This is a genomic window from Roseovarius marisflavi, from assembly GCF_900142625.1.
Classification (GTDB): Bacteria; Pseudomonadota; Alphaproteobacteria; order Rhodobacterales; family Rhodobacteraceae; genus Roseovarius; species Roseovarius marisflavi.
Genome location: NZ_FRBN01000010.1, coordinates 1 through 113772, shown reverse-complemented (window position 1 = coordinate 113772; position 113772 = coordinate 1). Strand labels below are relative to the sequence as shown.

General features: G+C 60.6%; 107 protein-coding genes and 2 pseudogenes. 59 read left to right on the top strand and 50 right to left on the bottom strand.

Annotation, left to right across the window (positions count from 1 at the left end; all coding sequences use genetic code 11):
- Positions 1-190 precede the first annotated feature (190 nt).
- Positions 191-613 (bottom strand): nucleoside-diphosphate kinase, encoded by a 423-nt coding sequence (ndk, locus tag BUB78_RS10805; protein ID WP_073198027.1) that lies wholly within the window; start codon positions 611-613, stop codon positions 191-193.
- Between the two features lie 135 nt (positions 614-748).
- Here ndk and BUB78_RS10800 point away from each other — a divergent pair, with 135 nt between their 5' ends.
- Genes BUB78_RS10800 through BUB78_RS10790 form a run of 3 tightly spaced genes read left to right on the top strand, consistent with a single transcriptional unit; the run spans position 749 to position 3911 of the window.
- Positions 749-2605: an ABC-F family ATP-binding cassette domain-containing protein gene (locus BUB78_RS10800; RefSeq protein ID WP_073198061.1), complete on the top strand. Its 1857-nt coding sequence runs from the start codon at positions 749-751 to the stop codon at positions 2603-2605.
- Between the two features lie 51 nt (positions 2606-2656).
- Complete coding sequence (locus BUB78_RS10795; protein ID WP_073198025.1) at positions 2657-3283, top strand: MarC family protein; 627 nt, start codon at positions 2657-2659, stop codon at positions 3281-3283.
- A gap of 37 nt (positions 3284-3320) precedes the next feature.
- A complete protein-coding gene (locus BUB78_RS10790; RefSeq protein WP_073198060.1) occupies positions 3321-3911 on the top strand; it encodes a retropepsin-like aspartic protease family protein in 591 nt (196 codons plus the stop codon).
- Positions 3912-3935: 24 nt separating this feature from the next.
- Here the strand turns inward: BUB78_RS10790 and rsmA are convergent, their stop codons facing one another.
- Genes rsmA through BUB78_RS10760 form a run of 6 tightly spaced genes read right to left on the bottom strand, consistent with a single transcriptional unit; the run spans position 3936 to position 11397 of the window.
- A complete protein-coding gene (rsmA, locus tag BUB78_RS10785) occupies positions 3936-4790 on the bottom strand; it encodes a 16S rRNA (adenine(1518)-N(6)/adenine(1519)-N(6))-dimethyltransferase RsmA (RefSeq protein WP_073198022.1) in 855 nt (284 codons plus the stop codon).
- Positions 4787-5758, bottom strand: coding sequence for a 4-hydroxythreonine-4-phosphate dehydrogenase PdxA (gene pdxA, locus BUB78_RS10780; protein WP_073198020.1), 972 nt, complete (start codon positions 5756-5758; stop codon positions 4787-4789). The genes rsmA and pdxA overlap by 4 nt, the downstream gene beginning before the upstream one ends.
- On the bottom strand, positions 5755-6999 hold the full coding sequence (locus tag BUB78_RS10775; protein WP_073198018.1) for a peptidylprolyl isomerase: 1245 nt from the start codon (positions 6997-6999) through the stop codon (positions 5755-5757). The genes pdxA and BUB78_RS10775 overlap by 4 nt, the downstream gene beginning before the upstream one ends.
- Before the next feature lie 5 nt (positions 7000-7004).
- Positions 7005-9191 carry an LPS-assembly protein LptD gene (locus tag BUB78_RS10770; RefSeq protein ID WP_073198016.1) on the bottom strand — a complete coding sequence of 729 codons (2187 nt, stop codon included), beginning with the start codon at positions 9189-9191 and terminating at the stop codon, positions 7005-7007.
- The gene (lptG, locus tag BUB78_RS10765) at positions 9188-10279 is read right to left on the bottom strand and encodes an LPS export ABC transporter permease LptG (protein WP_073198014.1); all 1092 of its coding nucleotides are present in this window, start codon (positions 10277-10279) and stop codon (positions 9188-9190) included. The genes BUB78_RS10770 and lptG overlap by 4 nt, the downstream gene beginning before the upstream one ends.
- On the bottom strand, positions 10276-11397 hold the full coding sequence (locus tag BUB78_RS10760) for an LptF/LptG family permease (RefSeq protein ID WP_073198012.1): 1122 nt from the start codon (positions 11395-11397) through the stop codon (positions 10276-10278). The genes lptG and BUB78_RS10760 overlap by 4 nt, the downstream gene beginning before the upstream one ends.
- A 148-nt stretch (positions 11398-11545) precedes the next feature.
- Between BUB78_RS10760 and BUB78_RS10755 the strand changes: the two genes are divergently transcribed.
- Positions 11546-13018 carry a leucyl aminopeptidase gene (locus BUB78_RS10755; protein WP_073198010.1) on the top strand — a complete coding sequence of 491 codons (1473 nt, stop codon included), beginning with the start codon at positions 11546-11548 and terminating at the stop codon, positions 13016-13018.
- Positions 13018-13476, top strand: coding sequence for a DNA polymerase III subunit chi (locus tag BUB78_RS10750; protein ID WP_073198008.1), 459 nt, complete (start codon positions 13018-13020; stop codon positions 13474-13476). The genes BUB78_RS10755 and BUB78_RS10750 overlap by 1 nt, the downstream gene beginning before the upstream one ends.
- Before the next feature lie 62 nt (positions 13477-13538).
- Here BUB78_RS10750 and BUB78_RS10745 read toward each other — a convergent pair whose 3' ends face one another.
- Together BUB78_RS10745 and BUB78_RS10740 are read right to left on the bottom strand one after the other, a co-directional pair.
- On the bottom strand, positions 13539-13976 hold the full coding sequence (locus BUB78_RS10745; RefSeq protein ID WP_073198006.1) for a DsrE family protein: 438 nt from the start codon (positions 13974-13976) through the stop codon (positions 13539-13541).
- A 121-nt stretch (positions 13977-14097) separates the two neighbouring features.
- Positions 14098-15729 (bottom strand): acyl-CoA dehydrogenase family protein, encoded by a 1632-nt coding sequence (locus tag BUB78_RS10740; protein WP_073198004.1) that lies wholly within the window; start codon positions 15727-15729, stop codon positions 14098-14100.
- A gap of 128 nt (positions 15730-15857) precedes the next feature.
- Here BUB78_RS10740 and BUB78_RS10735 point away from each other — a divergent pair, with 128 nt between their 5' ends.
- The 6 genes from BUB78_RS10735 (at position 15858) to BUB78_RS10710 (ending at position 20981) form a co-directional block, all read left to right on the top strand.
- Positions 15858-16154, top strand: coding sequence for an FtsB family cell division protein (locus tag BUB78_RS10735; protein WP_073198001.1), 297 nt, complete (start codon positions 15858-15860; stop codon positions 16152-16154).
- A 131-nt stretch (positions 16155-16285) separates the two neighbouring features.
- Positions 16286-16861, top strand: a complete 576-nt coding sequence (locus BUB78_RS10730) for an HD domain-containing protein (RefSeq protein ID WP_084732832.1) — start codon at positions 16286-16288, stop codon at positions 16859-16861.
- A 127-nt stretch (positions 16862-16988) separates the two neighbouring features.
- The gene (gene pdhA / locus BUB78_RS10725) at positions 16989-17999 is read left to right on the top strand and encodes a pyruvate dehydrogenase (acetyl-transferring) E1 component subunit alpha (RefSeq protein WP_073197997.1); all 1011 of its coding nucleotides are present in this window, start codon (positions 16989-16991) and stop codon (positions 17997-17999) included.
- A 15-nt stretch (positions 18000-18014) separates the two neighbouring features.
- Entirely contained in the window at positions 18015-19385 is a 1371-nt protein-coding gene (locus tag BUB78_RS10720) for a pyruvate dehydrogenase complex E1 component subunit beta (RefSeq protein WP_073197994.1), read from the top strand.
- 10 nt (positions 19386-19395) lie between these two features.
- Positions 19396-19653 (top strand): hypothetical protein, encoded by a 258-nt coding sequence (locus tag BUB78_RS10715; protein WP_073197992.1) that lies wholly within the window; start codon positions 19396-19398, stop codon positions 19651-19653.
- Positions 19653-20981 carry a pyruvate dehydrogenase complex dihydrolipoamide acetyltransferase gene (locus BUB78_RS10710; protein WP_073197989.1) on the top strand — a complete coding sequence of 443 codons (1329 nt, stop codon included), beginning with the start codon at positions 19653-19655 and terminating at the stop codon, positions 20979-20981. Before BUB78_RS10715 ends, BUB78_RS10710 begins: the two co-directional genes overlap by 1 nt.
- 74 nt (positions 20982-21055) lie before the next feature.
- Here BUB78_RS10710 and cysE read toward each other — a convergent pair whose 3' ends face one another.
- Positions 21056-21883 carry a serine O-acetyltransferase gene (gene cysE, locus BUB78_RS10705; protein WP_073197987.1) on the bottom strand — a complete coding sequence of 276 codons (828 nt, stop codon included), beginning with the start codon at positions 21881-21883 and terminating at the stop codon, positions 21056-21058.
- 84 nt (positions 21884-21967) lie between these two features.
- Here cysE and BUB78_RS10700 point away from each other — a divergent pair, with 84 nt between their 5' ends.
- The gene (locus tag BUB78_RS10700; RefSeq protein ID WP_073197984.1) at positions 21968-22306 is read left to right on the top strand and encodes a TraR/DksA family transcriptional regulator; all 339 of its coding nucleotides are present in this window, start codon (positions 21968-21970) and stop codon (positions 22304-22306) included.
- Positions 22307-22455: 149 nt separating this feature from the next.
- Here BUB78_RS10700 and mltG read toward each other — a convergent pair whose 3' ends face one another.
- The 6 genes from mltG to fabD all read right to left on the bottom strand — a co-directional run bounded on the left by mltG (position 22456) and on the right by fabD (position 28409).
- Entirely contained in the window at positions 22456-23613 is a 1158-nt protein-coding gene (mltG, locus tag BUB78_RS10695) for an endolytic transglycosylase MltG (RefSeq protein ID WP_073197982.1), read from the bottom strand.
- The gene (gene fabF / locus BUB78_RS10690) at positions 23613-24872 is read right to left on the bottom strand and encodes a beta-ketoacyl-ACP synthase II (protein ID WP_073197980.1); all 1260 of its coding nucleotides are present in this window, start codon (positions 24870-24872) and stop codon (positions 23613-23615) included. Before fabF ends, mltG begins: the two co-directional genes overlap by 1 nt.
- A 137-nt stretch (positions 24873-25009) precedes the next feature.
- Positions 25010-25753 (bottom strand): 1-(5-phosphoribosyl)-5-[(5-phosphoribosylamino)methylideneamino] imidazole-4-carboxamide isomerase, encoded by a 744-nt coding sequence (locus BUB78_RS10685; protein WP_073197978.1) that lies wholly within the window; start codon positions 25751-25753, stop codon positions 25010-25012.
- Positions 25754-25952: 199 nt separating this feature from the next.
- Complete coding sequence (locus BUB78_RS10680; RefSeq protein WP_073197975.1) at positions 25953-26186, bottom strand: acyl carrier protein; 234 nt, start codon at positions 26184-26186, stop codon at positions 25953-25955.
- Positions 26187-26691: 505 nt separating this feature from the next.
- Positions 26692-27429 (bottom strand): 3-oxoacyl-[acyl-carrier-protein] reductase, encoded by a 738-nt coding sequence (fabG, locus tag BUB78_RS10675; protein WP_073197973.1) that lies wholly within the window; start codon positions 27427-27429, stop codon positions 26692-26694.
- A 32-nt stretch (positions 27430-27461) separates the two neighbouring features.
- Positions 27462-28409, bottom strand: coding sequence for an ACP S-malonyltransferase (fabD, locus tag BUB78_RS10670; protein ID WP_073197971.1), 948 nt, complete (start codon positions 28407-28409; stop codon positions 27462-27464).
- A gap of 163 nt (positions 28410-28572) precedes the next feature.
- On the opposite strand from fabD, the gene BUB78_RS10665 reads away from it, so the two are divergent.
- Entirely contained in the window at positions 28573-29787 is a 1215-nt protein-coding gene (locus BUB78_RS10665) for a cytochrome b/b6 domain-containing protein (RefSeq protein WP_073197968.1), read from the top strand.
- Positions 29788-29809: 22 nt separating this feature from the next.
- Here BUB78_RS10665 and BUB78_RS10660 read toward each other — a convergent pair whose 3' ends face one another.
- The 5 genes from BUB78_RS10660 to BUB78_RS10640 form a co-directional block, all read right to left on the bottom strand.
- Positions 29810-30007 carry a Trm112 family protein gene (locus BUB78_RS10660; RefSeq protein WP_073197966.1) on the bottom strand — a complete coding sequence of 66 codons (198 nt, stop codon included), beginning with the start codon at positions 30005-30007 and terminating at the stop codon, positions 29810-29812.
- Positions 30004-30651 carry an LON peptidase substrate-binding domain-containing protein gene (locus BUB78_RS10655; protein WP_073197964.1) on the bottom strand — a complete coding sequence of 216 codons (648 nt, stop codon included), beginning with the start codon at positions 30649-30651 and terminating at the stop codon, positions 30004-30006. Before BUB78_RS10655 ends, BUB78_RS10660 begins: the two co-directional genes overlap by 4 nt.
- 26 nt (positions 30652-30677) lie before the next feature.
- Positions 30678-31595: a thioredoxin gene (gene trxA / locus BUB78_RS10650; protein ID WP_073197962.1), complete on the bottom strand. Its 918-nt coding sequence runs from the start codon at positions 31593-31595 to the stop codon at positions 30678-30680.
- A gap of 52 nt (positions 31596-31647) precedes the next feature.
- Positions 31648-32436, bottom strand: a complete 789-nt coding sequence (locus tag BUB78_RS10645) for an exodeoxyribonuclease III (RefSeq protein ID WP_073197960.1) — start codon at positions 32434-32436, stop codon at positions 31648-31650.
- Positions 32437-32677: 241 nt separating this feature from the next.
- Positions 32678-33364, bottom strand: a complete 687-nt coding sequence (locus BUB78_RS10640) for a response regulator transcription factor (RefSeq protein WP_073198059.1) — start codon at positions 33362-33364, stop codon at positions 32678-32680.
- Positions 33365-33523: 159 nt separating this feature from the next.
- On the opposite strand from BUB78_RS10640, the gene ribA reads away from it, so the two are divergent.
- Positions 33524-34615 (top strand): GTP cyclohydrolase II, encoded by a 1092-nt coding sequence (gene ribA / locus BUB78_RS10635; protein WP_073197958.1) that lies wholly within the window; start codon positions 33524-33526, stop codon positions 34613-34615.
- 49 nt (positions 34616-34664) lie between these two features.
- Here the strand turns inward: ribA and BUB78_RS10630 are convergent, their stop codons facing one another.
- Both BUB78_RS10630 and BUB78_RS10625 read right to left on the bottom strand, forming a co-directional pair.
- Positions 34665-36044, bottom strand: coding sequence for an SLC5/6 family protein (locus tag BUB78_RS10630; protein ID WP_073197956.1), 1380 nt, complete (start codon positions 36042-36044; stop codon positions 34665-34667).
- A 150-nt stretch (positions 36045-36194) separates the two neighbouring features.
- The gene (locus BUB78_RS10625) at positions 36195-36974 is read right to left on the bottom strand and encodes an SDR family oxidoreductase (RefSeq protein ID WP_073197953.1); all 780 of its coding nucleotides are present in this window, start codon (positions 36972-36974) and stop codon (positions 36195-36197) included.
- Between the two features lie 220 nt (positions 36975-37194).
- Between BUB78_RS10625 and BUB78_RS10620 the strand changes: the two genes are divergently transcribed.
- Complete coding sequence (locus tag BUB78_RS10620) at positions 37195-38208, top strand: Hint domain-containing protein (RefSeq protein ID WP_073197951.1); 1014 nt, start codon at positions 37195-37197, stop codon at positions 38206-38208.
- Positions 38209-38318: 110 nt separating this feature from the next.
- Positions 38319-39926 carry a peptide chain release factor 3 gene (locus BUB78_RS10615; protein WP_073197949.1) on the top strand — a complete coding sequence of 536 codons (1608 nt, stop codon included), beginning with the start codon at positions 38319-38321 and terminating at the stop codon, positions 39924-39926.
- Positions 39927-40004: 78 nt separating this feature from the next.
- On the opposite strand, the gene BUB78_RS10610 is transcribed toward BUB78_RS10615, so the two are convergent.
- The 3 genes from BUB78_RS10610 to BUB78_RS10600 form a co-directional block, all read right to left on the bottom strand.
- Positions 40005-42362, bottom strand: coding sequence for a TRAP transporter large permease (locus tag BUB78_RS10610; RefSeq protein WP_073197947.1), 2358 nt, complete (start codon positions 42360-42362; stop codon positions 40005-40007).
- A gap of 14 nt (positions 42363-42376) precedes the next feature.
- Positions 42377-43267 carry a TRAP transporter small permease subunit gene (locus BUB78_RS10605; RefSeq protein WP_073197945.1) on the bottom strand — a complete coding sequence of 297 codons (891 nt, stop codon included), beginning with the start codon at positions 43265-43267 and terminating at the stop codon, positions 42377-42379.
- A gap of 110 nt (positions 43268-43377) precedes the next feature.
- Positions 43378-44463: a TRAP transporter substrate-binding protein gene (locus BUB78_RS10600; RefSeq protein ID WP_073197943.1), complete on the bottom strand. Its 1086-nt coding sequence runs from the start codon at positions 44461-44463 to the stop codon at positions 43378-43380.
- A gap of 245 nt (positions 44464-44708) precedes the next feature.
- On the opposite strand from BUB78_RS10600, the gene BUB78_RS10595 reads away from it, so the two are divergent.
- From BUB78_RS10595 to BUB78_RS10580, 4 genes and pseudogenes are all read left to right on the top strand, one after another.
- Positions 44709-45971, top strand: a complete 1263-nt coding sequence (locus tag BUB78_RS10595) for a SulP family inorganic anion transporter (RefSeq protein ID WP_073197940.1) — start codon at positions 44709-44711, stop codon at positions 45969-45971.
- 49 nt (positions 45972-46020) lie between these two features.
- Positions 46021-47478, top strand: a complete 1458-nt coding sequence (locus BUB78_RS10590; protein WP_073198058.1) for a cache domain-containing protein — start codon at positions 46021-46023, stop codon at positions 47476-47478.
- A complete protein-coding gene (locus BUB78_RS10585; RefSeq protein WP_073197938.1) occupies positions 47475-48122 on the top strand; it encodes a response regulator transcription factor in 648 nt (215 codons plus the stop codon). Before BUB78_RS10590 ends, BUB78_RS10585 begins: the two co-directional genes overlap by 4 nt.
- 223 nt (positions 48123-48345) lie before the next feature.
- A pseudogene (locus BUB78_RS10580) lies at positions 48346-49066 on the top strand (transposase); the annotation flags it as partial.
- A gap of 279 nt (positions 49067-49345) precedes the next feature.
- Here BUB78_RS10580 and BUB78_RS10575 read toward each other — a convergent pair.
- The gene (locus BUB78_RS10575; protein WP_073197936.1) at positions 49346-50230 is read right to left on the bottom strand and encodes an HAD-IIA family hydrolase; all 885 of its coding nucleotides are present in this window, start codon (positions 50228-50230) and stop codon (positions 49346-49348) included.
- A 237-nt stretch (positions 50231-50467) separates the two neighbouring features.
- Here BUB78_RS10575 and BUB78_RS10570 point away from each other — a divergent pair, with 237 nt between their 5' ends.
- The 6 genes from BUB78_RS10570 to BUB78_RS10545 are packed head-to-tail and all read left to right on the top strand — an operon-like array spanning position 50468 to position 56126.
- Positions 50468-51247: a DeoR/GlpR family DNA-binding transcription regulator gene (locus tag BUB78_RS10570; RefSeq protein ID WP_073198057.1), complete on the top strand. Its 780-nt coding sequence runs from the start codon at positions 50468-50470 to the stop codon at positions 51245-51247.
- Positions 51244-52263 (top strand): ABC transporter ATP-binding protein, encoded by a 1020-nt coding sequence (locus tag BUB78_RS10565; RefSeq protein WP_073197934.1) that lies wholly within the window; start codon positions 51244-51246, stop codon positions 52261-52263. The genes BUB78_RS10570 and BUB78_RS10565 overlap by 4 nt, the downstream gene beginning before the upstream one ends.
- 48 nt (positions 52264-52311) lie before the next feature.
- Positions 52312-53580, top strand: coding sequence for an ABC transporter substrate-binding protein (locus tag BUB78_RS10560; protein ID WP_073197932.1), 1269 nt, complete (start codon positions 52312-52314; stop codon positions 53578-53580).
- Positions 53581-53638: 58 nt separating this feature from the next.
- Positions 53639-54532, top strand: coding sequence for a carbohydrate ABC transporter permease (locus BUB78_RS10555; RefSeq protein WP_073197930.1), 894 nt, complete (start codon positions 53639-53641; stop codon positions 54530-54532).
- Complete coding sequence (locus tag BUB78_RS10550) at positions 54529-55338, top strand: carbohydrate ABC transporter permease (protein ID WP_073197928.1); 810 nt, start codon at positions 54529-54531, stop codon at positions 55336-55338. Before BUB78_RS10555 ends, BUB78_RS10550 begins: the two co-directional genes overlap by 4 nt.
- Positions 55335-56126, top strand: a complete 792-nt coding sequence (locus BUB78_RS10545; protein ID WP_073197926.1) for a phosphodiesterase — start codon at positions 55335-55337, stop codon at positions 56124-56126. Before BUB78_RS10550 ends, BUB78_RS10545 begins: the two co-directional genes overlap by 4 nt.
- A 383-nt stretch (positions 56127-56509) precedes the next feature.
- Here the strand turns inward: BUB78_RS10545 and BUB78_RS10540 are convergent.
- Positions 56510-56797 (bottom strand): annotated as a pseudogene (locus BUB78_RS10540) (helix-turn-helix domain-containing protein); the annotation flags it as partial.
- Here BUB78_RS10540 and BUB78_RS10535 point away from each other — a divergent pair.
- Complete coding sequence (locus tag BUB78_RS10535) at positions 56737-57492, top strand: Hint domain-containing protein (protein ID WP_084732829.1); 756 nt, start codon at positions 56737-56739, stop codon at positions 57490-57492. The pseudogene BUB78_RS10540 and the gene BUB78_RS10535 sit on opposite strands and share 61 nt — an antisense overlap.
- A gap of 293 nt (positions 57493-57785) precedes the next feature.
- On the opposite strand, the gene BUB78_RS10530 is transcribed toward BUB78_RS10535, so the two are convergent.
- Complete coding sequence (locus BUB78_RS10530) at positions 57786-58430, bottom strand: hypothetical protein (RefSeq protein ID WP_073197921.1); 645 nt, start codon at positions 58428-58430, stop codon at positions 57786-57788.
- A gap of 527 nt (positions 58431-58957) precedes the next feature.
- On the opposite strand from BUB78_RS10530, the gene BUB78_RS10520 reads away from it, so the two are divergent.
- The 4 genes from BUB78_RS10520 (at position 58958) to BUB78_RS10505 (ending at position 62902) form a co-directional block, all read left to right on the top strand.
- The gene (locus BUB78_RS10520) at positions 58958-60712 is read left to right on the top strand and encodes an acetolactate synthase 3 large subunit (protein WP_073197917.1); all 1755 of its coding nucleotides are present in this window, start codon (positions 58958-58960) and stop codon (positions 60710-60712) included.
- A gap of 81 nt (positions 60713-60793) precedes the next feature.
- Entirely contained in the window at positions 60794-61354 is a 561-nt protein-coding gene (gene ilvN, locus BUB78_RS10515; protein ID WP_073197915.1) for an acetolactate synthase small subunit, read from the top strand.
- Between the two features lie 181 nt (positions 61355-61535).
- A complete protein-coding gene (locus BUB78_RS10510; protein ID WP_073197912.1) occupies positions 61536-62693 on the top strand; it encodes an aromatic ring-hydroxylating oxygenase subunit alpha in 1158 nt (385 codons plus the stop codon).
- Complete coding sequence (locus BUB78_RS10505; RefSeq protein WP_073197909.1) at positions 62690-62902, top strand: hypothetical protein; 213 nt, start codon at positions 62690-62692, stop codon at positions 62900-62902. The genes BUB78_RS10510 and BUB78_RS10505 overlap by 4 nt, the downstream gene beginning before the upstream one ends.
- Before the next feature lie 60 nt (positions 62903-62962).
- Here the strand turns inward: BUB78_RS10505 and BUB78_RS10500 are convergent, their stop codons facing one another.
- From BUB78_RS10500 to BUB78_RS10485, 4 genes are all read right to left on the bottom strand, one after another.
- On the bottom strand, positions 62963-63775 hold the full coding sequence (locus tag BUB78_RS10500) for a DUF2189 domain-containing protein (protein ID WP_073197907.1): 813 nt from the start codon (positions 63773-63775) through the stop codon (positions 62963-62965).
- A 69-nt stretch (positions 63776-63844) separates the two neighbouring features.
- Positions 63845-65242, bottom strand: coding sequence for an amidase (locus BUB78_RS10495; protein ID WP_073197904.1), 1398 nt, complete (start codon positions 65240-65242; stop codon positions 63845-63847).
- Positions 65243-65371: 129 nt separating this feature from the next.
- On the bottom strand, positions 65372-68833 hold the full coding sequence (gene mfd / locus BUB78_RS10490) for a transcription-repair coupling factor (protein WP_073197902.1): 3462 nt from the start codon (positions 68831-68833) through the stop codon (positions 65372-65374).
- A 36-nt stretch (positions 68834-68869) separates the two neighbouring features.
- On the bottom strand, positions 68870-69397 hold the full coding sequence (locus tag BUB78_RS10485; protein ID WP_073197900.1) for a component of SufBCD complex: 528 nt from the start codon (positions 69395-69397) through the stop codon (positions 68870-68872).
- A gap of 121 nt (positions 69398-69518) precedes the next feature.
- On the opposite strand from BUB78_RS10485, the gene hemB reads away from it, so the two are divergent.
- On the top strand, positions 69519-70520 hold the full coding sequence (gene hemB / locus BUB78_RS10480; protein WP_073198056.1) for a porphobilinogen synthase: 1002 nt from the start codon (positions 69519-69521) through the stop codon (positions 70518-70520).
- 126 nt (positions 70521-70646) lie between these two features.
- Complete coding sequence (locus BUB78_RS10475) at positions 70647-71207, top strand: lipid-binding SYLF domain-containing protein (protein WP_073197898.1); 561 nt, start codon at positions 70647-70649, stop codon at positions 71205-71207.
- A 60-nt stretch (positions 71208-71267) separates the two neighbouring features.
- Here the strand turns inward: BUB78_RS10475 and BUB78_RS10470 are convergent, their stop codons facing one another.
- Positions 71268-71537 (bottom strand): usg protein, encoded by a 270-nt coding sequence (locus BUB78_RS10470; protein WP_073197896.1) that lies wholly within the window; start codon positions 71535-71537, stop codon positions 71268-71270.
- A gap of 190 nt (positions 71538-71727) precedes the next feature.
- On the opposite strand from BUB78_RS10470, the gene gyrA reads away from it, so the two are divergent.
- The 4 genes from gyrA to BUB78_RS10450 all read left to right on the top strand — a co-directional run bounded on the left by gyrA (position 71728) and on the right by BUB78_RS10450 (position 78038).
- Positions 71728-74508 carry a DNA gyrase subunit A gene (gene gyrA / locus BUB78_RS10465; protein WP_245813437.1) on the top strand — a complete coding sequence of 927 codons (2781 nt, stop codon included), beginning with the start codon at positions 71728-71730 and terminating at the stop codon, positions 74506-74508.
- Positions 74509-74663: 155 nt separating this feature from the next.
- Entirely contained in the window at positions 74664-75245 is a 582-nt protein-coding gene (locus BUB78_RS10460) for a hypothetical protein (RefSeq protein ID WP_073197891.1), read from the top strand.
- Positions 75246-75323: 78 nt separating this feature from the next.
- Positions 75324-75674 carry a DUF6614 family protein gene (locus tag BUB78_RS10455; protein WP_073197889.1) on the top strand — a complete coding sequence of 117 codons (351 nt, stop codon included), beginning with the start codon at positions 75324-75326 and terminating at the stop codon, positions 75672-75674.
- A gap of 636 nt (positions 75675-76310) precedes the next feature.
- Positions 76311-78038, top strand: a complete 1728-nt coding sequence (locus BUB78_RS10450; protein ID WP_342742317.1) for a polysaccharide biosynthesis protein — start codon at positions 76311-76313, stop codon at positions 78036-78038.
- Between the two features lie 7 nt (positions 78039-78045).
- On the opposite strand, the gene BUB78_RS10445 is transcribed toward BUB78_RS10450, so the two are convergent.
- The 6 genes from BUB78_RS10445 to prfA form a co-directional block, all read right to left on the bottom strand.
- Positions 78046-79515: a carboxypeptidase M32 gene (locus tag BUB78_RS10445; RefSeq protein ID WP_073197885.1), complete on the bottom strand. Its 1470-nt coding sequence runs from the start codon at positions 79513-79515 to the stop codon at positions 78046-78048.
- A gap of 1 nt (position 79516) precedes the next feature.
- Complete coding sequence (gene ctaA / locus BUB78_RS10440; protein WP_073197882.1) at positions 79517-80662, bottom strand: heme A synthase; 1146 nt, start codon at positions 80660-80662, stop codon at positions 79517-79519.
- A 61-nt stretch (positions 80663-80723) separates the two neighbouring features.
- A complete protein-coding gene (locus tag BUB78_RS10435; protein ID WP_073197880.1) occupies positions 80724-81470 on the bottom strand; it encodes an RNA methyltransferase in 747 nt (248 codons plus the stop codon).
- Positions 81471-81657: 187 nt separating this feature from the next.
- Positions 81658-82296, bottom strand: coding sequence for a DUF4167 domain-containing protein (locus BUB78_RS10430; RefSeq protein ID WP_073197878.1), 639 nt, complete (start codon positions 82294-82296; stop codon positions 81658-81660).
- Positions 82297-82524: 228 nt separating this feature from the next.
- Positions 82525-83385: a peptide chain release factor N(5)-glutamine methyltransferase gene (gene prmC, locus BUB78_RS10425; protein WP_073197876.1), complete on the bottom strand. Its 861-nt coding sequence runs from the start codon at positions 83383-83385 to the stop codon at positions 82525-82527.
- Complete coding sequence (gene prfA / locus BUB78_RS10420) at positions 83382-84431, bottom strand: peptide chain release factor 1 (protein WP_073197874.1); 1050 nt, start codon at positions 84429-84431, stop codon at positions 83382-83384. The genes prmC and prfA overlap by 4 nt, the downstream gene beginning before the upstream one ends.
- Positions 84432-84484: 53 nt before the next feature.
- Between prfA and BUB78_RS10415 the strand changes: the two genes are divergently transcribed.
- A complete protein-coding gene (locus BUB78_RS10415; RefSeq protein WP_425442172.1) occupies positions 84485-84781 on the top strand; it encodes a hypothetical protein in 297 nt (98 codons plus the stop codon).
- Here the strand turns inward: BUB78_RS10415 and BUB78_RS10410 are convergent.
- The 3 genes from BUB78_RS10410 to BUB78_RS10400 all read right to left on the bottom strand — a co-directional run bounded on the left by BUB78_RS10410 (position 84716) and on the right by BUB78_RS10400 (position 86128).
- A complete protein-coding gene (locus BUB78_RS10410) occupies positions 84716-85126 on the bottom strand; it encodes a DUF1499 domain-containing protein (RefSeq protein WP_073197872.1) in 411 nt (136 codons plus the stop codon). The genes BUB78_RS10415 and BUB78_RS10410 overlap by 66 nt on opposite strands.
- Positions 85127-85220: 94 nt before the next feature.
- Positions 85221-85616: a cell division protein ZapA gene (locus tag BUB78_RS10405; protein ID WP_073197870.1), complete on the bottom strand. Its 396-nt coding sequence runs from the start codon at positions 85614-85616 to the stop codon at positions 85221-85223.
- Entirely contained in the window at positions 85616-86128 is a 513-nt protein-coding gene (locus BUB78_RS10400; protein ID WP_073197868.1) for a hypothetical protein, read from the bottom strand. Before BUB78_RS10400 ends, BUB78_RS10405 begins: the two co-directional genes overlap by 1 nt.
- Before the next feature lie 233 nt (positions 86129-86361).
- Here BUB78_RS10400 and tkt point away from each other — a divergent pair, with 233 nt between their 5' ends.
- Positions 86362-88377, top strand: coding sequence for a transketolase (gene tkt / locus BUB78_RS10395; protein ID WP_073197866.1), 2016 nt, complete (start codon positions 86362-86364; stop codon positions 88375-88377).
- A gap of 126 nt (positions 88378-88503) precedes the next feature.
- On the opposite strand, the gene BUB78_RS10390 is transcribed toward tkt, so the two are convergent.
- From BUB78_RS10390 to BUB78_RS10380, 3 genes are all read right to left on the bottom strand, one after another.
- Positions 88504-89754, bottom strand: a complete 1251-nt coding sequence (locus BUB78_RS10390) for an Hsp70 family protein (RefSeq protein ID WP_073197863.1) — start codon at positions 89752-89754, stop codon at positions 88504-88506.
- A gap of 98 nt (positions 89755-89852) precedes the next feature.
- Positions 89853-90101: a hypothetical protein gene (locus BUB78_RS10385; RefSeq protein ID WP_073197860.1), complete on the bottom strand. Its 249-nt coding sequence runs from the start codon at positions 90099-90101 to the stop codon at positions 89853-89855.
- Positions 90098-91948, bottom strand: a complete 1851-nt coding sequence (locus BUB78_RS10380; protein WP_073198053.1) for a Na/Pi cotransporter family protein — start codon at positions 91946-91948, stop codon at positions 90098-90100. The genes BUB78_RS10385 and BUB78_RS10380 overlap by 4 nt, the downstream gene beginning before the upstream one ends.
- Before the next feature lie 276 nt (positions 91949-92224).
- Between BUB78_RS10380 and gap the strand changes: the two genes are divergently transcribed.
- The 5 genes from gap (at position 92225) to BUB78_RS20685 (ending at position 95053) form a co-directional block, all read left to right on the top strand.
- Positions 92225-93226 (top strand): type I glyceraldehyde-3-phosphate dehydrogenase, encoded by a 1002-nt coding sequence (gene gap, locus BUB78_RS10375; protein ID WP_073197858.1) that lies wholly within the window; start codon positions 92225-92227, stop codon positions 93224-93226.
- A 214-nt stretch (positions 93227-93440) separates the two neighbouring features.
- On the top strand, positions 93441-93701 hold the full coding sequence (locus BUB78_RS10370) for a PepSY domain-containing protein (RefSeq protein ID WP_084732828.1): 261 nt from the start codon (positions 93441-93443) through the stop codon (positions 93699-93701).
- A 73-nt stretch (positions 93702-93774) separates the two neighbouring features.
- Complete coding sequence (locus BUB78_RS10365) at positions 93775-94314, top strand: cytochrome b/b6 domain-containing protein (RefSeq protein ID WP_073197855.1); 540 nt, start codon at positions 93775-93777, stop codon at positions 94312-94314.
- Positions 94315-94322: 8 nt separating this feature from the next.
- On the top strand, positions 94323-94781 hold the full coding sequence (locus BUB78_RS10360; protein ID WP_245813436.1) for a helix-turn-helix transcriptional regulator: 459 nt from the start codon (positions 94323-94325) through the stop codon (positions 94779-94781).
- 128 nt (positions 94782-94909) lie between these two features.
- Positions 94910-95053 (top strand): hypothetical protein, encoded by a 144-nt coding sequence (locus tag BUB78_RS20685; RefSeq protein ID WP_170865051.1) that lies wholly within the window; start codon positions 94910-94912, stop codon positions 95051-95053.
- On the opposite strand, the gene coaD is transcribed toward BUB78_RS20685, so the two are convergent.
- From coaD to BUB78_RS10345, 3 genes are all read right to left on the bottom strand, one after another.
- Positions 95050-95541, bottom strand: coding sequence for a pantetheine-phosphate adenylyltransferase (coaD, locus tag BUB78_RS10355; RefSeq protein WP_073197854.1), 492 nt, complete (start codon positions 95539-95541; stop codon positions 95050-95052). The genes BUB78_RS20685 and coaD overlap by 4 nt on opposite strands.
- A 134-nt stretch (positions 95542-95675) precedes the next feature.
- Positions 95676-96110 (bottom strand): CBS domain-containing protein, encoded by a 435-nt coding sequence (locus tag BUB78_RS10350; RefSeq protein ID WP_073197852.1) that lies wholly within the window; start codon positions 96108-96110, stop codon positions 95676-95678.
- Between the two features lie 59 nt (positions 96111-96169).
- Positions 96170-97066, bottom strand: coding sequence for a LysR family transcriptional regulator (locus BUB78_RS10345; RefSeq protein WP_073197849.1), 897 nt, complete (start codon positions 97064-97066; stop codon positions 96170-96172).
- Positions 97067-97167: 101 nt separating this feature from the next.
- Here BUB78_RS10345 and BUB78_RS10340 point away from each other — a divergent pair, with 101 nt between their 5' ends.
- The 8 genes from BUB78_RS10340 (at position 97168) to cobT (ending at position 106870) form a co-directional block, all read left to right on the top strand.
- Entirely contained in the window at positions 97168-98667 is a 1500-nt protein-coding gene (locus BUB78_RS10340) for a CoA-acylating methylmalonate-semialdehyde dehydrogenase (protein ID WP_073197847.1), read from the top strand.
- 110 nt (positions 98668-98777) lie between these two features.
- Positions 98778-99911, top strand: coding sequence for a carboxylate-amine ligase (locus BUB78_RS10335; RefSeq protein WP_073197845.1), 1134 nt, complete (start codon positions 98778-98780; stop codon positions 99909-99911).
- 84 nt (positions 99912-99995) lie between these two features.
- Positions 99996-101138, top strand: a complete 1143-nt coding sequence (locus BUB78_RS10330) for an acyl-CoA dehydrogenase family protein (RefSeq protein ID WP_073197842.1) — start codon at positions 99996-99998, stop codon at positions 101136-101138.
- Between the two features lie 3 nt (positions 101139-101141).
- The gene (locus BUB78_RS10325) at positions 101142-102200 is read left to right on the top strand and encodes an enoyl-CoA hydratase/isomerase family protein (RefSeq protein WP_073197840.1); all 1059 of its coding nucleotides are present in this window, start codon (positions 101142-101144) and stop codon (positions 102198-102200) included.
- Complete coding sequence (gene mmsB, locus BUB78_RS10320; RefSeq protein WP_073197838.1) at positions 102197-103069, top strand: 3-hydroxyisobutyrate dehydrogenase; 873 nt, start codon at positions 102197-102199, stop codon at positions 103067-103069. The genes BUB78_RS10325 and mmsB overlap by 4 nt, the downstream gene beginning before the upstream one ends.
- Positions 103070-103208: 139 nt before the next feature.
- Positions 103209-104195 carry a cobaltochelatase subunit CobS gene (cobS, locus tag BUB78_RS10315; RefSeq protein ID WP_073197836.1) on the top strand — a complete coding sequence of 329 codons (987 nt, stop codon included), beginning with the start codon at positions 103209-103211 and terminating at the stop codon, positions 104193-104195.
- 99 nt (positions 104196-104294) lie between these two features.
- Positions 104295-104996, top strand: coding sequence for an aspartate/glutamate racemase family protein (locus BUB78_RS10310; protein WP_073197834.1), 702 nt, complete (start codon positions 104295-104297; stop codon positions 104994-104996).
- Complete coding sequence (cobT, locus tag BUB78_RS10305; RefSeq protein ID WP_073197832.1) at positions 104993-106870, top strand: cobaltochelatase subunit CobT; 1878 nt, start codon at positions 104993-104995, stop codon at positions 106868-106870. Before BUB78_RS10310 ends, cobT begins: the two co-directional genes overlap by 4 nt.
- Positions 106871-107086: 216 nt before the next feature.
- Here the strand turns inward: cobT and BUB78_RS10300 are convergent, their stop codons facing one another.
- Complete coding sequence (locus BUB78_RS10300) at positions 107087-107272, bottom strand: hypothetical protein (RefSeq protein ID WP_073197830.1); 186 nt, start codon at positions 107270-107272, stop codon at positions 107087-107089.
- 73 nt (positions 107273-107345) lie between these two features.
- Here BUB78_RS10300 and BUB78_RS10295 point away from each other — a divergent pair, with 73 nt between their 5' ends.
- From BUB78_RS10295 to BUB78_RS20900, 7 genes are all read left to right on the top strand, one after another.
- The gene (locus BUB78_RS10295) at positions 107346-107993 is read left to right on the top strand and encodes a PAS domain-containing protein (RefSeq protein WP_073197827.1); all 648 of its coding nucleotides are present in this window, start codon (positions 107346-107348) and stop codon (positions 107991-107993) included.
- A 152-nt stretch (positions 107994-108145) separates the two neighbouring features.
- Entirely contained in the window at positions 108146-109966 is a 1821-nt protein-coding gene (locus BUB78_RS10290) for an aminopeptidase P family protein (protein ID WP_073197825.1), read from the top strand.
- Positions 109967-110027: 61 nt separating this feature from the next.
- Entirely contained in the window at positions 110028-110369 is a 342-nt protein-coding gene (locus BUB78_RS10285; protein ID WP_073197823.1) for a DUF427 domain-containing protein, read from the top strand.
- Positions 110370-110637: 268 nt separating this feature from the next.
- On the top strand, positions 110638-111606 hold the full coding sequence (locus tag BUB78_RS21140; RefSeq protein WP_245813434.1) for a tyrosine-type recombinase/integrase: 969 nt from the start codon (positions 110638-110640) through the stop codon (positions 111604-111606).
- A 514-nt stretch (positions 111607-112120) separates the two neighbouring features.
- Positions 112121-112525, top strand: coding sequence for a hypothetical protein (locus BUB78_RS10275; protein ID WP_073197820.1), 405 nt, complete (start codon positions 112121-112123; stop codon positions 112523-112525).
- A gap of 514 nt (positions 112526-113039) precedes the next feature.
- Positions 113040-113318: a hypothetical protein gene (locus BUB78_RS20330; RefSeq protein WP_139279309.1), complete on the top strand. Its 279-nt coding sequence runs from the start codon at positions 113040-113042 to the stop codon at positions 113316-113318.
- Positions 113319-113336: 18 nt separating this feature from the next.
- Positions 113337-113570, top strand: coding sequence for a hypothetical protein (locus tag BUB78_RS20900; protein WP_220084000.1), 234 nt, complete (start codon positions 113337-113339; stop codon positions 113568-113570).
- The last annotated feature ends 202 nt before the right edge of the window (positions 113571-113772 follow it).

Here is a 113772-nt window from a genome sequence, read left to right as displayed (position 1 = left end):
CATGGCACAGGCAAAACCGCCCAAATCAGAGGCGAAACCCCAAGCAGAAAAACCCCGCGATCCGGAGTTGACGCATAAATATCCGAAACCGGTTTTTGACGATTTCGCCAGCATATGAGCAACGTTTAAAATGAAAAAACCGCACCCTATGAATAGGATGCGGTTTGAACTTAAAGTCTTGCGTCAGGTCTTAGCCGACCAGTTCGAGACCCGAGAAGAAATACGCGATCTCCTGAGCGGCGGTATCGGCGGCGTCAGAGCCGTGGACCGAGTTTTCGCCAACCGACTCGGCAAAATCGGCGCGTACGGTGCCGGGGGCCGCATCGGCGGGGTTTGTTGCGCCCATGACTTCGCGGTTTTTGGCGATTGCGCCTTCGCCTTCCAGAACCTGAACCACAACCGGGCCAGACGCCATGAAATCGCACAGTTCGCCATAGAACGGGCGCTCTTTGTGGACTTCGTAGAAAACACCGGCCTGTGCCGGGGTCAGCTGGATGCGCTTTTGTGCGATGATGCGCAGGCCTGCATCTTCGAACTTGGCATTGATCTTGCCGGTCAGGTTGCGTTTGGTTGCGTCGGGTTTGATGATGCTCAGCGTGCGTTCAACAGCCATTTCAGCCTCTTTTCAGTTAAAATCATCGATCAGGCCCCTTGCCCGACCGCTTTTGATCGCGGCCCCAATACCACCCGGACAGCCTCTTGAAAAGCCGCGATTGACGCGGGCGCGCGCATGCGGCATGCGGGGGCCATGTTGCGCATAAATGATATCTCCTATTCCGTCGCTGGCCGAACGCTGATTGATCACGCCTCGGTCACCATTCCTGATGGCCATAAGGTGGGCATTGTCGGCCGAAACGGCACCGGCAAGACCACCCTCTTCCGCCTGATCCGGGGCGAGCTTGCGCTTGAGGGCGGCGAGATCAGCCTGCCGTCGCGCGCCCGCATTGGCGGGGTCGCTCAGGAGGTGCCGGGAAACGAGGTCTCACTGATCGACACGGTTCTGGCGGCCGATACGGAACGTGCTGAATTGCTTGCAGAATCCGAGACCGCAACCGCCGCTGGCCGGATTTCGGACATTCAGACCCGGCTTGCCGATATTGACGCCTGGTCGGCCGAAGGGCGCGCCTCGAACATCCTCAAGGGGCTCGGATTTACCGATGCCGAGCAACGCATGCCCTGCTCTGCCTTTTCGGGCGGCTGGCGGATGCGGGTGGCGCTTGCCGGGGTGCTGTTTGCCCAGCCTGATCTGTTGCTGCTCGATGAGCCGACCAACTATCTTGACCTTGAGGGCGCGCTCTGGCTTGAAAGCTATCTGGCGCGTTATCCCCATACGGTGTTGATCGTAAGCCATGATCGCGAGCTTTTGAACCGCGCAGTTGGCTCAATCCTGCATCTCGAAGACAAAAAGCTGACGCTCTATCAGGGCGGTTACGAGACCTTTGCCGAGACCCGGTCGGCCCGTCTTGCGGCGGCCGAATCCGAGGCGCGCAAACAGGATGCCCGCCGCGCCCATCTGCAAAGCTTTGTCGATCGCTTTCGCGCCAAGGCCAGCAAGGCCGTGCAGGCGCAATCGCGCCTCAAGATGATTGCCAAGCTCAAGCCGATCACCACCCCGCAAGAGGCCGCGCTCAAGCGGTTCACCTTCCCCGAACCCGAGGAACTTTCGCCGCCCATTATCCGGGTTGAAAACGGCGTTGTCGGCTATGACGGCAAGCCGGTCCTGTCGCGCCTTGACTTGCGCATTGATCAGGATGACCGGATCGCCCTTCTGGGTCGCAACGGCGAAGGAAAATCCACTCTTTCCAAGCTCTTGTCAGACAGACTTCAACTGATGCAGGGGCGGATCACCAAGGCCTCGAAACTGCGCGTCGGCTTTTTCGCCCAACATCAGGTCGACGAGCTTCACATTGATGAAACCCCGATTGACCATATCCGCCGTCTGCGCCCGACCGAGACCCCGGCACGGCTGCGCGCGCGCCTTGGCGGGTTCGGCATTGGCGCCGAACAGGCCGAAACCCTTGTCGGGCGCCTCTCGGGCGGGCAAAAGGCGCGGCTGTCGCTGATGCTGGCAACGATTGATGCGCCGCATATGCTTATCCTCGACGAGCCGACCAACCACCTTGATATCGAATCCCGCGAAGCCCTCGTCGAGGCGCTGACCACCTATACCGGCGCGGTCATTCTGGTGAGCCACGACATGCACCTGCTGAGCCTCGTGGCGGACCGGCTCTGGCTTGTGAAAGACGGCAATGTCGCGCCTTACGAGGGCGATCTTGAAAGCTATCGCGCCATGCTCTTGAGCAGTGACAAGCCCGCCAAAGCCGCCAGGACGGCGGAATCTGCCAAGCCGGCCAAGGTGAAAAAGCCCTCGCGCGACGCCATTCTCGCGTTAAAGAAAGACGCGAAGAATTGCGAACAACGCATTGAAAAGCTTTCAGAAATGAAAACCCGCGTTGCCGCCAAGCTGGCCGATCCGACGATCTATGACGACATTCACGGCCTCAAGGAGTGGCAAAAGAAATTTGCCGAGATCGAACGGGCCCTGACCCTCGCCGAGACCCTCTGGATGGAAGCGTTGGAACGCCTTGAAACAGCCGAGAGTTAAGCCGACAAACCGCAGGGTGCGCCCCGCGTCAAATCACGTTAAGGTCGCCCGATGGATACCGCTTTTCTGATCACCGCCTTTGTCACGCTTTTCGTGATCATCGACCCGATTGGCATGACGCCGCTCTTCGTGGCGCTGACCCAAGGCATGAGCCCGCAAAAACGCCGCGCAATTGCGGTGCGGGCCTGTGTCACGTCGGCGCTGTTGCTGGTGATGTTTGCCGCCCTTGGCGAGGCCGTGCTTGGGTTTATCGGCATTTCCATGCCCGCCTTTCGGATCGCGGGCGGTATTCTGCTGTTTCTCACCGCGCTTGAAATGCTGTTTGAAAAACGCACCAAGCGGCGCGCGGATCAGGCCGAAGAGGCGGAAGAAGACGATAGCGACGACCCCTCGATCTTTCCCATCGCCATCCCGCTGATTGCCGGGCCCGGCTCGATCGCCACGGTGATTCTTCTGGCCGGGCAAAAACCGGGGTTCGAGGGGCTGGCATGGGTGATCGGGGTCATGCTCTCGGTGATCCTTCTGGTGTTTTTGATGTTCCTGATGTCCGGCATTTTGGAGCGCGCGCTTGGCCGGGTTGGCACGAATGTGGTGACCAGGCTTTTGGGGATGCTTCTGGCGGCGCTTGCGGTGCAATTCGTGCTGGATGGCTTGCGCGGCTTTGGACTGGCGGGTTGATCTTTCAAATCCGCGGGCCCCACCCTATATCAGCCTGATGGAAAACTTCGGTGACACCTTCGATTACGCACGGCTGACCTACCTCGTGATCCTCGCGGCGGCGGTGCTGTTCTGGTTCGTGGCCCAGAACCGCGCGTCGCTTGGCAAGCTGGTGCAGCAGGCGCTGATCTGGGGGCTGATTTTTCTCGGCGCGATTGCCGTTGTCGGGCTTTGGGATGACATCCGCCAGACGGTGCGCCCGATGCAGACCACCATCGAGGATGGCCGCATTGAACTGCCCCGCGCGCCTGACGGGCATTATTACCTGACCGCGGATATCAACGGCGAGCCGGTGCGCTTTGTGGTCGATACCGGTGCGTCGCAGGTGGTGCTAAGCCACGCCGACGCCGAAAAAGTCGGGATTGATACGAGCAAACTGGCCTATCTGGGGCGCGCCTATACCGCCAATGGCATGGTGCGCACCGCGCCGGTGCGCCTTGGCACGGTCGCGGTCGGTGGCGTGCGACACGAGGATGTGCGCGCCGTGGTCAACGAGGGCGATATGGATCAATCGCTTTTGGGGATGAGCTATCTCCAGCTCTACTCAAGCATCGAGATCACCGGCGGTACGCTGGTTCTGACGCGTTAGACTCTGTCGCATGTTCGAAACGCTCTAACCCGCCTCAGAGCCGCCGGGCATGTGCCGCGCAAGGGCGCAGAATTGTTCAAGACTGACGGTTTCGGCGCGGTCGGTGGGTTTGATCCCCGCCGCGATAAGGCGATCCTCAAGGTCGGGCGCACTGCCCTTGAGGGCGGCGCGCAGCATCTTGCGGCGTTGATTGAACGCGCGCGCCACGACCCATTCAAGGATCTTGGGATCGGCCGGAAAGCGCGGCTCTGGCAGGGCCTCGAAATGCACCACCGCGCTTGAGACTTTCGGCGGCGGGGTAAAGGCCTCGGGCGGCAGGCCAAGCACGATGCGCGGGCTCGCGCGCCATTGCGACAAAAGGGCAAGGCGGCCATAGGCCTTGCTGCCCGGCGTGGCGGTGATCCGCTCCGCCACCTCGCGCTGAAACATCAGGGTCAGGCTCTGCCAGAACGGCGGCCAGTCTTTCGGCGTCAGCCAGCGAATCAAAAGCTCTGTACCGACATTATAGGGCAGATTGGCCACCACCCGGATCGGCGGCGTCAGGTATTGCAGCGGGTCAAGATCGAGCGCGTCGGCATTGATCACCTGCAACCGCCCCGGCATCGCGTCGGATATTTCCTGCAAGGCGGGCATACAGCGCGCATCTTTTTCAATCGCCAGCACCCGGCGCGCGCCCTCCGCCAAAAGCCCTCGGGTCAGACCACCGGGGCCGGGGCCGATTTCAAGCACATCGCATTCGGTAAGGTCACCCGCCAGCCGCGCAATCCGCGCGGTCAGGTTGAGATCGAGGATAAAGTTCTGCCCCAGCGATTTGCGCGCTGCAAGGCCATGCGTGGCAATCACCTCTGACAGAGGCGGAAGGCTGTCAATCCTGCTCATCTGCGGCGCGCGGCCCCCATGCTATGGGCCATTTTAAGGGCCTCGATCAACGAGGTGGGGTTGGCGATCCCCTGCCCTGCGATATCAAGCGCGGTGCCATGATCGGGCGAAGTGCGCACGAACGGCAGGCCAAGCGTGACATTGACGCCGCGATCAAAATCCAGCGTCTTGATCGGGATCAGCGCCTGATCGTGATACATCGCAATCGCCGCGTCATAGCCCGCACGCGCGGCGGCGTGAAACATCGTATCCGCCGACATCGGCCCGCGCAGATCGAAGCCTTGGGCGCGCAGGCGCTCAAGCACCGGGGTGATCACCGTGATCTCTTCACGCCCCATCTTGCCGCCCTCGCCCGCATGCGGGTTGAGCCCGGCAATCGCCAGACGCGGGCGCGCGACGCCAAAGTCGCTGATAAGCGCGGCATGGGTGATGCGGATCGTCTCCTCTAACAGTGCAGGCGTCAGGGCGCCGGGCACTTCCGAGAGAGGGATATGAATGGTGGTCGGCACCACCCGGAGCACATCCGAGGCGAGCATCATCACGACCTTCGCGTCTCCCGCCAAAGCCGCGAGATATTCGGTATGGCCCGGATAGGCAAAGCCCGCCCCATCCTGAAGCGCCTGTTTGTGGATCGGCGCCGTGCAAAGCGCCAGCGCCTGCCCCGATTGCACCAGATGAACCCCGCGCGCGATCACCTCGATCACGCCCTTGGCGTGGGCCGGGTTGGGCGTGCCGGGGGTCAGGGCGCCGTCAAAGTGATGGCGCAGCACCGGAAGGCCCCTCTCCGCCACGGCGCAAGCCTCGGACGGATCGGAGATCTCGACGACCGGCATGCCTTGAGGCGGATGGCCAGGATCGCCAATCAGGAAGAACGGAAAATCCCCGCCAAGCAAACCCCAGGCCTTGGCCGCGATTTCGGGGCCGACACCTGCCGGCTCGCCACAGCTCAGGGCGACGGCAAGGCTCATTTTTCGCTGATCCGGGCCTCGGCGCGGAGCTGCTCCAGATAGCTGTTCGCGAAGGATTCAAGCCGACGGCTGCGGATGAAGTTGCTGAGGTCATCGACCGAGGGCTGTTCCCCGTCAAGTTTCGGCGAGCGCCCGCAGAGCATCAGGAACACCAGCGTCTGGCCATTGGCCCGCGTCAGATTGGTCGAGACTTCGCCGGGATCAAGCTGCGCCAGTTGCACGGCGATATCAGCGGGGATTTCATCGGGCGCGCGGCTGCCGCGTTCAAGAACCTCGGGCGGCTGGCCCTGGGCCACGCCGTAAAGATCGTCGCAGACATCAACTTCGGCGCGCACGCGGGCGGCCTGGGCCAGGGCCTGTTCGCTGCGCCCACCGGGAATGTAAAAGGCGGCGTATTCAATGGCCGAATACTCCGGCGTGGCGACAGATGTTTCCTCGATATCGCGCAGCAGGAACAGCGCGACCGCCCCCTCAATCGGCAAAGGATCAGACACATCACCGGGCGCAAGACCAAGGATCACCTGCCGAAGCCCCTGCGGCAGGGCGGAAAGCTCGACCCAGTCCATGCGCCCGCCGCGCCCGGCACTGGCAGAGGCAGAATGACGGCGCGCCTGAGCGGCAAAGGCCGCCTCGCCCTCCGACTGGGCGATGCTCCCGGCAAGCGCCTGCACGCTTTCGGCCTCTGCCGGGTTGGGCACCGGCAGGATGATCTCTGACAACAGCACCCGCACGCTCGACCCGCCAGTCAGCGCCAGCGTGGCGCGCTCGATGTCGTCTTCGCTCACCGACACGCGATTTGCAAATCGGGCGCGCGTCAATTCACGCCAGGTGACCCCGGCGCGCACAAAGGCCCGGAACGAGGATTCAGACACCCCGGCGCCTTCAAGCGCGCGGACAAATTGCTCAGCCTCCATATTGGCACGACTGGCGAACTCGGCCATGCCGCCATTGATCGTCTCATCATCAATAACCACGCCATTGGCGCGCGCCGCATCAAGCTTTATGCTTTCCTCAATCAGCTGCTCGCGCGCCAGTTTTGCCGGATCGCCCGGCGCCCGAAACAGTGTCATCATGCGGGCGCGCTGTTGCAGCTCATAGCGCGTGATCGCCTGATCGTTGACATGGATCATCGGCTCGAACAGGTTTTGCGCCTGTGCGGGCGCCATCCCAAGCCCCCCGGTCACAACAAGAAGAGCGGGTATGGCCAGGGCGGTGAGGGTTCGGCGGAATTTCGATATCATACTGCTTATTTCCTGCATTTCCGAGTAAAGCTTTTATCGCGCGTCGCGGCCGAAAAGCCCCGTAGCCCCACGGTAAAGCTGAAGTTGGTTTCGGGTTCAAGGATAGTCGATGAGGTAAAGCGGCGCGAGGCCGAAAGCGTCACATCCACGCATTCGTTGGAATAGGTCATGCCAACGCCGGCACGCACGCTGCGGTCAGCGGCCACGTCATAGCGCCAGTCGGCGCTGCCGGTCCAATGGCGGGCAAAGCGATAGCTGCCGTCAAAGGCCCATTCCGACACCGAGCCATTGCGGTTTTCATCCGGATCATTGGCCAGCCATGTGTAGGTGGCAGCGACCTTGGTCCTGTCGTTGCGCCAGCTTGCACGCGCCTCGGCCTTGGGGCTGTCAAAGAGGTTTTCAAGCAGGCTGCGTCCGGTCACCGTCAGCCCGTTGCGATTCTGAAACTGTGCCGCGACCAACACATCAGAGGTGCGGTCACGCAGGCCCGAGGACTTGGTAAAGGATGGCGTAATCCCATCTGCCTCAAATAACCGCTGGTCGCGCAGCACCTGCCCCAGGGCAAGCGACCCCTGCCAGCCGGTCGGGTCGATCCTGGTCCAGGTGGCGCCATAAGCCGCGCTATAGCCGCGCTCGCGCCGGTCAGGTGCTGTAAAGCGCGACACATTGAAAAGATTGCCCTCGTCGAATTCGACGGCGGTGCTTTCCTCCAGCGGAACATTGGGGTTTGAGCCCCCTGACCACGCCATCTGCACCACCGGTTCAACCACATGGGTGACACCGTGCCGGTTGGATTTTATCAGCGGCCAACGCAATTGCACCGCGCCCCTCGGGGTCAGCTCGGTCGCGTCCGACACGCTGGTCGTCCCTGCCTGAGCGATTTGAAAATGATCCACCACCACGCCGGTCTGGACCGATGCAAGCACGCCCGCAGGCAGAGTCCAGTTGCGTTGCCAATCCAGGGCCGAGGTCAGACGCGTTACGTCACGCCCATCGGAAAACCGGTCAAAATCGGGCCCGTCAGTGGTCAGATCGGACGAGCGATAAGAGCTTTGCGCCTCGGCCGAAAACCGCAGTTCCCCGCCCAGACGGCGCGGAAAGAAACGCCGCTCATAGTCGCCATTGCCGACAATTGACGGCAGGGTCGCGCGGGGTTCATTGACCCGCAGCGACTGAAAATGAGTGAACGCGCCGCGGATATATTCGTCGCGTCGTGCGCGCTCGATCGAGATCTCGCTCTCAAGCCGGTCCTTGTCGGAAAAATCGTGATCCAGAAGGAACGTGTCGTCGCTCACGACCTCAATCCCAAATCGCAGCACAAAATCGCGGTTCAGATCAAACCGGCCCCCCCCAAAAAGATAACCCCGGCTGGAGGGTGAATTGAAATCGTCATCCGCCACCGCGCCGTTGAACTCGATCGTGCCCCGCCGGAACGCCTGACGATAGCGCAGCTCAAGACGGCGCGACTTCGTCGACCAGAACGGAGCAAGCGTCAGATCGCGGTGATCGCCAAGCACGATAAAATAGGGCACCCTGACGCCGATGCCCAAAACCGAGGAATTTTCAACAGAGGGCGTCAGAAATCCCGTAGCGCGCTCGACCGTAGGGTCGGGCAAACGCAGGCGTGGCAGGTAGAACACCGGAACATCCAGCACCCGGAACTGGGCGTTGTGGAAATAAAGCTGGCGTTCATCGGCATCATGCACCACCCGCTCTGCGCGGATTTGCCAGAGCGGCGGGCGCCCGGTTTCGCAGACCCGGCAAGAGGTCACAGCAGCTTTGTAAAGCTGTGTCATACGGCCATCGACACGGCGCATTTCAGTCGCCGCCAGCTGTAGCTGATCCTCCATGACGATTCGCGCCCCGAACAAAAGACCGCTCTGCATGTCGCGGTCCAGCTCGGCACTATCGCCAAGAATGACCGTATTGCCCCCCTCGGTAAGGGTCAGTGGCCCGGTGATCAGCAATCGGTCGGACGCGCGGTCATAGATGATCTTGCGCGCCGTCAGGCGGCGGCCCTGATACAGCGCCTCGACATTGCCGGTTGCAATCAGTTGATCATCGGCCGTCACACGCACATCGTCCGCGACCAGAACGGCGGGCTGAGGCGCAGCCTCTTGCGCCGAAACCGCCGTCATGATCAGCGCCGCGATCAGAGCGACTGAGCTGAAAAGTCGAGCAAACAGGGTCATCCGTCCTCCAGATGCAACAAAATACCGATCGCCAGCAAAAGCGCGGCCACAGGCGGTGCCCAGGCCGCCAGAAGAATCGGGATCTGGCCGTTCTCACCAAGGATCAGGGCAAAATTGCGAACATAGTGCAGCCCAAAGCCCAAGAGTACCGCCGTCAACACCGACAGGCCGGTATTACGGCCACGCGCATGGCCCATTGTAAAGGCCGCAGAACTAAGCACCAGCGCCACAAGGAAGACCGGGCTGGCCAATTGGGTCTGAAACCAGATCGCATAGCGGCGCGCCGAAAATCCGGCCTGTTCAAGCTGGGTGATAAACCTGGGCAGGTCCCAGATCGGGATATAGATCGGTTTGCCAAAGCTGTCGACAATCCGGTCGCGGGTCAGCTCCGAGGGAATCGAAAGGCTGGCAAGCCGCTTCGCCGTGGCTTCGGAGTTGACGCCTTTCGAGAGGTCCCAGATTTTGACGTCGCTCAACTCCCACGCCCCGTCTCCGAGTCGTGCGGCCGCGGCACTTATGCGGCGCAGAGGCTGGCCACCGGGGGCGAAATCGACAAAATTCGGTTCAAAGAGAACAGCCAGATCAGAGCTGGCGCGGGCGGCAAAAATCACCGTCTGGCCGCCGTCTCCGCCCTGGCGCAGCCACAGTCCCTCACTGGCGATGGCCAATATAGCAGAGCCGCGCCCATCCAAGGTATTGACCAGATCGTGATAGCGCTTTGCAGTGGCCGCCACGATCGGATTGCCCATCGCCAGCCCGACAAGGCCGATGCCAAGCGCCACCACGGCCGGGGCCACCAGCCCGCGGATTGCCGAACGCCCCGAGGCCCGCAGCACCACCAACTCTGAACTGCGCGACAATCGCAGGAAAAGCGCCGCCGAGGCCAGGACCATCACCAGCGGCAAAATCTCGTAATTCGCTTCGGGCATCTTGAGCGCGACCACTCCAAGCACCCTGGCGAACGGCAGGTGCGGATAATCGTTCAGCTCATCCACCAGATCAATCAGCGCCAGCACGACGGCCAGCACGGCCGCCACCCCCAGAACGCTCCAGAAAAAGCGGCGCGCGAGATAGTAGTGCAGGATCATGCCGCCACCTCGGCACGCGCCCAGCGCGCGAAAAACCGCCAGAACAGGCCCGGTCGCGAGGCGACGAAGATCAGCAAAAGCGACGCCAAAGCGCCCAGAAGGGTCGGCATATAAAGGATCGGCCAGAGGGCACCATTGGCAAGAACCGGCCCCACGACCATGCCCTCGACAACCTTGACAAGCACCAACAGAGCAAAGGCCAGCAGGATCTGACGCCAAACGCCAAATCTGCTGTAGCCCCCGACAAGCAGCGCCGCAAAGCCCATCATTGCGCCAATCAGCCCAAGCAGCGCGCGGGTAAAACGGCCATGCACTTCGGACATGACGATGCCATAGGTGCTTTTTGTACGCTCCGCCACCGCATGCGGGTGCGTCAGCAACTCTGGCGTCATGATATAGGAAACCCGGTTAAGGTTGATCGCGGAACGACTTATCAACGCACTGACATCATAAGAGAAATCATCGAAATGCGTGGTGAACAGGCGATTGCCCGGCTGGCGCAGGATTTGCGCAAGCCCATCCACCATCACAAGCTTGATACCGCCGCTTTCCACCACAAGATAGGCATGGGCCGAGGTATAGGTGACCGGAGTTTCCGGGCTGCGGCGATCCGACAGGAACACATCCTTGAGTTCGCCCTGCGGCGTGACGTCGCGAACATAAAGCGTGACACCCGGCGCAGGGTGCAGAAACTCGCCCTCACTCAATAGTTTCGCGGAGATATTGCGCGATACCTCATGCTGGCGCAGGCGCAGTTGGGTCAGGCTTGTCGGAATAAGAAAATGCGACAGCAAGGACATCATCACCGTGATGATCAACCCGAATATGATCGCGGGGCGCAACAGGCGCAGCGGCGAATATCCCGTGGCCTGCACCACTGTAAGCTCGCTTTCGGTGCTCATGCGGTTGACCACATAGACCACCGCCGCAAAAGCCGCGATCGGCAAGACAACACCGATCACCCCCGGCAGTGTCAATGCCGTGAATTCCAGAAAGACCCAGGCAGACTGGCCATCCGCGATCAGCCGGTCAAACATCCGCACCGCCTTGTTGATCCAGACAATGGATACCAGGACAAGCGCAAAGAAACCGAACAAAACCATGAATTGCGACAGCATGTATCTGTCGAATCTGGTCAAATTACCCCCCACGTACAGCTGACTTGTCCGGCAACTTATCGGAATTGAGTCCGAGGGAAAACTGCTAACTGGTCATCGCGGCAAAGGCACGCTAGGTCTTGGGGAACCGACATAAAGGAGCCTGTTGATGACTACGCCCGTTTCCGTTGCCTTTGAAGAGACCGATCTTGATGCCATTGCCACGGCAGAGGGCCGCGTCGCGGTCTTTGTCACCCCCGATGGCAAGCTTGACCCCGCCGCGCGGCGCGTCAACCGGCTGACCAAAGGCGTGCTGGCGCGGATGGTCGAAAAAGGCGCTTTCGAGAAGAAAAAACCCGGCGATGTGATCAGCCTTGGCTGGCCTGCGGGGCTTGCGGCCGAGGCGCTTGACGTGGTCTGCCTGCCGCGCAACGCCAGCATCACCGAGACCCGCCGCGCCGGTGCGGCGCTTGGCCGGGCCAAGGGCGACAAGGCGGTTCTGGTGCTCGGCGGCTCGCTGCGCCGCCCTGGCGAGCTTGTGCTTGGACTGGTGCTTCGGGCCTATGAATTCGTCACCCACAAGACCGCCGAGGCCAAGCTGGCCGGCGGTGTCACGCTGATGGTGGGCAAACCCGACGAGGTCAAAGCGGAGGCGGCCACCGTTCAGGCCCTCGCCGAGGGCGTGTTCTTTACCCGAGATCTGGTGTCTGATCCGGCCAACCACCTGACCACCACCGAGTTTGCCAAGCGGATCGAGGCGCTCAAGGATCTGGGCCTCAAGATCAGCGTTCTGGACGAGGCCGAGATGGAAAAGCTGGGCATGGGCTCCCTGCTCTGCGTCGGCCACGGCAGTGCGACGCCGTCGAAAATTGCCGTGATGGAATGGCTGGGCGGACCCAAGGGCGAGGCGCCGCTGGCGCTTGTCGGCAAGGGCGTGGTGTTTGACACCGGCGGCATCAGCCTCAAGCCCGCCGCCGGCATGGAAGACATGACCATGGATATGGGCGGCGCCGCAGTGGTCGCGGGCACGATGCGCACGCTGGCCCTGCGCAAGGCGAAGGCCAATGTGGTCGGTCTTGTCGGCCTGGTGGAAAACATGCCCTCGGATCGCGCCACCCGCCCCGGCGATGTGGTGACCTCGATGAAGGGCGACACCATCGAAGTGATCAACACCGATGCCGAGGGGCGCCTGGTGCTGGCCGATGTGATCTGGTACGCGCAGGAACATTACAAACCGCGCGGCGTGATCGACCTTGCCACCCTGACCGGCGCGATCATCGTCGGGCTTGGCAATGAAAACGCCGGCGTGTTTTCCAACGATGACGATCTGTGCAAGGCCTTCCTCAAGGCGGCCGAGGCCGAGGGCGAAGGTGCCTGGCGGATGCCGATGGGGCAGGCCTATGACGACAAGCTCAAAAGTCAGATCGCCGATGTGAAGAACGTCGGCGGGCGCGAGGCCGGCTCGATCACGGCGGCGCAGTTCATCAAGCGCTTCGTCAAGGATGACATGCCGTGGATTCACCTCGATATCGCCGGGGTGGCCAGCGTGAAGGCCGAAACCGCCTATGCGCCCCGCGGCGCGACCGGCTGGGGCGTGATATCGCTCAACCGGATGATCGCGGACATGCTTGAGCAAGAGTGATGGGGGCGGCCTATTTCTATCACCTGACACGCACGCCGCTAGAGGTGACCTTGCCCATGCTTTTGGGCAAGGCACAGGGCGCGGGCTGGCGTGTCATGGTGCGCGGGCGCGACCGGGCACGGATGGAATGGCTTGACGAAAAGCTCTGGCTTGGGCCCGAGGACGGGTTTTTGCCGCACGGTCTTGAAGGGGCGGAGCATGAGGCAGATCAGCCGATCCTGCTTGGCACCGCGCCCGAGCGGCCCAATGGGGCGGTCTGCGTGATGAGCATTGACGGCGCCGAAGTGCCCCCCGAAGAGGTACAGGCGCTGGAGCGGGTCTGTATCCTTTTTGACGGCAATGACGACGCCGCGCTTAGCGTGGCGCGCGCCCAGTGGAAGGCGCTCACCGGCGCGGGCTGTTCGGCGCAATACTGGTCCGAAGGCTCGGGCCGCTGGGAGAAAAAGGCCGAGGCCTGAGCGCGCGCTCATCGGCCCTGACAGGCCGCCTCGCTCTCTCTGCCCCCAGCCTCTTTCTGGCGTTAAAAGGACATGATCCGCGTCTTGTCGGCCAGCAAACGCGCGGCCACCGCCGGCGGTTTGGCCGCGCTCACACCATCAAGCAAGGCTGATGCCTCAATCCCCTTGTTGGGCAAGTAAATTGCACAGACTTCGACCACGCCGCCCTTGGCCATGATGGTCTGCATCAGGCCCTGCGGGCTCATGCCCTTTGGTTTTTGCGGTGCGGTGGCGGCGGCAGGGGCCTCCTTGAGTGCCAGATCGCCCGCCGGGCCGCAAAGCAGCATATAGGCCTCGGCCCCCTGCTGCATCGACTGCATGGTCAGCACCATTCCCATCAACTGGGTCTGGGCGTCGGGGCTGGTGAGGATGGTCACCAGTTTGGGCGCCTCTTCGGCGACAGCGGGGCTTGTGGTCAGGGCGGCAAGGCCAAGCGTGGCGGCAGCAAGCGTTTTTCGCATCGGATATATCCTTTCGGGTGCAGGTAAAGATGAACCTTGAATGACGGTTTACCGCCCCACCCTAAGATACACGCCCGACGAAAGGCGTTGATCCAAATCAAACACATCTAATTTTGTGAATTTATCTTTCGCCATTGCCAAGACGCGCCAGAACCGCCGCGCAATCCAACCCGCCCATCGCCCCGGCCACGCGACCGCGCGCGCCCGACAGGCGCGCGGCGATATAGGCACCCGAGATCTCGTTGGGCGCGTTACGGATCAAAACCGAGGCAGTCAGCAGCGTCGCAAGGCTTTCGCAGTACCACCGCGCCTGCGCCACGTCGGGCAGTTTTGGAAATTTCTGCATATGCGCCTTGAGGGCCGCATCAAAGGCGCGGTCATGCCCCGTCGCCGCACCAAGTTCCGCGATCAGGCTTTCGCCCGCAAGCGGTTCACGGCGCAGGGTGCGCAGGATATCAAGGCAAATGACATTGCCCGACCCTTCCCAGATCGAATTCAGCGGCGCCTCGCGGTAAAGCCGCGGCATGCCGGTATCCTCGACATAGCCCATGCCACCCAGGCATTCCATCGCCTCGGAAATCACGCCGGGGCAGAGCTTGTTGTTGATGAATTTGGCCAAACCCACCGCAAGGCGCGCAAATGCGCGGTCCTGCGGCGTGGTGCCGTCAAAGGCCCGCGCCACATGAAGCCCAAGCGCAAGCGATCCTTCCCAGTCGAGGCAAAGATCGGCCAGCACCTGCCGCATCAGCGGCTGATCAATCAGCATCGCCTCGGACACAGAGCGTTGCTGCACCCAGTGGCGCGCCTGATCCAGCGCCGCCCGCATCAGGCCCGCAGGGGCCAGAGCGGTATCAAGCCGGGTGTGATGGACCATTTCGATGATCGTCGCGATACCTGCGCCCTCATCGCCCAAGCGGTGGGCATAGGCGCCGTGATATTCGATTTCCGCCGAGGCATTGGCGCGATTGCCCATCTTGTCCTTGAGCCGTTGCAGATGGATCGCGTTGCGCCCCCCTTCAAGCCAGCGCGGCACCAGGAAACAGGTCAACCCGCCGGGCGCCTGCGCCAGCGTAAGAAACCCGTCCGACATTGGCGCCGAACAGAACCATTTGTGCCCCTCAAGCCGATAAAGATCGCCCTCGGGCGTGGCGGTGGTGCTTGTGTGGCGCAGATCAGAGCCGCCCTGCTTTTCGGTCATCGCCATGCCAAGCGTCGCCCCGGCCTTGCGTGCCAAGGGCCTTGGCATCCCGTCATAGGCGCGCGCCACCAGTTTGGGCACCCAAGTCGCAAACAGCGCCTTGTCGGCCTTGAGGGCCGGCACGGCGGCATAGGTCATGGTCATCGGACAGCACACGCCCGCCTCGACCTGAGAGGTGAGATAGACCATCGCGGCGTGGCTCGCATGACCGCCCTGCCCGCCCTCATAGGCGATCGCGGCATAGCCCGCGCCGATGCCGACCTGCATCAGCTGATGATAGGCCGGGTGAAAGCGCACCTCGTCAAGGCGGCGACCACCGGTGTCAAACAGCACCAGCTCGGGCGCATGGCGGTTGGCCTCTTCGCCGAGGCGGCGCATCTCGGCGGTGCCGATCCGCGCGCCGTAAGAGGCCAGATGCCCCACGTCCGCCCCCGCCGCCGCCGCATGGGTCTGAAGCGCCGGATCGCTGGCCCATAGGTCAAGGTCACCGCGCAGGGCGGGCTGATTGAGCGCGTCATGCCATTGGGGGGCAACAGGGGGCGGTGTGTCTTGCATCAAACTCTCCTTTAGGGCGTACCGTAAAGCGCCAGCAAATCCTGTGAAAGGGGATTCACAAACTGCGCGCGCTGTGGCATGGTGCCCAGACCGCCCGTCAGAGGCGGATAATGAGGCAGACCACGCGTATGAACACCCGCAACAGGCCCTGGGGCATGCTTATCTTTTTCACGGTGGCGTTCTTTTTGGGCGCGTATTTCACCTTTGCCGCCGTGCAGGGGGATTACGGCCTGTTCCGCCGCGCTGAAATCGACGCGCAAAGCACGCTGTTGCAGGCCCAGCTTGATCAGTTGAACACGCAAGTGGCGCGGATGGAAAACCTGACGCACCGGCTGTCGGATACCTATCTTGACCTTGATCTTCTGGATCAACAGGCGCGCGATGTGCTCGGCCTGTTGCGCAGCGACGAAATCGTCATCCGCTGACCTCGCACAAAGAGAATCCGCTTGTCGGATCGTCCAGCGGCGGCCTACCCTTGCCGTATTCCCCCCTTTTGGGACTGATCAGCAAAGGATCATGAGCGATGAGCGAGCGCCAGACAGTCAACTTTACCCAGATGAAGGATGGCACCAAGGAGGATTACGAGCTTCTTGAACGCCTCGAAAAACCCTATCTTTCGCTGACCGCCGACCGGGTGCTGGACGAGCTGCGCCGTCAGGGCGAGGTCTCGCTTGAAGGCTATCGGATCACCCGGCTTGATCACGGGCTTCAATCGGCAAGCCGCGCGTTGCGCGAGGGGGCCGATATCGACTGGGTCGTGGGCACGCTTTTGCATGACATCGGCGACGGGCTTGCGCCGCAGAACCACGACAGGTTCTCGGCCGAGGTGATCCGCCCGTTCGTGCGGTGGGATGTGGCCTGGGTGGTGGAACATCACGGCATTTTCCAGATGCTCTATTACGGCCACCACTATGGCTGGGATCGCAACGCGCGCGATCAGTTCAAGGATCATCCCTGCTTTGAAAGCTGCGCGGCGTTCTGCGAGCGGTGGGATCAGGCCTCGTTTGATCCCGATTACGTGGCCGAGCCGCTTGCGACCTTCGAGCCGATGGTGCGCGAGGTCTTCGCACGCAAGGCCTATGACCCGGCGGTGATCCGCGAGGGCGAGGTGACGGGCCTGCCGCCGCTCTAGCACTCCGACAGCGGCGGCTCATCCGCCCTTAACCCATGGGAAAAATTCACACTCGCAACCGGCACGCGATTGGTGTATTTGATAGTTTAACGCTAAACTATATTTGCAAACAAGGAGTCGCCCACCCATGGCTGCCCGAAAAAGCACAAAGAAACCAAACGTTTCTGCCGACGAACTCAAAACATTTTATCGCGACATGCTGCTGATCCGCCGATTCGAGGAAAAGGCCGGCCAGCTTTATGGCATGGGCCTGATCGGTGGGTTCTGCCATCTTTATATCGGCCAGGAAGCGGTTGTTGTCGGTCTTGAGGCCGCCGCCGAAGAGGGTGACAAACGCATCACAACCTACCGCGATCACGGCCATATGCTGGCCTGTGGCATGGACCCCAAAGGCGTGATGGCCGAGCTGACGGGCCGCGAGGGTGGTTACAGCCGCGGCAAGGGCGGCTCGATGCATATGTTCAGCAAGGAAAAGCATTTCTACGGCGGGCATGGCATCGTCGGCGCGAACGTACCGCTTGGCGCCGGTCTGGCCTTTGCCGACAAGTACAATGAAAACGGTCGCGTGACATTCACCTATTTCGGCGATGGCGCCGCCAACCAGGGCCAGGTCTATGAAACCTTCAACATGGCCGCGCTTTGGGATTTGCCGGTGATTTTCGTCATCGAGAATAACCAGTATGCCATGGGCACCTCGCAGAAACGCTCGACCTCGAGCCCGGATATCTACACCCGCGGCGAGGCCTTTGGCATTCCCGGCGAGGCGGTCGATGGCATGGATGTTCTGGCCGTCAAAGAGGCCGGCGACAAGGCAGTGGCGCACTGCCGCTCTGGCAAGGGGCCGTATATCCTGGAGATCAAGACCTACCGCTATCGCGGCCACTCGATGTCGGACCCGGCCAAGTATCGCACCCGCGAAGAGGTGCAGAAGATGCGCGACGAGAAGGACGCGATCGAGCATGTGCGCGATCTGTTGCTCTCGGGCAGCCACGTCACCGAAGACGACCTCAAGGCGATCGACAAGGAGATCAAAGAGATCGTCAACGCCAGTGCCGAATTTGCCAAGGAAAGCCCGGTGCCCGGCCCCGAGGAACTTTGGACCGATATTTACGCCGATGTGGCGCCGCAGAACGCCTGAGAAGGGGAGACACCCATGGCAACCGAAATTTTGATGCCCGCCCTCTCTCCGACAATGGAAGAAGGCACACTTGCGAAATGGCTGGTCAAGGAAGGTGATACCGTCAAGAGCGGCGATATCATGGCCGAGATCGAAACCGACAAGGCCACGATGGAATTCGAGGCCGTCGATGAAGGCGTGATCGGCAAGATACTGATCGAAGAGGGCACCGAGGGCGTGAAAGTGAACACCGCCATCGCCGTGCTTCTGGAAGAGGGCGAAAGCGCCGACGATATCCAGAGCGCCGCTGCCCCGGCAAGCGCGCCCAAAGAAGAGGCTACTGCCCCCAAAGCCGCCCCGGCGCAAGCCAAGGCGCCCGAGGCCCCCAAAGCCGACACCAGCCCGGACTGGCCCGAGGGCACCGAGATGGAAACCAAGACCGTGCGCGAGGCGCTTAACGCCGCCATGGCCGAGGAAATGCGCGGCGATCCGTCGGTCTTTATCATGGGCGAAGAGGTGGCCGAATATCAGGGCGCCTATAAGATCACCCAGAACCTCCTGGAGGAATTCGGCGGCAAGCGCGTCATCGACACGCCGATCACCGAGCACGGCTTTGCCGGGATCGGGGTTGGCGCGGCCTTTGGCGGCCTGCGCCCGATCGTCGAATTCATGACCTGGAACTTTGGCATGCAGGCGATCGACCAGATCATCAACTCTGCCGCCAAGACGCTTTACATGTCCGGCGGGCAGATGGGCTGTCCGATCGTGTTCCGCGGCCCCAACGGTGCCGCCGCGCGCGTCGGCGCCCAGCACAGCCAGGATTACGCGGCCTGGTACGCACAAATCCCCGGCCTGAAAGTGGTACAGCCCTATTCGGCGGCCTGTGCCAAGGGCCTCTTGAAACAGGCAATCCGCGACCCGAACCCGGTTGTTTTCCTTGAGAACGAAATCCTCTACGGGCGCTCTTTCGAGGTGCCTAAACTGGATGACTTCACCATTCCCTTCGGCAAGGCCAAGATCTGGCGCGAAGGCTCTGACGTGACCATCGTCAGCTTTGGCATCGGCATGACCTATGCGCTTGAGGCGGCCGACAAGCTTGCCGAAGACGGCATCAGCGCCGAGGTGATCGACCTGCGCACCCTGCGCCCGCTTGATTACGACACCGTCATTGCCAGCGTCATGAAAACCAACCGCTGCGTCACGGTTGAGGAAGGCTGGCCGGTGGCCTCGATTGGCAACCACATCTCGGCCACGCTGATGGAGCGCGCGTTCGATTATCTCGACGCGCCGGTCATCAACTGCACCGGCAAGGACGTGCCCATGCCCTACGCGGCCAATCTCGAAAAGCTGGCGCTGACCTCGACCACCGAGGTGATCGACGCCGTGCGCCAAGTGACCTACCGGTAAGGATGTGAGAATGTCAAAAGTCTCGATAAATCAGTCCACTGACGGAAATGGGCGAGAATTCCGCCTGAACGCGCCGGACCAAAAGCATACTGTATTCATTCCGGCAGAATTACTCGACGACGAAGTGGGAGATGACTGTTCAGACGCTGATCGCGATGCTTGGGTTGAAAATAATATTGAAGAGATCGTGAAAGCCGCTGAATCGAAAATCAAAGGCGGTGTGGTCCGCAGACCATTTGACCGTATTGTCGTGCGGGAGGACAACTAATGCCAACCGAAATACTCATGCCCGCCCTCTCGCCCACCATGGAAGAGGGCACGCTCGCGAAATGGCTGGTCAAGGAGGGGGACACCGTCAACGCCGGTGACCTTCTGGCCGAGATCGAGACCGACAAGGCCACAATGGAATTCGAGGCGGTGGACGAAGGCACCATCGGCAAGATCCTGATCGAAGAGGGCACCGAGGGCGTGAAAGTGAACACCGCCATCGCCGTGCTCTTGGAAGAGGGTGAAAGCGCCGATGACATCAAGGCTGGTGACAGTTCGGCGGGCGGCTCTGCCGCCCCTGCCGAGGCCGAGGCACCCAAGGACGATGCCAAAAGCGAGACCGCCTCCCCTGCGGCAGCGTCCGAGACCAAAGCGCCCGCAGCGCCGACTGACGGTGATGGCGGGCGTATCTTCGCCTCGCCCCTGGCGCGCCGGATTGCCGCCGACAAGGGCGTTGATCTTGCCGGTCTCACCGGCTCTGGCCCGCATGGCCGGATCGTCAAGGCCGATGTCGAGGGTGCCAAGCCCTCTGCCGCACCGGCGAAAGAGGCCACCAAGTCCGCCGACAAGGCCCCTGCCCCGGCCAGCATGGCCAGCGGCCCGTCCTCGGAGGCGGTCATGGCGATGTATCAGGGTCGCGAGTATGAAGAGGTCAAGCTTGACGGCATGCGCAAGACCATCGCCGCGCGCCTCACCGAGGCCAAGCAGACCGTGCCGCATTTCTATCTGCGTCGCGATATAAAGCTTGATGCGCTGATGAAATTCCGTGGCGAGCTCAACAAACAGCTCGAAGGGCGCGGCGTCAAACTCTCGGTCAATGACTTTATCATCAAGGCCTGCGCGCTTGCGCTTCAGGCGGTTCCGGATGCCAATGCGGTCTGGGCCGGCGACAAGGTGCTCAAGCTCAAGCCGTCGGATGTGGCGGTGGCCGTGGCGATCGAGGGCGGGCTATTCACGCCGGTCCTGAAAGATGCCGAGATGAAATCGCTCTCGGCCCTTTCGACCGAGATGAAGGATCTGGCCAGCCGTGCCCGCGACCGCAAGCTTGCGCCGCAGGAATACCAGGGCGGCACATTCGCGATTTCCAACCTCGGCATGTTCGGCATCGATAATTTCGACGCAGTGATCAACCCGCCGCATGGCGCGATCCTTGCGGTCGGTGCAGGCAAGAAACAGCCCGTCGTCGGAAGCGATGGAGAGTTGGCCGTGGCGACGGTGATGTCAGTCACCCTGAGCGTCGATCACCGGGTGATTGACGGCGCCATGGGTGCCGAGCTCTTGAACCAGATCGTCGACAACCTCGAAAATCCGATGGTCATGCTGGCCTGAAACACCAACGCCCCCGACAAGGTTTGATCCGGTCGGGGGCGTTGCTAAATCGTCGTATCGGGCGCGGGCCCTGCTTACTCGGCGTCTTTGCCGTCGCCGCGCACGCCCAAAAGCTGGTCCATGCTGACCGAGGGCTGGGCACAGCCCGCCTCGCCCACGATGCGCGACGGCACGCCGGCCACAGTCTTGCAGGGCGGCACCTCTTCAAGCACCACAGAACCGGCGGCGATGCGCGAGCAATTGCCAACCCGGATGTTGCCCAGAACCTTGGCGCCAGCACCGATCAGAACACCATTGCCGATCTTGGGGTGGCGATCCTCTTCTTCTTTGCCGGTGCCGCCAAGGGTGACCGAATGCAGCATCGAGACATTATCCCCAACCACGGCGGTCTCGCCGATCACGATGGAATGGGCATGGTCGATCATGATGCCCTTGCCGATGCGCGCGGCCGGATGAATATCGACGCCAAACACCTCAGAGGCCCGCATCTGAAAGAACCGCGCCAGATCGCGGCGCCCGCTGCTCCAGAGCCAATGCGCAATGCGGTATGCCTGCACCGCCTGAAATCCCTTGAAGAACAACAGCGGCAGGATAAAGCGATCGCAGGCCGGGTCACGGTCATTGACCGCAACAATATCCGCGCGCGCCGACAGGCCGATGTTGGGGTCCGAGTTCAGTGCCTTGTCGCAAATCTCGCGCAGGATCTGTTCGGGCATTTCATTCGAAGTCAACTTGAGAGAAATCCGATAGGCCAGCGCCGATTCGAAGGTATCATGGTGCAGAACGCTTGAATGAATCAGCCCGCCCAAAAGCGGCTCATCGGCAATGGCCCCTTTTGCCTCGGACGCAATCCGAGCCCAGACCGGATCAAGCTCCGCCAGTTTTGAATGTATTTTCGCCACGTCTATGCTCCTCTGGATTGGATCAAGTATAACAGATAGGCAGGATCAATAAAATGCAAAGGCGTGATCGGGGGCATAAGCAAAATGAATGAGAACGACCAGAGCCGATTTCGCGCCCGGATCAACGCCCTGCTCACAGAACTGGCGCAAGAGGATGCACTTGGCCAGTCGGCTCAGGCCACGGTCGAGCTTGATCAACAGGCCGTGGGCCGGTTGAGCCGAATGGATGCTCTGCAAAATCAGGCCATGGCCAAGGCCAGCCACCTGCGTCGTCAGACCCTCAAGGCCCGGCTCGAGATGGCCCTGCGGCGTATGGATGAGGGGGAATTCGGCTATTGCGAGGATTGTGGCGATGATATCGCCCAGGCCCGGCTGGCGCTTGATCCGGCGGCAACGCGCTGTATCTCCTGCGCCAAGGGCTAGGAACCGCCTGTCCCGCACCTGCACGCCCGGTTGTACCTGCGGGAGCCTCCGGCGGGGATATTTAAAGCAAGAAGAAACCAGAGCGCTGCATCTGGCTTTCATCTTTCCATAAATACTCAATCCACAGAGGCCGCAGAGCGCAGCCGGTCCTAGTTGGCCGCGCGCTCTGCTTCGATCTCGCGCCATTTGGCGACGTTGCGGTTATGCTCTTCGAGGGTTTGGGCAAAGGCGTGGCCGCCGGTGCCATCGGCCACGAAGAAGATATAATCGGTGCTGTCCGGATTGACCGCCGCCTCGATGCTGGCGCGGCCGGGATTTGCGATCGGGGTCGGCGGCAGAGCGTCGATCACATAGGTGTTCCAGGGCGTGGCGGCGCGCAATTCGCTTTGGCGCAGTCCGCGGCCCAGAATGCCCTGACCTTTGGTCACGCCGTAAATCACGGTCGGGTCGGTTTGCAGGCGCATGCCGCGCTTGAGGCGGTTGGTAAAGACGCTCGCCACCTGGCGGCGCTCTTCGGCAACGCCGGTTTCCTTCTCGATGATCGAGGCGAGGATGAGTGCCTCATAGGCGCTTGCCAGCGGCACATCCTCGGCGCGGTTCTGCCAGGCCTCGGCCAGGATAAAATCCTGCGCCGCACGCATGCGGGCGATCACGCTCTCGCGGGTGTCACCTTGGCGCACCTCATAGCTATCGGGGGCAAGCGAGCCTTCGGCAGGCAGCTCCGCGACCGCGCCTTCCAGAACATCAACCGACTTGAGCTCTTCCACAACCTGCCAGCTTGTCACGCCTTCCGCCAAAGCAATGCGATAGCGGGTGTCGGCCTGCCCGCGCACGCGGGTGAAAAGATCGGGGCGCGCCTCGTCGATGGCCGGATCAAACGCGATCCTTTCCTCATAGCGCCCTGTGCCGGTGTTAAGCTCGCGCACGAGCACCTCGGCGCTGGCAATGCCGATCCGGTACACCACCTCGGTGCCGCAACTGCTGGCGCCGCCGCGGGTGATGATATCGGTGATCTGTGACATGCTGGCGCGCTCGGGGATAAGCCAGCTGCCTGCCTTGAGATCGTCGACTTTATCGCCGTATTCCGCACCGATGCGAAAGATCGTGCCGCTGGCAATCGCGCCCTCGTCTTCGAGGCGCCGCGAAATCCGCCGCATCGTGCTTCCGGGTTCGACCCGAAGGCACATCGCCTCGCTCAGAGGGCCGCTGGTGCTATATTGCTTTTGTCCCCAGAGGATCATCCCCCCGAGCAGAAAGATGATGACGACCAGAAGCGTCAGGAAATTAGACGCAATATGGCGCCACATCAGCGCATTTTCCCGAAACAGACCGAGGCATTGGTGCCACCAAAGCCAAAGCTGTTCGACATCGCCACATTCACGTCGCGTTCGCGTTTGACATTCGGCACCAGATCCAGAGGAGTCTCGACCGCCGGATTGTCGAGGTTGATCGTCGGTGGCACGACCTGGTCGCGAATCGCCAGGATTGAGAAAATCGCCTCAATCGCGCCTGCCGCCCCCAACAGATGCCCTGTGGACGACTTGGTCGAACTCATCGAGGTCTTGGCCGCTGCATTCCCCAAGAGCCGCTCGACCGCCCCCAGCTCGATCGTGTCGGCCATCGTGCTTGTACCATGGGCATTGATGTAATCCACATCCGACGGCTCAAGACCGGAATGCTTCAGTGCCGATTTCATCGCGCGATAGGCGCCATCGCCATCTTCGGCAGGTGCCGTGATGTGATAGGCATCGCCCGACATGCCATAGCCCAGCACCTCGGCGTAAATCTTGGCCCCGCGCGCGCGGGCATGTTCAAGCTCTTCCAGCACCACCACACCGGCGCCCTCGCCCATGACGAAACCATCACGGTCCGCATCATAGGGGCGGCTGGCGGCCTGTGGGTTATCGGCCCGCTTGGTCGACAAAGCCTTGCAGGCGTTGAATCCGGCAATCCCTATCTCGCAGATAGCCGCCTCGGCGCCGCCGGCCAGCATCACATCCGCATCGTCAAACATGATCAGGCGGGCCGCATCGCCAATCGCATGCGCCCCGGACGAACACGCCGTAACAACCGCGTGGTTTGGTCCCTTGAACCCATAGCGGATACTGACCTGCCCGCTGATCAGGTTAATCAGCGCACTGGTGATGAAGAACGGTGACACGCGGCGCGCGCCCTTGTCGCGGATAACAAGCGTGGTCTCCTCGATCGAACTCAGCCCGCCAATGCCGGATCCCATCATCACACCGGTGCGCTCGCGGCTTTCTTCATCCTCGGGCATCCAGCCGGCATCTTCCACCGCCTGCTGGGCGGCGGCCACGCCGTAGAGAATGAAATCGCCTACTTTGCGGCGCTCTTTGGGCTGCATGTAATGATCGGCGTTAAAGGTGCCATCGCTGCCATCGCCAAGCGGTACCTCACAGGCATATTTGGTGACCACGTTACTTGGGTCAAAGCGGGTAATGGTGCCCGCACCTGACTGCCCATCCAAAAGACGCTTCCAGCTTTCTTCAACCCCGGATGCAAGCGGGGTCACCAGACCCAGACCTGTGACAACGACACGCCGCATAATGCTGCCCTTTCAGTACATATTCGTTAAAAGCTCTTACCCCGGCTTGCCACCGGGGGGCAAGAGGCGCGCGCATGGCTACGCGACGGCATGCCGGGATTTTGGGCACGCCGCCCGGGGCAAAAGGCCAGGTCGGCCTATTCGAACGGTGCGGTCGGCTCCGGCGTTGCGCGCGCAATCTCCAGTGCGGCGCCAAGATCCACATCCTTGGACAGAAGGGCGCGGCCAATCAAAGTGCCGGCGATATTGGGGATGTACTTCAGCCGTGCCACATCATCCACGCTGCGCACCGTGCCACGGGCGATCACCTGCTGGCGGGTGGTGGCCGCAAGACCCGAGATCACCCCAAGACTGCCATCGCTGTCCTCGATATCGGCGTCAATATCGGTCACGATGATCCCCGCAAGCGGCACCCCGTCAAAAGCGCTGACAAAGTCTTCGGGGCTGATCGCGCTTTGACTGCGCCAGCCATCGGTCATCAATTTCCCTTGAAAGATATCGACGGCTACAACGATCTGATCCGGACGGAACTTGGCGATCTCTTTCACGGTTTCGGGATCACGCACCGCCATGGTGCCGAGCACGATGCGCCCCGCCCCCTTGTCGATCCAGCGGCTGATCGCATCGCGCGACCGGAAACCGCCGCCCAATTGCACAGGAATGCCCGCCGCGCGAATGATCTCGGCGATAAGCTCGTCATTGCCGTCCTCGCCGCGCAGCCCGTTCATGTCGGTCAGATGCATCCAGTCCGCCCCCGCCGCCGCAAAGCCGCGGGCGGTCTCGACCGGGTCCACATGCCAGATAACCGGTTCGTCCAGCCGCCCACGCGTCAGGCTGACGCATTTGCCGTTCAGAATTTCCAAAGTCGGATAGAGGATCATCGTCGCGCCCTTTTTTCAGGTCTAACCCCCGGCGGTTGTACCGGTCGACACAGACTGTGCTTGTTTCGCGCACTTAACACTGTTCCCAAATCGGCATGATAGACGCGTTTCGCGGCGGAGCAACAGAGTCTCTTGCATCCCCCGCAACGCAAAAGGCCCCGCCAACCGGCAGGGCCTTCCTTCGCACAGGGCGAAAAACTTAGGAGGCTTCGGTGATGAACTTCACCGCGTCGCCAAAGGTTTGGATGGTATCGGCAGCATCGTCGGGGATCTCGATGCCGAATTCCTCTTCGAAGGCCATGACCAGTTCGACCGTGTCCAGGCTGTCAGCGCCAAGATCGTCGATGAACGAGGCTTTTTCGACAACCTTGTCCTCTTCAACGCCCAGGTGTTCCACAACGATCTTTTTAACGCGGTCTGCGATATCGCTCATGTCATAATCCTCATCGTTTCATGGGCAGTCTTGCCCGTTTTATGCCCCCGAATAAATTCAGAGGGCGGCTTTGATAGTGCCCCAGCGGGCGGCTCTCGACTACCCGCAATCTGCGGCCCACCGGGAGAATCCGCTTATCCCCCCGGCAATTCTGCGCCGCCTATAGCACATGGCGCGGCATTGGCAAATGCTTTCACCGCACAGAGATTTGCACTCAGACAAAGGTGTGTCGCGGCCGCCTTGCGCTTTTTGCACGATCCCACGCGACCCGTCGCAGCATTCTGTCGGCACTATACAGAGGGATGCCCGGCCCATGGAGCTTGCCGGACGTCACCGTATGGTCGATCAGACTTGGTCACGCCCTGCCCTGCTTTCATCTTTCCAAAAATACTCAATTCCACCGCCAGCAAAAAAGCGCGCTCATCAAGACACGAGCGTCACCGTTCCATTCTCGCGAATCAAGCGCGCGGTAGCGCTCAATTTGAAACCGCCGAGCAGGCCCGGCTCAGATCATCGCCATGCCGCCATTCACATGCAGCGTCGCGCCGGTGACATAGCCCGCCTCGGGGCTGGCAAGATACAGCACAGCCGCCGCAATCTCTTCCGGCGTGCCCATCCGCGCGGCAGGAATCTGCGCATTCAGCGCGGCTTTCTGCTCATCGCCAAGCTTGTCTGTCATCGGCGTCGCAATAAAACCGGGGGCAACCGCATTGGCGGTGATGCCACGGCTGGCCACCTCATAGGCGATGGATTTGGTCATGCCGACCAGACCGGCCTTGGCAGCGGCATAATTGACCTGTCCGGGATTGCCGACCGAGCCCACGACCGAGCCTATATTGATGATTCGGCCCCAGCGGGATTTCATCATCGGGCGCACCGCACCACGACACAGACGCATGGCCGCCGTCAGATTGACGTCGATGACGCTATGCCAATCCTCGTCCGACATCCGCATGAAAAGCTGATCGCGGGTGATCCCGGCATTGTTGACCAGAATATCAAGGCTGCCCATCGCGGCGATCGCGGCTTTGGGCAGCGCCTCGACCGCCTCGCTGTCGCCAAGATTGCAGGGCAGCACATGGGCACGTTCACCAAGCTCGCCGGCCAGGGCCTCAAGCGGCTCAACCCGCGTCCCACTCAGACCGACCGTGGCCCCCGCACCGTGCAGCGCCCGTGCAATCGCGGCACCAATGCCGCCGGATGCGCCCGTGACCAGCGCGGATTTTCCTGTCAGATCAAACATCTATCGTCCTTTCGTTATAAACTGCTCTTGATTCAGGCGCTTGCAAAGGCCTCTGCGGCGGCCTTGACGTCATCGGGCGTGCCGACCGCACGACAGGCCATCTCGCGGTCAATCCGCCGGATCATCCCCGACAGGGCCTTGCCCGCGCCGATTTCCCAGGCTTCGGTGACGCCCTGAGCGGCCATGTAAAGCACCGATTCCCGCCAGCGGACGGCGCCGGTCACCTGCTCGATCAGAAGCGCGCGAATTTCATCCGGGTCCTGCACGGCGCTCGCACGCACATTTGCCACCAGCGGCACCACCGGCGCGGCAAAGCTGACCTCGGCGAGGGCCGCCGCCATTGCCTCGGCGGCCGGGGCCATCAGGGAGCAATGAAACGGCGCGCTGACCGGCAACAGCACCGCGCGCTTGGCGCCCCTGGCCTTGGCCAGCTCGACCGCACGCTCGACCGCGGCCTTATGGCCCGAGACCACGACCTGACCGGGGTCATTGTCGTTGGCCGCCTGACAGACCTCGCCCTGCGCGGCCTCGACCGCCACGGCGCGGGCCGCCTCGTAATCAAGCCCCAGAATGGCGGCCATGGCGCCAACCCCCACCGGCACGGCCTTTTGCATGGCCAGCCCGCGAATCCGCAAAAGCCGCGCCGTATCGGCAATGCTCAGCGCGCCAGCGGCGGCCAGAGCGGAATACTCCCCAAGCGAATGCCCGGCGACAAAGCCACCGGCCCGCGAAATCTCAAAGCCCTCCGCCTCAAGCGCGCGCAGCGCCGCCAGCGAGGTCGCCATCAAGGCCGGTTGGGCGTTCTCGGTCAGGGTCAGCGTGTCCTGGTCCCCCTCCCAGATCAACCCCGACAGATTTTCGCCAAGCGCCTCGTCGACCTCGTCGAAAACCGCTTTGGATGCCGGATAGGCCTCGGCCAATGCCTGCCCCATGCCGGTGGTCTGTGCCCCCTGCCCGGGAAATACGAATGCTCGGTTCATATGCTTTTTGCCTCCCTAAAAGTGCCTTGGGATACCGCGCCGGGCGGATTATGGCAACGCCCTTCGAGTGTGTTGCAGGGCCGCACCGGGCCTGTGCGCCAGATGCGATTGCCCCGCCCCGTCGTTTGGCTAGAGTGAGCGCGCAACCAGAAGGATCAAAGCGATGCCAACCAGCAACTCGGCCAGCACCTATGGCAGTGTGACGAAAACCTTTCACTGGCTGACCGCGCTGTTGATCCTGTCCAACATTCCGATCGGCCTGATCGCCACCGATCTTGCGCATGAGGTTCAGATCGCCCCGACCGAGGCCTTGGTCAACCGTACCACGGTGTTGTTTTCCCTGCACAAAACCATTGGCGTGGCGATGTTCTTTGTCGCTCTTGCGCGCATAGCCTGGGCGATAAGCCAGCCCAAGCCGGGGTTGCTCAATGGCGACAAATGGGCCGAGGCCTGGGCGGCAGAGACCGTGCATTGGCTGCTTTATGGCTCGCTTGTCATGGTGCCGATGTCGGGCTGGGTGCATCACGCGGCCACCTCGGGCTTTGCGCCGATCTGGTGGCCCTTGGGCCAAAACCTGCCACTGGTGCCGAAATCCGAGCCCCTCTCGGCGCTTGCGGGCACGCTGCATTATATCCTGCAATGGGTGCTGATCGGCGCGATTGGCGCACATGTGGCGGGGGCGCTCAAGCATCACCTGCTGGATGGAGACGCCACGCTGCGCCGGATGCTGCCGGGTCATACCCCCGGCCGACCGACCGCGCGCCAGCCCGGTCATGTGCTGCCACTCGTGACCGCGCTTGCGGTCTGGCTGGCGGCGCTTGGCGGGGCGGGCATGATCGGCCTGTTCGGCGCGGGCGACGGGGCGCAAACCACGGGCCTTGCGCAGGTCGAAAGCGACTGGACCGTCTCGGACGGTAGCCTTCAGATCACCGTAGAGCAGATGGGATCATCGGTGCAGGGCAGCTTTGCCGACTGGACCGCCGATATCACCTATGACGAGACCGGCGACGCGGCGGGCAAACATGGCAGCGTCACGGTCACCATCGCAATCGAGTCGCTCTCGCTTGGATCGGTCACCAAACAGGCGATGGGGCCGGATTATTTCAACGTTAGCACCTTCCCGACAGCAGAGTTCAGCGCCGATTTGTTTAAGACCGACCAAGGCCATGTGGCGCGCGGCGCGCTCACGATCCGCGACCAATCGGTGCCGGTCGAAATGCCTTTTGATCTTGCAATTGACGGCGACACCGCCACCGTCAGCGGCGCGCTCTCGGTGGATCGGCGCGAGTTTGACGTGGGCACCGGGATGACCGACCCAAATTCGCTTGGCTTTGGCGTTGAGATCAAGGTCGATCTGACCGCCAGTCGCGCGCCCTGAACGCGCACGCAGTCGCGGCGCGCTAGTCGTCGATCTTGCGCGCCTCATCCAAAAGCATCACCGGGATACCGTTGCGTATGGGAAAGGCAAGGCCGGCGCTTTTGCTGATCAACTCCTGACGCTCCGCGTCATAGCGCAGGGTCTGGTGGGTTTGCGGGCAAATCAGCGCCTCAAGCATGCGCCGGTCAAAGGCGGGAGTGGTATCAGGGGTGTCGGTCATTGCATGATGTCCTCGCTGTCGCCGCCGCGCAGCGCGTATTCGATCAGGGTGACAAGCGTCTCGCGCCGCGTGCTCAGCGATGGCGCCTCAAGCAGGGCTTGCTTGTCCTCTGGTTCGAACCCCAAAAGCATCGACAGCGAGTTGATCAACAGCTCATCCTCGGCCTCTTTCAGGGACTGCCAGTCGGTTTCAAGCTCGCGCGCGGAAAAATAGCGCGACAGGAGGTTCATAAAGGCCGTGCGGTCAAAATGGGGGTCGGCGTCCTCTGGCCCCATATCGCGTTCAAAGCCGGCCCATGACACCTTGGCGCGCCGATAAGGCGTGAACCCCTCGACCTCTTCCAAAAGGCGAAACCGCGACTTGCCGGTGAGCGTGATCATATAGCGGCCGTCTTCGGTTTCCGAAAACTGCGTCACCCGCCCCACACAGCCGATGGTATGCAGGCCGGGGCCCGCGTCGCGGCCCGGAATGCGGTTTGGCTGCACCATCCCGATCAGGCGCGAAGGGGTTTTAAGGGCATCCTCAAGCATCGCCAGATAGCGCGGCTCGAACAGGTGCAACGGCAAGCGCGAGCGCGGCAAGAGCAGCGCGCCCGGCAGGGGGAAAACCGGAATAATCTCAGGCAGATCGAGGTTTTTTGTCATGCACCTTACCTAGCCCGACAACTGCCTCAGGCAAATATCATCGAGCTCAATTTTCGCCGCCCGTTCAACACCACCGGATCGTTAGGCTTGAGCGCCTCGAAAATGGTGAAAAGCTGGGCCTTGGCGGCGCCGTCATTCCATTCGCGATCAGCCCGGAAAATCGCCAGCAATTCGTCGACCGCCTCTTCGGCCTGACCGTTGGCATAAAGCGCCTGCGCCAGATCAAAGCGCGCCTGATGGTCGCTTGGGTCGGCGTCCACCGCGGCGCGCAACTCGGCCACAGGGCCGGCATCTGCGGCCTGACGCGCAAGCGCGATCTGGGCATGTATCGCCTCAATTTCGGGGGCGGTGGCAATTTCGGCGGGGGCACCGTTCAGGATCGCCTCGGCCTGATCAAGTTCGCCAAGCGCGATCTCGGCGCGCGCCATGCCGGCATAGGCGCGCACGTTGTTGGGGTCTTCCTGGGCGATGGCGGCATAGGTTTGCGCCGCATCGGCAACCGCGCCCTCTTCGAGCATCTCGTCGGCCGCATCAAGTGCCTCGTCAAGCCCGCCGTCGGGCGCGCCGCCACCGGCCTCGACCACGCGCGCCACAAAGGCGTCGATTTCCGAGGGCGGCACCGCGCCCTGAAAGCCGTCAACCGGCTGGCCCTGCCAGAAGGCATAGACCGTCGGAATGGATTGCACCCGCAACTGGCCCGCGATCATCTGGTTTTCATCGACGTTGACCTTGGCCATTTTCACGGCCCCATTGGCGCGCGTCACCGCCGCCTCAAGCACCGGGCCAAGCGTCTTGCAAGGGCCACACCAGGGCGCCCAGAAATCAACGATCACCGGCACGGTCTGGGACATTTCAACGACCTCGGTCATGAAATCGGCCTCGGACACGTCCTTGATCAGGTCGCCCGCTGCCGGGGCGTTTTGGGTTTGGCCAAGCTCAATCATCAAAGTCTTCCTTCCATTCGCTTGCCCCTATATGAGCAAGTCTGCGTCGATTTCAAAGGTCAAATGTTGCAAAAACCGGCGCGTGATCGCTAGGTTGCTCCCATCCGCGCACCTCGCGCAGGATGCGGCTTGAATGGGCCGAACCCGCGATATCGCCGGTTGCCCAGAGATGATCAAGCCGTCGGCCCTTGTCGGCCTCGGACCAATCCTTGGCGCGGTACGACCACCAGCTATAGAGCAGCCCCTCGGGAATATCGGCGCGGGTCACGTCGCCCCAGCCGCCGGCCTCCATCACGTCATGAAAATGCTCAACCTCGACCGGGGTGTGGCTGACGATCTTCAAAAGCTTCTTGTGGCTCCAGACATCGTCTTCGCGCGGGGCGATGTTGAGATCGCCCACCAGAATGGATTTTTCCGGGCGGCTGTCGCGGAACCAGTCGCGCATCTCGGTCAGGTAATCGAGCTTTTGGCCGAATTTCTCGTTCTTCTCGCGATCCGGGATATCGCCGCCCGCAGGCACATAAAAGTTATGGATCGTGACCCCGTTTTCCAACCGCCCTGCGACGTGGCGGGCATGGCCGAGGCTGGCGAAATCCTTGTCGCCTGCATCCTCGATCGGTAGCTTCGAGAGGATCGCAACCCCGTTATAGCCCTTCTGCCCGCGCGCCACCACATGGCCATAGCCAAGCTCGGCAAAGCTCTCGAGCGGCATCTTGTCGACCGGGCTTTTGCATTCCTGAAGGCACAGGACATCCGGCGCCTCGTCGCTCAAAAGCCGCGAGACAAGCCCCTCGCGCAGACGGACCGAGTTGATGTTCCAGGTTGCCAATGTAAACGCCATGCCGCCTCTCCTGTGCCCGTGTCGGGCCAGACCCTAAAGCGATGCGCGCCAAGGCGCCAGCCGGAACGACGGGGCGCGGCGAAAAAGTGGGATCGGGCGATCCACCCCGGCGCCCAAAGGAAAAGGACCCCGGCACGCTGGCCGGGGCAGTCCAACAGGGAGGTATATGCGTTACCGCATATACAACGTAGAGTAGCACATTTTCCTGAGTTACGCATACTACTTTGATCTTAGGCCGTACTCAGAGCACCAGACGATAACCGCCCGATTCAGTGACAAGCAGGCGTGCGTTACCTGGATCCGGCTCGATCTTCTGGCGCAGGCGATAGATATGGGTCTCAAGCGTGTGGGTGGTGACCCCCGCGTTATAGCCCCAGACCTCGTGCAGCAGGATATCGCGCGCCACCACGCCCTCGGTCGAGCGATAGAGGTATTTCAGGATGTTGGTCTCTTTCTCGGTCAGGCGCACCTTGCGCTCGTCCTCGGTGATCAGCATCTTCATGGCCGGCTTGAAGGTATAGGGCCCAAGCTGAAATACCGCATCCTCGGACTGTTCATGCTGGCGCAGCTGTGCGCGGATACGCGCCAGAAGCACCGGAAACTTGAACGGCTTGGTGATATAGTCGTTGGCCCCCGCATCAAGGCCAAGGATCGTGTCGGCATCGCCATCATGCCCGGTCAGCATCATCACCGGCGCCTTGACCCCCTGCTTGCGCATCAGGCGGCACAGCTCTCGCCCGTCGGTATCGGGCAGGCCAACGTCAAGAATGACAAGATCATAGATCATGTCCTTGACCTTGCTCATCGCATCCGCGCCGCTTGTGGCCTCGAACACATCGAAATCTTCGGTCATGACCAATTGCTCGCCCAACGCTTCGCGCAGGTCGTCGTCATCGTCCACCAGCAGAATCTTTTTGACTTGTGCCATTTTGCTTTTCCTCGTCCTTTGACAGAACATGAGGGACAAGGCGCGCAGCGACAAGATGTGCAACACAACAATCACGGCCACGTGTTGCGACGCGAGCGTTTCTTTCAATTCATTTCAAAACCACCTACATAAAGCTGATTGCCACCGGAAAGTTACGCCATGACCCTCGCCCCTGACATCACCGAGATTATCGCCCGCGCCCGCGCCGATCTTCGGATGGGGGTGCCTGTGGTGATTTCGGGCAAAGATGGCGTCGCACTTGTGATGGCGGCGGAAACGGTCGATGCGCAGCGCCTCGCCGATCTGCGCGCGCTTGGTGGACGCCCGGTTCTGGCGATCACGGCGCGGCGCGCCGAGACCCTCAAGGCCCGCACCTATGACGGTGATCTGGCGCGGGTGATCCTGCCGCCCGATGCCGCGTTGTCCTGGGTTCTGGGGGTGGCCGATCCGGCGGATGATCTCAAAACCCCGATGAAAGGCCCGCTTGCATCCGAACGCGATGGCGCCGCCGATTTGCACCGCATCGCCTTGCAGCTTGTGAAATCCGCGCGGCTTTTGCCGGCCGCCCTTGTGTTGCCTCTGACGGGCGGTGCGGGATTTGCGATCGAACACGGGCTGACACAGGTCGCTGCGGTGACGGCCGCGCCGCATCTCATGCGCTCCAGCCCGCTGCATCCGGTGGTCAGTGCGCGTTTGCCGCTTGATGTGTCCGAGGCCGGACGGTTGCACATCTTTCGCCCCGAAGATGGCGGCGAAGAGCATTACGCCATCGAGATCGGCCAGCCGCCGCGCGACAGCGCGGTGCTTGCGCGCTTGCATTCGGCCTGTTTCACCGGCGACCTGATGGGCAGCCTCAAGTGCGATTGCGGCCCGCAATTGCGCGGCGCCCTGGCGCAGATGGGGGCCGAGGGAGCCGGCGTGCTGCTCTATCTAAATCAAGAGGGGCGCGGGATTGGCCTTGCCAACAAGATGCGCGCCTACTCGCTTCAGGATCAGGGCTTTGACACGGTCGAGGCCAATCACCGGCTTGGCTTTGAAGATGACGAGCGCGATTTCCGGATCGGCGCGCAGATCCTGACGCTGATGGGGTTTTCTGCCGTGCGGCTTTTGACCAATAACCCCGCCAAGATCGAGATGATGCGCCAGAACGGGATCGACGTGGTCGAGCGCGTGCCGCTCAAGCTGGGCGAAAACGTGCATAACCACGCCTACCTGGCCACCAAGGCCGCGAAATCGGGGCATCTGCTCTGACATCCGCGCGGCTTGTCACGGCTTGCGGTGTGCCTCGCGAGGCAGGCTGTCAGGCCTGACGAGCGCCCCGCCGCGCGCCTGCGATCACGGCCGCAAAGCCAACCACAAGCACAACCACGCAAATCGCCAGAAGCTGCTCGTATTTATGCCCCTCCGGCAGGATCGCCGCTACAAACTGCGAACCGCGCGCGAAATAGGCCGCGGCCCCAAGCATCGCGGCGCCAAAGGCCACAACATAGGCCCAAAGCGCAATCTCGCGGCGCATCGCAAGCCCGACGACGAGGACCGGCGTCAGGAACATGCTCGCGGTGCCGCTGACGGCGGTGGCATCAAACAGCGTCTGATTGTCCCAAAGCGTCAGAAGCGTGCCGAGCACCATGAATACCACCATCGCGGCGCGCCCGCCGCCAAGGGTGCGCGGGCTAAGCCGCAATTCGTCGACCACGAGGCGCGCGGCACTGGCAAGCGCGGAATCCAGCGTGCTCAGCGCCGAGATCAACAGCGACACCAAAAGCGCCACGAACAGCCAGGGCGGAAACATGCCCGCCCATGTGCCGATCAGCTGGCCTTCGTATTCCGCGCCCACAAGGGCCGCCTGAATGCCGAAAAACCCGAACCCGATGATGCAAAGCGTCGAAATCCAGAAGGCATGCAGGAACGAGCGCCGCGTTGTCGCCGGATCGGCGAGAAAGCCGCGATCCATCATCACCGGATCATGCGCCGGGTAGGAAAACACCTGAAGCAGCGCGACAAGCAAAAGCACCTGACCGTTCCACGACCCCGACGTGCCCTTTGATGTCAGCACCGCGCCAAGATCAAAACCGGGGCTCAGCACCAGCGCCAGAAAGGCGGCGGCAAAGACGCCGAGAAAGACCAGCATCTGCAACACATCCGTGCGCAGCGCCGCACTTAGCCCGCCCCAGGCGCTATAGGCCAGCCCAAGCACCGCCACGACAAGGATCGCGCCCTCGCGTGCAAAATCGGTCTCTGGCAAGGCGGCGGCAAAAATAAGCCCGACCACCAGCAGATTGGCAAAGACTTCAGACAAAAGCCGCAGACCGATCACCAGGTTGTAACAGGCCACGCCAAGGCCGCCGAACCGGTCGCCAAGCCAGTCCTGCACCGACCGTGCGCCCCCGGCCCGCAAGCGACCGACAATGAAACCGCCAGTCAGGAAAGACGCGTAATAGGCCGCATAGGCCAGCGTGCCCCAAATGCCGTAGAAATAGCCAAGGATCGCGGAGTTCATCAGGGAGCGCGCGAAAATCCAGGTGGTGACCTGGCTCAGCACCAGAACCATCACCCCCGGTGCGCGGCCGTCCTGACCGGCGCCGCTAAAGAAGCCTTCAATCGTGGCGCGACGTGGCGACACGACAAGGCTCGCGGCAACCACCAGTCCGAAAAGCCCAATAATGACCATAGCTTGCATTTAAGATCCGTCCCCGTTTCGCGTTGTTTACGATTTGCCTAGCAGCCGCCCGCAGGCAAAACCACACGAAACACCTCGACCTACGAATTTGTGAATTGGGCGCCATACCTCCTGCCCGGAGACCGGACAGAAGCAGCTTTCAGTCGCTGTTTACAGCGTGGCGTTCACGCCGCCGCCATCCAGCAGGATATTCTGCCCGACGATAAAGCCGGCATGCGTGCTGCACAGGAAGGCACAGGTCGCGCCGAATTCCTCGATCGTGCCGTAACGCCCGACCGGAATGCCCGCGCAGCGTTGCGCCTTGGCCTCCTCCATCGATATGCCCTGCGCTTCGCTCACGCCCTTATCAAGCGAGACCGCGCGGTCGGTGGCGTGAATGCCCGGCAAGAGGTTGTTGATCGTCACGCCCTTGCCCGCCACCTGACGCGAGGTGCCCGCGACATAGCCTGTCAGGCCTGCGCGCGCGCTGTTGGACAGGCCCAGAACGGCAATCGGCGCCTTGACGGACTGCGAGGTGATATTCACCACCCGGCCCCAGCCGCGCGTGATCATCCCCGGCACCAGTGCCTTGATCAGGGCAATCGGCGCAAGCATGTTGGCATCGAGCGCCTTGATGAAATCCTCGCGCTCCCAATCTGTCCACAGACCCGGCGGCGGACCACCGGCGTTGTTGACCAGGATATCGACACCCTCGGCCGCCGCGAGCAGGCGCGCGCGCCCCTCTTCGGTCGCGACATCGGCCGCCACGGTCACAACCTCAACGCCGTAATCGGCGCGGATCGCCGCCGCCACCGCCTCAAGCGCCTCGGCGCCGCGGGCGTTCATCACAAGGTTCACCCCCGCCTCGGCCAATGCCCGCGCACAGCCAAGCCCAAGACCCTTGGACGACGCACATACCAACGCCCGTTTGCCTTTAATCCCCAAGTCCATGTCGCACCTCCGTGTTGTTTCAACCCGGAATTAACACTGCCCGGATTAGAATGACCAGATAAATGCCGAATGCGCCCCCTGGACGGAGACCCGCCATGCCCCATTTCGATGCTGATACGGACCAGAATGTCCTGCTCATTGACCATATGCTGCCATAATTCTAAGTTATGATTCAGGGCAGAGCGTTTGCTGCCAACCCCTTTGATATCGGCCGATTTGCATGACCAAGACCAGCCCCCGCCCCGCGCAATCCGTCCCTGTTTTTCAGGCGGTTGACCTTCGCGTCGTGAGCGGGGCCAATCTTGGCGATGCGTTGTCATTTGCCACTGAACTTGACCTTGACGACGTTTACGAGCTGCGCTCGCAGGCGCGTCAATACCGCCTGTCGCTGACGCTGGACGGGCCCGGACCGTTCATTATCGCCCCGGACACGGAGCTTGGCGCGCCGGGTTCTCATCTGCATCTTGATTCCTGCCTGACGCTGATGTCTGGCACCGGCCGCACCAGCGAATTGCTGGTGCTGGTCGAAGTCGATGGCGCGGGCGATGTGGCCGATATCTATGCCATGCCGCTGGCGCATATGGCCCCCAAGACAGGCTATGCGCTTGTCGGGGTGGATCGTGACACGCCGTTGCAGAAATTTGCGCAGGTGGCTTGCGTTTCCTTTTCACGCGGCACCCACATCACGCTGGGCTCGGGCGCACAGCGCCGGGTCGAAGATCTTGCGCTTGGCGATATGGTGCTGACACGCGACGACGGCCCGCAGGCGATCCGCTGGATCGGTCAATCCACGGTGCGTGCGGTTGGCGATTTCGCCCCGATCCGTATTCGCGCAGGCGCGTTGCACAACGAAAACGATCTTTTGGTCAGTCCCGATCACCGGTTGTTCATCTATCAACGCTCTGACGCGCTTGGCGCGGGGCGTCACGAGGTTCTGGTGCGTGCGCGTCACCTTGTGAATGGTGATAGCGTGCTGCGCGAATCCGGCGGATTTGTAGATTATTTCCAGCTCCTGTTTGATGCCCATCAGATTATCTATGCCGAAGGTATCGCCGCCGAAACCCTGCTGGTCGATCCGCGCACGCGCGCCGCGCTGCCCGCCGATCTCGGCGAGGCGCTGACCACAGGGGGCAGCGGCCACAGCGCACGCCCGCACATGGAATTCGAGGTTGGCCAAGCCCTGCTTGACCACCCCGATGCGGCGGAAATCCTAAAACGCGCCTCGACGCGGTAGCCGCCCCCAGAAAATTCTCCGAATTTTCTGATGCATTTTCTTCCCGAAGAAAATGCGCCCTTGCCACAGCGTTATTGCGCCCTTCTCATTGGCGCTCTATATGCGCGGTCATGTTAGACACCGCCTCAAACCGCCCCGATCTGCCGGCAGAAATTGCCCGGCGCCGCACCTTTGCGATCATTTCGCACCCGGATGCCGGCAAAACCACCCTGACGGAGAAGTTTCTTCTGTATGGGGGCGCCATTCAGATGGCCGGACAGGTGCGCGCCAAAGGCGAGGCCCGTCGCACGCGCTCGGACTTCATGCAGATGGAAAAGGATCGCGGCATTTCGGTTTCGGCCTCGGCGATGTCGTTTGATTTCGGAACCTTCCGGTTCAACCTTGTCGACACGCCGGGCCACTCTGACTTCTCCGAAGACACCTATCGCACGCTGACGGCGGTCGATGCGGCGGTCATGGTGATTGACGGCGCCAAGGGTGTGGAAAGCCAGACCCAGAAGCTCTTTGAGGTCTGCCGTTTGCGCGACCTGCCGATCCTGACCTTTTGTAACAAGATGGACCGCGAAAGCCGGGACACCTTTGATATCATCGACGAAATTCAGGAAAACCTTGCGATTGACGTGACCCCGGCGAGCTGGCCCATCGGGGTCGGACGCGGTTTCATTGGCTGTTACGACATGCTGCATGATCGTCTTGAGCTGATGGATCGCGCCGATCGCAATAAGGTTGCGCAATCCATCGAGATTAACGGGCTGGACGACCCGAAGCTGGACGAGCACGTGCCCGCAAACCTTGTGGCGCAGTTGCGCGAAGAGGTGGCGATGGCACGAGAGCTTTTGCCCGCTCTCGACCGCCAATCGGTGCTTGAGGGGCATATGACGCCGATCTGGTTCGGCTCTGCGATCAATTCGTTCGGGGTCAAGGAATTGATGACCGGCATCGCGGAATTCGGCCCCGAGCCGCAGGTGCAAAAGGCCACCCCGCGAGAGATTGCACCCGAGGAAACCAGGGTAACCGGCTTTGTCTTCAAGGTTCAGGCCAACATGGACCCGCGCCACCGCGACCGTGTTGCCTTTGTGCGTCTTGCCTCGGGGCACTTCAAGCGTGGCATGAAGCTCACCCATGTGCGTAGCAAAAAACCGATGACGGTGACCGCGCCGGTGCTGTTTCTCGCCTCTGACCGCGAGCTGGCCGAAGAGGCCTGGGCCGGGGATATCATAGGCATTCCCAACCACGGCCAATTGCGCATTGGTGATACCCTGACCGAGGGCGAAGACCTGCGCGTGACCGGCATCCCGTCGTTTGCGCCCGAGTTGTTGCAACAGGCCCGCGCGGGCGATCCGATGAAGGCCAAGCACCTGGAAAAGGCGCTGATGCAATTCGCCGAAGAGGGCGCCGCCAAGGTGTTCAAACCGGCCTTTGGCTCTGGCTTTATTGTTGGCGTCGTGGGGGCCTTGCAATTCGAGGTGCTGGCCAGCCGGATCGAACAGGAATACGGCCTGCCGGTGCGGTTCGAGAATTCGCAGTTCACCTCGGCACGCTGGGTCAATGGCCCCAAGGCGGCGGTCGATAAATTCACCGAGGCCAACAAGCAGCACATCGCGCGCGACAATGACGGCGACGTTGTTTACCTGACGCGGATGCAGTGGGATATTGACCGGGTCGAGCGTGACTATCCGGATGTGACCCTGACCTCGACCAAGGAAATGATGGTCTAGCGCGGCGCGCCCATACCATAGATCGAAAAACGCCGGGGCACTGACCCCGGCGTTTCGTGTTTTCATCCCCTGCCCGGCCTAGTTTGGCATAAGCGCCGGCACGATGGTGACGATAGAGGGGAAGAACCACAGGATCGCCAGCCCGACCACTTGGATTAGCACAAAAGGGAACACGCCGCGATAGATATGGCCGGTCGTGACCTCCTTGGGCGCCACGCCACGCAGATAGAACAGGGCAAAGCCAAAGGGCGGCGTGAGAAAGCTGGTTTGCAGGTTCACCGCGATCATGATCGTCACCCATTTGGGATCAAAGGTGCCGCCATAGATCACCGGGCCGACAATCGGGATCACGATGTAGATGATCTCGAGGAAGTCGAGAACAAAGCCAAGCACAAAGAGCACCAGCATCACGATCAGGAAAACCTTGAACTCGTTGTCAAAGCTCTTGAGGAATTCCTGAATGTAGTGCTCGCCGCCAAAGCTGATCACCACAAGGTTCAACAGCTGCGAGCCTATGAGGATGGTGAAGACCATGCTTGTGACCTTGGCCGTTTCACGCACGATCGGGGTCAGAACCCCGCCGGTGTAAAGCACCCAACAGCCGAACAAGAGACCGAAGGCGGCATAGAGATAGGCCGCATAGGCGACAAAGAACGCCACCCAGGATTCAAAGCTGACTCCCTCCTGATTGATGCGCAGATCAAAGTTGATGCCCATCAGGATCGCAATCACCACGGCCAGAGTGGCCAGGATGATGATCTTGGGTGACCGATCCTGATCGCGCAGCTTGCGATAGGCAGCAAGCATGATCGCCCCGCCCGCGCCTAGGCCGGCCGCCGGGGTCGGGTTGGTGATCCCGCCAAGGATCGAACCCAACACCGCCACGATAAGGACAAGCGGCGGAAAGACCACGCGGATGATCTCGTTCTGGGCCATGCGGGCGGCCCCATGGGCACAGCCATAGAGCGCCAGTGCCAGCGGGATCGCCAGCAACAGGACCGTCGCCCCGGCGCTGTTTGACGGTGCGATCAGCAGGATATCCACCAGCAAGGCCAGAACGATCCCGAGTGCGCCAATCAGGAGTGGCGCCGCACTGGCCGAGGGTTTGACGCCCCTCGCCACCGCAAGGATCAACCCCAGAATGACAAGGATCGTCGCCACGCCGGTGCCGACAGGGGCCGCGTCGGCCTCTTTCTCGGCGATCAGCGCGGTGATCTCTTCAGGGGTCAGGCGAACGCTTTGCTCGACCCCGCCAGCGGCCTCGATTGCGGCGGTTTCGGCCACGGCGATATCCCAGGCTTCCTGGCCGTGCAGCTCGATCATCGCGGCCTGGCATTCAGGCCCGACAGTGGTGCGCAAAGACGCGTTCTGGCCTTGGTCGGTAAAGCTGTCGACGATCAGGTTCTGCGAGCCGACAACCCCGAACGAGGACAACAGCATGACCCCCGCGATCAGGGCAACCGGCACGCCGAGGAACCAGGTAAAGCTTTCGCTGCGGGTGATCACCTCGCCGCGCGTGCCGCTCGCCATCTGCACCGCAGGGGCCTTGGACGGGTTCACGAGGGCATAACCAAAGGCATAAAGCGCATAAAGCAGCGCCAGCAATACCCCCGGCAAAAGCGCCGCCTGAAACAGCGTGCCGACCGAAACAACAGCAGGCTCGCCCAGATAGGTCAGAGCATCGCTACAACCGACCGACATGGCGCGATTTTCCTGCGCGACTGAGTAAAGATCGCCCGCCAGCGTGCCCAAAAGCACGATCACGATAGAGGGCGGAATGATCTGCCCCAGGGTGCCAGCCGCCGCGATCACACCGGTGGCGATCTGCGGGCTGTATCCTGCGCGCAGCATCGTCGGAAGGCTGAGCAGGCCCATGGTCACCACCGTGGCGCCGACGATCCCGGTCGAGGCGGCCAGAAACGTGCCCACAACCACAACCGACACCGCAAGACCGCCCGGAAGCGGGCCAAACACCCGCGCCATGGTGGTCAAGAGGTCATTGGCAATCTTCGAGCGTTCCAGCGTGATCCCCATCATCACGAACATCAGAACCGCCAGAAGCGTCTCGATCGAGGCCCCCGCAAGCACGCGTTCGTTGATCCGGTTCACGATAAAGGACACGTTGCGATCAAGCGCCACTTCCCAGCCGCGTTCAAACACCGGCTGCGCGATACGCGGCAGATCGGGATAGCGAAACACCGATATCGCATCGCCCCGCACACCGCTGGCAAGCAGGGCGTTATAGGCCTCGCTTCCGGTGTCGATCGCCTGATGGATCAGGATACCCGCACTGTCGAGCGCGGCAATGATCGCAAAGGAAATGATCCCGGCACCGCCAATGGCAAAGGCCACCGGAAAGCCGGATAGAATGCCCCCAAAGAGGCAAAGAAAAACGATGATCAGGCCGATCTCGACGCCGTCAAGTCCGAATAGCATTGTGCCCTGCCCCTTTAATGTGTGCCTTCATAGGCTTCTTCACCTGCGCCAAGCGTGTCCTTGTCGAGGTATTTATTCGCGCTCTCCGGGCCTTCCTTGAACTCCAGATAAGAGCGCCAGAAAAATGCCATCGCATGCAGGAAAACCATGCCGGCGAATGAGATCAGCAGCACCTTGAACAGGAAATAACCGTTAAAGCCATTCGGGCTAAAGCCGATGGTTTCCACGTTCCAGCGCAGCGCGCGCGATTTCATCAACAGCCGGTCAAGCGTGTCACTTGCCGAGGGGTTCGGCACGATCAAATGGCGCCACATGAAATACCAGCCATACATCCAGGTCAGCACCGCCATCGGCATCATGAAGATCAGCGAACCAACCATGTCGATCACCCGTTTTGCGCTGTGCCCCACGGCGGAATAGATCAGATCAACCCGCACATGACCGCCCTGCACGAAGGTATAAGTCGCACAAAGAGTGACGATCAGCGCGTTGTAAAGCTTGAGTTCTTCGGAATACCAGCTCACGTCGAACTGAAGCGGGATACCAAAGCCGATCACAAGGTCGGGGCGCGCAAAGATGCGTTGGATAAAGACGATGATGATCTGCTGGATCACCATGATAAGCCCCGCCCAGGCGGCAAAGCGGCCCACCGTGTTGGCAAAGCCCTCAAGCCCACGCACGAGGCCCCACATAAAGCTGTTTTTCCAGATGCCGATCCCGGTCAGAACCAGGAATATGGTGAACGCCACAAAGAAAAACTCGACCGAGCCGCCGTAATAGACCACCCGCATGATGGCCTGTTTGTCCGACCAGTCCAGCCAAAGCTGTGGATGGCTTATGGCGTAGCCCAGGTTGTAAAAGGCCATTGCGATGTTCTGGAATACCCAGAGGATTGCGTCCAGCATCTCTTCCCCCCTTTGCCCGGTTTTTCAGGTCCGGGTCGCCTGTTTTATTTACGTGGTGACAGGCCCCGGAAACAACCGGGGCCCGCCATCTCCAACGTCGTAAAGGGGATTTAGCCCAGAACCCGGTCGCGCTGTGCGGTATAGACGCCGTCGGATTTCTTGATCCAACCCGAGGACGATTTCAGCGAAGCGGTATAGCTGTCATAGGTGCGCTTATAAAGCTCGTCGCCCATGTTTTCCTGATGCACCGCATTCGAGGCCTCACCGAAGGCATCCCAGACGCTATCGGGGAATTCCAGGGTTTTCACGCCATTGGATTGCAGACGCTGAAGCGCCGCACCGTTGTTGGACAGGAATTGCGACAGGTTCCACTGGTGCGCTTCGGCACAGCCGATTTCGACCATTTTCTGCTGGGCAGGGGTCAGGCTTTCGAACACTTCGCGGTTCATGCCGATCGACAGGCCCGCGCCCGGCTCGTGGAAGCCGGCGGTGTAGTAGAACTTGGTAATTTCCTGGAAACCGGCCTTTTCGTCCGCCCAGGGGCCAATCCACTCGGTGCCGTCAATCGCGCCGCTTGCAAGCGCCTGATAGACTTCGGCGCCGGGGATGTTCTGAACGCTGGCGCCCAGTTTGCCAAGCGCCTTGCCGCCAAGACCGGGCATGCGGAACTTGAGACCGTTGAAATCTTCGGGGCCATTGATTTCTTTCGAATACCAGCCACCCGCCTGCGCGCCGGTGTTGCCCGCAAGGAAGGATTTAAGGCCAAAGATCTGGCCAAGCTCGTCATGGATCGCGGCGCCATCGCCGTGGTAATACCAGTTCACCAGCTCTTGCGCGGTCATGCCGAAGGGCACCGAGGTGAAGAAGGCATATGCCGGGTGCTGACCCACGAAGTAATAGTCAGCGCCGTGGTACATATCGGCCTGACCGGCGGTCACGGCGTCAAACACCTCGAAAGCGCCAACAAGTTCGCCGGCACCTTTGACTTCGATGGTCAGCTCGCCATCGGCCATGCCGTTGATGTTATCGGCAACGCGCTGCGCGGCGTCAAACACGCCCGCAAGTCCACGGCCCCATGTGGTGACCATGGTCAGCGTGCGCTTGCCCTGCGCATAGGCCGGTGCGGCCAGGGCCGATGTGGCAACGGCAGCACCGCCACCAAGAGCGGTATTTTTCAGAAACGAACGACGATCCATATGGTTTTCCTCCCCATTATTTCGATGCGAACGGCCATTTGAGGCCGCGCGCGGATCACTTGAAGTCTGGCGACCTTAGAGGCGCATGAGAAAGTAGAAAATACCGACTACTGCGTACATAGCGCAATTAGAGCAAAAATATTTGACGGTCGATGCCCGGCGCAGGCACGGCTTTGTGATCAACTTTCGGTCGGTCTGTGTAAATTCCGCTTGAAGCCGCTCAGTGGGGGGTGTTGATTCGCGCCATGAAACCCAAAGTTCTGACCACCCTGCCCGGCTATACCGCCGGGCTGTTTCAGGCCGACCTGTTTGCCGGCATCAGCGTCGCCATGGTGGCGTTGCCCCTTAGCATCGCCATCGCCATCGCCTCTGGGGCCGAGCCCGGCGCGGGGCTGATCACGGCGATCGTTGGCGGGTTCCTGATTTCGGCCCTCGGCGGAAGCCGCGTTCAGATCGGCGGGCCGACCGGGGCCTTTATCGTGGTGGTCTATGGTGTGATTGCCGATTTTGGCTATGACGGGCTTGTTCTGGCGACGCTTATGGCCGGTCTGATCCTGATAATCGCGGGCTATCTGCGTGCCGGAAGCCTTGTGCGCCATATCCCCGAGGCGGTGATCAACGGCTTTACCATCGGCATTGCCATCATCATTGCCACCAGCCAGCTACGCGAACTCTTTGGACTTGAAATCGGCGCCCTGCCCGGTGAATTCCTGGAAAAGCTTGCCGCCCTCTGGGACGCGCGCGCATCCTTCAACGGCATGGCCCTTGCGATCGGCTTGGCGACGATGCTGCTGATCGTGGGGCTGCGGCGCGCGGCGCCGCGCTATCCGGGGCTTATCGTGGCCGTCGGGGTGACCTCGGCGGCGGTGGCGGTCTGGGTGCTTCCGGTTGATACGCTTTATTCGCGCTTTGGCGCGCTGCCCTCGACATTGCCGATGCCGGGACTGCCAGAGCTTGGCTTTGATCGGGTAATGACGCTCTTGCCCTCGGCCATGGTCATCGCCTTTCTCGCCGGGGTGGAATCGCTTTTGTCCGCCGCCGTCGCCGACCGGATGACCGGCGGAAAGTACCGCCCCAATGCCGAGGTGCTGGCCAATGGCGTCGCCAATATCGGCTCGGCGCTGTTTGGCGGCATGCCTGCGACCGGGGCGATTGCGCGCACCGCCACGAATGTGCGCGCCGGCGGCAGGACCCCGGTGGCGGGGATGATCCATGCGCTGACCATCCTGTTGGTGATGCTTCTGGTGGCGCCGCTGGCGGGCTATTTCGCAATGCCCGCCCTGGCGGGACTGTTGCTTTTGACCGCCTGGAACATGAGCGAGCCGCATAAATGGCGCGGCTACGTGACCGGGGCGACGTCGGACAAGGTGTTGCTTCTTCTGACGCTTGTGTTGACGGTGCTGGCCGACCTGACGGTGGCGATTGGCGTCGGGGTGGCGCTTGGGCTTGCCCTGCGCCTGCGCAAGCGCCACGTCCCCGAGGCCGACTGGACCCCGCCCGACGCCTGATGCCGCCGAAATGCTGGATATCACGGCGGTTTCGACGTATCGCTTTGCCATGATCCGCTTGTTCACCTCTTTCCGGCTGAATTACGGCCAAAAGCTTTTTCTGGTGGCGACGCTGCCGCTGATCCTGACGGCGGTGGCGATTTCGGTGGTGGTGACGCTGCAATCGCGCCAACTGGCCGAGCGAGAGATCGAAACGCTTGAGGCCCAGCTGATCGAGGCCAAGCGCGCCGAGCTGCGCAATTACCTGTCGATCGCGCGCACGGCTTTCGTGAATATCTATGGCCGCGCCGCCCCCGATGACGAGGCCGCGATGCTTCAGGTCAGCCAGATCCTGTCGGGGATGCTTTACGGTCAGGATGGCTATTTCTTTGTGTTCGATTATGACGGCAATAACCTTGTCAGCCCGCGCAACACCGATCTGATCGGGCGCAACTGGACCGGGCTCGAAGATCCGAGCGGCGCGCCGATCACCGACGAACTTATCCGGCTGGCGCGCTCTGGCGGGGGCTATCACAGCTATGAGTGGCGCAAGCCAAGCAGCGGTGAGCGCGCCCGCATGGTGACCTATGTGATCGGGCTTCAGGATTGGCGGTGGGCGGTCGGCACCGGCGTGTTCATCGACGATGTTGTCGCGGCGGTCTCGGCATCGCGCGAAAAGGTCGAGGACCGCGTGCAAAAGACCTTTCTCTACATTGGTGCGGCGATGCTGGCGGCGCTCTTGCTGGTCTTCGTGTCGGGATTGTTCATCAACATCCGCGAACGCCGTCTGGCCGATGCCAAGCTCAAGAAGCTGACCCAGCGGGTGTTTGACGCCCAGGAAGAAGAACGCGGCCGCGTGGCGCGCGAATTGCATGACGGCATCAGCCAGATCCTTGTCGGCGTGCGCTATGCGCTTGATACCGCCAAGCGGCGGCTGGCGGCGGGCGATACCCGCGCCGGCGACACGCTTGACCGGGGCATCACGCATCTGTCGGGCGCCATTCAGGAGGTCCGCCGCATCAGCCGCGATTTGCGCCCCGGCGTGCTTGACGACCTCGGCCTTGGCCCCGCGATCAAGGCGCTCTCCGAAGGCTTTAGCGCCCGCACCGGCATCAGGACAGAGTTCACAACCGTGGTGTTTCGCAACCGCCTTGATGACGAGGCCAAGATCGCGCTTTACCGCGTCGCGCAAGAGGCGCTGACCAATATTGAACGGCACTCTGGCGCCACTCAGGTGATGATCGACGTGCGCGGCCATGCCGATGGGGCCACCTTGCGGATTGCAGACAACGGCTGTGGGCTTGACCACGCCAAGACCGATCAGACCCCCAATAGCGGGCTTGGCCTGCGCAACATGCAGGAACGCATCGAACAGCTTGACGGCGTGCTGCGGGTGATCTCGTCGAAATCCGGCACCGTGATCGAGGCCAATGTGCCGCTGACACATCTATTGCAGCCCCAAGGCCGCTCTGACGCCGCCCCCGAGAGCCCCGCCCTTCCTGATCCCAAGACAAAGGCACGCGCATGACAACGCCCCGTATTCGCATCGCAATCGTGGACGATCACCCGATGGTCGCCGAAGGCATTCAGTCGATCCTTGAAAGCTATGACGATGTCGAGGTGATCGCCACCCTCGCCAGCGGTCACGCGATCATCGAACAGGTCGGCGCGCTTAATCCCGATGTGATCCTGCTTGATCTCAACATGCCGGGCATCGGCGGGCTGAGCACCACCGAGATCATCCTTGAGCGCCGCCCCGAGACCCGCATTCTTATTCTGTCGATGCATGACAGCCCCGAATATATCACCAGCGCGCTCAGCCATGGCGCGGCGGGCTATGTTCTCAAGGATGTGCCGACCGATGAAATCAAGCGCGCGATTGATGCGGTGATGGCCGGGCAACGCTATCTGTGTACCGGGGCAAAAGGATCATTGGCGCCCTATGACAGCCGCGAGCGCGAACAGCTGACCAACCGCGAACAGACCATCCTGTTGCAACTGGCGCAGGGCAAGTCGAACAAGGAGGTCGGGCTTGCGCTTGATATCTCGGTGCGCACGGTTGAGACGCATCGCAAGAACATCAAGCGCAAGCTTGGGATTTCAAGCACCGCCGGCCTGACCCGCTATGCGCTGGAACACGGGGTTTTACAGGGAACGGGCGTGTCATTATAGGTCTGGACCGTCGCGCATCTTTGCGCTCTGTGCGGTGAATTTTGTGACGCCGATCAAGAGCTGACGTCACGCAATACTTACCCAACCGTCAAGCATTTCCGACCGAAACCGGACCTTCGACGCAGGGCGCACCAGGGTCCGGTGCGCGGAGAGGGTGTGTGAAAACCCGGCCAATTTTTCCTGAATGATGGTATGATTTTCGTATTCGATGCGGAGGTTGTTCATGACGCAATTTATCGAGGGTTTGGATCGCCAGCAGACGATGTTATTACCTGAACATCTGGACTATCATGTCGACGAGAACAGCCCGGTTCGTGCCATTGATGCTTTCACAGAGCTGCTCGATTTCGCCGCACTTGGCTTTAGTGCGCAGCCCGCCGCCACTGGTCGACCGGGCTATCATTCTGGGTTGATACAGCGGATTTATCTGTGTGGATATTTGAACCAGATCCAGTCGTCGCGGCGGTTGGAACGAGAATGTGGCCGCAACCTGGAGCTCATTTGGCTGACGGGTCGGCTGAAGCCTGACTTCAAGACAATCGCGGACTTTAGGAAAGATAACGGGCCTGCGATCTGCAAGGTGTGTCAGCAGTTCGTGGCCCTCTGTCGTAGCATGAACCTGCTCGATGGGGACGTGGTTGCCATCAATGGCAGCCGGTTCAAGGCTTTGAATGCCAAGGTCAAAAACTACACACGTGGTAAGTTGCGTCAGAAGCTGGGTGAGATCGACAAGGCCATCGGGCGATATCTGGGTGAGTTGGATCGTGCCGATGAGGTGTTTGAGCAGACCGGCACGGTGCTGCCTGAGGCCCGCATGGAACGCACCTTGAAGATGCTGGAACACCTGCAAAAAGAGGCCGCGCTACAGATCAATTGACCAGCGCACGGACGAGACCAGCGAGACGCAGGTCTCACTCAGTGATCCTGATGCCCGTTCAGCCGCCATGTGCGTCGCGCTAGCAGGCCGAACACAAGACTGCTTCTGACAAGACCCCATCCACAAAAAACGGTACTTGCAAAAAAGGAGCCATCCACACAGGACAAAGCGCACCATCGCAATGGCTTCATCAAAGGCCGCTCTGTATGCGTCCCGACTGCTGAAGGTATTACTTTCAGAGGTGTACATCGGGTCATCTCGGTGCTGAAACACTCGTCCAGACACCAAAATGCTTGCCAACCAACCCCGGATGGACATCCGACACCAAATTTCTGCACAAAGGCAGTCAGATGCGATCAAGCCGCCAATCGGCAAACAGGCGCGACTGTTTAGAGAATGGCCGCGTATCGTAACCTGCAAACAGGCCATCTTTGGTGACAAGGACGGTGCGCCATCCGCAGGCAGCAGCGCCTAGGATATCTGTGTGAAGCGTGTCTCCGCACATCGCGATACGATGCGATGGGATTGAAGGCAGAGATGCTTCGGTCAGGTCATAGACCTCCGCAAACGGCTTGCCGAAAAACTTGACATGCTCAGGGAACTGGTCAGCAATTTGGTGGCCGAAAAACCCAGGCTCAACAGAAAACCCGTCATCGCGGGGAGCTGCCAGATCTGCGTTGCCGATGCGCAAGCTGCGGGGGCGGTCCCGCATGGATGCAACCAGCAAGTCTTGGCGTGTTGTGGTCCAGTCAGCCGTTGATAGAAACAGGAACCGATCAACCTTATCATAGTCGGCCTGCGTGTCGCCAAGGCGCGTTACTGTTTCTGGCAAATCGCTGAGCGTATCGGAATCGGCGGCAATAACGCCCCAATGTCCCTTTTCCAAATTCTTGAGTGTCGCTTCCCGGCTGGTGATGATTTCGTCGTCTTCAACGCGCAGTCCAAGGCGTTTGAACTTGGCTATGGCGCCGTTGCGGTCATAGCTCGCGGCATTGGTCAGAATACGAATGGCGCAGCCATGTGCGCGCAATTGGTCCAGCCGTTCGTCCGCACCGGGGATCAGCGTTTCGCCGACGTTCAGCACGCCGAAAGCGTCGAAAACAAAGGCATCGACCTGATCGACGATGTCCAGCAAAGACTGGATTTCAAGCGATCCCTCGCGCGGTGTTACACGGGGGAATCTTGCTCGGACTTCCTGATAGCGATCAAAAATTGACTGCGTTGTCAGCATTCTTCCCCACCTCGGTCTTTCGTCCAGGACTTGGGACACACCTTAGAGAAAATTCGCGCAAACGAAAGTTAAAACAACAAAACAACAAAACTATGTAAACATTTATGATGGAATTCCCAATTATATCAAATATTTCAAGTTTATTTGAAAAATTATCGCATAAGGCCGCGGAATAAAATGTTGTTTTGTTGTTTTTCACCCACTAACGTTACGGCAGACTCAGGGGTGGGGAGCGGCATGTTATCAAAGAAGCAAAGACGTCGCGGAGCGATCTCGGCTTTGGTTCTGGAACAGGGCGCGGCGACCGTCGGATCGCTTGCCGAACGCTTTGACGTGTCCATGCAGACCATCCGCCGCGATATTGATGCCTTGTGCCAATGCGACATGCTGCACCGCGTCCATGGCCGGATCGAGCTGAGTGAAGAATTCCTCAACACGCCATTCGATCAGCGTGCAGGCACCAACCTAATGGGCAAGCGCGCAATTGGCGAAGCGGCTGCCAAGCTGATCCCCAATGGTGCGACACTGTTCATTTCCATCGGCTCGACCCCGCTTAGCGTGGCACAGGCGCTGCGCAGCCATGAGGGGCTGACGGTGATCACCAACAACCTGAGTGCTGCAATGGCGCTGAGCGAGGAAGTGTCGAACCGGATCATCTTGCCCGGCGGCGAGGTCCGCCTGCCGGATCGCGATATACTGGGGAACGATGTTCTTGATTTCTTTGGGCGATTCCGGGCTGATTTTGCGGTTTTTGGTGCTGCGGGGATTGCAGAGGACGGTGGTCTGCTGGAATTTCACACAACCGAAGTACGCGCGACACAAAAGATTTGTGAAAACGCCCAACAATCCCTCCTTGTGATCGACGGGTCTAAGTTCGGACGCCAGGCCCCTGCATTTGGCGGCAATATTACTGACATGGACCGGATCATCGTGGACCGCCTGCCGGGCGACAGGTTCGCGCCTTTACTGACCAAGATCAAAGACCGCCTGCTTGTGGCTGAAGGACATGCAACATGACACCATCACCGTTTGTAAAACTCGACGGCGTAGCAAAGCGCTGGAACGGCCAATTGGGGGTGGAAGGGATATCGCTTGATATCCCCGAGGGCAGCTTCACGGCGCTCTTGGGCCCGTCTGGCTGCGGCAAGTCGACAACCCTGCGTCTTTTGGCCGGACTGGAGTTGCCCGACGAAGGCAAGATTCTGATCGATGGCAAGGATGTCACGACCAGTGCGGCGTCGGATCGGAACCTGTCAATGGTGTTTCAGTCTTACGCGTTGTTTCCGCACCTGTCGGTTGCCGAAAACGTCATGTTCGGTCTCAAAGTCCGGCGTGTTCCGAAAAAGGAGCGGCTGGAAAAACTGCACCGCGCGCTCGAGATTACGGGGCTTCTTGGTCTTGAAAGCCGCAAACCTGGCGAACTTTCAGGCGGTCAGCGGCAGCGCGTTGCCTTGGCGCGTGCGATCGTGGCTGGGCAACGGCTGTGCCTGATGGATGAACCGCTGTCCAACCTTGACGCGAAACTTCGCAATGCGGTGCGCAGGGATATCAAGAAATTACAGCGCGATCTCGGCATTACGGTAGTCTATGTCACCCATGACCAAACCGAAGCGATGAGCATGGCCGACACCGTGGTTCTCATGAAAAACGGCCACATCCAACAGGTCGGCACCCCAGAAGACCTATACAGCCGTCCTGACAACACCTTTGTTGCAGAATTTGTCGGTGCCCCGCCGATGGCGTTGCTGGAATCGTCCGTTCTGGCCGGGTTTGGCGAGGACAAGACAATCGGCATCCGCGCTGAGAACATCCAAATCGTTCCCAAGGGCGAAGGCCGGATGCATTGCACCGTTACCGAAAGCGAATTTCTGGGAGCAGAGACGTTGATCGGCCTTGATCACGCGGGGGCCACGGGTCTTTCCGTGCTCAGGCCCGGCCTGTCGATGATGGCCGAGGGCCATGAAATCGACATCACTTTTCACGACGAAAATCTGCACGTCTTTGACGCCGCGGGCCAACGGTTGTCGGGGTAGCACCTGACAAGTCGATTAAACAAGAAACGAAACGAAAGGGAGAGAGACATGAAGCTATTTTCAACAACGGGGCTGGGCCTCGCTACGGCGATGGCCGCAGTGCTTGCCGCGCCGGCAAGTGCTGAAACCGAACTGACAATGTACTACCCGATTGCTGTCGGTGGTGCCTTGACCGAAGTGGTGGACGGCATCGTCGCCGACTTTGAAGCGGCCAATCCCGATATCAAGGTCAACGCGATTTATTCAGGCAACTATGACGACACCCGCGTGCGTGCCCTTTCGGCCCTTGCATCGGGCGAGCCTGCGCAGCTGGCGGTGATGTTTTCCATCGACGCTTATGACCTGATCGAACAGGAATTGATCATCCCATTTGAAGACGTTGCAACCACAGACGCCGACAAGGAATGGCTGAGCAGCTTTTATCCTGCTTTGATGGCCAACAGCCTGATCGAAGGTCAGACATGGGGCATTCCGTTCCAGCGTTCGACCATCGTGGCCTATTACAACAAAGACATGTTCCGCGCCGCCGGCCTTGACCCCGAAGCGCCACCAACCACGTGGGACGAAATGATCGAGATGGGCAAGGCCTTGACCCAAGGCGATACCTACGGGTTGATGATTCCTTCTACCGGCTACCCCTACTGGATGTTCCAGGCGCTCGCGATCCAGAACGGCAAAGAGTTGATGTCTGGCGACGGGCTGACAACCTACTTCGATGATCCGACTGTTGTTGAAACACTGGAGTTCTGGAAATCGTTGTCGACCGAGCATGGCATCATGCCGACGGGCACCGTCGAATGGGGTACATTGCGCCAAGCGTTCCTTGAAGGTCAGACTGCAATGATGTGGCACTCGACCGGCAACCTGACGGCAGTGAAGAATGGCGCCAGCTTTGACTTTGGTGTGGCCGAGCTTCCGGCCAACGTGCGCAAGGGGTCGCCCACAGGTGGCGGTAACTTCTATCTGTTCAAGGATACGACCGACGAAGAACGGGCTGCAGCGCTCAAGCTGATGCAGTTCATGACTTCGCCCGAACAGGCGGCGGCATGGTCAATCGGCACAGGCTATATGGGTGTGTCGCCCGCTGCCTATGAAACCGAAGCGCTCAAGGCGTATACGGCTGAATTCCCGCCCGCTCTTGTGGCGCGCAACCAGCTGGAAAACGCCGTGGCCGAATTCTCGACTTTCGAGACGGCCCGCGTGCGTGATGGGCTGAACAACGCGATCCAATCCGCCCTGACCGGTGCAAAAGGACCGGCCGAAGCGCTGGCCGAAGCACAGGCCGCTGCGGTGCGCCTGCTCGCTGCCTACCAGTAACGGCCTTGGTTGGGCCGACGCGCGTCGGCCCAGCCCACCCCAAACCCGGAGACGCGTCATGTCAGCCCATGCCAACCTCGAACGCCGCAGGCAGGCCATTTATGGCTGGCTTTTGCTGTCTCCAGCGGCAATTCTGCTGACGCTTTTTGCGTTTTATCCGTCGATCTCGACCCTATGGTCGAGCCTGTTTTCCCGCGGCACCCGCCGCAACCCCACCGAATTTGTCGGCACAGAAAACTATGCCGAGCTTTTCGCCGATCCGACATTCTTGATCGTGGTCAAGAACAACCTGCTTTACGCGGGCGTCACGATCCCGGTGTCAATTTTCATTGCGCTGTCGATGGCGCTGTGGGCCAATGGCAAGATCCGCGCACGCGGCTTTGTGCGGACCGCCTATTTCACCCCCACCGTGCTGCCAATGATCGCCGCCGCGAACCTGTGGCTGTTCTTCTACACCCCAGGCCTAGGTGTGCTGGACCAGATCGGCAGCCTGTTCGGCTTGCCGTCCGTAAACTGGCTGGGCCAGCCCGAAACCGCACTTTGGGCCATCATCATCGTGACGATCTGGAAAGAGGCGGGGTTCTTCATGATCTTCTACCTCGCCGCGTTGCAGACGATCCCCGAGGACCTCAAGGAAGCTGCCGACATCGAAGGCGCCAGCCGCTGGACCTATACCCGCCGCATCGTGTTGCCGCTGTTGATGCCGACGACGCTGTTCATCGCCGTGAACGCTATGATCAATTCGGTCAAGCTGATCGACCATTTGTTCATCCTGACCAAAGGCGGGCCGTCAGATGCGTCCAAACTGATCCTGTATTATATCTATGAGATGGCATTCGCCTTCTTTGACGCCCCAAGTGCGGCGGCCATGACGATGATGGTGATCGCGGTGTTGGGGATCGTAGCGGCCGTGCAGTTCCTCTACCTCGACAAAAGGACGCATTACCAATGAAGAGCCTGACCAAATTCACGGACAGCTTCGGCGCGATCCTGCTGGCGATCATCTGGATTGCCCCCCTTCTTTTTGCCTTCTGGGCAGCGACCCACTCCACCTCTGACGCGGTCAACCTGAACCTGTTCTCGCCTTGGACACTTGAGAATTTCCGCGTCGCTTGGGCCGGTGCGCCGTGGCTGAAGTATTTCGTCAACACCTTCATGCTTGTGACCGTGATCCTGATTGGCCAGTTCATCCTGACCACCTTGGCGGGCTTCGCCTTTGCGCAACTTCAGTTCCCCGGCAAGGATTTTCTATTCATTCTGGTGCTGATGCAGCTATTCATCCTGCCAGAAGTATTGATCGTGGAAAACTATGCCATGATCTCACGGCTTGGTCTGTTCGATACGATCCTTGGCGTTGGCATGCCCTATATGGCCAGCGCGTTTGGCATTTTCCTGATGCGCCAGGCCTTTAAGGGCGTCCCGATTGAATTGCACGAGGCGGCACGGATCGAGGGCTGCGGTTTGCTGGGCATATTGTGGCGGGTCTACGTGCCTTTGGCGAAACCCACATATCTGGCCTATGCGCTGGTGTCGGTGTCGACCCACTGGAATAACTTTCTATGGCCGCTGATTGTCACTAATTCGCCCGAAACACGCCCCCTGACCGTGGGCCTGTCAATCTTTGGCGCACCCGAAAACGGCGTCGATATCAGCGTCATTTCGGCGGCAACACTGATGTCCGTTGCCCCGTTGCTGCTCGCATTCCTGATCTTTCAACGCCAATTCGTGCAGGCCTTCCTGCGTGCAGGGATCAAATGACGACGATCCTGCAAATCTCAGACACGCATATCGTGGCCGAAGGCGCGCTGGTGTCCGGGCGGTTGGAAACGTCTGACGCCTTGGCGCGGCTGGTAGCACGGATCACCGGCATCCGCGACCAGATCGGGCCGATTGACGCGCTCTTGATCAGCGGCGATGTAAGCGATGACGGCAGCGCCGAAAGTTACGCGCGTTTCAAATCGCTTATAGCGCCCCTGGACCTGCCGACCTATGTCATCACGGGCAACCATGACGCACGCGATCCGATGCGGGCCGCCTTCGCACGGGATCTGCCAGCCAACGGCCCATTGAACTGGACCCGCCGTGTCGGTGGCATCCATCTGATCGGGCTTGATACATTGGTCGAAGGACAGGGGGCGGGAACGCTGTCGTCCGACAGTCTGTCCTTTCTGCAAAGCGCCTTGTCCCAAGCGGGGGATGCGCCGGTCCTCCTGGCACTGCATCATCCGCCCTTTGCCTGCGGCATCGGTTTCATGGACAAGATCGGGCTGACCAACCGGCAGGCCCTGCGCGATATCCTGGCCGGCTTTGGCGGCACGCTGCGCATTGTCTGCGGCCATATCCACAGTATGATCGTCAGCGATGTCGCGGGCCACATTGCCATCTCTGGGCCGTCGCCTGCCAGCACTTTTGCTTATGATCTGCGAGCGGATGCGCCGGTTGGGTACACGACACAAGAGGATGGCTGCCTGTTGCACCGTTGGGACGCAGGGTTTCAATCGATCAGGATCGGGCCCGAATCCGGATCGGGGCCCTTTCCGTTCTGATGGCCGGACCTGGAAGAAAGCAAATCCGGTGAATGGACCGCATGCAATCCAAATCCTGATACACATCGCTGGCGTTGCGGCCCTGTTGATCTGGTCCGTGCGCTTTGTCCAGTGTGGATGGCTCCTTTTTTGCAAGTACCGTTTTTTGTGGATGGGGTCTTGTCAGAAGCAGTCTTGTGTTCGACCTGTTAGCGCGACGTACATGGCGGCTGGCCCAGATGGTTTCCACCAGCCAGGTCCCATTCCGCACATCGAACAGCAAGCGTTCAGGGCAAAGCACGGGGCGTCTTGGTTTTAGGGCTGACAAAATTCCATCACTTCACTGGTCTTGCAAACTCTTGTTTCTGCGTTGGTGCGTTCACCCTGCTAGCCCGACCGCAGCGCGCGATAGATTGTGCGGCGCGATATGCATTCCGCCCACCGTTGCGATGAACTTCCCGGCTGATCGTCGACGGCGACCGCTTCAAGATCCTCGCAATGGCGCGAAACGAACGCTTGGCTGCAAGTCCACGCGAAATCTCCTCCCTTTCGATCAGGCTTAGCGCAAGACGGGGCCTCTTGCGATCAGGTGGCCGGATGCCACCGGTCGCTGCAAGGTGAGGAAAGACCGATGAAGACGCACGATCAAAACAACGCCCAATCGAACTCATCGACTCTCCGCTTTGCCAGCGATACGGGCACGGTCGAGGAAGGCAATGGTGTTTTCAACATTCACACCTCGAATGTGGTTGGCTTTGCCAAAGGCACCCGGATCATGACTCCGACCGGTGAGGTGCCGGTCGAGAGTTTGAACACGGGCGATCTGGTTGAAACGTTAGATGGTCGCGCCCGTCCGGTCCGGATGATTGTCCATCGAAGGCTGGACTTTGACCATGATGATGACGCACATGAACCAATCGAGTTCAAGCCGGGCAGTCTGGGTCCTGGTTTGCCGAAGCGCGCTCTTTGCGTGTCGCCGCAGCATCGCATACTGATCACCCCGACCGTCACGGAAAATCGGCAAAGCGCGGTTGGGCAATTGGTGGCGGCCAAGGGGCTATTACACCATCACGGTCTGCGCCAGAAAAACGGCTGCAAGGCGGTCGAGTATCTTCACCTGATATTCGATCAGCATGAGGTGATCTTTTCCGAGGGTGTCGCAACGGAATCATTTTATCCCGGGCCTGTTGCGGTTGGGACGCTGGACCAAGCAGCCAAGAGCGAACTAACCTCGATTTTTCCTGAACTTTTCAAGGTCGACCGTGAACCGCTGGAGCCGGTCCGTCAGCTTGTTGGAGCTGGAAAAGCGAAACGACTTTTCCCAAGACCCAGCACGCTGGCGACTGTAAGTCGAAACAGGAACCTGCCTTCTGTTGTATTGCACTGAGGGCGAAGGCTCTGTCTCGATCCTCCCTGTGAGCTTGCAACTGGTCAGCAGTTTTATCCGAAAAGCTCGGAGCACACCAAATTGATGCAACTGTACACTCTCGTCGCTAAGTGGTCATTTTAGCATTGCGCCGCCTTCCTACCTTTGGGCTCAAGCAAGACCTTCGCCGCGCCCGGCAAGACCGTCCGGTTTTTCATTTGGGTCAGTTTTTGACGTGACGGTCAAAGGTATCTGCCGTTCGACAACAGGATAGGCGCGCCGGACCTGCTGGCGCGCCATTGATTTTGTTGGCCTCAGTCAGCCGCAAAGCAATAGAGCAGGCCCGCGCCGCCGATGCTTGCAAGGTTCTCCTGCGAGCAGTCGCGCGAGGCATGCGCCGAATTCCACGACACATTTCCGCCGCCGTGCCGGTCGCTATGGCCGACCTGCGCGCTGCCTTCGCCATTGCTGGTCCAGTTCCCACAAGTGTGATTGGCGGGATCGCTCGGGAAATAGGCCATGCCATCGGCCATTGATCCGGTCAGCACGTCATGCACGTTCGGGCTATCGCCATAGCCGTTGATCTGATTGCCGTTCTCATCGACCGCCGTGCGTTTCTTGAGGTTCGCCATGACATGCAGATCGTCAAGGTCGCTGGCGATCAGTTCACCATGGGCATTGTACCAAGGGCCAATGCCGATCCGGTAGCGCGCCGAGACGCCACGCTTGCCCTCGGCCTGCGTGCTCAGGTACGCGCGCCAGTCGCGTCCGGTCGATCCAGCCGGAGTGGCAAGCGCGGCGCAATGGGCGTCCGCGCCTTCAAGGCCGCCAAGATTGGCACCATCGCCCAGCCCGGTGCTGGTGACGAAAAAGCCCATCGGGTACTCTTGCGCGGTGGCGGGCATCAGCCCGGCCAAGAGCAAGGCCCCGGCCAATGCAGTGATCCTGCGTTTTGTCATATCACTCTCCTGTCCAATGCTGGCGCGCCCGGTCGTTGATCGTGACGGCAGTCAATTGAGGTCAATCTATCGCGGGGCCGCGGCCCTTGATGCCGCCCCGTACCCCGACCCTAGCCAGCAGCAGCGCGCGATCCAAAGCAATACGTCGAGAGGTATGGTACAAAACACGCCATGTTGGACGCCGCGCCGTGACCCTGCGCAAACCGTGACTCTTGCGGCAAAAATCGGGCCTGCTCTGTAAAAATGCGCGGAAAATCACGGATCGCGGCCAGCCCGCGCAACAAATGCAAAGATTTCACCCCGTTTTGCGACATTTTATCGGCCAAATCGGGTTGACGCCCCCCGTCACCAGCCATAATGTCTCGCACACGCAGCAAAGGAGTCGCCGCATGGCAAACCTAGTCGTACCGTCAGGTAAATGGCGCATGGGCCGGTAAGGCACCCATAATGGAACCCCATGCGCCCCCGGATCAAACCGGGGGCTTTTTTATGCGAATTGAGTTGATGTCATATACGGAGCAAAGCACATGACACGTCAGATGACCGGAGCGAAAATGGTGGTTCAGGCCCTCAAGGATCAGGGCGTGGACGTCGTCTTTGGCTATCCCGGAGGGGCTGTGCTCCCGATTTATGACGAGGTGTTTCAGCAAAACGACATCCAGCATATCCTCGTGCGCCACGAACAGGGCGCGGTTCATGCCGCCGAAGGCTATGCCCGTTCAAGCGGCAAGCCGGGCGTTGTGCTTGTGACCTCGGGGCCCGGTGCCACCAATGCGGTGACCGGCCTTACGGACGCGTTGATGGACAGCATTCCGATCATCGTTCTGACCGGCCAGGTGCCGACCTTCATGATCGGCACCGATGCCTTTCAGGAGGCCGATACCGTTGGCATCACCCGCCCCTGCACCAAGCACAACTGGCTGGTGAATGACACCAAGGACCTGTCGAACGTTCTGCATCAGGCGTTTCACGTGGCGACAAGCGGTCGCCCCGGCCCGGTTCTGGTCGATATCCCCAAGGACGTGCAATTCGCCAGCGCCGAGTACACCCCGCCGCAAAAGGCCCGCACCAGCCATTATCAGCCGCAGGTCAAGGGCGACATGCAGTCGATCACTGATCTGGTGGCGGCGATGGAAACCGCCAAGCGGCCGGTGTTTTATACCGGCGGCGGCGTGATCAACTCCGGCCCCGCCGCAAGCCAGCTTTTGCGCGAGTTGGTCGAGGCGACCGGCATTCCGATCACCAGCACCCTGATGGGCCTTGGCGCCTATCCGGCGAATGGCGAACATTGGCTGGGCATGTTGGGCATGCACGGTCTCTACGAGGCCAACATGGCGATGCACGGTTGCGATCTGATGATCAATATCGGGGCGCGCTTCGACGACCGGATCACCGGGCGCCTGGACGCGTTCAGCCCGGATTCGATCAAGGCGCATATCGACATTGATCCCAGCTCGATCAACAAGGTGATCAAGACCGATATCCCGATTGTCGGCGATATCGCCCATGTGCTTGAAGATCTTCTCCAGGTCTGGAAATCACGCGGCCGCAAGGTCAACCGCGAGGGCATCCAGAAATGGAGCGCCAAGATCGCCGAGTGGAAAAAGGTCGATTGCCTGCGCTTCGAGCAAAAGGGCGCGGTGATCAAGCCGCAGCATGCCCTCGCGCGGCTTGAGGCGCTGACCAAGGATCATGATCGCTATATCTGTACCGAAGTGGGCCAGCATCAGATGTGGGCGGCGCAGTATCTTGGCTTCAACGATCCCAACCGCTGGATGACCTCCGGTGGGCTTGGCACCATGGGCTATGGTTTTCCGGCCTCGATCGGGGTGCAGATGGCGCACCCCGACGCGCTTGTGATCAACGTCGCAGGCGAGGCGTCGTGGCTGATGAATATGCAGGAAATGGGCACCGCGATGCAATACAAGCTTCCGGTGAAACAGTTCATCCTCAACAACGAACGCCTTGGCATGGTGCGCCAGTGGCAACAATTGCTGCATGGCGAGCGCTATTCCTCAAGCTGGTCGGAATCGCTGCCTGATTTTGTCAAGCTGGCAGAGGCGTTCGGCGCCAAGGGCATCATCTGCAAGGACCCCGCCGATCTTGATGACGCGATCATGGAAATGATCAATCACGACGGGCCGGTGATCTTTGATTGTCTGGTGGAAAAGCATGAAAACTGTTTCCCGATGATCCCGTCGGGCGAGCCGCACAACAAGATGCTTCTGGGTGACGCCTCGACCAAGGGCGCAATCGGATCAACAGGCGCGGTGCTGGTGTGACACCCGTTTTCTTTTAAAGAAAACGGTCCGGAATTTTTTGAAAATTCCGGCGCCAGGCCACCGGAACAAAGGAAAAACGATATGTCACCACTGCACATCAAGAAGGGCTCGAACAAACATTCGGCCTATAATCTGCGGCCAAACTTTTCGGACACCACCGAGCGTCACACGCTGGCCGTCCTTGTCGATAACGAGCCCGGCGTTCTGGCGCGGGTGATCGGGCTGTTTTCCGGGCGCGGCTATAACATCGAAAGCCTGACAGTGGCCGAGGTCGATCACACCGGCCATACCAGCCGGATCACCATCGTCACCACCGGCACGCCGCAGGTGATCGAACAGATCAAGGCCCAGCTTGGCCGCATCGTGCCGGTGCATGCGGTGCATGACCTCACCGTCGAGGGCCCTGCCGTCGAACGCGAGCTGGCCCTTCTCAAGGTCGAGGGCGAGGGTGACAAACGCGTCGAGGCGCTAAGGCTTGCGGATATCTTCCGCGCCAATGTGGTCGACAGCACGCTCAACAGTTTCGTCTTTGAAATCACCGGCGCGCCGGACAAGATCGACGCCTTTGCCGAATTGATGCGTCCGCTTGGCCTGATCGAGATCGCGCGCACCGGCGTCGCCGCCCTGCCCCGCGGCCTCTGAACCGACTCATCATGACATAGCAAAAGCGGGGTCTTCGGGCCCCGCTTTTCTCAGGCAGGGTCGGGTTTTGCCCCTGGGCCCGCTAAATTTGTCGCCTTGAGGAAATTCGGGTCGCAGACAGGCGAACACTTGGGATCCATCCGCGCAATCGTTTTGCCAATGATTGACCCGGAGATCCAAAATGACTCAGTTGACTGATCTGTCAAACGTAAGCGCCAGTGTCGATACGGCCAATGGCCTGCCCAACGCGCATTACATTGATCCCGCAGTGTTCGAAGAAGAAAAGCACGCGCTTTTGTTCTCGCAATGGGCCGGGCTTGCGGTGGGCGCCGATGTGCCGGAACCGGGCGATGCCAAGCCGGTGGAGTTTCTCGGCATGCCGCTTCTGCTGATCCGCGACAAGGATGGCGATGTGCGGGTGTTTCAGAATATCTGTCGCCATCGCGGCATGATCCTTGTGGAAGAGCCGCGCAAGATCGAAGGCGCCATTCGCTGCCCCTATCATTCATGGTGCTATTCGACCAAGGGCAACCTCGTGAGCACGCCGCATGTGGGGGGCCCCGGCCATAACACCCACGACGCGATCAAGCGCGACGAGCTTGGCCTTAACGAGGTGCGCAGTCATATCTGGCGCGACGTGGTCTGGATCAACGTGTCTGGTGACGCGCCCGCCTTTGAAGAGGCGATGTCGGATATTATCGAGCGCTGGAAAGAGTTTGACCTGCCGATCTATCACGGCGGCCATGACAGCCGGTTTGAACTTGAGGTCAACACCAACTGGAAGCTGGCGGTCGAAAATTACTGCGAGAGCTATCACCTGCCCTGGGTACATCCCGGCCTTAACAGCTATTCCAAGCTAGAGGATCATTATCACATCGAAAAGCCCGGCGCGTTTTCCGGTCAGGGCACGATGGTTTACCGCCAGCTTACAAACGAGAACGGCGAGACATTTCCCGATTTCGAAGAGGTTGGTAGCAAGTGGAACGAACAGGCCGAATATATCGCGGCCTATCCGAATGTTCTTCTCGGTGTGCATCGCGATCATGCCTTCGCGATCATTCTGGAACCCAAGGCAACGGATCGCACTGTCGAGCATATTCACCTTTATTACTCGGTGCCCGATAGCGATGAGGGCCTGCGCGCGCGCAATACCCAGCTTTGGAAAACCGTGTTCGAGGAAGACATATTTGTTGTCGAGGGCATGCAAAAGGGGCGCCATGCGACCTATTTTGATGGCGGTCGGTTCTCACCAGTGATGGATAGCCCGACGCATTGCTTTCACCACTGGGTGGCAAGCAAGGTCGGCACGCATCGCGGGATGGCGAAGGCGGCCGAATGAGCGATCTGCACGACCAGATGTTGGCGGCCCATGAGGCGCGGGATCAGATGGCTCTGATCTCGCTCTATGCAGCGGCGGCCGAGAGTGCGAATGATCTTGATGCGGCCTGCTTTTTCCTGACCCATGCCTATGTGTTTGCGCTTGAGGCAGGGGCCCCACAGGCGCGCGATCTGCATGCGCGCCTCAAACGCCACGGGCGCGAGGCCTGACGCCTGCCGCCCAAGAAAATTCGCCGCATTTTCTTGGGTCCGCATGTCTTTCGCGTCGGTTTATGAGCCGCTGACCGCTGACTGGTCGGCGACCTCCCCTGCCGCACAGATCAGCCGGTAAAGATGCCATGTGGCATGCCCCAACAAGGGTAGCACGATAAACAGCCCCAAAAACCCCGGAAGCAAGGCGAGAAAGGTCAGCACCGCAATCATCACGCCCCAGGCCAGCATCGGCACCGGATTGTGCAGGACCACCTCAAGGCTGGTCAGCATCGCGGTCACGAAATCCACCTCGCGATCCAGCAAAAGCGGCAGGGAAATCACGGTAATCGCATAGATGAACAGCGCGAAAACCGCGCCCACGGCCGTGCCGACTGTGAGCATGCCAAGACCCTCTGGCGTAAGATAGACCTCAAAGGACGACGACACATTCGTCATCTTCGAAAGCCCCAGAAACAGGGCAAAAATCATATGCGCCAGAAAGAACCAGAACAGGAACACCATGATAATGATCGCACAGATCGACGGCAACTGACGCCGCCGCTGATGGGCGATCACGCCCATCACCTCCGAGGGCACAAGCGCGCGCCCTTGCTCAAGGCGATGACTGACCTCGTAAAACCCAACGGCGGCAAAAGGTCCGATCAAAGGAAAGCCAACGGCCGCGAAGATAAGCCAATAACTTTTTCCCGTGCTCCAGGTAACCCCGGCCATGACAAGCCCCACAGCCACATATACGCCTGCAAAAACAATTGCATACCCCGGCGCACGCCGCATGTCCCCCCACCCCCGGCGAAGCGCTTCGCCCAGCATGGCAAAACGCACCTCGCCCATCTCGGTACGCCCAAGCGGCTTGATCTCATTGGCTGGCATCTCAATATCTCTCCCGATTTTGGCTGAGGTTAGCCAAGGCCGCACCCGCCGCAAAGATGTAACTCAAACTCAGCTTAGCACAGGGGGCCGCCTTGTCGGCCAAAGCGTCGCCTCGTGATAGGCCTGCGCCAGTTCCAACAAGCGCGCATCACCGCCGCGCCGCCCGATAAGCTGAATCCCCATCGGAAGGCCATCTGTGCCAAATCCCGCGGGCACCGCAACCGCAGGCAGGCCCGCCAATGAAGCCGGCACCACGACCTCCATCCAGCGGTGATAGGTATCCATCTGGTGGCCCGCGATCTCTTTGGGATAGGTCCAATCGGCCGGAAACGGCCAGACCTGCGCCGTCGGCAGAACCAGTGCCTCGTATGTCTCAAACAACCGCGCGGCGGCGGCAAACCATCCGCTGCGGATGACGCTCGCCTTATGCACCTCCAGCGCGCTCAACCGTTGGCCCTCTTCCACCTCCCAGATCGCCTCGGACTTCAAGCGCCCACTCTCCAGCAGCGGCGACAGATTGGCCGACACCGCCCAGTGGCGCAGGGTGACCCAGCTTTGCCAAAGCGCGTCGCGGCTGAACGGCGGCTGCACCGGCTCGATTGTCACGCCAAGCCCCTCGAACACGCGCAAGGCCTCGTCCGATAGCTCCAGAATACCCGCCTCAAACGGCAAGGCCCCGCCCCAATTGCCAAGCCAGCCGATCCGCGCGCCCTTGGCCTCTGGCCTGATATGGCTCAGATCCGGCACCGGCATGCCATGCGGCTGGCGCGGATCAGGGCCCGCCATCACGGCCAATAACCGCGCCATGTCGCGCGGGCTGCGCGCCATCGGGCCGTTGGTTGAAAGCTGATGCAAAAACGTGTCGGCACGCGGCTCGCTCGGAACCAGAGACCAGCTTGGGCGCATGCCATAGACATTGCACCATCCCGCCGGATTGCGCAGGCTGCCCATCATGTCCGACCCGTCCGCGAGGCTCAGCATGCCCGCCGCCAATGCCACAGCCGCCCCGCCCGACGATCCGCCACAGGACCGCGCCGCATTATAGGGGTTGCGCGTCACCCCGTGCACCGGGTTGAAGGTGTGGCTGCCAAGCCCAAACTCGGGCGTGTTGGTCTTGCCGATAAAAATCGCCCCCGACGCGCGCATCCGCGCCACGTGCAGATCATCCGTCTTCGCCACCTGCCCGGCAAATAGCGGCGAGCCCTGCGAGGTCGGCAAGCCGGCCACATTGGCCAGATCCTTAACCGCCATCGGAAGCCCATGTAGCGCGCCGCGCATCGGCGCCGCATCCGCCGCGCGCGCCTCTTGCATCAAAACGTCTTCATCGCGCAGATCGACAATCGCATTGAGCGGGCCATTGCTGGCCGCTATCCTCTCAAGAGTCGCCCGCATCAACTCCTGCGCGCTGACCTCTTTACGCTCCAGCATCGTCAGCAGATCGCCCGCCTCACGCCCCGTGATATCCATCCCGCGTCCCCCTCTGTCAGATCACAGGCTAGGGCCGCCCCCTCCAGAGCACAACAGCCGGTTTCTTCTTGCTGAAAATATCCCGGGGGACTCGCGGCACGCGATGGGGGCAGCGCCCCCTGCCCGGCCTCATACCTTCGCTGAGGCCCGTTTCTTTTCCGCGATGACCTTTTCCGCCAGATCGCGGGCAATCGCAAAGGCGCCCTTGATACGGTCGGTTTCGCCCTTCCAGTCACGGCGCACGACGATCTTGTTGTCGCGCACCTTGGCCAAGCCACGCTGATCGCTGATGAACTCGACAAGCCCCTGCGGCGAGGCGAACTTGTCGTTGTGAAACTGGATCGTCGCGCCCTTGGGGCCGCCGTCAAGCTTGGCAATCCCGGCGCGTTTGCACATCGCCTTGATGCGCACCACCAGCATCAGCATGTTGACCTCGCGCGGCAGCTTGCCGAAGCGGTCGATCAACTCGGCGGCGAAGCCTTCAAGCTCGACCTTGGTCTCCAACCCGCTGAGGCGGCGATAAAGCCCGAGGCGCACATCAAGATCGGGCACAAAGGCCTCGGGGATCAGAACCGGCACGCCAAGATTGATCTGCGGCGCCCATTGTTCATCGGCTTCCGAGAGGCCCTCCATCTGGCCAGAGCGGATTTTGGCAATCGCCTCTTCCAGCATGGATTGATAAAGCTCATAGCCGACATCGCGCATCTGCCCCGATTGCTCTTCGCCCAAGAGATTGCCGGCCCCGCGAATATCAAGGTCCTGACTGGCAAGCGTAAAGCCCGCGCCAAGCGTATCAAGGCTCCCCAACACACGCAGGCGCTTTTCGGCCCCCGGCGTCAGCGGCGCGCGCGGCTTGGTGGTGAGATAGGCATAGGCCCGCGTTTTCGAGCGCCCGACCCGGCCGCGGATCTGGTAAAGCTGGCTCAGGCCGAACATATCGGCGCGGTGGATGATCATCGTGTTGGCGGTCGGGATATCAAGGCCGGATTCCACGATCGTGGTGGCCACAAGCACATCGTATTTGCCATCGTAAAAGGCGTTCATCCGGTCATCAAGCTCGCCCGCCGCCATCTGGCCGTGGGCGATGACATAGGTCAGTTCGGGCATCTGGGTGCTCAGGAACTCTTCGATTTCCGGCAGATCGCTGATCCGGGGCACCACATAGAACGACTGCCCGCCGCGATAATGCTCGCGCAACAGGGCCTCGCGGATGGTGACGCTATCGAACTCGCTGACATAGGTGCGGATCGACAGACGGTCGACCGGCGGCGTGCCGATGATCGAGAGATCCCGCACCCCCGAGAGCGACAGTTGCAGGGTGCGCGGGATCGGCGTCGCCGTCAGGGTCAGCACATGCACATCCGAGCGCAGCTGTTTGAGGCGCTCTTTATGGGTCACGCCAAAGCGCTGTTCCTCGTCGATGATCAACAGCCCGAGGTTATGAAACCGGATCGCCTTGGCCAAAAGAGCATGGGTGCCGATGACGATCTCGACCGTGCCCTTGGCCATCGCCTCGCGGGTCTTGGCGGCCTCGCTTGCCGATACGAACCGCGACAACGGGCGCACCGAGACCGGAAACCCGCGAAAGCGCTTGGCGAATTCCTGGTAATGCTGGCGCGCCAAGAGGGTCGTGGGGGCGACAACCGCCACCTGAAGGCCCGACATCGCCGCCACAAAGGCCGCGCGCATCGCCACCTCGGTCTTGCCAAAGCCGACATCGCCGCAGATCAGACGATCCATCGGCCGCCCGCTTTCAAGGTCGCTCATCACATCCGAGATCGCCGCCAGCTGATCATCGGTTTCCTGATAGGGGAAGCGCGCGGCAAAAGCCTCCCAGGCGTGATGTTCGGCCTCGATCGCGGGGGCGCGGCGCAGCGCGCGTTCGGCCGCCACCCGGATAAGCCGCTCGGCCATCTCGCGGATGCGTTCCTTGAGGCGGGCCTTCTTGGCCTGCCACGCCCCGCCGCCAAGCCGGTCCAAAAGACCATCGTCATGGCCGTATTTCGACAAGAGTTCGATGTTTTCGACCGGCAGGTAAAGCTTGGCGGTCTCGGCATATTCGAGCACCAGACATTCATGCGCCGCCCCGGCGGCGGTGATCACCTCAAGCCCAAGATAGCGGCCAATCCCGTGATCCACGTGCACGACAAGATCGCCCGCGCTCAGGCTTTGCGCCTCGGTCAGGAAATTCTCGGCCTTGCGCCGCCGCCCGGCCGAGCGGATCAACCGCTCGCCCAGCACATCCTGTTCAGCAATTACCGTCAGGTCGGGCGCTTCAAAACCGTGCTCCAACGGCCAGACCGCAAGATGCAGGCCCCGTTTACCAATCCGGCGCGCATCCGTCACGGTCACCGCGCCAATCAGGCCCTCATCTTCAAGCAGCCCCTCAAGACGCTCGCGCGCGCCTTCGGAATAGCTGGCGACCAGCACCGAGCCCTTGGCAAGTTTTGCTTCAACATGATCCTTCAGCGCGCTGAAAAGATTTATGTTTTCCTGCTGGCGCTCGGGCGCGAAATTGCGCCCGATGCGCCCGCCTGCATCAATCACCCCCGGCCCCGTGGCCTGGGGCAGCGGCACCAGTTGCAACACCCGGCGCGCATAGGTGGCCTTCACCCAGGCGGCATCGTCAAGATAGAGAAGCCCCGGCGGCACGGGTTTATAGACCGTGTCACCACGCGACTTTTGGCTCAGGGCAAGATGACGGGTCTCGTATTGATCGGCGATGCTGTCCCAGCGGGCGAGCCGGGTCGGCGTGACCTGATCATCAAGGCTGATCGTGGCCTCTGGCAGATAGTCAAACAGCGTTTCAAGGCGGTCATGGAAGAACGGCAGCCAATGCTCGACACCGGCGTGTTTGCGCCCCGCGCTGACCGCTTCATAGAGCGGATCATCGGTGCCGGCCGCGCCAAATTCGATGCGGTAGTTCTGGCGAAAGCGGCGGATCGCGGGTTCGTCAAGAATGACCTCGCTGACCGGGGCAAGCTCGATAAGGTCAAGCTTTTCGGTGGTGCGCTGCGTGGCCGGATCAAAGCGGCGCGCGCCGTCAAGAATATCGCCAAAGAGATCAAGGCGCACCGGCCCGCCCTCGCCCGGCGGAAAGATGTCGATGATACCGCCGCGCAGGGCGTAATCGCCGGGTTCGGTCACCGTCGGGGCCTGGGTAAAGCCCATGCGCACAAGGAAGTTGCGCAGCGCCGCCTCGTCAACCCGCTCGCCGACCCGCGCCGAGAAGGCCGCATCGCGCAAGACTTCGCGCGCCGGAAGGAACTGGCTCGCGGCGTTGAGCGTGGTCAGAAGGACAAAGCGCTCGGGCATGCCATGCACCAGCCCCGCCAGCGTCGCCATCCGCGTAGCCGAAATATCGGCATTGGGCGACACCCGGTCATAGGGCAGGCAATCCCAGCCCGGAAAGGTCACCACCGGCATGTCGGGGGCAAAAAACCGCAGAGCGGCGGCCATCGCCGCCATCCGCTTGTCATCGCGCGCCACATGCAGCAGAGGGGCGCCGGTCTTTTCGACCTCATTCAGCAAAAGCGCGGCGTCAAAGCCCTCGGGCGCTCCGCCGACGGTGATATGGGTCGCAGATGTCATGCCAGTCTAACCTTCATGGCCGGGTGCGGGCCTTGCCTAGCCCAGAACGCCGGCGTTCATGTTTTGATACATGCCCCACATAGCGGTCATGAACAACGAGACCACACCGATCACCTGAATGATCAGGCGATGCCGGGTGAGCCGCTTGATCAGGGCCGCGCCAGACAGGGCCTCGGCCTGAATGCGCGTCGCGGTGCGCACCGACAAAAGCCCGACCAGAGTCAGCGGCATGCCCAGCAAGAACACGGCCTGCGAGAATTCGTTGTCATAGACAAAACCCAAAAGCACCAGAACCGTCATGCCAAAGGCGACCATCCCGGAGAGCAACAGCCCTGATTCGTGGGCAATGAACAGAATCCGGTTGGTGTTGATGCGCACCATGTCCTCAAAGTCGATGATGCTTTGTGCGTTTTTGCCCTTATGAGCACGCACAGCCATATCCCATGGCACGCCAAGCACCCAATGGCTTGCCGTTGACCAGGTCACGGCAAGGGCGATCCAGAACCACAGGTTGCTGAAACTGCGAAAGTCGATCAGGTCGAAAACGTTTTGATACCAGTCCACGACATAGCCTTTTAACCATCAACATCGTCCCTCTTAGCGCCGCTGCACGGTAATTCCTACCCTTGAGATGCGCTAAATTCCGTGGCACTCAGACAGTATCGCTCATCCAGAAAGATTGTTCATGCGCCCGACACAAGCCCCCTTTCCCGCCACCCGCCTGCGCCGCACACGTCAATCGCCCTCGATCCGGGCGCTTGTGGCCGAGAATACGCTAACTGCTGCCGATCTGATCTGGCCGGTGTTCGTGCGCGATGGCGAGGGGGTCGAAGAACCGGTGCCCTCGATGCCGGGCGTGCAGCGGCGCTCGATCGACAAGGTGGTCGAGGCCGCGCAGGAAGCGGCCGATCTTGGCATTCCGGCGATCTGCCTGTTTCCTTATACCTCTGCGCAAAACCGCACCGCCGATTGCGCCGAGGCCTGGAACCCCGAGAACCTGAGCAACAGCGCCACCCGCGCGATCAAGGCGGCGGTACCGGGCATCACGGTGATGACCGACGTGGCGCTTGATCCCTATTCGGACACTGGCCATGACGGCTTTGTGGTGGATGGCGAAATCATCAATGACGCCACCGTCGAGGCGCTTGTGAAGCAGGCGCTGTCACAGGCCGAGGCGGGCGTCGATATCATCGGGCCGTCGGATATGATGGATGGGCGCATCGGCGCCATCCGCGGCGCGCTTGAGGCCCAGGGTCACCACAATGTGATGATCATGTCCTATGCCGCCAAATATGCGAGCGCCTTTTACGGGCCGTTCCGCGATGCGGTTGGCGCCTCGAACGCCCTCAAGGGGGACAAAAAAACCTATCAGATGAACCCCGCCAACACCGATGAGGCGCTGCGCCTTGTCGAGCGTGATCTGGCCGAGGGGGCCGATATGGTGATGGTCAAGCCCGGCATGCCCTATCTGGATATCTGTCGGCGGGTAAAAGACAATTTCGGCGCGCCGACCTTTGCCTATCAGGTGTCGGGTGAATACGCGATGATCATGGCCGCCGCCCAAAACGGCTGGATTGATGGCGACCGGGCGATGCTTGAAAGCCTGATGGCGTTCAAGCGGGCGGGCTGTGACGGGGTGCTGAGCTATTTCGCGCCACGGGTGGCCCGCGCTCTGGCGCAAGGCTAGGCGGTTTACGCAACATCCCGCGCAGGGCCGCAATCTATAGTGACAGGGCGCGCCTCTGCCCCTATAGTATGTGGCAGACCGGTATGACAAAAGACCGGCCCCCAAAGGCAACACACAGGCAATGACATGAGCATTCTGACAAGACGTAGTTTCACATTGGGCCTAATGGCGGGCACACCGCTTTTGGCGGCATGTGGCAATGGCGTGGGCAGCGGCGGCGCTGCCAAGATCGACGCGCGCGTCGATGCAACGATCAACCATATGTATTCCAGATATCCCAACACCCGCACGCTTGCCGATAAATCCACCGGCATGCTTGTCATGCCGGTCATGACCGAAGCGGGCTTTCTCGTGGGCGGCGGCTTTGGTCGTGGCGCACTTCGCGTGAACGACGTGACGGTCGACTACTATTCGGCCACAAAAGGAAGCTTCGGATTGCAAATCGGCGCGCAGCAGTTTGCGCATGTGCTGTTTTTCATGACCGAAGACGCGCTTCAACGCTTTCGCCGGTCCTCTGGCTGGGCCGCAGGGGCGGATATCGAATATGTGTTCAACGACACCGGCGAAAACCTGCGGGCGGAAACCACCACATCGGCCTCTCCCGTGGTCGCGGTCATCTTTGGCCAGGCCGGAGCGATGGCCGGCGTGTCGCTTGAAGGCATGAAGTACAGTCGCATCATCCCGTAACGCGGATCAAGTATGCCCCACCCTGCACGATATTCGCAGGGTGGGTGAAACCCACGCGCGTCAATGCAGCGTAAATTCGCCCACCACATTGCGCCACTCGCCCGGCGCGATCAGCTTGCGGTGGGTAAAGCGCACCGAATGCAACGGGCCATCAAGCTCGCGCTGCCAGAACTCGATGAAATCGAACAGCTTGGGGTGGTCCGGCGCCAGATCGTAATCCTGCCAGGTATAGCTGTTGAGGACGTTCTGATAATCCGGCATCCGATAGAAAAATTCCGCAGTAGTGAGCCCGTATCCCTTCAGCATCAATTCAGTCTCTGACATCTGCATTTTGTGCTCCTAAAGTTACCTGCAGAATCATGATGCCTGAAAGAAATTACTTTTCAATAAAAACAGTGTGTTATCACTTATGTTTGGCGGCTGCCAAGCGGCGGGACGCTGGCCCATTGCACCCAATATCCTGCCTCTGATATAGTGGTTACAACTAAATATAGACCCAATGCACAGGATGGGAAAAACCGTGAGCGATACGCCCCAACCCCCTGAAGATACAGAAGAAAACCTGCCTGAACGGCCGGTGTACGACGGGCCGACGATCTCGATCGAGGAAGAGATGAAAACATCCTACCTCGATTACGCGATGAGCGTGATCGTGAGCCGCGCGATCCCCGATCTGCGAGACGGGTTGAAACCGGTGCATCGACGCATCCTTTATGCGATGTTCGAGGGTGGAAATACCCACGACAAGCCCTATCGCAAATCCGCCCGCGCGGTCGGCGATGTGATGGGTAAATACCACCCGCATGGTGACAGCGCGATTTATGACGCCCTTGTGCGGATGGCACAGGATTTCTCGATGTCGCTGCCGCTGCTGGATGGGCAGGGCAACTTTGGCTCGATGGATGGCGATAACGCCGCCGCGATGCGCTATACCGAAGTGCGCATGGACAAGCCAGCCGCCTACCTGCTGGCCGATATCGAAAAAGACACGGTCAACTTTCAGGACAACTATGACGGCAAGGACCGCGAGCCGACGGTTCTTCCGGCGCGCTTTCCCAACATGCTGGTCAACGGTGCGGGCGGTATTGCCGTCGGCATGGCCACCAATATTCCGCCGCATAACCTTGGCGAGGTGATTGATGCCACGCTGGCGCTGATCGACAACCCCGATCTGGAAAGCGAAGACCTTATCGAATATGTGCCCGGCCCCGATTTCCCCACCGGGGGCATCATGCTTGGCCGCACCGGCGCGCGCAAAGCCTATCTTGAGGGGCGCGGCAGCGTCATCATCCGCGCCAAGACCCGCGTCGAGGAAATCCGCAAAGACCGCTATGCGGTGGTCATCGACGAGATCCCCTATCAGGTCAACAAATCCACGATGATCGAGCGGATCGCCGAGGCGGCGCGCGACAAGAAGATCGAAAACATCGCCCACGTCCAGGACGAATCCGACCGCAACGGTGTGCGCGTGGTAATCGAACTCAAGCGCGATGCGACGCCGGATGTTGTCCTCAACCAATTGTACCGCTTCACGCCGATGCAGACCTACTTCGGCTGTAACATGCTGGCGCTGAATGGTGGCAAGCCCGAACAGCTTACGCTGCACCGGTTCCTGTCGCTGTTCATCACCTTCCGCGAAGAGGTGGTTGCACGGCGCACCGCCTATGATCTGCGCAAGGCGCGCGAGCGGGCGCATGTTCTGTGTGGTCTGGCGGTTGCCGTATCCAACGTGGATGAGGTCGTGGCGACGATCCGATCCTCGGCCGACGCCGCCGAGGCGCGTCAAAAGCTGATGGAGCGGCGCTGGCCTGCGGGTGATATCCTGCCTTATATCGCGCTGATTGATGACCCGAGCCATCCGGCCAATGACGATGGCACTTATAACCTGAGCGAAATTCAGGCCCGCGCGATCCTTGATCTGCGCCTGCAACGCCTGACCCAGCTTGGCGTCAAAGAGGTCACCGACGAGCTTCAGGACCTGGCCGGCAAGATCAAGGAATACCTTGCCATTCTCGCCAGCCGCGAGCGGATCATGCAGATCATCGCCGACGAGCTGCGCGAGGTAAAAGAGCTTTTCGCCGTGCCGCGCCGCACCCAGATCGTCGACTGGTCCGGCGACATGGAAGACGAAGACCTGATCGAGCGCGAAGACATGGTCGTGACGATCACGCAAGGCGGCTATATCAAGCGCACCGCGCTCAACGATTTCCGCGCGCAGAAACGCGGCGGCAAGGGCCTTTCGGGGATGTCGACCAAGGACGAGGATGCGGTAACCACCCTCTTCGTGGCCAATACCCATACCCAGCTTTTGTTCTTCACCACCGATGGCATGGTTTACAAGCTCAAGACATGGCGTTTGCCGCTTGGCGGGCGCACCTCGAAGGGCAAGGCGATCGTCAATATCCTGCCGATTCCGCCGGGCGTGTCGATTGCCGCGATCATGCCGGTGGATCGCCCCGAGGATGAATGGGACGATCTTCAGATCGTGTTTGCCACTTCGGCGGGCGATGTGCGGCGCAATGCGCTGTCGGATTTCACCAATGTGAAACGCAACGGCAAGATCGCGATGGACCTGCCCGAAGGGGTTGAGTTGGTTAATGCGCGCATCACTTCGGAAGACGACGATGTGATGCTGTTCACCAATTCGGGCCGCGCCATCCGTTTTCCAAGTACCGCTGTGCGGGTCTTCAAGGGCCGCAAATCGACCGGTGTGCGCGGTATTCGTTTGAGCGGCACAGATCGGGTTGTGTCGATGTCAGTGATCAGCCATTTCGAGGCAACCGCCGACGAACGCGCCGCCTATCTCAAGATGCGCCGCGCCCTGGCCGGTGTGACCGAAGAGGAAGCCGGTACCGATGAAGAGGCCAATGAAAACGCCAGCATCAGCGCCGAGCGTTACGCCGAAATGTCCGAGGCCGAGAACCTTATCCTGACCATCAGCGCCAAGGGCGCCGGCAAGCTCAGCTCGAGCCATGACTACCCCGTGCGCGGGCGTGGCGGCATGGGAGTGATGGCGATGGACAAGGCGATGCGCGGTGGCGAGCTTGTGGCGTCCTTCCCGGTCACGCTTGAGGATCAGATCATGCTTGCCACTTCCAAGGGACAGTCGATCCGCGTGCCGGTCAAGGGCATTTCCTTCCGCTCGCGCAGCGCTGGCGGCGTCAAGGTCTTTGACACCGGGCGCGGCGAAGTCGTGGTCAGCGTCGCCTGGATCGCCGATCAGGGCGACGAGGACGAGGTCAGCGACCTTGAGGTCGACGCAGAGGCCATCGCAGAGACCGGAGACGACGCCGAAAGCTAAAACAGCACGTCCACTATGAGTTGACCCCGGAGAATCACGGTTTGGGCCGAATTTCGCCCCATTAACCATGAATATCCGGGGTTTATCTTTGCGCGTTCCGGTTGTGCCTGTCTCAGCTCATTTTTCGCGCCCTCACTGCACAGGGACTTCGCCCCATGAGCCTTAAACCCCGGTTTTCCATTGACCAGGCCGGTCTGAACCTGATCCGCATCGTGATCGGATCATATTTCATGGCGCTGTCGATTGGCCTTGTGGCGGGGCTTGATCCGGCGGCGATTTTCACGCCGCTGATGCCGGCCTTGCTCGCGGATATTCTTGGCGGGACGACAATGTTTTTCCTGAGTGCCTGTTTCATGGCGGGCGTGCAGCTTCGGCTTGTGGCGCTCAGCCTCGCGATTTTCGTCTTTTCCAACAGCCTGACGCTGAACATGCTGCATGTCGTACCGGGGTCGGTATCGGCGTTCTGGCGTGATCTGACGCTGACCTGCGCGGTGCTTTTGTCCTTTTCGAGCCTGAGCGGCGCGGCCCTGCGCCGTGCTTCGGTTCTGGCGCATCGGGCAAGGCTGCGGCGCGCGCGCAAGACAGAGGTCAACCCGCGCCGTATCACCCTGCCCGCGCGTGGCAAACGTCCGATCCAACAGGAAATTCGCGGCGCCCTGATCGCGGCCAAGCTGATGCGGCGGCCGCGAAACGCACAGGACGAGCCGGAAATCCTCAATATTTTCGCGAATCTGTGAAATCTGCGGCGGTTAACCGGCTGTCAAACCTTCTGGGGCAGGATGCGAGCGACCTTATGAGCCGCAGGATAGCGCCAGATGAACCTTTATTGTTGCATGATCGACCTGAAACAGGATGCCAAGGCGCTTGCCTTTGCCGCCGCGCTGGATGCCTGGATGAGCCATCTGCAAACCCATGGGGCGATCGGCAAGTGGCGGCTCTATCGCAGCAAGTTGAACCTTTCCGCCGACGCCTATCGCGACTTTCTGCTCGAAATCGAGGTCGAGGATCTGTCGCATCTGGATCGCGCCTTTCGCCTCACTGGCAAACATGACGACGAGACCGCGCAACTGCATGACCGCGTTCATTCACAGATTGCGCGGGCCGATTTTGCCCTCTACCGCCCCTACCCGGACCCCGAGCGCGCCGAACGCATGGCGCTGGTCTAGACGACCATCGCAGCACAGCGCTACGTCGCGTGGCTTGTCTTCACGCACCCCCTTTAGGTTGGCCTGGTGTCACCGGCTTGCCAAACAGATTTACCACCGCACCAAAGAGCGGCTGTTGCAGGCCTGCGGGACGCGCGGGAGACCGACCATATCCATGTGCGGAGCGCCAGCCCGCTCAAGGCCCGGCCTGATCTGATCCGGGCGCGTCACCGAAGTGCCTGTTACGTTCCCCGCCTGATCGGACGAATACTCATTCAGGCCTTCAATAAATTGAAAACACAATTAATTCTGGCGATCCGCAAAGCCTTCGCTTCGACCAGATAGCGCGGTTGTGGTCGTGACTGAAGTAATCGTGATTTGTTTGATCAAAGTGGGTCGCGATATGTTATTCTGCTTTAAACGATAGTGCGCATAGGGCAGATTCAAATGGCCAAGCGTCGTGATCTTACGCGTGTTGCGAATTTACGAGAAAGGTTCTGGCTTACCATGCTCCATAACTTTGTGAACGCACTGCGCCCGACTCAAAAGCATGTTATCTTTCTGGCAACTGATCTTGGGCTGGCGGCGCTATCGTATTGCCTGGCTGCGACCATGTTACGTGGTGAAAACGGGAGACTTCCCACCACGCTCACGGTCTTGACTGATCTCAGCATCATACTTGTTGTTGTGGGCGGGCTAAGCGCCGCGCTTGGCCTCAACAAGGTGAAACTGAATGCCTATGAGAGGCAGGGCATGGTGGGTTCGGCCCTCGTTGCCCTGTCGCTTGCGGGCGTCAGCATAATCAGTTCTTTTTTGTTACAGGGCCAGCCGACGCATCCGGCTGTCTACATCGTCACGGGTATGATCTTTTTGATCCTGTCGGTCCTTGTGCGGCTGGCGATGCGGGCCACGGTGCTGAAGGTTTATCAAAGCGAAAATCGGCGTTTGCGCGTGCTTATCTATGGCGCAGGGCAAACAGGTCAGCAACTTGCGACCGCCCTGGCGACCGATGATGCGGTGATACCCGTTGCATTTGTCGACGACGATCCGCGCCTCCAGTCGCTGACCATTGCCGGGCTAAAGGTGCATCACCCATCGCAAATCCGCAAGCTGGTTGAGCATCATGACATTATGCGGATCGTCCTTGCCATGCCAAGCGCGCCCGGCACTGTCCGCGAGCGGCTGACCCGCGAGCTGGCCGATACCGGATGCGAGGTGCACGCCCTGCCGTCCTTTGCCGCTTTAATCTCAGGCGACACGCGCAAGCTCTGTGAAAGCCACCCCGTTGATCTTTATGATCTGCTCGGGCGCGATGGTCTGGACGTTCAGCTACCCGGCGTAAGCGACACCTATGCCGAGCGCAACATTCTTGTCACCGGCGCGGGCGGGTCCATCGGATCAGAGCTGTGCCGCCAGATTTGCGGCTACCGCCCGGCCCATATAATCCTGCTGGATCACGGCGAACATGCGCTGTTTGAGATCCATCGTGAACTGCGTGCCCTTGCCCCCGAAATCAAGATCACGCCGATCCTTGGATCGGTCTGCGACAAGCCGCTGGTCAGTGTTCTTATAAAATCGCAAAAGGTTGCCATCGTGCTGCACGCGGCGGCCTATAAGCATGTGCCCATGGTCGAGGAAAACGCCATTGAGGGCATGCGCAACAACGTGATTGGCACGCATGTTGTGGCCAATGCAGCGCGCGACGCAAAGGTCGAGCGGTTCATTCTGGTCTCGACCGACAAGGCCGTGCGCCCGACCAGTGTGATGGGAGCCTCAAAGCGCTTTGCCGAAATGATCACGCAGGATCTTGCCACCCGCGCCGGACAAACCCGGTTTTCCATGGTGCGCTTTGGCAATGTCATGGGATCGTCCGGCTCGGTCATTCCGCTGTTTGCCGAACAGATCGCCAAGGGCGGGCCTGTCACCCTGACCCACGCCGATGTGACGCGCTATTTCATGACCATCCCCGAGGCGGCGCGCCTTGTTCTTCTGGCGGGCTCTTTTGCACGGGGCGGCGATGTCTTCGTGCTTGATATGGGCAAGCCGATTGCGGTGCGCGACATCGCCCGCAAGATGATCGAGGGCAGCGGGCTAAGCCTGCGCAGCGCCGAAAATCCCGACGGCGATATCGAGATCGAGACCACCGGCCTGCGCCCCGGCGAAAAGCTGCATGAAGAATTGCTGATCGGCTCGGACATGCTGACCACGCCGCACCCCAAGATTTTGCGCGCGCAAGAGGGGCACCTGTCGGAAATCGAGCTGGCCAAGGCGCTCAAGTCGCTGTCAGAGGCGATTGAAACCCGCGATGTGGCCCTGCTTAAATCCATCCTGTCGCGCTGGATCGAACAGACCGATCCCGTGGACGAGGCAAGCGTTAACGAATAATGCCCGCCTAACCGGGGTAGAGTGCCCTGAATTTCTGTTCCAGATAGGCCAGCAATGGCTCTGCATCCGGCTCTGCACCACAGGCGCGGGTGATGGTTTCGCGCGGCTCGTATAACCCGCCATGACGCTGCACGTTCTCGCGCAACCACGCGGTTGGCGCGCTCAGGTCGCCGCGTGCCAAATCTGCGTCCAGCCCCGGCAGGGCGGCGCGCATCGCATGGTTGAGACAGCCGGCATAGACATTGCCAAGACTGTAGGTCGGGAAATACCCGAACAGGCCCACCGACCAATGCACATCCTGCAAACACCCGTTTGACGCCCGATCCACAGCATAGCCGAAATCGGCCTCAAAGCGATCATTCCAGGCGGTTTCAAGATCGGCCGCCAGAAGATCGCCAGCGATCAGGGCGCGCTCAAGATCATAGCGCAGCATGATATGCAGGTTATATTGCACCTCATCGGATTCGGTGCGGATATAGCCGCGATGCACCCGGTTCACGATCCGGTAAAAGGCATCGGCATCGGCCACGCCGATATCGCCAAAGACCGAACGCATCCGCCCCAAAAGCCAGCCACAGAACGGCGCACTGCGGCCCAGCTGATTTTCGTAAATCCGGCTCTGGCTTTCATGCACGCCCATCGACACGCCCTGCCCCAATGGCCCAAGGGCATACTCCGGATTGATCGCCTGTTCATAACAGGCATGGCCAACCTCGTGGATGGTCGAATAGATACAGTTGAACGGGTCCAACGTACTGGTGCGTGTGGTGATGCGCACATCATCGCCCGACCCAGAGCTAAAGGGATGCACCGCCTTGTCGAGCCGCCCGCGTGTCATGTCATAGCCGAACACCTCTGCAAGATCGCGCGCAAGGCGCATTTGCGCGCCCTCGTCATAGCTGCCGCCAAGCGCGGGGGGCGCCGCACCGGCCAAGGCCTGCGCACGCAAGGCCACCAGACGGGGGCGCATGGCGGCAAACATCTCGTCCAACAGGGCCGAGGTCATGCCCGGCTCGTAATCCTCTAGCAGAGCATCATAAAGATCGCCGCCCTCTGCCAATGCCGCCGCCTCTTCGCGCTTGAGCGCGATCACCTCGGCCAGAACCGGCGCGAAAGCCGCAAAATCATCGCGCCCGCGCGCCTCGGCCCAGGCCCCCTGCGCCCGGCTTGTCAGGCGCGCAAGCGCCACCGCAAGATCGCCCGGCACCCGGCAGAGCCGCTCGTAATCGCGCCGGATATGGCGCAGGTTGGCGCGGGCCACATCATCGGCTGCGCGTGCCTCGGCAAGCCATTCACCACGCTGCGGATCGGTGCGCCGGGCATGGATCACCGCCTGCATAGCGCCGCTTTCCTCGGCCCGCTGATGGGCCGCGCCGCGCGGCATCATGGTTTCCTGATCCCACCCCAGACGCCCCGCCACCTGTGACAGGGCCTGCGTCTCGCGCTCATGCGCCATCAGATCGTCATAGGCTGACATTTCAGGTCCTCCGAATGGATTGCGCCAGCGGGTACTGACTTAGAAAGCGGGCGCGCAGGATCAAAACCCAGACGATGACCGCAAGAAACTGATGCGCGATGGCAAGGTGCCAGGGCGCGATGTAAAGCACCGTCACGATGCCAAGCACCACCTGCGCCACAAGCGCGCCAAAGGCCATGGTAAAGGCCCTCGCCGTGGCCTCATTGGCGCTGCGCCGCCCCTTGAGCCAGACGACGATCCCGAAGGCAAACAGCAGATAGCCGCTCATGCGGTGAATGAATTGTACCGTGCCGGGGTTCTCGAACAAGTTCCGCCAGGCGGGCTCGATCCCCCACATGTCGGGCGGCAAAATCCCCCCCGCCATCAACGGCCAGTCGGTAAAGGTGCGCCCGGCATCAATCCCCGCCACAAGCGCGCCAAGAATGATCTGAAGAAAGGCAAAGTGCATCCAGCCGGTGGCAAGCCCGTAAAGCCGCCCCTCGCGCCCGCGCCGCGCCTGCATTAAATCACGCTCTTCGCGCCCGATCAGAAGGACATACCACGCAATCACTCCCAGGATGACAAAGGCCAGCCCAAGATGCATCGCCAGACGGTACGAGGCCACCGCGATCATCTCGCCCTTGAGGCCAGAGGACACCATCCACCACCCGATCGCCCCCTGTGCGCCACCCAGCGCGCCCAGCACAAGCAAGCGACCGGTCCAGCCAACCGGAATCTGGCGCGCCAGCAGAAAGCCGAAAAACCCAAGCGCCCAGACCAGACCGATGAAACGACCAAGCTGGCGATGGCCCCATTCCCACCAATAGATCGTCTTGAACTCGGAGAGGTTCATGCCCTTGTTGAGCAGTTCATATTGCGGGATAGTCTTGTATTTCTCGAATTCCTCGACCCAAACCGCCTCTGACATCGGCGGCAGCGCCCCGGTCACGGGTTTCCATTCGGTGATGCTCAGACCGCTATCGGTCAGCCGGGTAAGGCCCCCCACCGCGATCATCAAAACGACCAGCGTGAACAGCACCATAAGCCAGACCCGGATGCCCCGGCGCGCACCGCGTTTTCCGGCATCAATCATGCCGCCGCGTGGGGCCTCGGGGGCGGGTTTATCCGCGCTGTCGACCTCTTCGAAAATGCTGCGTTTTCCGCTCATCGTGAACCTCATTCAATTTGGTTGAGAGCCTAGTGCGCGACATGCCCGCCTTCAAGCGCGCTCAACCGTCGCGCTGCTTCCAGCGGACCATCTGCCGCAGCACCCCGTGCAGCATCTGCACATCCGTGCCCGTCAATGCCATCCGGCTCCACATGTTGCGCAGGTTAAGCTTCATGCTCTGGGCCTTGTGGTCGGGAAAGAAAAACCCGGCCTCGTCAAGCTGTGCCTCGTAATGATCGCCGAGCTTTTCAATCTCGATCTGCTCGGCCCAGCGGGCCTTGGCCATATCCACCCGCTCGGGGATGATCTCGCTTGCGGCGCGTTGCCATTCATAGGCGGTCAACAGCACGCATTGCGCTAGGTTCAGGCTGGCAAACTCGGGATTGACCGGCACGTTGATGATCGCATTCGCGCGCGCGATGTCGTCATTCTCAAGGCCCGCGCGCTCGGGGCCGAACAGCACCGCAACCTTTTCACCCTCCGCAATCCGCTCGGCGGCGATCTGCATCGCGCGCTCGGGGCTCACAACCGGCTTGGTCAACCCGCGTGCCCGTGCGGTGGTGGCAAAAACATAGTGGCAATCGGCCACGGCCTCGCCCGTGGTATCGACAAACTGTGCCTCGTCAAGCAAGCGCCCCGCGCCGCTGGCCATGGCAACGGATTTCGGATTTGGCCAGCCATCGCGCGGCGCAACGATCCGCATCCGGTCGAGCCCGAAATTCCACATCGCCCGCGCCGCCGCACCGATGTTCTCGCCCATTTGCGGGCGCACAAGCACAAAGGCGGGCTGCGGTCTGTCTGTGGGCATGGCGGGGTCTCTCTCTGGCGTTGCGGGCATGGCGCTCAGCCGCGTCTTAGGCCAGCCGGGTCCGGCTGAAAAGACCCGATACTTTCATCGTTCCCCAAATACTCGCGCCGCAGGCATCCCGGAGCCAGCAAAAAGGCGCGTGGCCTGATCGGTCCCGCGCCTTTTTCACATGCTCTATCCCAAAGTCCTATTCGGCCGCTTCGGCCGGACCAGAGGGCGGAGGCGTTCCATTGTCCTGATCGCCGGCCGGTTCACTCTGTGCCTCGGCCTTGGCCGGTTTCTTGACGCGTGGTTTGCGCGGACGCTTGGGCGGAACCGGCGCGCTCTGGCTTTCGGGGGTCTCGACAAGGCCGCTTTCGACATGGCTGGTGGTGTCGATCACATCGGGCTGCGCACTTCTGGCGGGATCATGACCACCGGCGTCCTGCCCTGCATTGCGGGTCTGGTCGCGCTCGGTGTTGCCCTGACCCTGACGCTCGCCAGTATTCTGCTGGCGTTCAGTCTGGGGGCGCTCGCGATCGCGTTCAACCTGACGCTCGCGGTTCTGGCGCTCCTGCTCTTCGCGGCGCGCCTCCTGCTCTTTCTGGGCCTCGCCCAGAAGACGCAGGTAATGCTCTGCATGCTGCTGAAAGTTCTCTGTGGCAACCCGGTCGCCCGACAGCTGGGCATCGCGTGCCAGCTGGTTGTACTTTTCAATGATTTGCTGCGGTGTGCCGCGCACCTTGCCTTCAGGGCCGGAACTGTCAAAGGTCCGGTTGACGACATTGCCCGTGCTCGGGCGATTGCGGTTCGGCTTGTTCCGCGAACGTGACTTAGATGATCTCATGTTGATGCTGTCCAGCCTTATGCTCAAATGTTCACTCGACCCGACTGGCGCCCCTTGCGCCGAAAATTAAACCGGATCGGACATGTTTTGGCTTGGTGTCAAGCGGGACCGCCCAAAAGGCATCCTCCGTCTTAACTGACCCATGACTAACCATGCAGAGGCGGTTCATACAAGCCAAAAACTGAATTTTATTGCCATTTATGCGGATTATGGCCGGTTTTTCCCGGTTCAGATCGGCCAAACCCCGCCAACCACCCGGTCGCGGCTGTCAAGATCGGGCAGAATTTCCACCCCATCGAATCCCGCATCGCTCAGCAATTGCGCCACCTCCGGGCCCTGTGTCGGGCCGATTTCCAGCAGGATACGTCCGCGCGGGCGCAGGTAATGCCCGGCTTGCGCGGTGATCGCGCGATAGGCCGCAAGCCCGTCGCCCTCATCGGTCAGCGCCATGCGCGGGTCATGCATCCGCACCTCGCGGGCAAGGCCGGGTATTTCGGCCAGGGCGATGTAGGGCGGGTTTGACACGATAAGATCGAAGCGGCCCGCAACCGCCGCGAACCAGTCCGAGATCGCAAAGTCGGCCCGCGCCAGTACGCCCAAAGCCCCGGCATTCTGTCGCGCCACGTTTAGCGCCGCCTCGGAGATATCGGTGCCAAGCCCGACCGTCCGGGGGCGCTCGGCCAGAAGGCTCAGCAGGATACAACCCGAGCCCGTGCCAAGATCAAGAACCCGCTCGAATGGCTGCGCCAAAGCGGCCTCGACCAGCGTTTCGGTATCGGGGCGCGGGTCAAGCACATCCTCGGTCACGGCAAAGCGGTGGTTCCAGAAGTCGCGGTAGCCAAGGATCTTCGACACCGGCCGCCCCGCCGCGCGCTGATCAATCAACGCAAGATAGACGGTCATCACCTCGGGCGTGAAATCTTCGACTTCAAGGCGGCTCAACGCCCCCCGCTCACACCCGGCGGCATGGGCCAAAAGCAGGCGCGCGTCGCGCATCGGGTCATCCAGATCGCCAAGACGGTCGCGTCCAAGGCCAAGCGCCAGGGCCAGGGCCTGTCCTGCCGAGGCCGCCTCATGCGGGGCTGTCAAGCGCCCATCTCGGCCAGCATGCTGGCCTGCGCATCCGCCGTAAGGGCGTCAATCACCTCGTCGAGATCACCGTTCATCACCTGATCAAGCTTGTAAAGCGTCAGGTTGATGCGGTGATCGGTCATCCGGCCTTGCGGGAAATTATAGGTGCGAATCCGCTCGGAGCGGTCGCCCGAGCCGACCTGCGCCGCGCGGCTGGCGGAACGTTCGCTATCGACGCGCTGTCGCTCCATGTCAAACAGCCGCGATTTCAGCACCTGCATCGCGATCTCCCGGTTGCGGTGCTGGGATTTCTCGGAGCTGGTGACCACAAGGCCGGTCGGCAGGTGGGTGATGCGCACGGCGGAATCGGTGGTGTTGACGTGCTGACCGCCCGCGCCCGAGCTGCGCATCGTGTCGATCCGCAAGTCGCCGGCGTCGATCTTGACGTCAACATCCTCGGCCTCGGGCAAAACCGCCACGGTCGCCGCCGAGGTGTGTATGCGCCCGCCGCTTTCGGTCTCGGGCACGCGCTGAACGCGGTGCACACCGGATTCGAACTTGAGCCGGGCAAAAACATTCTCGCCCTTGATATGCACGACCAACTCGCGGATGCCACCAAGCTCGCTTTGCTGTTCTTCCAGAACGTCGAACTTCCAGCCCCGCGCCTCGGCATAGCGCTGATACATGCGCATCAGGTCGGCGGCAAAAAGCGCGGCCTCTTCGCCGCCGGTGCCGGGGCGGATCTCAAGGATCGCCGGGCGCGCGTCGGCGGCGTCTTTCGGCAAAAGCGCCAGTTGCAGCGCCGCCTCAAACTCGGGCTGGCGGGCCTCCAACGCCTCGATCTCGTCGCGGGCCAGATCGCGCATCTCGGGATCGTCAAGCATCGCACGGGCGCTGTCGAGATCGCTCAGAAGCTCGCGATAGGCGCGGATTTCCTCGACCACCGGGCGAAGCTCGGCATATTCGCGACCAAGGCGCGCGATATCCCCGCCGCCCTGTGCCATCTGCGCCTCGATATACTCGAAGCGCTGTGTGATTTGTTCTAGTCTGTCCAAGGGCACCATGATGCGAGGCTCTGTCCTATCCTTTGGCTTTGGTCAAGAGGGATGACTGTGCTATGATATTTCTCATGCGATGGATCATGCCCTTTATTCTTGCGGCGACGCCCGCATTTGGCGATGCCACGATCGGCGGCAAGACGGTTGAGTGTTATTGCACCGACCGGACCGGCGCGCGGATTGAAATGGGCGAGACGATCTGCCTTCAGGTCGATGGCAAGATGTTCATGGCGCAATGCCAGATGTCGCTTAACGTGCCGATGTGGCGCAAGGTCAGCGATGGCTGCTTGTCATCCGCCCTGCCCCAATCGCATCAGCCAGCCGTCGATACGGGCGGCGTTGACGCCAAGATCTGATTTCCCGAACCGCAGTCGTCCGTAAATCTTGATCTGATCGCCAACGCGACGGACAGTCATGTAATCGGGAAAACCGAACACCGCCGAGCGGGTGACATAGGTGATCATCCCCTCGCTCGGAGCGCCCGCAAGCACATGCGTGCGCGGCGTGTCACGGATGATGGCGTCCAGCCGCTCAAGAGTGTTTTCATCCGCCGCGATTACACGCACCGCCCCGCCACTCAGGCCCTGATCGGTGATTGCCTCGGGCATTTGATGCCACCGGGCCGTGTTCGTCGGCGCAAGGCGCACATAGGCCGCGCCCGCCACAACGACCAAAACCATCAGACCGAAGATCAGCTTCATATCGTTGCCCTATTCCAGCGGCGATGCTCATCCGGCCCGACAGCCGACCTCGCAGGGCGCGCACGCAAGAGCGCGACGAGCCTCGCGGTGGTCACTATCCCGCGCGGCTACCGTCAACCGTTTCCGCAAGCGCCTCGGCGCGCGCGGCGATCTCCGCCAGCGTATCGGTCACCTCTTGCGGAACAACCGGCACCTCGATGCGCTGTGCCTCTGGCGTCGGCGCATTGCGCATCTGATCAAGCTCGGCGTCTTTCTCGGCAAGTTTGTCCTGCGCCTCGCGCAGTTTGTCCTGAAGCCCGGCGGTCTTGTCGGCCAGCATCAGCCCCGCCATCAACAGCATCCGCGGCTCGGGGATACGCCCGATCTGCGCCGCCAGAACCGAGGCTTCTTCATCCAGCATCTTTGCGGCGGATTGCAGGTAATGCTCTTCGCCCGCCTGACAGGCCACTTCGAATGTGCGGCCTCCGATTTCGATCTGCACCTCGGGCATCAGGCTTCCTCCGTCTTGCTGTTCTGGGTCTCGGGGTCTGTGGAGCCGTTGATCACCTGACCAAGCTCTGCGAGCACCGCCTCGACCTCGTCGCGGTCCGCCGCGCGGGTGGCGCGCAGGCCTTCAAGCTCGGCGAGCATGGATTTGTTGATCAGGTGCGGCTCGGCAACGCCGGATTGATTCGCCTCGCGCAGGGCCTGGTTGTTATCGCGAAGCTGCTGGTTGGCCTTGCGCAACGATTGCAGGTCCTGGTCCAGCTTGCGCATCGCCTGTGACTGCTCTGACTGCCCGGCCTCATTTGCGGCCTCGACGGCGGCGAGTTTATCGCGCAACGCCCTGACCCGCTCTTCAAGCTGAGCATTGGCCAGCTTTTCGTCCTCAAGCTGCTGCTTCAGGGCCGCCACCTCATCACCGGTGGTCTCTGTTCCGGTCTTCTGGCGGGCCTCAAGACCCTGCGCTATGCGGTCAAGCGCTGCGGTGATCCGCGTCTCCAGCTCGTTTATCTGGCTCATCGCCTTAGTCCCTCACTTGTTTTTGCCCATATCCTTGCCCTGCCCCATCGAATCGCACATCAGGCGGGTTTTATGCAAGTCTAGCGAACCGCCAGACAAAATGCGCCCCCTTTACCGCCAATCACCGGGTAAACACCGGGTAAACACTGGGCATTCGACCGGGCGATGCTTGATCTTTGGGGCCGGGCTGTTATGCAACCCCCATCTGTTGCCACTTCAAAGGATGTCATCCCGTGGATATCGCCGCCCTGCGCACTGCCAATCCCGATCACTGGAACAAAGCCACCGCCATCCGCGCCCTGACGCTGGATGCCGTGGCAGCCGCCAATTCCGGCCATTCCGGCATGCCCATGGGCATGGCCGATGTGGCGACGGTGCTTTATGAAAAGCACCTCAAGTTTGATGCCGCCAACCCCGACTGGCCGGATCGTGACCGCTTTATCCTGTCGGCGGGCCATGGTTCGATGCTGCTCTATTCGCTGCTGCATCTGACCGGCTATGACGACATGACCCTTGAGCAGGTCAAGAACTTTCGCCAATGGGGCGCGATCACCGCAGGTCATCCGGAATATGGCCACGCGAAGGGCATCGAAACCACCACCGGCCCGCTTGGTCAGGGGATTGCCAACTCGGTCGGCTTTGCCATGGCCGAAGAAATGCTGCGCGCGCGCTTCGGGCGCAAGCTTGTCGATCACTACACCTATGTGATCGCCGGTGACGGCTGCCTCATGGAGGGCATCAGCCAGGAGGCGATCGGCCTTGCCGGACGGCACGCGCTTGGCCGGTTGATCGTGCTCTGGGACAACAACAACATCACCATCGACGGCACCGTCGATCTTGCCGATCGCACCGATCAGGTGAAACGCTTCCGCGCCAGCGGCTGGCAGGTGCTTGAAATCGACGGCCACGACCCGGCGGCGATTGATGCGGCCCTGACCGAAGCAAAGAAAAGCAAGCGCCCGACGATGATCGCCTGCAAGACCCATATCGCGCTTGGCCATGCCGCACAGGATACGTCAAAGGGCCACGGCGCGCTGACCAATCCAGAACAGCTTGCGGCGGCGAAAGACGCCTATGGCTGGCCCTATGGCCCGTTCGAGGTGCCTGCCGATGTGAAATCGGCATGGGAAGAGATCGGCAAACGCGGCGCGTCCGAACAGGCCGCCTGGGCCGCGCGTCTGGCCGAGATGTCAGCCCCCCGTCAGGCCGAATTCACCCGCATCTTTGATCGCGACGTGCCGCCGAAACTTTCGGCGCGCATCAAGGCGCTCAAGAAACAGATCAGCGAAGAGGCCCCCAAGGTTGCCACGCGCCAATCCTCGGAAATGGTGCTTGAGGTGGTCAACCCGGTGATGCAGGAAACCGTCGGCGGCTCGGCCGATCTGTCGGGTTCCAACAACACCCGCTCGGGCGATATGACGGTGTTTGACGTGGACAACCGCAAGGGGCGCTATGTCCACTGGGGCATCCGCGAGCATGGCATGGCGGCGGCAATGAACGGCATGGCTCTGCATGGCGGCATCCGCCCTTACGGCGGCACCTTCATGTGCTTTACCGATTACGCGCGCCCCGCAATGCGGCTTGCCGCGCTGATGAAGATTCCGACCGTGTTTGTCATGACCCATGACAGCATCGGCCTTGGCGAAGATGGCCCGACCCACCAGCCGGTCGAGCATCTCGCGATCAGCCGCGCCACGCCCAACACCTGGGTATTCCGCCCCTGTGACACGGTCGAGACCGCCGAGGCCTGGGAACTTGCGCTGACCTCGAAAGAGACGCCTTCGGTGATGTCGCTGACCCGTCAGGGCCTGCCGACGCTGCGCCGCGAGCATAAGACCAAGAACATGACCGCCCAGGGCGCCTATGTTCTGGCCGATGCGATCGGCAAACGCGAGGCGATCCTGCTGGCGACCGGCTCCGAAGTGGAAATCGCCATGGCGGCGCGCGACCTGCTGCAAAAAGACGGGATCGGCACGCGGGTCGTGTCGATGCCCTGCTGGGAGCTGTTCGAGGACCAGGACGAGGCCTATCGCAAGCGCGTTCTGCCCGGTGGTCCGGTGCGGGTCGCGGTCGAGGCTGCCATTCGCTTTGGCTGGGATCGCTGGCTTTATGGCGAGCGTGGCCGTCGGGATAAGGGCGGTTTCATCGGCATGCATGATTTCGGTGCCTCGGCCCCTGCCCCGACGCTCTATAAGGAATTCGGCATCACCGCCGAGGATGTGGCCGCGAAGGTCAAATCCCTGCTGTAAAGCATGTTGCTCAAAAGTGGGAACCGGGTTTTGAGCTTCTCGAACATGCGACATGCTCGAAGCTTGTGAGCCTTGCCAAGATCGAAGCCCCCGGATGCCATCGCATTCGGGGGTTTCTCGTGGCCCTCAGCCGCGCGCCGCGGCAATCGCAAGCCCGTCGGTGACCGCGGTAAAAACCTTGCTGAAGGAATGATGCGCATCGGGGCACTCTGCCCGTGCCGCCTGCGCGACCATCGCCATAAGACTTGATCCGCCGACGTAAATCACGTGGTCAATCGCCGCCGCATCGACGCCCGCCATCTGCAGGGTGTCGCGCACCCCCTCGTGCAACATGCGCGCCTGTGGCCAGAGGCAGGCTGCCAGAATTTGCGGCGGCAATATTGCCGACAGGCCGCGCTCGATCTCGTCAAGCGCGATTGCGGCACCCTCATCCCCGGCATTGGCCGCGATCTTGCCACGCTCGACCGCAAAGGCAACCTCATGGCCAAGCTCATGCTCCAACAGGGTTGCAAGGCGGGCCAGCTTTTCCGGCTCATTCGCCAGCCGCAGCATTTCGTCGACCTTACGGCGGGTCTGGGGCGTGTAGAGAAACGGGATTTTCTCCCAGGTGGCGAGATCGTTGAAGATCGCGTTTGGCACAGGCGAGCGGCCCGGCCCCATCACCTTGCGAAGCTCTGATCCCTTGCCAAGAAGCGGCATCACCCGCTCGATGCTGATCGCGCGATCAAAATCCGTGCCGCCGATCCGCACGCCATGACTGGCCAGCACGGAAACGCCCGCAGGGGTGGCGCGAAACACCGAGAAATCCGAGGTGCCGCCGCCGATGTCGACGATAAGCCCGGTCTCGCCGGGTTGGATCGCGGCACCATTGGCAAGGGCGGCGGCCTCGGGTTCGGGCAGAAAGCCGACCTCTTTGAACCCGGCGGCAAGGTAACAGGCGCGCAGGTCCGCCTCGGCCTGCGCCTCGCGCGGATCGTTAGCGCCGTAAAATACGACGGGACGACCAGAGAGCACGCGCTCAAAAGTCACCCCGGCCTGTGCTTCGGCGCGGGTCTTGATGTGGCTCAGAAAGCGGGCGATGATTTCGACGAAGGTCACGCGCTCTTTCAGGATCTGGCGGGTTTCATGCATGAGCGGCGTGCCAAGCACCCGCTTGAGTGCGCGCATGAACCGCCCCTCGATCCCGTCAAGCAGCGCCTGATTGGCCGCATCGCCAATGAGGGTTTTCCGGGTGTCAAACTCAAAGAAAAACGTGGTCGGCAGTGTGGTATGACCGCCGTCCATCGCAACAAGCACTGGATCACCGTCACGCAGATAGGCCGCCGCCGAGTTGGAAGTGCCGAAATCCAGGCCTAAAACGGGGCTAATCTGTGCCATTTTCGATCTCTGCCCCTTCCAGGAAAAGGCGGGGCGTAACCCTCGGGCCGAATGCTGTCAAGCGACGACGGCGATCGTTCGGCGCGTGGTTTTAGGCGCTAGCCGATCTGATCCAAAAGCCATCTGGCGCGCTCGATCTGGGCGTCGAGCGTGGCGCATTTCTGCAGGAGTCGCTGTTTCTTCGAGGGTTTGACCGCCTCGGAGAGTTCGCCCATCAGCCCCTCGCGCTTTTTGGTCAGCTTTCGGATCATCTTGGACACATGATCCGGGTCGATCTTCTGCGCCTTGCCGCTTTCAAGCCGCTCAAAATAGGCATCCAGTTTCTCGATACTGTTCTTGAGTTTCATTCCGTTGTCCTTGTCTTTTCTGCGGCCGATTTGGGCGGGCTCTTGGGGCCGTCTGTGACCATATCCTGAAGGTCGTCCTCATCCAGCGTCAGGATACGCTCGACCTCGGCCATGGCGTCTTCGGTGTCGATGTAATAGGCGCGCGCGGCGTCCAGAAGATCGCGCATCGCGCTATAGGCATAGCTTGAATCGTTGAGAAACGAGGTTGCCATGCTGGCGCTCAGGTGATGATCACGGATCAGGTGATCAACGGTCTGATTGGTGTTGCGCGCATCCGCTTCGACCTGAAGGCGTTCCTGATCAAGCCAGAGGCTAGAGCGGTCTTCGGGGTCGGCCTCGTCAAGCTTGCGGATTTCGACCAGAATGCGGGCAATCTCGGTGCGCAACCCGTTGTAAAGATCGGTGATCACGCCCTGTGGTCTTTGGGTGAAATGGGTGGCGTTGCGGCGCATGTGCTTGATCGACTTGACCGCATGCACGATCTGCCCGGCGACATCGCGCATGAGATAGACGTCATCCATCGGTTTTGCCGGAATATCCTTGCTGCCGACCCGCGTGGCGAATTCGATGATCGCGGAATAGAGCGTTTTGACACGGTGTTCGTAAAGCGCATCAATGTCGAAATCGACCGGCGCGCGGCTTGCCCGAACGGTGGCCGCGATATCCTTGGTTTCAAACAGCTCCGAGCGGTGCAGGTTCAGCCCATGCACAATAAGTTCGACCGCGTTTTCATAGAGATGATGCACCTCGCGGCGCATCGCGATCTGAATGGTTTGCGGGAACTCATCCACCGCCTCCGAAAGGTACTTGGGCCGGCTCAGGTCTTCAGCGGGTTGCACGATAGTCTGCTCAAGGAAGGTCACAAGCCTGTGGATGAACGGAAGGATAAGAGCGACGCCCAAGACATTGAAAATAGTATGGAATACCGCAAGTTTAAGGGCATAATCACTGACCGAAATTCCGACGGAACTGCTGATGGCATCGACCGCCAGACGGATCTGGCCGATAAAGACAAGCGCCACGCCCGCCGTCAAAACGTTGAACATCAGATGCGCCAGGGCAAGCCGCTTGCCTTGGAAATTCGCAGTCAGCGCGCCGATGATGGCGGTGACCGTGGTGCCGATATTGGCCCCGATCGCAAGCGCCAGGGCGTTTTCATAGCTGATCTGCCCGGCCGCAAGCGCGGTAATGATCAGCACCATCGTGGCATGGCTGGATTGCATCACCACCGTCGCCGCCGCCCCGGTGAGCGTATAGACCACAAGCCCCAAAACCCCGGTCATGGCCAGGCGGGTCAGGTCGAACTGATCCTTGAAGGCCTCGAAGCCCTCTTTCATGTGATGGATGCCGAGAAACAGAAATCCAAGCCCGGCAAGCACATAGCCCGCACCCTTAAGGTATTTTGAGCGCTGGAACACCAGCACGATACTGATCGCCAGTATCGGCAGCGCATAGGCCGAAATCTTGACCTTGAGACCAAACCCCGCCACCAGCCAGGCGCCCGTGGTGGTGCCGATATTGGCGCCGAAAATGATGCCGACACCGGCCAGAAGCGGAATGAGGCCCGCCGAGAGGAATGAAATGGTGATCACGGACACAAGCGAGCTTGATTGCATGATCGTCGTGGCAATCGCCCCGAAGCCAAGCGCGCGGGTGATCGAGCCGGTTGCCATTTCAAGCGCGCGCTCAAGATAGCCGCCGCTGAACAGCTTGAACCCATCCTCAAGCATCAGCATGCCAAAGAGGAAAATCGCCACGCCTGCGGCGATCTCCTGAAAATCCGGGCTGATCCAGAAGCCAAAGACAAGCAGCCCGAGGATGACCGGCAAAAGCAGTTTCTTCATCATCACGCGCGCCCCCTTGCCAGCCCTTATATGAGCAGGTCAATGCGGCTTTGGCCTTGAGGTGGATCAAGCGCGCAGGGGCCGACGCGCAAAGAGAATCCCCCGGTGGCCCAAGGCACAGAGCGCCGGACCGGTTAGCGCAATCATGCCACCGCAGGCAGGTTTTGCGGTAACGGTTATCGCTAACAAGCTGAATTTCAAATGAAATCCACCTTTTCCACCTTTCCGCCAATGGTGCTTGGGTCTATATCGCCCCCAACCTCATTCACAGGAGTCCCCATGACCATCACCGTAGGCATCAACGGCTTTGGCCGCATTGGCCGCGCCACCCTCGCCCATATCTCAGAGAGCCTGCGGACCGACATCAAGGTCGTCAAGGTCAACGCCACCGGCCCGCTTGAGACCGCCGCGCACCTGATGCGCTATGACTCGGTGCATGGTCGTTTTCCCCATCCGATCACACTCGGCGACAACACCATGGATCTGGGCCGTGGCCCGATCGAGATGTTTTCGACCTATGACATGGACGAGCTGGATTGGGACGGCGTCGATGTGGTGCTGGAATGTACCGGCAACTTTAACGACGGCTTGAAGGCCAACAAGCACCTTGAGCGTGGCGCAGGCAAGGTCTTGCTCTCGGCACCGGGCAAAAACGTTGACCGCACGGTGGTTTACGGCGTGAACCACGATCAGCTTGAGGCCTCCGAGCGGATGATTTCGAACGGGTCCTGCACCACCAACTGTCTGGCGCCGCTGGCCAAGGTGCTGAACGACAGCATCGGGATCGAGAGCGGCATCATGACCACGATCCACGCCTATACCGGCGATCAGCCGACGCTGGACCGGCGCCACAAGGATCTTTACCGCGCGCGCGCCGCCGCGATGTCGATGATCCCCACTTCGACCGGGGCCGCCAAGGCGCTTGGGGAGGTTCTGCCGGAACTGGCGGGCAAGCTTGACGGCTCTGCGATCCGCGTGCCGACGCCGAATGTATCGGCTGTCGACCTGACCTTCGTCGCCAAGCGCGATGTCACCGTGGCCGATGTCAACGCCGTCGTGGCCGAGGCCGCCGCCGGGGCGATGAAAGGCGTGCTGGGCTATGACCCCGAGCAGAAGGTCAGCATTGATTTCAACCACACCGAAGAAAGCTCGATCTTCGCCCCGGATCAGACCAAGGTCATGGGCAGCCGTCTTGTGCGGGTTCTGGCCTGGTATGACAACGAATGGGGGTTCTCCTGCCGCATGGCCGATGTTGCGGTGGCGATGGGCGGTCTGCGGTAAACCGACCACAACCCTGAATTGTATTCAAAACCCCGTTGCCATGAGCGGTATCGGGGTTTTTTCATGTCCAATCGGCGAAATCCTTCTGAACCAAAGTTATAGAGCCCGGCAGAGAAACCTTTGGGTGATGTCTGTCAGGTTCACGCAAGGTGCATGTGACAGGAGATGCGGCAGGGTTGACCGCATTCCAACCGATCACAAAGGACCTAACCCAATGACACGTATAATTGCCCTTTCGCTTGCTCTTCTGGCCGGTTCGCTGGTCACCGCAGAGGTCGAAACCGCCAAGGTCACCGGCAAACCCGATGCCGCCGTCACCGAACAGATCACCGCCAAGCTTTCCGAGGAAGGCTATGAGGTGCGCAAGGTGAAAACCGAAGACGGTCTCTATGAGGCCTATGCTCTTAAGAACGGTGAGAAGTTTGAAATCTTCATGGGCGTCGACCTTAACGTCGTGCGGACAAAATCCGAATAAACCTCCAGAAAAGACCGGGCCGGACCATCGGCCCGGTCGCCCCTATGCCACCTAAACGCAACGGACACACACGATGAAAACCTTCAAGACATGGGACCCGCTCATTCGCATCTTTCACTGGTCGCTGGTGGGGGCCTTCACGGCGAATGCCCTAATTCTGGATGATGACGGCAAGGCGCATATATGGGTCGGCTACGCGGTTGTTGCGCTTGTGGTGTTACGGCTGCTTTGGGGCTTTATCGGCCCTCACACGGCCCGGTTTGCAAGCTTCACGCCCGGACTGGCCGATGTGATCGAACAGATTTTCGACATGGCGACCCGGCGCAGACGCGCGCATCTGGGGCATTCGCCGCTTGGTGCGCTGATGATCTTCAACCTGCTGGCGGCGATGCTTGTGATCGGGTTAAGCGGCTACATGATGACGACCAATATGTTCTTTGGTGTTGAATGGGTTGAAGAACTTCATGAGGTGGTCGTGTTCTGGGCCGAGATTTCGGTCGTCGCGCATATCGCGGCGGTGATCTGGGAAAGTCGTCGCACAGGCGTGAACCTCCCGCAGGCGATGGTGACAGGTGTCAAATCGGTGCCGGATGATCTGAACCTTGTGAAATGACCGGTAGGGTGTCCCCCAAAAAAACCGGCGCATTGGTCGCGCTTATCCTGGTGAAAGCCCTTTGCGCTGCGTTTTTCCTCTGGGATGTCATGCAGGAGGCCGGGCCGCTCGGGGTTTTGGCGCTGCGCGATTTTCATGTCGTGGCCGAGGCCGTTTCGGCGCTTTGCCTGCTGGCGGCAGTGTTGTTTGAAACCCGCTATCTGATGGCGCTGTTGCGCCGCAAGGCCCATCTGGAGCGCCAGGTACCGCTGGCCGCGGGGGCGTTTCACGATATCATTCAGGATCACTTTGCACGCTGGGGCCTGACCCCGGCCGAACAGGATGTGACGCGTTTTACCATCAAGGGCATGCCCATCACCGAGATCGCCGCCCTGCGTGGCAGCGCCGAAGGCACGGTAAATCCCATCTCAACGGGATATACCGCAAGGCAGGCGTGGCCGGGCGCGGCGCGCTTCTTAGTCTGCTGATCGACGATCTCTATCCGCTTGCCGAAGGCACCGCGACATTGATCCCGCTTCAAGAACGCGCGTGACAGGCGCGCGCGCCTCTGGCATCAAGGCGCACCACAGCCCGAAGAAACGGAGAGCGCCAGATTATGACCAACAAGATTGCCCTGATCCTTGGCGCGATGATCGCCGCCGGTCTTATCGCCGATCAGGTGTTTTTCGATGGCGAAGGCGTTGTCTTTCTGGGGCGCAAGCTTGTTCTGCTGATCGAATACGTGGCGTTCTGGCGTTAATCGTATTTGGCGCGCAGCGCGCGGTGCACGGCGGGTGTGACAAACTTTGACACATCGCCACCAAGGCGCGCGATTTCCTTAACCAGCTTAGAGGCAATCGCCTGATGCCCGGCATCGGCCATCAGGAACACCGTCTCGACCGAGTTATCAAGCGCGCGGTTCATGCCAACCATCTGAAATTCATATTCAAAATCGGCTACGGCCCGCAGGCCGCGCACAATGACCTGTGCCCCGACATCATGGGCACAGTCGATCAGAAGGTTCTCGAAGGGATGCACGACAATCTCTGTGCCGGTCTGCTCGGCGAGCTTGGCACATTCGGATTCGATCATCTCGACCCGCTCTTCGAGCGTAAAAAGCGGACCCTTGTCGCGATTGATCGCAACGCCGATGACAAGGCGATCCACAAGAACCGACGCGCGTCGGATGATATCGGTATGGCCCAGGGTGATCGGGTCAAACGTGCCGGGATAGAGGGCGATGCGCATGGGCCACTCCGTTGTTACAGTCGCGCCACGCAACAATATTACGCACCTGAATGCAAGGGCTTAGCGCAGCATCTTAAACCTCGACCGAGCATTTCAGCCAAATCGCAACAGATCAGGATCAGACAGGTCTGGACCTAATGGCCCATAATCATGCCTTCCAGCGCGGTTTTCTCCATCGAAAGCTCTTCGAGGCGGGCCTTGACCACATCGCCGATGGTGACGATCCCGACAAGCTTGCCATCCTCGACCACCGGCATGTGGCGAAAGCGGCCATCGGTCATCCGGGTCAGCACCGCATCTGATGTGTCCTGACGCGCACAACAGACCGGGTTACGGGTCATCATGTCGCTCACGCTTTCGGTCATGCAGACAACGCCGCGCACCGCCAGGGAGCGCACGATATCGCGTTCCGAGAGGATGCCGTCGACCTTGGTGCCGTCGCGCGACACCACAAGCCCGCCGATCCTGCGCTCGGCCAATATCTGTGCGGCCTCTGATACGAGGGTCTCCGGGGTGATGGTGATGACGCCTTCATCCCCCTTGGATTTCAGAATTTGCTGAACCAGCATGTCTTGCCCTCCGAAAGAAAATTACCTTATTCAAATGGTTAGCGATCAATCATTTTCTGTCAAGTGCGCGCTTCAAGTTGCGCCACCTCTTGTCGGATCCCCGCGACCAGGGCGCTGGCAAAGCGGTTTTGCCGCTCAAGGCGGCGATCATCGGCGTGGCGCACCAGATAAAAACTCCGCGTGAGGCTGAGTTTATCGGCCAGCACCTTTTGCACGCCGCGCGTCCACGGCAATGAAAAGTCATGCAAAACCCCTATTCCGCCGCCCTGACGCACCCAGTTGAGCTGTACCGAGACCGAGTTTGAGGCAAGGTTCACCCGCTCGACCCCGGCCTGGCTCAGGTAATCGAGTTCCTTGTCGAAAATCATGTCCTGAATATAGCCGACCATTCGGTGCCCCTCCAGATCCTGAAGGGTTTCGATCGGCGGGTGCTGGCGCAGGTATTTGATCGAGGCCGCAAGATGCAGCCGGTAATCGGTGATTTTCTGCACGCTCAGCCGCCCGGCGGTCGGCGGGCTGACGGCGATCACCATATCGGCCTCGCGCCGGGTCAGGTTGAAGACCCGCGGCAGGGCGACGATCTGAATTTCAAGCTCGGGATTCTCAAGGGCAATCGCGGCACAGACCTGCGGCAACAGGAAATTGGCACAGCCATCGGGCGCACCAACGCGGATTTGACCGGTCATCCCCCCCGCCGTGCCGGCAAGTTCTTCGGCCGCGTCCTCCATCGCTGTTTCAGCGCGCATCGCATGCGCCATAAGGCGTTGGCCCGCATCGCTCAGGACATAGCCGTTGGGGGATTTGGCGAATAGCGGCGCGCCAAGCGCATCCTCAAGCCGCGCAATCCGCCGCCCCACCGTCGCCGGATCGATCTTGAGCATGCGCCCGGCACCCGACAGGCTCTCGGCGCGCGCCACGGCAAGGAAAATCCTGATATCGTCCCAATGGGGCTGCATCGCGCCCTCCTTTGCAAAAATGCAGGCAGCTTTTGGGATATTGCCTCTTTTCCTAATAAAATTGCAAGGCTACCTTGGCGCCAACCAAAAGGAGGACTCCCATGAAAGAGCTTACGCATTACATCAACGGCGAGCATGTCAAAGGCACGTCGGGCCGCTTTTCCGATGTTTTCAACCCCGCCACCGGCGAAGTGCAGGCCAAATGCCCGCTCGCGAGCGCTGCGGAAATGGACATCGCCGTCAAGGCCGCAATGGCCGCGCAACCGGCATGGGGCGCGACCAACCCACAGCGCCGCGCGCGGGTGATGATGAAATTCGTCGACCTTCTGAACCGTGACATGGACAAGCTTGCCGAGGCCCTCTCGGCCGAGCACGGCAAGACCTTTCCGGATGCCAAGGGCGACATTCAGCGCGGCCTTGAAGTGATCGAATACTGCATCGGCGCGCCGCAGCTCTTGAAGGGCGAGTTCACAGATAGCGCGGGCCCCGGCATCGACATGTATTCGATGAAACAGCCGCTTGGCGTCTCCGCCGGCATCACGCCGTTCAACTTTCCCGCAATGATCCCGATGTGGATGTTCGGCCCGGCCCTTGCCTGTGGCAACGCCTTTATCCTCAAGCCGTCAGAGCGCGATCCTTCCGTGCCGCTGATGCTGGCGGAACTGTTCGAAGAGGCGGGTCTTCCCAAGGGTCTGTTGCAGGTTGTAAACGGCGACAAGGAAGCGGTTGATGCGATCCTTTATCACGACGTGATCCAGTCGGTCGGCTTTGTCGGCTCGACCCCGATCGCGCAATATATCTATGGCACCGGCTGTAGCCAAGGCAAGCGCGTGCAATGCTTTGGCGGCGCCAAGAACCACATGATCATCATGCCCGATGCCGATATGGATCAGGCGGCAGATGCCCTGATCGGCGCCGGTTACGGCGCGGCAGGCGAACGCTGCATGGCGATTTCGGTGGCGGTTCCGGTCGGTGAAGAAACCGCAGACCGTCTTATCGAAAAGCTGGTGCCGCGGATTGAAAAGCTCAAGGTTGGGCCATGGACCTCTGGCGACGATGTCGATTACGGCCCCGTTGTCACCGCCGAGGCCAAGCAGCGTATTCTTGGCCTTGTCCAGACCGGCATTGATCAGGGCGCGAAACTTGTCGTCGATGGCCGTGATTTCAACCTTCAGGGCTATGAAGACGGCTTTTTTGTCGGCCCGCACCTGTTTGACCATGTCACACCGGATATGGACATCTACAAACAGGAAATCTTTGGCCCGGTTCTGACCACCGTGCGCGCGGGCAATTACGAAGAGGCGCTCAAGCTGGCGATGGACCATGAATATGGCAACGGCACCGCGATCTTTACCCGCGATGGCGACGCCGCGCGCGATTTTGCCGCCCGCATCAACATCGGCATGGTCGGTATCAACGTGCCGATCCCGGTGCCGCTTGCCTATCACACCTTTGGCGGCTGGAAAAAGTCGGGCTTTGGCGATCTCAACCAGCACGGGCCGGATTCGTTCAAGTTCTACACCCGCACCAAGACCGTGACCTCTCGCTGGCCCTCGGGCATCAAGGAAGGTGGCGAGTTCAACTTCAAGGCGATGGATTAATCCATCGCCTCACGGGCCCGGTCATTGTGCCGGGCCCGTGATCCCCTTGCCCAAAGGGGCAAAACCGTGCTGAATTGGACGGCGCAACAGGGCGCAAAAGGAGGGGCACCATGACAGACGAAAGCCCGGCATTCACCATCGGCATCGAGGAAGAATACCTGCTTGTCGACCGCGACAGCCTTGCGCTTGCCAATGCCCCAGAGGCCCTGATGACCGCCTGTCAGGAAGAGCTGGAGGATCAGGTCAGCCCCGAATTCCTGACCTGTCAGATCGAGATCGGCACAAAGGTTTGCCGCAACGTGGCCGAGGCGCGCGAGGATCTCAAACGCCTGCGCAGCTGTGTCGCCAAACACGCTGCCACCCATAACCTTGCCCCGATCGCCGCCTCTTGCCACCCATTTTCCGATTGGCGCAACCAGACCCATACCGACAAGGAACGCTATAACCACCTTCAGCATGATCTTGCAGGGGTCGCGCGCCGCATGCTGATTTGCGGGATGCACGTGCATGTCGGGATCGAGCAACCAGACCGTCGCATCGACCTTATGAATCAGTTAAGCTATTTTCTGCCGCATATTCTTGCCCTTAGCTGTTCTTCGCCGTTCTGGCAGGGGCAGGATACCGGGCTTAGCTGTTATCGGCTGACGGTGTTTGACAACCTGCCGCGCACCGGGCTGCCGCCGCGCATGGATAGCTTTGGAGGGTTTGAACGCTCGGTTCAGGCACTTGTCGATCTGGGCGTGATCGAGGATGCGAGCAAAATATGGTGGGATCTGCGCCCCTCGTCGCGTTTTCCCACCCTTGAATCGCGGATTTGCGATGTGCAGCCACGCCTTGAACATACCCTGACGCTTGCCGCCCTGACGCAGGCGCTGACCCGAATGCTCTGGCGGCTGGCGATCCGAAACCAACGCTGGCGGATCTACGACAGCTTTCTCGTGGCCGAAAACCGCTGGCGTGCGCAACGCTATGGCACCCGCGAGGGGCTGATTGATTTCGGGCTTGGCGAGATCACGCCCTTTAGTGACCTGCTGGAGGAACTTATCGAGCTTGTTCAAGAGGATGCCGCCTTTTTTGAATCGAGCGCCGAGATCGAAAACGCCCGTGATATCCTGCGCCATGGCACAAGTGCCGAGCGCCAGAGACAGGCCTATTCAAGCGCGCGCGACGCTGGGAAAGATGACCACGAGGCCCTGCAATCGGTCGTGCGTCACCTGATCGAGGAATATCACACCGACCTTTAGGGCCCCTGCCCCACAGGCCTTGCAAAACTCTTGCAAGAATTGCTAATTAAACAAGCGTTCAATTCACCTGAAACGGAGAGCCCGATGGATTTTGCCCTGACCGAAGAACAAAGCGCCATTTTCGATATGGCCCATGCCTTTGGGCAGGATCAGATCGCGCCGCATGCCCGCGACTGGGAGCGTGACGGCACGATCCCGAAAGAGCTTTGGCCCGAAATCGCCGCGCTTGGCTTTGGTGGGCTTTACGTCAGCGAAGAGGCCGGCGGCTCTGGCCTCTCGCGGCTTGACGCCACGCTGGTCTTCGAGGCGCTGTCGATGGCCTGCCCCTCGGTGGCGGCGTTTTTGTCGATCCACAACATGTGCGCCAAGATGATCGACAAGTTTGCCAGCGACGAGATGAAGGCGCGGGTACTGCCCAAGGCAATGACGATGGAAACCGTTCTGTCCTACTGCCTGACCGAACCCGGCTCTGGCTCGGACGCCGCCGCGCTCAAAACCCGCGCCGAGCGCACCAATGAGGGCTATACCCTGAACGGCACCAAGGCGTTCATCTCGGGGGGCGGATATTCGGACGCCTATATCGTCATGGTGCGCACCGGTGATGCCGGCCCCAAGGGGGTGTCGACCGTCTATGTCGAAGATGGCAAAGCGGGGCTGTCCTATGGCGGGCTTGAGGATAAAATGGGCTGGCGCAGCCAACCCACCCGTCAGGTGCAATTTGACAATTGCAACATTTCCGGGGCTGATTTGGTCGGAGAAGAAGGTAAAGGTTTCACATATGCGATGAATGGCCTTGATGGCGGCCGCCTCAATATTTCCGCCTGTTCGCTTGGTGCGGCACAGCAGGCGTTGAACCTGACGCTGCAATATATGTCCGAGCGCAAGGCCTTCGGTAAGTCGATCGACCAGTTTCAGGCGCTGCAATTCCGCCTTGCCGATATGGAAATCGAGCTTCAGGCGGCGCGTGTCTTTTTGCGTCAGGCGGCCTGGAAACTGGACACTGACGCGCCCGATGCCACCAAGTATTGCGCCATGGCGAAAAAGTTCGTCACAGAGGCCGGATCGCGCATCGTCAACCAATGTCTGCAACTGCATGGCGGTTACGGCTATCTGGCCGATTACGGGATCGAAAAGCTGGTGCGCGATTTGCGGGTGCATGAAATCCTTGAGGGCACCAATGAAATCATGCGCCTGATCGTGGCGCGTCAAATGCTGGCGGATCATTAAGCGATGTCAGAACAGGCCGAAATCCACATCCGCAAAGAAGGCCGCGCCGGGCGCATCACGCTGGATCGTCCCAAGGCGCTGAATGCGCTGACCTATGAGATGGCGCTTGCCATTGAGGCGGCGCTTGATCAATGGCGCGACGACGATGCTGTTGCTCTGGTGATCATCGACGCGGTCGGCGACAAGGCGTTTTGCGCAGGCGGCGATATTCAAAAGCTGTATGACACCGGCCGCGCGGGTGATTTTGCCTATGGGCGCAGGTTCTGGGCCGATGAATACCGGCTGAACGCCAAGATCGCCGAATACCCCAAGCCCTATGTGGCGCTCATGCAGGGGTTTGTGATGGGTGGTGGCGTCGGCATTTCCTGTCATGGCGCGCACCGGGTCGTCTGCGAGAGCACCCAGATCGCCATGCCGGAATGCGGTATCGGCCTTGTGCCGGATGTGGGCGGCTCGCTTTTACTGGCGCGCGCGCCGGGACGGTTGGGCGAATATCTCGGTTGCACCGGGTCACGGATGGGGCCGGATGATGCCATTTTTGCCAGTTTTGCAGATAGTTACGTGCCGCAAGTAAATTGGCCCGGCCTGATCGCCACCCTGGTCGAGACCGGCGATATCGCCGCAATTGCTGCCCAATCCGAGACGCCCCCGCAAGGGGCGATGCGGGGCCGCATGACAGATATAAACGCCCATTTCGGCGGCGAGACCCTTGGCGATATCGTCACCTCGCTGCGCGGTGACGATAGCGAATTCGCGGTCGCAACGCTCAAGACCATGACGCGCAACGCACCGCTGTCGATGGCCTGTGCCATCGAGATGATCCACCGCCTGCGCGGCCCAAGCGCCGATATCCGGCGCGCCCTCGGGCTTGAGTACCGCTTTACCTGGCGCGCGATGCAAGACGGCGATTTCCTCGAAGGAATCCGCGCCGCCATCATCGACAAGGATCGCAATCCACGCTGGAAGCACGATCTTGCCACCCTGCCCGCCGTCGCGGTCAGCCAGATGCTTTTGCCATTGGGCAAGGATGCCCTGACCTTTGAGGAGGAGGTTTCATCATGAAAATCGGATTTATCGGACTGGGCAACATGGGCGCGCCCATGGCCGCCAACCTTGCAAATGCCGGGCATGACGTCACCGGCTTTGACATGGCGGAAGTCGCCATTGACGGTGTCACCATGGCGCAAAGCGCAGCCGAGGCCGCAACCGGGCGCGACGTGGTCATCACCATGCTGCCCAACGGTCAGATCCTGCGCTCGGTCGCGGATCAGGTGATCCCGGTCATGCAAAAGGGTGCGGTTCTGCTTGATTGCTCGACCGTCGACGTCGAAAGCGCGCGCGCCGTGGCCGCTCAGGCCACCGACGCCGGGCTTCTGGCGCTGGATGCGCCGGTTTCGGGCGGCACCGGCGGGGCCACGGCGGGCACGCTGACCTTTATGGTGGGCGGTGACGGAGAGGGATTCAAGATTGCCTCTGAACTCTTTGATATCATGGGTCAAAAGGCGGTTCATTGCGGTGCCTCCGGCAATGGTCAGGCGGCCAAGATCTGCAACAACATGATCCTTGGCGCCACGATGATCGTCACCTGCGAGGCCTTTGCATTGGCCGACAAGCTTGGGCTTGACCGTCAGGCGATGTTTGATGTGGTCAGCACCTCGTCTGGCTATAGCTGGAGCATGAACGCCTATTGCCCGGCGCCCGGTGTTGGGCCGAAATCGCCTGCCGACAACGGTTATCAGCCCGGTTTCGCCGCCGAATTGATGCTCAAGGATTTGCGCCTGGCCCAACAGGCAGCAGAGGCCGCAGACGCCGATACGCCGCTTGGTCAGGCGGCGTGCAAGCTTTATGCACAGTTCGTCGAGCAAGAAGATGGCAAGGGGCGCGATTTCAGCGCGATGTTGCCCCGATTTGAGAAACGCGGACACAGTTAACAGGCCTCAAGGACAGCCCCTTTGTAGGGCCAGACAAGAATGCGGATAAGGCCAGCCATATGTTGGCCCTTCCCCTTGCCCTTTGTCGCGATATGTTGCACCACATAGCGCGCAACGACCCGACGGAAGGACCCGGAAAATGGCTGACGGAACGATCGACATCAACGCGAAACCCACCGAAGAGATTTCCGTCCGCGACGTGTTCGGCATCGACACGGATATGATCATCAAGGGCTTTGCAGAGCGCACGGATCGCGTGCCGGACCTGGACAGCACCTATAAGTTCGATCCCGATACCACGCTGGCCATTCTGGCCGGGTTCTCGCACAATCGCCGGGTGATGGTTCAGGGCTATCACGGCACGGGTAAATCCACCCATATCGAACAGGTTGCGGCGCGGCTGAACTGGCCGACGGTGCGGGTCAACCTTGACAGCCACATCAGCCGGATCGACCTGATCGGCAAGGATGCGATCAAGCTCAAGGACGGGGTGCAGGTCACCGAGTTCCACGAGGGCATTCTGCCCTGGTCACTGCGCAACCCGACGGCGATCGTGTTTGACGAGTACGACGCGGGCCGCGCCGATGTGATGTTCGTGATCCAACGCGTGCTCGAGGCCGATGGCAAGCTGACGCTGCTCGATCAGAACGAGGTGATCACGCCGAACCCCTATTTCCGGATTTTCGCCACCGCCAACACTGTCGGTCTCGGCGATACCACCGGGCTTTATCACGGCACCCAGCAGATCAACCAGGGCCAGATGGATCGCTGGTCGCTTGTGGCCACGCTGAACTATCTGAGCCATGATGCCGAAACCGCCATCGTGATCGCCAAGAACCCGCTTTACAACACCGCCGAGGGGCGCAAGACCGTGAGCCGCATGGTAACCGTTGCCGACCTGTCGCGCACCGCTTTCATGAATGGCGAACTAAGCACCGTGATGAGCCCGCGCACCGTAATTGCCTGGGCGCAAAACGCCACGATCTTCCGCAATGTCGGCTATGCGTTCCGTCTGACCTTCCTGAACAAATGCGACGAATTGGAACGTCAGACCGTGGCCGAATTCTATCAGCGCTGCTTTGACGAAGAACTGCCGGAAAGCGCCGCAAATGTGAGCGTCAGGTAAAGCGCGCGTTTGCTCATCCGCCCCTTGCGTGGCGGCCTCGCGAGGCAGCCTGTCAGGGCTGATGAGCACATCGGCGCGCGCCAAGCACTGGAGTGAACCATGCATATTGGTCTGATTGGCGGTATCGGAGTGGCGGCGACTGTCGCCTATTACGAGCAGTTGACGGCGGCAGCGGAAAGGATGGGCGCATCGCTTGATCTGACCATCGTGCATGCCGACGTGCACGAGTTGATCCGCAACAACCTGGCCGACGAGCGCGGCGCGCAGGCCACGGCCTATGCCCGCCTGATCGACCGGCTCAAGCGGGCGGGATGCGACTGTGCCGCGATCACCTCGCTCGGGGGGCACTTCTGCTTTGAGGAAACGCGCGCGATCGCCTCGCTGCCGCTGGTGTCTGCGGTTGCCCCGCTGGATGCCTATTTCGCCGCAGAGGGCCTTGAAACTGTTGGCCTTTTGGGCACGCGCGTCGTGATGGAAACCCGGCTATACGGACAGTTACGCAAGACCCGCGCCGTGGCGCTTGACGATGAAATCGCGACCCTGTCGCGGGCCTATCTTGACATGGCCGTGGCCGGCACCTGTAGCACAACGCAGCGCGACCTGTTCATGGATGCCGGGCACCGGATGACCCGCGACCATGGCGCAGAGGCCATCGTGCTTGCGGGCACCGATCTGACCCTCGCCTTTGGCGGGCAAAATCCCGGCTACCGCGTCATTGATGCGCTGGACGTGCATGTTGACATTCTGACCCGCTTGGCGACCGATAGGATCAGCCTGAAAGATCTGGAACCCAGCCTATGAACAAACCCACCGACAACCCCGCCGATCCGTTCAAGAAGGCGCTGGCGCAGGCCACCAAGGTGATGGCGGATGACGCCGATCTTACCGTGAGCTACTCGGTCGATCCCGCCGGGATCTCGGGCGATGCGATGCGCCTGCCGCAGGTCAGCCGCCGGATGACCCGCGAAGAGGTTCTGCTGGCGCGCGGCACCGCCGACGCGCTTGCGCTGCGCCACAAGTTTCACGACGCGGGCCTGCATGCGCGCTATGCCCCGCCGGGCGACATGGCCCGCGATCTCTACGAGGCTATGGAAACCGCCCGCTGCGAGGCGGTGGGCGCGCGCGACATGCCCGGCACCGCCAGCAATATCGACTCCAAGATCGCCGCCGACGCACAGCGTTTGGGCTATGAGCAGATCACCTCCAGCGCCGATGCCCCCCTGCCCGCCGCGGCCGGCTATCTTATCCGCCATCTGGCCACCGGGCGCGACATGCCGCCGGGCGCGCAGAACGTGATGGAACTGTGGCGCGGCTTTATCGAGGAACAGGCCGGCGGCACGCTTGAGAACCTGCAGGATATCCTTGCCGACCAGACCGCCTTTGCCAAATTCGCCCGCCGGATGATCGAGGATCTCGGCTATGGCGATCAGCTTGGGGATGACCCGGACAATCTTGACGACGACACCGAGGATGACGCCGAAGAGAGTGGCGAAGATCAGGACGAGCAAGACAGCAGCGGCGACGAGGACAGCGACGAGAACGAAGCCGAAGCAGAGGCCGAGCGGAGCCAGGACGAACAGCAGGACGCCTCTCAGGCCCAGGTCAGCATGGACGATATGTCCGACGATGAGATGGACGAGCAGACCGACCTGCCCGATGGCGAGGCCCCGCTGGAGCCGCCCGCGCCCCAGCCGATTTCGGACGCGGACCCGCATTACACCGTCTACAACGCTGCTTTTGATGAAGAAATCCGCGCCGAAGATCTGGCCGACCCGATCGAGCTTGAACGCCTGCGCGCCTATCTTGATCAACAGCTCGAGCCGCTCAAAGGCGCGGTCAGCCGTCTGGCCAACAAGCTTCAGCGTCGCCTTCAGGCGCAGCAAAGCCGCTCCTGGGAGTTTGACCGCGAAGAGGGCATTCTTGATGCCGGCCGACTTGCGCGCGTCGTGGCCAACCCGACGATGCCGCTGTCCTTCAAGGTCGAAAAGGATACCGAGTTTCGCGATACGGTGGTGACGCTTTTGCTGGATAACTCCGGCTCGATGCGGGGTCGCCCGATTTCGATTGCCGCGATCTGCGCCGACGTTCTGGCCCGCACGCTTGAGCGGTGCAGCGTCAAGGTGGAAATCCTCGGCTTTACCACCCGCGCGTGGAAAGGCGGGCAAAGCCGCGAGGCATGGCTTGCCGAAGGGCGCCCGCAACTGCCCGGCCGCCTGAACGATCTGCGCCACATCATCTATAAATCGGCGGACTCGCCGATGCGCCGGACGCGGGACAATCTTGGCCTGATGATGAAAGAAGGCCTGCTCAAGGAAAACATCGACGGCGAGGCGCTTGAATGGGCGCACCGGCGGATGGTGGCGCGCAAAGAGTCGCGCAAGATCCTGATGGTGATCAGCGATGGCGCGCCGGTGGACGATTCAACTTTGTCCGTTAACCCCGCGAATTACCTCGAAAAACATCTGCGCGATGTGATCGACATGGTCGAGCGGCGCAAGCAGGTTGAATTGCTGGCCATTGGCATCGGGCATGACGTCACCCGCTATTACGAGCGCGCCGTGACCATCACCGACGCCGATCAGCTTGCCGGCGCCATGACCGAACAACTCGCCGCGTTGTTTGACAGCGACCCGCGCGCCCGGGCGCGCGTAATGGGCATCAATCGCGCCCGCTGATGCACGGTGATGCGCGGTGGGCGCATGATGACGCCCGCCGGTTTCCCGCTCTCCCGAAGGCGTCCTGAGCCGGGCAAATGTCATCGGCGTAAACATCGAAATGCGAACCAACGATGACGGGATGTCTCTCTCGCCCGATCACCAGGACTTTGTGACCGGACAGGCCGACATGCGCGCAAACGCAATGATCATAGTAACGACCTGCGCTTTGGCTCATCACTCCTGCGGGCCGACTTCGCGGCGGGCCGGTTTCATATCGCCGGGCACCAAACACGTCGCGCCCGCATAAATCGCCCGGCGCACCACTCTGGATCGCAGGTTCAACACGATTATCGTCACGACGAAACGTGATGAAAACCCAAATTGACCGATATCAATGCAAGCGCCGGAAATCTGGAACATACTCGCCTAAGCGGTCGTGGCTAGTGGCCACTTTAACGATCAAATCATCGTTTTGCGGGGGCTTTAGGCCGACATGTCGCATCTGGAAGCACTGGCGGGCCTGACCTTTACCACCAACCGCAACGCCGTCATCCAAAGCATCGGGGCGAGCAACTGGAATGCATTTGCCATGCAGAGCGGCGCGCAGGAACTCGACGCTGACGCGGTCATCGGACGCAACCTTTTCGACTTTATTGCGGGGGCTGAGGTTCGAAACCAGTATAGACGGATCATGGAGCGGGTCGCCGCAGACCCCAACTGGGTCTGGGTATTGCCGTTTCGCTGTGACGCCCCTGGCCGCGAGCGCCACATCCGGCAGTCGGTGAAACCGATATTCTCGGATCATCTGTGTACAGGTTTCATCTTTCAATCCGTAGAGCAGCATTCACATCAACGCCCGCCTATCGACCTTTACGACTTCAAGAAACTTCGGAATCTGGCCAAGGAAGACCAAAACCTGCCCGTCGTCACGATGTGCAGTTGGTGCCAGAGGGTCAATTATGCCCCGATTGTCGGCGACACCTGGGTTTCGGCCGAGGACTACTATGCAGCGGGAGGACGCAGCAAGGTTCAGATCAGCCATGCCATTTGCGAAGACTGCCTTGAATCCACAGCAGATGGGTTTCTGCCCGACGCAGAGGCGCACTCCAGGTCGCGGCAGGCACCGCGATCGGCCCAATAGCCGGGTAAAGAGGTCTCGGTGCCCGGCGCGATAAAGATCGGACATGTCCAGGTCACATCCCCAAATCTCCGACATTCAATCACCGCATGGTCTGGTCATTTCCGCACAACTGGGTGAGAAATGGGCAAAACACTCTGCAAGGGCCGTTGACCATGTTTCAATCCTTCGACGACACCGCCCGCCCCGATCAGGGTCCGCCGCGCCTTGCCGCGTTGCGCGCAGAGATGGCCGAGACCGGGTTGGTCGGCTTTCTTGTGCCGCGCGCCGATGCGCATCAGGGTGAATATGTTGCCGCCTGCGATAGCCGTCTGGCCTGGCTCACCGGCTTTACCGGCTCGGCGGGGTTCTGTGCGGTGCTGGCGGATGTGGCCGGAGTGTTTGTCGACAGCCGCTACCGCGTGCAGGTCAAGACGCAGGTCGATATCGGGCATTTCACACCCGTTGACTGGCCCGATGTGCGCCTTGGTGATTGGCTCAAACAGCATCTTCCGCAGGGCGGCGAGGTTGGCTTTGATCCCTGGCTTTACACGGTCGAACAGCTTGAGGCGCTTGAAAAATCCCTGGAGGGCAGCGGCATTACCCTGCGCGCTGTCGAGAACCAGGTCGACCGGGTATGGCCCGAGCGCCCGGCGCGGCCACGCCGCCCGATCACGATCCAGCCGGATGACCTTACCGGCAAGCCCCATGCCACGAAGCGCCGGGACCTTGGTGCGGCACTTGAGGCGGCGGGCAAGCGGTGCGCGATCCTGGCCTTGCCGGATTCGATCTGCTGGCTGCTCAATATTCGCGGCTCTGACATCCCGCGCAATCCGATTGTTCAGGCATTTGCCCTTCTTGATTGGACCGGCGAAGTTACCCTGTTCAGCGATGCCGAGGTTAGCCCAGAGGTCAAGGCGCATTTGGGCGATCACGTGCATCTGCGCGCCTATGACGGGCTTTTGGACGGGCTTGGCGCGGCGCAAGGCATCACCTATCAGATCGACCCGGCCTCGACCCCCGCCATCGTTCTGAGCCACCTTCAGGCTCTGGCGGCCGAGCCCGGCAGTAATATCACCATCGCGCGCGGCAATGATCCCTGCATCCTGCCCAAGGCGTGTAAAACCGAGGCCGAGATTGCCGGAACCCGCGCCGCACATCTGCGCGACGGGGCGGCAGTTTGCGAATTCCTGTGCTGGTTTGAAGAGCAATCCCCCGGCACGATCACCGAGATCGACGTCGCCACCCAGCTGGAGGCCTGCCGCGCCGCGACCGGCAAACTTCTCGATATCAGCTTTGACACCATCGCGGGCAGCGGCCCTAACGGCGCACTGGCCCATTACCGGGTGACGCGGTCGAGCAACCGCACGCTTGAGAATGGCGATTTGCTGGTGCTGGACGGGGGCGGGCAATATCTTGACGGCACCACCGATATCACCCGTACCCTGCCCGTCGGCGACATTGGCACGGAGGAACGCGCGGCCTTTACCCGCGTGCTGCAAGGCATGATCGCCATTTCCAGGCTGCGCTTTCCGGCTGGCCTTGCCGGGCGTGACCTTGACGCGATCGCGCGCTATCCGCTCTGGCTTGCAGATCAGGATTACGGCCATGGCACCGGGCATGGCGTGGGGGTGCATCTGTGCGTACATGAAGGGCCTCAGCGGCTGTCGCGGACAAGTCACGAGCCGCTCAAGCCCGGCATGATCCTGTCGAACGAGCCGGGCTATTACCGCGAGGGCGCCTTTGGCATCCGCATCGAAAACCTCCTGGTGGTGACCGACGCACACCTCTTGCCCGGCGGCGATGTCTCCGGCAAACTCTGCTTTGAGACGCTGAATTTCGTGCCGATCGACCGGCGTCTGATCGACCGCGATATGCTGACAAAGCCCGAGCGCGCGTGGATTGACGCCTATCACCAGCAGTGCCGCGACAAAATCGGGGCTCGGCTCTCGGCGCAAGCCCGGCTATGGTTGGACCAGGCAACCCGGCCCGTTTGACACCTGCCTGTCATCGCGCCGCGGCATATAAAAATCAAAACGACTGAAATAGGGATGGATCATGGCCGATATCACGACACGCAAAGCAGAAGGCACCTGGACCGTGCGCGCCGGTGGCGCCGTTCTGGCCGAAACCAAGAACGCAATCGAGCTGATCGAGGGCGAATATCCGGCGGTCTATTATTTTCCGCGCAGCGATATCGCGATGGCCTTTCTCGATGAAAGCCCGCAGACAAGCCATTGCCCCCACAAGGGCGACGCGCGGTTCTTTTCAATCGTGACCAAAAGCAAAACGCTGGAAAACGCCGCCTGGAGCTATGAGAACCCCAAACCCGCCGCCGCCGCGATCAAGGACCACATCGCGTTCTACTCAAGCTCGACCGTCACCGTCGAGCGGGTCTGATTGATCTGGCCCACAGCCTGGGCCGGTCGGGCTTCTCTGCGAGTCGAGCGGTGATGGTTGGGAGTAGCTGGGGTTTTGTGGGGAGGGCGTAAAGCGGAAGTTCGCTGCGCATAGCACCAAGGACCGCTATGCGGACAAGGACGAAACCGCTCTTGCGGTTCTGGTGCCTGTGGCGGTTGTTTCGCGCTGATTTGAGTTCTGTGATTTTGTGAACCGACTCACCTGTTGGACGATTGAGACCTTCTCAATCTGACGACAGGAGGTTTCAATGTCAGACCAATATGTTCCCAAACTACGCCAGCGTTTTGTTGAAGACATGCAGATCATGGGGCTGCAGGCCAAGACACAGACGATGTGTTTACGTGCGATGCGCGACTTCACGCGGTTTCTGGGGCATGCGCCTGATAGCGCTACGCCAGAAGAACTGCGGGCGTTCCAGCTCGATATGAAGGAGCGCGGCGTTGGTGCGCCGACCTTCAACAACCGACTGACGGTGTTGAGTTTCTTTTTCGCAGCCACATGCCCACGCCCGGAGATGAAGCGGCACATGCGGTATCAGCGGGCAGCCAAGAAGATCCCCGTCGTGCTCAGCGCCGAGGAAGTCTCGCGTATTATCGAAGCGGCACCTGGGCCTGGGTTACGGTACCGCGCAGCCTTCAGCGTTGCCTACGGCGGAGGATTGCGGGCCAGTGAGGTCACGCATCTGAAGGTAGGCGATATCGACAGTGACCGGATGCTGATCCGAATTGAGCATGGTAAGGGGCGTAAGGATCGGCAGGTCATGTTGTCGCCGAACCTCCTGAGCCTGTTGCGCGACTATTACCGAGAAGCGCGGCCGAGAGGATGGATGTTCCCGGGTCGCAACCGGATCGATCCGATCTCGACGCGCCAGTTCAAACACCCAGGTCTCGCACGCCACCATGGGAGGATGCGGCATGATAAATCGCGCAAACCTGACCCCTCCTTGCGAAGGCGCCGGGCCACTCCGTGCGGCCACCTCGTCATAACATACGCTGCATCAGGCCTTTGGCAGAGAGACGGGAGATCAACTGGTCAAATCGGGTCGGGAGAACCGACACATTCGAACTGCCTGTCGTCATGCAACCGGCCGCCCCGCGCATCGATAACCGCAGCCGCAACGCAAAATCCCCATAGCATATCGAAACCCGCCCGCGCTTTCCTCGTTGTCGGATTTATCGCCGCTGCATCTCGCGATGACAGCAGCCACAAACCTTAGACCAAGCTGCCATGCTACGTTCAAACTCTGGGGTCTGCTTTCGGCCCATTTCTGACGTTGGTAGCAAAGCACGCGCAGTGACAGGTCTCAGAGCTTACCCGACGGTCTTGCATATGCGGCGAATGACAGCATCGTCACGGCGATTCGCCATTTCAACGCTGAACAGAGTAACTTCCTATTTCGCCTGAATTCGAGGCGCGAACAATCTTGTCATTCTGCGAACTCTGTCTCTGATTAATGATATTTCGTCGCTCTAACTGGAACAAAATCAAGCCTGTCTGATATTGTCTCACAGATCCCAACAATTGGCACAAAGTATTGAATTTTGTCCAAAATGAGGCACGATGGTGTCCGAAATTCGTCGCGCCCTCATCATTGAACACCGGGCCAGGGGGAAATAGAATGTACTTTATTTATAGAAAAACGTCAGGCTTTTGGGCATGGCCTGTCACCACAAAATCAAACCGCGCACCCAAGTCTAACCTGGGCGGCGCAAGTATTGCGGGGTGTGAACATGAGTATTGAAAAGGCCCGTCAAGGACGTCTCCGCGCTCTCAAGCTTGTGAATTCAGACAGGGTGCTTGTTTGCGCCGCGCGAAATTGTGATGACATCGTAATGCCTTCAAAATTTAGCATTGATGCGCATTTGTTGACCGAGTTGCATCATGGGGTGCACGTCAAACAGATAATGAATGAAACTGGATGGTCTTCGTCGAGAGTGATGGAGCAATTGTACAAAGCGGCAAAGAAAGCCCGACTTGGGATTGAGCGGCGAAAAGGTGTGCTGTACTTGGTTCATCCGAGCGACATCGCAGAGAAAGTCAGAGAGCGCTTTGCAGACGATTGCGGAGAGCGTCAATTGCTTGGCAACGCAATGCCACCTTTGCAGCCGCTGGGGTCTCTTGCGGAAATCGCCTGAGATAAAGCCGAAATGTCAGCGGTGTGAACGAAAAAGCCGAGCGTTCAGGAACAGCTCAGTTTAACTTAAAACGGGCATTGGTATAAACTAATAGAGCGGTATTTTTTGCCCCGTTTAGCGGACCTTGATCCGGAGCGTTGTGAACGGCCGCTTTCCACCCTTTGCCGCTATCCGTACAGTTCGTAGCATCTGGTATTTTGGACTCTCTACAGGCATTCGCCGCGAGCCGCACGAAGGGCCGGTTCAGATCAAACCGACTTTCGCTGCGCTGCGCACGAAGTCACACAGTGCGGGCCAAAGCTGCCGTAGATTTTCCTCAGATCGACGACCGCTTAGATGCGATTGTGACATTATGCTCATGGGCTCAGAGGCACTCGACATGCAAATCGGCAGCAACGGTGCTTTCATCTTCAACGCCAAATCTAACCTCTCGCTGCTAGCTATATTTTGGACGAGGTTGTTATCTTGCTGATCATCATTATGTGGCAAAACGAACGGTCTGAAAAGTGAGCCAATGATTTGCGATCCAAGTAATCTGGAAACAGATTTTCTCCTCTTCCGCGATGGGCCTGTTGTTGTAACTTCTGAACGATCTCTTTGGACCCAAAGCACCCAATGGTTGGTAGCAAGTAGGAATTTTGAGCATCATCGCTGGCAGCTGGCTTCTGAGCCTTCATTTTACGACGAGGTCAGCAAAACACTGAACTGGAAAGAACAATTCGGTTACGAAAGGTGGAATGGTAAACTGGATGCTCTGAATGATGGGGCTTCAAGCTGCCAATTTACGGATTAAAAACGCGTTGTTATCTCTGTGGACAACGCTGAGAAATTTAAGAAATGGTTCGGTTCCAAACAAGTTGCCATTTGGGACATTTTTCAGGACGCATCACGGATGCAGTTGCTCTTTGGAGTTGGGCTTCTGTTAATGGTTTATCCAAACTCAAGTCGCGAAGCTAGAAGCTGGGCTAAAGCTGATGGTGTACTGGAAATTCGTAGCACCAGCTTTCCTGGCGCTCAGTTAGCCAAAAACCCTGTAAAGATATAAAGTAAAAGATTGGCGGATCTTGCGACGGTGTCTAAAGCTGATGGGGTGGATGGCTCCTGCTCCAATCGGCGTCGCAATGCGCCATACTGCAGATGTCCATATCTGCGTATAGGAGGAGCCACCCAATGCAAGTTACCACAATCGGCCTTGATCTGGCCAAGAACGTTTTTCAAGTTCACGGGATTACACAGGACGACGAGGT

Excerpts from the sequence above, each read along its gene's own strand:
- BUB78_RS10300 (WP_073197830.1), bottom strand. The coding sequence starts at position 107,272 with ATGTTCCAGATTTCCGGCGCTTGCATTGATATCGGTCAATTTGGGTTT.
- BUB78_RS10390 (WP_073197863.1), bottom strand. The coding sequence starts at position 89,754 with ATGGCACAGATTAGCCCCGTTTTAGGCCTGGATTTCGGCACTTCCAAC.
- BUB78_RS10565 (WP_073197934.1), top strand. The coding sequence starts at position 51,244 with ATGACACCATCACCGTTTGTAAAACTCGACGGCGTAGCAAAGCGCTGG.
- BUB78_RS10700 (WP_073197984.1), top strand. The coding sequence starts at position 21,968 with ATGAATGAGAACGACCAGAGCCGATTTCGCGCCCGGATCAACGCCCTG.
- BUB78_RS10795 (WP_073198025.1), top strand. The coding sequence starts at position 2,657 with ATGGATACCGCTTTTCTGATCACCGCCTTTGTCACGCTTTTCGTGATC.
- BUB78_RS10400 (WP_073197868.1), bottom strand. The coding sequence starts at position 86,128 with ATGAGCCAGATAAACGAGCTGGAGACGCGGATCACCGCAGCGCTTGAC.
- BUB78_RS10290 (WP_073197825.1), top strand. The coding sequence starts at position 108,146 with ATGTTTCAATCCTTCGACGACACCGCCCGCCCCGATCAGGGTCCGCCG.
- BUB78_RS10475 (WP_073197898.1), top strand. The coding sequence starts at position 70,647 with ATGAGCATTCTGACAAGACGTAGTTTCACATTGGGCCTAATGGCGGGC.
- BUB78_RS10405 (WP_073197870.1), bottom strand. The coding sequence starts at position 85,616 with ATGCCCGAGGTGCAGATCGAAATCGGAGGCCGCACATTCGAAGTGGCC.
- ndk (WP_073198027.1), bottom strand. The coding sequence starts at position 613 with ATGGCTGTTGAACGCACGCTGAGCATCATCAAACCCGACGCAACCAAA.
- gap (WP_073197858.1), top strand. The coding sequence starts at position 92,225 with ATGACCATCACCGTAGGCATCAACGGCTTTGGCCGCATTGGCCGCGCC.
- BUB78_RS10760 (WP_073198012.1), bottom strand. The coding sequence starts at position 11,397 with ATGCTGTCGCAATTCATGGTTTTGTTCGGTTTCTTTGCGCTTGTCCTG.
- BUB78_RS10590 (WP_073198058.1), top strand. The coding sequence starts at position 46,021 with ATGATCCGCTTGTTCACCTCTTTCCGGCTGAATTACGGCCAAAAGCTT.
- mfd (WP_073197902.1), bottom strand. The coding sequence starts at position 68,833 with ATGACATCTGCGACCCATATCACCGTCGGCGGAGCGCCCGAGGGCTTT.
- fabG (WP_073197973.1), bottom strand. The coding sequence starts at position 27,429 with ATGTTTGATCTGACAGGAAAATCCGCGCTGGTCACGGGCGCATCCGGC.
- BUB78_RS10755 (WP_073198010.1), top strand. The coding sequence starts at position 11,546 with ATGACTACGCCCGTTTCCGTTGCCTTTGAAGAGACCGATCTTGATGCC.
- BUB78_RS10295 (WP_073197827.1), top strand. The coding sequence starts at position 107,346 with ATGTCGCATCTGGAAGCACTGGCGGGCCTGACCTTTACCACCAACCGC.
- BUB78_RS10715 (WP_073197992.1), top strand. The coding sequence starts at position 19,396 with ATGTCAAAAGTCTCGATAAATCAGTCCACTGACGGAAATGGGCGAGAA.
- fabD (WP_073197971.1), bottom strand. The coding sequence starts at position 28,409 with ATGAACCGAGCATTCGTATTTCCCGGGCAGGGGGCACAGACCACCGGC.
- BUB78_RS10285 (WP_073197823.1), top strand. The coding sequence starts at position 110,028 with ATGGCCGATATCACGACACGCAAAGCAGAAGGCACCTGGACCGTGCGC.
- trxA (WP_073197962.1), bottom strand. The coding sequence starts at position 31,595 with ATGATTGAGCTTGGCCAAACCCAAAACGCCCCGGCAGCGGGCGACCTG.
- BUB78_RS10655 (WP_073197964.1), bottom strand. The coding sequence starts at position 30,651 with ATGACAAAAAACCTCGATCTGCCTGAGATTATTCCGGTTTTCCCCCTG.
- BUB78_RS10415 (WP_425442172.1), top strand. The coding sequence starts at position 84,485 with ATGATATTTCTCATGCGATGGATCATGCCCTTTATTCTTGCGGCGACG.
- BUB78_RS10610 (WP_073197947.1), bottom strand. The coding sequence starts at position 42,362 with ATGCTATTCGGACTTGACGGCGTCGAGATCGGCCTGATCATCGTTTTT.
- BUB78_RS10560 (WP_073197932.1), top strand. The coding sequence starts at position 52,312 with ATGAAGCTATTTTCAACAACGGGGCTGGGCCTCGCTACGGCGATGGCC.
- BUB78_RS10740 (WP_073198004.1), bottom strand. The coding sequence starts at position 15,729 with ATGCAAGACACACCGCCCCCTGTTGCCCCCCAATGGCATGACGCGCTC.
- BUB78_RS10335 (WP_073197845.1), top strand. The coding sequence starts at position 98,778 with ATGACAGACGAAAGCCCGGCATTCACCATCGGCATCGAGGAAGAATAC.
- BUB78_RS10275 (WP_073197820.1), top strand. The coding sequence starts at position 112,121 with ATGAGTATTGAAAAGGCCCGTCAAGGACGTCTCCGCGCTCTCAAGCTT.
- BUB78_RS10325 (WP_073197840.1), top strand. The coding sequence starts at position 101,142 with ATGTCAGAACAGGCCGAAATCCACATCCGCAAAGAAGGCCGCGCCGGG.
- BUB78_RS10630 (WP_073197956.1), bottom strand. The coding sequence starts at position 36,044 with ATGCAAGCTATGGTCATTATTGGGCTTTTCGGACTGGTGGTTGCCGCG.
- BUB78_RS10660 (WP_073197966.1), bottom strand. The coding sequence starts at position 30,007 with ATGACCGACACCCCTGATACCACTCCCGCCTTTGACCGGCGCATGCTT.
- mltG (WP_073197982.1), bottom strand. The coding sequence starts at position 23,613 with ATGTGGCGCCATATTGCGTCTAATTTCCTGACGCTTCTGGTCGTCATC.
- BUB78_RS10595 (WP_073197940.1), top strand. The coding sequence starts at position 44,709 with ATGAAACCCAAAGTTCTGACCACCCTGCCCGGCTATACCGCCGGGCTG.
- BUB78_RS10730 (WP_084732832.1), top strand. The coding sequence starts at position 16,286 with ATGAAGGATGGCACCAAGGAGGATTACGAGCTTCTTGAACGCCTCGAA.
- BUB78_RS10510 (WP_073197912.1), top strand. The coding sequence starts at position 61,536 with ATGACTCAGTTGACTGATCTGTCAAACGTAAGCGCCAGTGTCGATACG.
- BUB78_RS10685 (WP_073197978.1), bottom strand. The coding sequence starts at position 25,753 with ATGATCCTCTATCCGACTTTGGAAATTCTGAACGGCAAATGCGTCAGC.
- BUB78_RS10530 (WP_073197921.1), bottom strand. The coding sequence starts at position 58,430 with ATGACAAAACGCAGGATCACTGCATTGGCCGGGGCCTTGCTCTTGGCC.
- BUB78_RS10365 (WP_073197855.1), top strand. The coding sequence starts at position 93,775 with ATGAAAACCTTCAAGACATGGGACCCGCTCATTCGCATCTTTCACTGG.
- BUB78_RS21140 (WP_245813434.1), top strand. The coding sequence starts at position 110,638 with ATGTCAGACCAATATGTTCCCAAACTACGCCAGCGTTTTGTTGAAGAC.
- BUB78_RS10430 (WP_073197878.1), bottom strand. The coding sequence starts at position 82,296 with ATGAGATCATCTAAGTCACGTTCGCGGAACAAGCCGAACCGCAATCGC.
- BUB78_RS10790 (WP_073198060.1), top strand. The coding sequence starts at position 3,321 with ATGGAAAACTTCGGTGACACCTTCGATTACGCACGGCTGACCTACCTC.
- BUB78_RS10435 (WP_073197880.1), bottom strand. The coding sequence starts at position 81,470 with ATGCCCACAGACAGACCGCAGCCCGCCTTTGTGCTTGTGCGCCCGCAA.
- BUB78_RS10455 (WP_073197889.1), top strand. The coding sequence starts at position 75,324 with ATGAACCTTTATTGTTGCATGATCGACCTGAAACAGGATGCCAAGGCG.
- BUB78_RS10600 (WP_073197943.1), bottom strand. The coding sequence starts at position 44,463 with ATGGATCGTCGTTCGTTTCTGAAAAATACCGCTCTTGGTGGCGGTGCT.
- BUB78_RS10460 (WP_073197891.1), top strand. The coding sequence starts at position 74,664 with ATGAGCCTTAAACCCCGGTTTTCCATTGACCAGGCCGGTCTGAACCTG.
- BUB78_RS10500 (WP_073197907.1), bottom strand. The coding sequence starts at position 63,775 with ATGCCAGCCAATGAGATCAAGCCGCTTGGGCGTACCGAGATGGGCGAG.
- BUB78_RS10615 (WP_073197949.1), top strand. The coding sequence starts at position 38,319 with ATGTTAGACACCGCCTCAAACCGCCCCGATCTGCCGGCAGAAATTGCC.
- BUB78_RS10605 (WP_073197945.1), bottom strand. The coding sequence starts at position 43,267 with ATGCTGGACGCAATCCTCTGGGTATTCCAGAACATCGCAATGGCCTTT.
- BUB78_RS10310 (WP_073197834.1), top strand. The coding sequence starts at position 104,295 with ATGCATATTGGTCTGATTGGCGGTATCGGAGTGGCGGCGACTGTCGCC.
- ctaA (WP_073197882.1), bottom strand. The coding sequence starts at position 80,662 with ATGAGCGGAAAACGCAGCATTTTCGAAGAGGTCGACAGCGCGGATAAA.
- pdxA (WP_073198020.1), bottom strand. The coding sequence starts at position 5,758 with ATGAGCCTTGCCGTCGCCCTGAGCTGTGGCGAGCCGGCAGGTGTCGGC.
- BUB78_RS10665 (WP_073197968.1), top strand. The coding sequence starts at position 28,573 with ATGCCAACCAGCAACTCGGCCAGCACCTATGGCAGTGTGACGAAAACC.
- ilvN (WP_073197915.1), top strand. The coding sequence starts at position 60,794 with ATGTCACCACTGCACATCAAGAAGGGCTCGAACAAACATTCGGCCTAT.
- BUB78_RS10380 (WP_073198053.1), bottom strand. The coding sequence starts at position 91,948 with ATGATGAAGAAACTGCTTTTGCCGGTCATCCTCGGGCTGCTTGTCTTT.
- BUB78_RS10680 (WP_073197975.1), bottom strand. The coding sequence starts at position 26,186 with ATGAGCGATATCGCAGACCGCGTTAAAAAGATCGTTGTGGAACACCTG.
- hemB (WP_073198056.1), top strand. The coding sequence starts at position 69,519 with ATGCGCCCGACACAAGCCCCCTTTCCCGCCACCCGCCTGCGCCGCACA.
- BUB78_RS10350 (WP_073197852.1), bottom strand. The coding sequence starts at position 96,110 with ATGCTGGTTCAGCAAATTCTGAAATCCAAGGGGGATGAAGGCGTCATC.
- BUB78_RS10775 (WP_073198018.1), bottom strand. The coding sequence starts at position 6,999 with ATGATATCGAAATTCCGCCGAACCCTCACCGCCCTGGCCATACCCGCT.
- BUB78_RS10800 (WP_073198061.1), top strand. The coding sequence starts at position 749 with ATGTTGCGCATAAATGATATCTCCTATTCCGTCGCTGGCCGAACGCTG.
- BUB78_RS10550 (WP_073197928.1), top strand. The coding sequence starts at position 54,529 with ATGAAGAGCCTGACCAAATTCACGGACAGCTTCGGCGCGATCCTGCTG.
- BUB78_RS10620 (WP_073197951.1), top strand. The coding sequence starts at position 37,195 with ATGACCAAGACCAGCCCCCGCCCCGCGCAATCCGTCCCTGTTTTTCAG.
- BUB78_RS10520 (WP_073197917.1), top strand. The coding sequence starts at position 58,958 with ATGACACGTCAGATGACCGGAGCGAAAATGGTGGTTCAGGCCCTCAAG.
- pdhA (WP_073197997.1), top strand. The coding sequence starts at position 16,989 with ATGGCTGCCCGAAAAAGCACAAAGAAACCAAACGTTTCTGCCGACGAA.
- BUB78_RS10640 (WP_073198059.1), bottom strand. The coding sequence starts at position 33,364 with ATGGCACAAGTCAAAAAGATTCTGCTGGTGGACGATGACGACGACCTG.
- BUB78_RS10750 (WP_073198008.1), top strand. The coding sequence starts at position 13,018 with ATGGGGGCGGCCTATTTCTATCACCTGACACGCACGCCGCTAGAGGTG.
- BUB78_RS10745 (WP_073198006.1), bottom strand. The coding sequence starts at position 13,976 with ATGCGAAAAACGCTTGCTGCCGCCACGCTTGGCCTTGCCGCCCTGACC.
- cobS (WP_073197836.1), top strand. The coding sequence starts at position 103,209 with ATGGCTGACGGAACGATCGACATCAACGCGAAACCCACCGAAGAGATT.
- BUB78_RS10585 (WP_073197938.1), top strand. The coding sequence starts at position 47,475 with ATGACAACGCCCCGTATTCGCATCGCAATCGTGGACGATCACCCGATG.
- BUB78_RS10340 (WP_073197847.1), top strand. The coding sequence starts at position 97,168 with ATGAAAGAGCTTACGCATTACATCAACGGCGAGCATGTCAAAGGCACG.
- BUB78_RS20330 (WP_139279309.1), top strand. The coding sequence starts at position 113,040 with ATGATTTGCGATCCAAGTAATCTGGAAACAGATTTTCTCCTCTTCCGC.
- BUB78_RS10470 (WP_073197896.1), bottom strand. The coding sequence starts at position 71,537 with ATGCAGATGTCAGAGACTGAATTGATGCTGAAGGGATACGGGCTCACT.
- BUB78_RS10495 (WP_073197904.1), bottom strand. The coding sequence starts at position 65,242 with ATGGATATCACGGGGCGTGAGGCGGGCGATCTGCTGACGATGCTGGAG.
- BUB78_RS10735 (WP_073198001.1), top strand. The coding sequence starts at position 15,858 with ATGAACACCCGCAACAGGCCCTGGGGCATGCTTATCTTTTTCACGGTG.
- BUB78_RS10555 (WP_073197930.1), top strand. The coding sequence starts at position 53,639 with ATGTCAGCCCATGCCAACCTCGAACGCCGCAGGCAGGCCATTTATGGC.
- BUB78_RS10535 (WP_084732829.1), top strand. The coding sequence starts at position 56,737 with ATGAAGACGCACGATCAAAACAACGCCCAATCGAACTCATCGACTCTC.
- coaD (WP_073197854.1), bottom strand. The coding sequence starts at position 95,541 with ATGCGCATCGCCCTCTATCCCGGCACGTTTGACCCGATCACCCTGGGC.
- BUB78_RS10710 (WP_073197989.1), top strand. The coding sequence starts at position 19,653 with ATGCCAACCGAAATACTCATGCCCGCCCTCTCGCCCACCATGGAAGAG.
- BUB78_RS10545 (WP_073197926.1), top strand. The coding sequence starts at position 55,335 with ATGACGACGATCCTGCAAATCTCAGACACGCATATCGTGGCCGAAGGC.
- BUB78_RS10770 (WP_073198016.1), bottom strand. The coding sequence starts at position 9,191 with ATGACCCTGTTTGCTCGACTTTTCAGCTCAGTCGCTCTGATCGCGGCG.
- BUB78_RS10445 (WP_073197885.1), bottom strand. The coding sequence starts at position 79,515 with ATGTCAGCCTATGACGATCTGATGGCGCATGAGCGCGAGACGCAGGCC.
- BUB78_RS10720 (WP_073197994.1), top strand. The coding sequence starts at position 18,015 with ATGGCAACCGAAATTTTGATGCCCGCCCTCTCTCCGACAATGGAAGAA.
- prfA (WP_073197874.1), bottom strand. The coding sequence starts at position 84,431 with ATGGTGCCCTTGGACAGACTAGAACAAATCACACAGCGCTTCGAGTAT.
- BUB78_RS10370 (WP_084732828.1), top strand. The coding sequence starts at position 93,441 with ATGACACGTATAATTGCCCTTTCGCTTGCTCTTCTGGCCGGTTCGCTG.
- mmsB (WP_073197838.1), top strand. The coding sequence starts at position 102,197 with ATGAAAATCGGATTTATCGGACTGGGCAACATGGGCGCGCCCATGGCC.
- ribA (WP_073197958.1), top strand. The coding sequence starts at position 33,524 with ATGACCCTCGCCCCTGACATCACCGAGATTATCGCCCGCGCCCGCGCC.
- BUB78_RS10575 (WP_073197936.1), bottom strand. The coding sequence starts at position 50,230 with ATGCTGACAACGCAGTCAATTTTTGATCGCTATCAGGAAGTCCGAGCA.
- lptG (WP_073198014.1), bottom strand. The coding sequence starts at position 10,279 with ATGATCCTGCACTACTATCTCGCGCGCCGCTTTTTCTGGAGCGTTCTG.
- BUB78_RS10345 (WP_073197849.1), bottom strand. The coding sequence starts at position 97,066 with ATGCAGCCCCATTGGGACGATATCAGGATTTTCCTTGCCGTGGCGCGC.
- fabF (WP_073197980.1), bottom strand. The coding sequence starts at position 24,872 with ATGCGGCGTGTCGTTGTCACAGGTCTGGGTCTGGTGACCCCGCTTGCA.
- BUB78_RS10385 (WP_073197860.1), bottom strand. The coding sequence starts at position 90,101 with ATGAAACTCAAGAACAGTATCGAGAAACTGGATGCCTATTTTGAGCGG.
- BUB78_RS10625 (WP_073197953.1), bottom strand. The coding sequence starts at position 36,974 with ATGGACTTGGGGATTAAAGGCAAACGGGCGTTGGTATGTGCGTCGTCC.
- BUB78_RS10505 (WP_073197909.1), top strand. The coding sequence starts at position 62,690 with ATGAGCGATCTGCACGACCAGATGTTGGCGGCCCATGAGGCGCGGGAT.
- BUB78_RS10645 (WP_073197960.1), bottom strand. The coding sequence starts at position 32,436 with ATGGCGTTTACATTGGCAACCTGGAACATCAACTCGGTCCGTCTGCGC.
- cobT (WP_073197832.1), top strand. The coding sequence starts at position 104,993 with ATGAACAAACCCACCGACAACCCCGCCGATCCGTTCAAGAAGGCGCTG.
- BUB78_RS10410 (WP_073197872.1), bottom strand. The coding sequence starts at position 85,126 with ATGAAGCTGATCTTCGGTCTGATGGTTTTGGTCGTTGTGGCGGGCGCG.
- BUB78_RS10330 (WP_073197842.1), top strand. The coding sequence starts at position 99,996 with ATGGATTTTGCCCTGACCGAAGAACAAAGCGCCATTTTCGATATGGCC.
- rsmA (WP_073198022.1), bottom strand. The coding sequence starts at position 4,790 with ATGAGCAGGATTGACAGCCTTCCGCCTCTGTCAGAGGTGATTGCCACG.
- BUB78_RS10570 (WP_073198057.1), top strand. The coding sequence starts at position 50,468 with ATGTTATCAAAGAAGCAAAGACGTCGCGGAGCGATCTCGGCTTTGGTT.
- BUB78_RS20685 (WP_170865051.1), top strand. The coding sequence starts at position 94,910 with ATGACCAACAAGATTGCCCTGATCCTTGGCGCGATGATCGCCGCCGGT.